This window comes from Pedobacter sp. MR2016-24, assembly GCF_026239655.1.
Taxonomy (GTDB): Bacteria; Bacteroidota; Bacteroidia; order Sphingobacteriales; family Sphingobacteriaceae; genus Pedobacter.
This window is the reverse complement of record NZ_JAPIVO010000006.1, coordinates 57672-173014: the sequence shown is the minus strand read 5'-3', so window position 1 is coordinate 173014 and position 115343 is coordinate 57672. Positions and strand designations below refer to the sequence as shown.

Sequence of the window (115343 nt, the reverse complement as noted above, 5' to 3'; positions counted from 1 at the left end):
TTTCTTTTTAATATCCGGACCGCCAGAAATGGCGGACAGGGACTGCTATTGCCAAAAAAAACTAAAAAACGCTATAATGACACAAAATTCTACTCATCAAAAAAGAGTTCTGGTAATGGGCATTAACTTTGCCCCTGAACTTACTGGTATAGGGAAATATACCGGCGAAATGGCTGACTGGCTGGTGGATAGCGGGTACGAATGCACAGTACTCACTTCATTCCCATATTATCCAAACTGGAAGATCCAAAGACCTTATACGGGACGTTTTTATAAGAAAGAAATATGGAGAGATGGTCAGCTGAATGTTTACCGATGTCCTTTATATGTACCAAAAAAACCCACCGGATTAAGAAGAATTATACATGATGCGAGTTTTTTGATCTCCGCTTTTTTCATGACGGTTTACCTGCTCTTTAAACCTGGTCATCACCAGATTTTTTGTATGGCACCACCTTTTCACCTGGGTTTCCTGGCCCTGATGTACCGCTTCTTTAAGGGGGGCAAAATTGTTTACCACATCCATGACCTGCAAATTGAGGCGGCGAGGGACCTGAAAGTATTAAAAACACAATCAGCCTTCAGGGTACTTTTTGCGATGGAAAGTTATATCATTGACCGCGCCAACTATGTCAGTACCATCTCTTCAGGAATGCTGCATAAAGTGGCTAAAAAAACAAACAAGGAGGTGATACTTTTTCCTAACTGGGTAGATACAAAATTGTTCTATCCATTACTGATTGGCCGGGATGAGCTTAAAAAGCAGTGGGGCTTTGCGCCTGAGGATAAGATTGTATTGTATTCTGGTAGTATTGGTGAAAAACAGGGACTGGAAAGTCTGATCTCCATTGCCAAAAACCTCGAACACCATAATTCGATCAGGTTTGTGATTTGTGGTAATGGACCTTATAAGGACAGGCTGCTTAAACTTGCAGCCGATCATCAATTGAAGAACCTGATTTTTATACCTACACAACCCCTTAATGCATTTAATGCGCTCCTGAATATGACAGATGTTCACCTGGTGTTGCAGAAAAAGAGTGCCTGCGATCTCATGATGCCCTCTAAACTTACCGCGATCTGGTCGGCCGGCGGACTTGCTTTAGTCACTGCCGAGCCGGGCACAACCCTGCATGCGGTAATTAATGAAAATAAAATGGGTGTAGTGATTGATTGCGAAAATGAGCAATTACTCCTGGAAAGCATACTCGACTGCTGTACAGCTGATTATTCTGATGCGAATATCAACGGCCGAAAGTATGCAGAAACCTTCCTCAACAAGAACAATATTTTACAAGGCCTGATGGAACGTGTGGAAGAACCTGCTTTAGCCACCCTAATATCTTAATTCATGAAACAAGCAGACAAAATCGCCGAAAGGCTCAATATTTTTACCGGGGTTCAAAAACCACCTGAAGTAACTGTCATCCGGCTGAAATCGGCCTATCCGCAGGAAGAGCGTTTTAACCGCTATGTCAAACGCTCTTTTGATGTGGTATTCAGCTGCCTTGTCCTGTTATTTATACTTAGCTGGTTATATCCGCTGATTGCGTTACTGATCAGGCTGGACAGCAGGGGCCCGGTAATTTTTAAGCAGCACCGCAGCGGGAGAGATAATAAAAGTTTCTGGTGTTATAAATTCCGGAGCATGCGCGTGAACGACGACAGCCACCATAAACAGGCCAGCCGGAATGATGACAGGATTACCGGACTGGGCAGGTTTTTACGCCGGACAAGCCTCGATGAATTCCCGCAGTTCATCAATGTACTTATTGGAAATATGAGCGTGGTAGGGCCCAGACCACATATGCTTAAACATACAGAACAATACAGGTATGTCATCAAAAACTATATGGTGAGACATTACTCAAAACCAGGCATCACCGGATGGGCACAGATTAATGGTTACCGTGGAGAAACCCTGCAGACGGATGCGATGGAAAAAAGAGTGGAGCACGATATATGGTACCTGGAAAACTGGTCGGTTTACCTCGACATTAAAATCATTCTGCGGACTGTATCACAGGTGCTGAGGGGACATATTAACGCCTATTGACGGATCATTTAATTTTCAGGGCTTCCGTTTTGCGGACAATCTCTCTGATGACCTCATCAAGCTCAGCCGCAGAAACACAAAGATATTCCATCAGTTCATTTTGATAGTTGCAGGGTGAGCCCTCTGTTTTGAGTAGTTCTATTAACCCCATAATCCTTGCCAGCGGGGCACGGACGGTATGCGACTGTGCCCAGGCAATATCTTTCAGGCGTTCATTCTGACTTTGTACCTGATACAGGGTTTGTTTTATCACAGTGATATCTCTGAAGGAAGCGACAGCCCTGATAGCTTTCCCTTGTTCATTTCTTAAAAACAACATCCTGAACTGCAAATTGATGACTTCCCCGTTTGCTTTCATAAAACGGCATTCCGAATACAGGATATCCCTGTGCGGATCTGCGATCACCTGCTGCATTTCCTGCAGTACCCCGGCCCTGTCTTCCGGATAAATATTATCGGACCAGATCGTATTACTGTAAACGGCCAGATCATAGCCAAATATTTCATAGAAGCCACTCCCCCAGTCAGTGGTATCATTCTCTATATCCCAGTCGCAGATAGCCTCATCCGCTGCTTTTAATGCCAGCCTGTAGCGCTCGTTACTTAAACGGAGCTGATCTCTTTTAATAACCGACTCAGTAATGTCTGTAGAGTTCGTCACTATGCCGGCGACTGCGGGATCATCTGTTAAGTCGGTCGCCGTAGTCGCAATCCACCTCCATTCATTATTGCTATTGATAAACCTGAAAGGCTCAAATGTGACTCTTTTTTTCTCCGTTATGGAAGAGAGGGTGGCCAGCACACGTTTCCTGTCATCAGTATGAATAAATTCAAAAGCACTTTTACCAATAAAATCAGCCGGTAAAAAACCCAGAATCGATTTAAAACTTTCACTGACAAATGTATAATAGCCTTCTGAATCAATCACGGCGATCAGATCTGATCCTTCCTGCACTAAAGCTTTGAATCGCTTTTCGCTCTTCTGCAGTTCTTCCCTTGATTTCTCTAATTCCTGTTCTGACCTGATAATTGCCGTAATATCGGTGACCGTGATCAGTGCCGCTTTTCCCTGCATTGAAGTAATGAGGTTGCTGCTTATTTTAACGTGGATGACTTCGCCGTTCTTTTTTACATGCCTGTAAATCTCATTGGCATCATTACGCTTAAACGTTTTAATATAAGGTACTGCAAATCTGAAAAGATCAATGTCCTCCTTTAAACTCAGTTCAAAGATAGTAAGTCCTAAAAATTCCTCATAGGAGTAACCATAATGTGCCAAAGCAGCCTGGTTTACATCAATAAACTTAAGAGTGTCCAGATGATACACCCACATAGGCTGGGGACTGAGCTGAAAAATTTCATGCCAGTCCTTACCCCACTCCATTAAAGGTGTTTGCTGTTTGTTAATCATTTGTTTAGGCAATAGCTACTATACCATACGTGAAATCCAAATGGCCGGATCAAAAAAAAACCACTACAGGAATTTAAACTGTAGTGGTCTGTAAGTAAAATAATTACTTTATTTTTTCAATTGTTTTTTTGTAGAATCTGTTAATTGACGTTTCGCTAGTGAATGGCATTCATAGATGGCATCACTGAACATCATTTGCTCTGGCGGAGTTTTTTGAGTTGAAGCAGAAGGTCCTCTTAAAGCACCTACAAGACCTAATTCTCTCGCAACATATACATATCTGATCGCATCAATCACTACCCCTGCAGAGTTCGGAGAATCCTGTACAGACAGTTGTGCGTCAAAAATAACAGGAGCGCCCATAAAACCTTCTAATTCCAGACGGAAGTTGGCTACTTTATTGTCTCCGTAAAATGAAATATATTCAGAAGGACCTGCATGCAGGAAGCTGTCCTCAGTAGAGATGCCTCTGATATCATTTTGTGCCCTGATTACATTTTCCTTAGAGATTTTCTTAGACTTCAGACGGTTTTTATCTTCCATATTCAGGAAGTCGGTATTTCCACCCACATTTCTTTGAATATGTGCTTTTACGTGGTGCCCTCTTTCAAAAGCAAGTTCCTGCAACATCTGGGAAACAATACTTGCACCAAACTGGCTGCGCATATCATCACCAATAATAGGAATACCCGCATTAATAAATTTCTGCTCCCAAACAGGATCAGATGCAATAAATACAGGAATACAGTTCACCAGGGAAATACCCAGTTCAATACATATCTCTGCATAGAATTCTGTAGCTAACTGAGATCCTACTGGCAGGTAGTTGATCAGTACTTCTACATTATGTTTGCGCAGTTGTTCTATAATTTCACCACGCAGGGTAGTTACCAGATTTTTGTCATAATCAACACCATCGATCAGAACATCTGTAGTTTTCAGTTCATCTTTGATCACAAATCTGTTGGCCTCAGGATAAGCACTCATCTGTGGTGATACCCCGTCAATAACAGGTGACCTGTAAACAGGAGCTTCTGTTTTGATCGCTGCGTTAAGGACGATTGTACAGTTCGGTTTAGCAAAGATGGCATCTTTTAAAGGCTGACCAATTTTTCTTTCATCTACATCAAATCCACAAACAAATTCAATGTTTGCAGCTTTATATCCACCAATGTCATCAGCCATTAAGCCCGATGTTTTATCAGTGAACTCTGTGTAGTATTCTACACCCTGTACAAGTGAGCTGGCGCAGTTCCCAACACCCAGGATCGCTACTCTGATTTTATTTTCTTGATTTTGCATTATTAAATTAGGGTTATTCTATTTTAGGCTGATGGATTAGTTAATAGAATGTTAATCAATCGTAAACCTGCGCAAAAATAGGAATCAACTTTAAATTTCAATCATTATTATTTATTTTGTCAGTAAAATAATCGTATTTAGCGAAAGTTTTACATTCTGACAACTTTCAATTTATAGTCAGGAGTTCAAATTTCATTAAATTACGCTAATTTACTTATCCTCAAAACGCTAACAGCATGTTAATGTTATTCTTTACAAACCCAATAAAATAATTATACATGCATATAAAGGAGTTGGAACGCCTAAAGGCCGTCGCCAGGTTTCTGACACCGGAAGCTGGTAAACAGGAAGAGCTGAAAGCTATTGTGGAACTTACAGCACACCTTTGCGGAACGCCTGTAGCCAGGATTACCCTCCTTGATGAAAACACGCAGTATATCACTTACAGTTTTGGTTCAGCTATAAAAAAAATTCCACGTGAGCAGGCCTTGTGCAATCAGGTCATTGATCAGGATGATGTAGTAGTGATCAAAGATAGGGCTAACGATACCGGGTTTTATGCAGGAGTCCCCTTAAAAACAACAGACGGGCATAATGTTGGCAGTTTATGTGTTATCAATGATTTGCCGGCAGATTTATCAGAAATACAACAAGAAATGCTGATGGCATTATCAAAACAGGTCATCTATACACTGGAATCAGAATACAACAGGCAAATTTTAACCGCGCAGTACCTGGAAGCAAAAAATGCAGCAATAAAACTCCGTTCCTTTTTTGAAAGCTCAACATCCTGCCACATGCTGATTGATAAAGACCTTAGAATAATAGTTTTTAACAAAGCGCTGGCGGAATTTATGCGGGACAACCACCAGATGGAAATGAAAGTGGAAGAAAATGTAATGAACTATGTGGGAGAAGATTTTACAGCTGATTTCCTGCAGCATTATCACAGCGCATTAACAGGAACCGCTGTTAAAACAGAAAGATCGCTGGTACATGCCGGCAGGGAAATATGGTGGCAGTTTGATTATAATCCGGCATTTGATCCCTCAGGGGAGATTATTGGTGTTTCTTATCACGCGGCAGATATCTCTGAACTGAAAAAAGCACAGCAGGACACACTGGACCGTGACCAGTCTTTAAAGGCAATCGCCTATATCCAGGCCCATGAAGTCAGGAGACCTGTCTCTTCCATATTGGGCCTGATGAATTTATTTAAGTTTGATGGCTATCAGGCCTCAGCGGATGACCTGATGATGATGGAGCGTGCCGTAAAAGAGCTGGATGAGAAGATCCAGCATATGGTGAAACATACCAGTAAAAATTAAAGCCTTGCATCCGCAAGATTCCTGTCTATAAACGATTTGGTATCAAAGATCAGCGCACCATTATTTCTGTAAGCAGCATAATCTATTTCCAGAAATTGCCGGTGTGCAACGGCCAGTACAATTGCCTTATATTCTTTTTGCAGGAGGACAGTTTCCAGTTCGATCCCATATTCCTGCATCACTTCTTCAGCGTTGGCCCAGGGATCATACACATCTGCAGATATGCCAAACTGCTCCAGTTCTTTATAAATATCAATTACCCTGGTATTCCTGATATCGGGACAGTTTTCCTTGAAGGCGAAGCCAAGAATCAGGACTTTATCCCCTTTCACTTTATCTTCCCTTGCAATCATCATCTTCACTACTTTATTGGCAACGAAGATGCCCATATTTTCATTTACGTTTCTGCCGGACAGGATGACCTGCGGACTATAACCCAAAGAATTAGATTTATAGGCAAGATAATAAGGATCTACACCGATACAGTGTCCGCCTACCAGTCCGGGTTTATATTTCAGGAAATTCCATTTGGTTGCCGCAGCTTCGATCACGTCTGTAGTATCAATCCCCAGTTTATCGAAAATCAGTGCGAGTTCATTCACAAATGAGATATTTACATCACGTTGTGCATTCTCTATTGCCTTTGATGCTTCCGCCACTTTAATACTAGGTGCTTTATGTGTTCCCGCGGTGATTATACTGCTGTACAATGCATCTACTTCATCAGCTATCTGAGGCGTTGAGCCTGAGGTAACTTTCATAATGGTAGTCAATGTATTTATTTTATCTCCCGGGTTGATCCTCTCCGGTGAATACCCACAGTAGAAATCAGCATTAAAAGTTAAACCTGAGTATTTCTCCAGTACAGGTACGCAATCTTCTTCCGTACAGCCGGGATAAACTGTAGATTCGTAAATTACGATATCGCCTTTTTTAAGGTAAGCCGCTACTTGTTTACTTGCTGCCAGTAATGGACGTAAGTCAGGCACTTTAAACTGATCTATCGGCGTAGGAACAGTAATGATATAAACCTGATTTGCAGCGAGCATTGCCGGATCAGCGGAAAGTGTTAACCGGGTATGGCCTGTTTGTAACACTTCCTTTAAACGTACAAGATCTGCTTCTCGGGTGTTATCCCTTAGCAAATTAAGTGCTGAAATACGCTCCTGATTAATATCAAAACCCAATACATCATATTTCTTCGCAAACTCAATGGCCAGCGGAAGACCTACGTAGCCTAATCCGATTACAGCAATTTTTGTTTGAGAATTTATGATCATGTCGGAAAAAATTTAGGTAGCAAACATACTAATTATCCCCGTGTAAGGGGAATTGAATTGTAATGTCTGTTCCTTTCCCGGGTTGACTCTCGAGGCTAATGTTCCCATTTAAATCTTCTACATGAGTTTTAATCATGAACATCCCCATACCTTTCCCTTCAATAGAGGTATCAATCCGCTTATATAAACTGAACAAGTCGGCACCATGTTGTCCCATGTCGATCCCCTTGCCATTATCCTTGAAAGTAATGACCAGCTGATCTTCAATTATTTGATTGCTGATCACAATTAGCGGCCGCTCTTCTTCTCTGCGATATTTGATGCTATTTAAGATGATATTATAAAAGATACTATACATATATCCTCTCACTGTGCTGAAAACAGGCATAGCAGTGAAGTCACACCTGAAAACAGCATCTGATTCCACTATGAGATGATTGATACTGAGAGTAATTTCATCTACAAGCTGCTGAAAATAAATATGTTCATTTTTCGATAGCAGGTTATGATCAGTCTGCAATGTCTGATTGATATCATTGATGATCGTATCCATAGTCCGGATAGAAGAATTTAAACCAGCTAACAGTTCACTATGCTGATGATCTGTATGCAATTCTTTTAAAAGCGCTGTCAAACCCATCATATTGGCGACCGGCGCGCGCAGGTTATGGGAGATGATATAGGTGAACTGTTCCAGATTTCTATTTCTCCTGATCAGCCGGGAATGATTACTGGCGGAGCTTCTGGCTTGTACTAGTGCGGCAGACAATTGCCGCTGTTTCATCTGGCTGGAAATGACATAAGGCAAACGCCATAGTTTTTCTTTCACTACGTAATCAGCAGCACCGGCCTGTAACAAAGACAGGGCTTCCATTTCCATACTTTCAGAAACCAGCAGCACAAGTGGAATGATTAATTTTTTTTTCCCCATTAAATGCAGTGCCTCTGCGGGATTAACAGCGTTTGCATGCTCATCTGCAATAATGATATCAGGAGCAACTTCTGTAAGGGCAAGCAGATAGTCTTTACGGGTATAAACCGGGTAACGAACATATTTATGAACCAGATCTTCTAAAACACTTAGTAAATGTCCAGGATCAGTATCGCGGTTACTAAGGTGAAGAATCTTTAATCTGTCGTTCATTGATGAGACGATATTTGCTATTTGGAGGTGCAAATATAAGCAATACAACTGATGAACAGACAGATAATGAAACTTTTAAACATAAGACTGTAAAGTATTTTATCCAAATGATTGTTTTACAAGTTATCTTCAATTCAATTATGTTAATATATAATAATTAGAACCTACACGTTATGTCCGGTTTGAAGTTTAACAGGGTTATTCTTTAGCACACACATATTTGAAATAAGAAAAGCGTATAGTGACAAAATTTCGTATTATTGGCATACACACCGATTTATGGAATTTTTCAGCAACCTAAAACGCCGCTATAATGCCCTGATAAAGGAATCGGCAGTCCCGCTCATGCAATCAAGAATTAAGATTCTTGCGTTTGGATTGGGCCTTTTGATGCTGCTGATTGCTACAATACTGATCCTGTTGATTTCTTCAGGTAAAACGGCAATCATGATTCGGCTAATTTTTCTTCTGCTGACGTTGCTGTACGCATCCTATCTGCTGTTATACAAAGCGAAATGGCGTAACGCCGCCCATATACTGCTCATCGCACTATCGTTGTTTATTTTAACCAATATACTGATGTACAAGCATGGCATTAATATGGTTACGTTCCAGCTGTCTATCATCATCATTTCTGCATCATTCTATATCCTTGGCAAAAACTGGGGCATCATGTATTCTGCGATTAATATCATGCCTATTATCATTACCTTCACGATGACCAGAGCGCAGGGGGGAAGCATTTATTTAAGTGATGCTGAGGTAAGTAGTAATACTTTTATGCTCTGCCTGGTCTTTAATTTCATCCTCCTGGTCCTGATGCAGTATGAATTCTTCAAATCATTTTATCAAAGTCAGATCAAAGAACGGGAATTGAATCACCAGCTTCAATCCGCCTTGAAGGAAGCACAAGAGGCCACCAGGATGCGCGCCGATTTCCTCTCTTCTATGTCGCACGAACTCCGGACTCCTCTTCATGCTGTAATTGGAATGACTAACGTATTAAGCATTGAAAACCCCAGGAAAGATCAGGAGGAAAATCTGGCTATCTTAAGGTTCTCATCAGAGAATCTACTGGCGCTCATCAATGATACATTGGATTTCAGCAAGATGAACGCAGATAAGATCGTGCTGAATAAGGCTGATTTTAACCTGACACTGCTGGTACAGAATATCAATGCGACTTTCCATACAAAGGCAGAACAAAAAGGAATCATATTAAAATTAACGAGCGATTTTGAAGATCAGCCGCTATTTGTGAAAGGTGATCAAACGAGATTGACACAGATTTTGAATAACCTGGTTTCAAATGCGGTTAAGTTTACTGATACTGGTGGACTGGTGGAAATGAGCATCAGTACCACAGCACGAACAGCTGAAAAAATCACCCTGTTATTTACGGTTAAAGACGATGGCATAGGCATCCCCGCAAATAAACATGATACTGTATTTGAACCCTTCCTGCAAGCTAACAACAACATTACCAAACGTTATGGCGGTACCGGTTTAGGGCTGTCGATTGTAAAAAGATTAATAGAGCTCCATGGCAGCAAGCTTAAACTGGACAGTAAAGAAAATGTTGGCTCTACCTTTTCATTTGACATCAGCTATGAATTAGCGGCAATACAGGAAATTATGCCTGTTGCAGTATCAGCTGCATCTACGGCCGATATCAGTGGACTGAATATCCTCATTGCTGAAGATAATATTGTGAACATCATGGTATTAAAGAAAATCTTAGAACAGTGGGATTGCGATTATTCTATCGCTAAAAACGGACTGGAAGCACTGGAAATGGTTAAAGCGGGCAGTTTTGATATCGTGCTGATGGATATACATATGCCGGTAATGGATGGTTTTGAGGCGGCGAGGCATATCAGGGAAATTCCCGATATCAGGCTGTCAAAAATTAAGATTATTGCGCTAACGGCATCCAGCGACGTAGATATTCAGCAATCTTTCAGTTATGCTTATCTGGATGATTATCTGACCAAACCTTTCCGTCCGGATCTCCTGAAAAAGAAACTGGAAGAATGTTTGTCCGGCGGTGCTTAATTCACCTGTACCTGCGATGTTGGCTGAAAGGAAATAAACTCTTCAATCAGATGGGCAATTTTTTGAGGACATAATGAATTGCAAAAAGGGGATTTTTGTATATAAAGCCAATCCCCGGTCTTGTAGCTTCGCCCAACAATATGTGTGCTGTCATCACCAAAACAATACAACTGGTAAAGTCCTGAACGCGGGTTTTTCTCGGTTACAAGATATACCTCGCCTCCTACGGCAATCTTACGTGATTTCATTAAGTTTCATTATGTATTGGTGTGTGAACACCTTATACCATAAATCAGGCCAATAAATAGATAAAACGATTTTTTAAATCCGGCGTTATCATTTTCAATATATGCTGATTGATGCAGTTTATATTTGTCGTGAATACTGGGCAATTATAATTTTATATCCTTTCTTATTATACTGTCGAAATAAAACTATACTTTGCGGTGTAAAGATTACACTATCATATATTTCCGAACCCGAATCAGTACTAATCATGGCCAGCAAAACCTTTAATTGGGAAATACTTTCATTAACAAGATTTTTATTGGCTTTTGTAGTCGTGATAGGTCACCTTACTGCTTTCACAAATGTCGGCTTCTTTAAAATACTCCACTATTTGGGTTCTTTTGAAGCGATACTGGGCTTTTTGCTGATCAGTGGACTTTCCATAGGAAAATCAATCTTAAGAAACAAGGAGTCTTATTTTCAGCGCAGAATTAAAAGGATTTACCCGGTTTACCTGGCGAGTATAGTTTTTACCTGTATTGTTCTTCCTCAACCCTTTACATGGACTTATGCGGGATTTATTTTACTTAATCTTGTGTTTCTGAATCAGGCCCTGACCAGTACATCATTAGTAGGACCTGCCTGGACTTTAGCGGTTGAAGTATGGATGTACAGTCTGGCGCCTGTTTTTCTTAAGATGAGCATGAAAAAATTAAACATGCTTATTTATATCTCGTTTATTAGTTATTGTATCTATACCTGCGGACGTACGTTGTTTAAATGGGACTATTATGCAGGAACCAGTTACGGTATAAATTTACTTTTACTTTCGTTTATTTGGATCGCCGGTTTTGCAATGGCCATCTTCCCTGATAAGAAAAAATCAACCGCTATCCATATTGCTGCAATATTTGTAGTACACATCGCGCTAAAAATAGCAATTCAAGTCCTGTTTCGTTATAAACATCATGAATTGGGATTGATAGCCTCCACTGATCTGCCTGGTTTCATAGGCATTATCGCCTGCCTGGCCTGGGTATATTATGTAGTGATTTACAATCACAAAGTCCCGGTATTTTCCAATCCTGTTAATAAGATTCTGAATTTATTGGGCAACATTTCATACCCTCTATACCTGGTCCATCTTACACTGTTTAAACAGTTTGACAAATGGAAAATCAATAATGTACTTATCATGATTGGCAGTGCGATATTATTTTCGTGGATTGTCTATTATATTTTTGACTTTTATAGCAAAAAGAGGGAAGCTAAATTTACTGCTTCTTCTTAACGCCGCCAACGTTAATTACGGCACCAATGCTGAAAATTGAATTCCCCGCGGTCATATATTTTCTGTTCTTTAAGCCGAAGTTACCACTGCTGGTGTATTGCAGCTGCACGGCATCACTTAAACGCATTCTGGTAAAAAATATAGGCTCCAGAAAGATGTTGTCTTCCTTTGCCTGAGCAGTTCCATTAATTAAAAAGACATCCATTCCTACATGACTGATCCTTAGTGCAGTGCCATAATTCAGCGGATAGTTATTTCCAAACAAATGAAAATTACTCTTTTTCTTGGAGCTGTAATTCACCTGCAAAAATGTTTTGCTATACTCTACTTTCTGCAGTTCTGTACTGAGCAACACATCATTTTCATAGTTTCTGTAGGTACGCAGAGTATTGCCGCTTCCAATTCCGGCATATACTTCAATGATCCTGTTGTTATCCGGACCAAAAGCGTCGAAATATCCTGCACCTGCTTCGATCAGCTTATGTTCAAAATCTTTGCTGGTCTTTTCACTTTTCATGTAGGCACCGCTTAAGAGTACGCCAAAATGATTAGATAAGGCATAGGCACCATTAAAATTCCCATTTCCCTTCAGCGAGATATGTGCACCACCGCTAAACTCTCCTTTTGAGCTCAGCATAGGCGTATTGGGCACGTTGGGCATATAAACAGAGGAACAGGAATAGAGAAATATAAGCCCTGAGAAAGCGATTGACCGGTATATTTTTAACATAAATGGAATGGTTTCACTGCGAAAATAATAAAATTTAGCCGCTTACATTCATTTAAGCTTATATCCATTTACTTAAGTAGGCATTGAACGCTTCTTTATAGGCGTCACCAATGGTAACGGTTAGTTCTGCAATGTTTAAGCTATTTTTATTGACAGAATGCACCTTATCAAGTGCTACAATATAGGAACGGTGTACCCGCATAAAGGTTTTTGAGGAGAGCTTCTGCTCTAATGCTTTTAAACTGGTCAGCGTCAATATAGGTTTATCCGTATTTTCGAGATAAACCTTCACATAATCTTTCAGTCCTTCAATATAGATGATATCCTTTACGGCTACCCGGATTAACTGGTATTCAACTTTTAAAAAGATATAATCTTCCTGTTCTGTACCGGAAATGGCGGAGACAGGTTTCAGCATCTCTGCATAGGTTCTCGCCTTATTTGCTGCTTTCAGAAACTCCTCATAGTCGAACGGTTTCAACAGGTAGTCCAGCGCATCTACTTTATAGCCTTCAATTGCATAATTGTTAAATGCCGTCGTAAAAATTACTCTCGGACCCGGATTTCCAGGCTGTTTTTCCAGTAAACGGGCCATCTGAATCCCTGTTAAATCAGGCATCTGAATATCCAGAAAAATGAGATCTACCTGCTCATCATGAATAAAATCCAGCGCCTTTATACCACTGGAAAATTTACCTGCCAGTTGCAGAAATGGAGTCTGTTCAATAAAACTACAAACCAGGCCTAAGGCCAGCGGCTCATCATCTACTGCTATGCAATTCAGTATCATCAAGTGTAAGGGTTAAATGAACAATAAATTCATTAGTGTCTGCTGTTTTAGCGGCGGAGAAAGTATGCCTTCCCGGATATAACAAATCCAGCCGCCTTTTTGTGTTGGTTAAACCTATGCCGCCATAACCATCTGCCGTAGCCCCATTTTCATTAAAAACCGAGTTCTTTACCGTCATTGTCAGGACTTTTTCTTCCAGTAAAAGTTCAATGGCGATAACAGATTGCGCTGTTGTGCTGATGCCATGCTTAAATGCGTTTTCAATATAGGGTAAAAATAACATCGGTGCGATATGCATATCCTGCCGGATCAGCGGTCCTTCAAAAGTAACGGTAGTCATATCATTCAGCCTGAGTTTCATCAATTCGATATAATCTACAATAAAAGAAATTTCTTTGCTTAGAGGAGTGATTCCGGCTTGTGTATCGTATAAAAGGTAACGCATCATTCGCGACAGCTTATGCAATGCACGCCGGGAATTTTCTATATCTACATGCGTCAACGCGTAGATATTATTTAGTGTATTGAAAAAGAAATGGGGATTAATCTGCGCTTTCAGAAAAGACAATTCTGATCCGATCCGCTCTTTCTCCAGTGCTTCACGCTCCTGTTTATCTGCCTGCCATTTCTGTATAAGGGTAATACTGGTACTGATCCCCACCACCATGAGCGTGACCATAATGATGAACACATCGATTTTATCTCCTCTTTTTGACAATTTGATTATCCCATTTTTTTTAAATGCCTGCTCCATTAAATCGGGCAGCTGCAGACTATCATCTATAGCCCTGACTAATGGTCCCGCAAGGAAAGAGAGCGCGATAACGATAATAATAAAAGCCAGGTTTTTATTCTTCAGCAGTAAAGCCGGTACAAGAATAAAGCTGTTGAGATAGAAAACTACGACCAGGATCAGCAGAATAAAGGCCTGTTTAACCCAGAACTGATAAGGCAGACTGATATTCCATGTTAATGGCAGATAAAAAAGCAGTACGGAAGCAAACAAGGTCCACATTAAGACATGGAGCAAAATGGCGATATACGGACGGCTTTTAACAGGTATCATCTCTTTTAATTTTAGGCATGAATAAGATATGTGCAAGGTATGAAGCTGTTTATAGAGCTACAACTATTTCCGTCTATACGGATCGCGTTCTGATCGGCGTTTTTGTACTCCTTGTAGAGTGAGTTGATAAGGATGATGTAAATGTTAATCATGTACATGATTTAAACATAGATCCTGCAAGGGATGGACCAAAAGGAAACACACAGGATTCCGGAAGAAAAAAGGTAAACTCAGGTCTTCTCTTTCTTTTTTAACGCCCGAGTTATGGATAATCTCACAACATAGCCGCTTTTTTATATTTTTCCCTAATGAGAAGTCCCCTCTTTTACTTTAAACACATGAAGAACCGCAGGAAACAGCGCATCCATACTTTCTTCTGCGCCCTTCACAGATCCTGGCAATGTCATTACCAGCATTTGTTCCATAAATCCGGCTAGCCCCCTGGATAACATCGCATAAGGCATTCTTTCCTGTCCATACCCCCGGGCTGTTTCCATAATTCCGGGTATTTCTTTGTCAAGCAAAGGTTTGATGGCATCAGGCGTTACATCTCTTGGGGACAAACCAGTTCCCCCGGTAAAGACTAAGAGGTCAAATCCCTCCTCTTTGAGGCTGATTGCTTTTTGCTGAATCTGATCAAAGTCGTCTGGAATGATATCATAATGATTGGTCTCCAGTTTGTATTGCTCCAGCTTATGGATGATCGCTTTTCCTGATCCGTCTTGTTTGTTGCCGGCAGTAATGCTATCAGAACAAACAACTACCGCACATTTTAATGCTGTACCATCTGACTTATACTGACTTTTACCGCCTGATTTTTGTTGCAGCCTGATATTTTCAATTTCAATTCCCTTGTCGATAGGCTTGAGCATGTCATACAAGGTTAACGCCGTTACCGCAGCAGCATGCATCGCTTCTACCTCTACTCCTGTTTTATAAACGGTATGGACTTCAACACGAATAATAATATGCAGGCCTTCTATTTCATGGCTGATTGCGGTATACTCTATAGGAAGCGGATGGCAATCCGGAATCACATCGCTGGTTTTTTTTACAGCAAATAGTCCCGCAACTCTGGAGAACTCAAAAACGTCTCCTTTGGGTACTTTTCGCTGGACGATTGCATCTATGGTGGCCTGTCCGGAGACTTTAACCATGGCAATAGCTATTGCTTTTCTGAGGGTATTTGATTTGTGAGTGATATTTACCATTATTTATTCTCTTTCCATTGGTGGGATTCATTTGTCAGGATCTCTTTTCCCCATATAGGCAATTCGGCTTTGATACGCTCTACCAGTTCATCGCATGCTTCCATGGCAGCTTTGCGGTGTGCAGATGAGGTGAAAACGAAAAGACAGACCTCTCCAGCGGGCACCAAACCCAGGCTATGGTGTACATGCAGGCAGGTGAGCGGATATTTTGCGAAGATATCTTCCCTGATCTGGTACATCATTTCGAGTGCCATCGCTTCGTATGCGCTGTAGTTAATCCCGGTAACATTTTCATCACCAATCTGATCTGCACGTACCTGGCCGAGGAAGATACTGTGTGCACCTATTGTCGTGTTACTTTGGTGTTTTTGGATGCTTTCCGCGATGAACTGAGCAGGAATAGCACCGTTGGTAAATATATTTTTAAGCTTTTTTTCTTTCATATTATCTGATAGTCAAACGTGAGATGCCCCCCTTAAGGCTATAGTATTCTTTAGCAGGATAAGCAGCAGCCAGGAGTTCAGCGGCTATGACGCTTCTTATGCCCGACTGGCAAAATAAAATTACCTTGTCCCTGACGATTAACGGAATATCCCGTTTTAACTCAGATAAAGGTAAACGGATATAGTTAAAGTCGGCCGCAAGAGGTATTTCATTCCTTTCCCGTACATCAATTATAGTATAACTCTCCTCGTAATTCCCATCACTCGTCAGCGCCTTCAACTCTTCCGCGCTTATCTCTTTTACATCATCCCCAGCCGTTTTTATCCCACAGAACCAACTGTAATCCATTTCCTGAAAAGCCTCCAGTGTGGCGGGTAAACTTTTGGCTGTTGAATTCGCCGATGACAATTTTATCTTGTAAGATTGGCAGGTGTACATATCATATATCAGCATCTGGTTGATGAGCGGTTCGCCAATCCCGGCAATCAGTTTGATGGCTTCATTGGCCTGCATGGTACCAATAATTCCTGGCAGCACACCCAATACGCCCGCTTCGGAGCAATTAAGGACCTCTCCCGGCTGTGGCGCAACCGGAAACAGATCTCTGTAGTTAACCTTCACCCCTTCCCGATCAGGAACATTGAAAACAGCCACTTGTCCTTCAGCAGCCGACAATGCGCCATAAATTAAAGGTTTATTCAACAATACACAGATATCATTGACCATGTAACGGGTAGGAAAATTATCCGATCCGTCAATCACCATGTCGTACTCACCAATGATTGCTGCGGCATTGCCGTTACTAAGTTGTACAGGATAAGGGACGATGGTAATGTCAGGATTGAAAAGTCTTAATTTTTCCGCTGCACAGGATGCTTTGGACTTACCTTTATCTGCTACGGTATATAAGATCTGCCGGTGCAGGTTACTCAATTCAACCACATCATGGTCCACAATACCCAAAGTACCTACTCCTGCAGCGGCAAGGTATTGTAATATCGGGCAACCCAAACCTCCGGCACCTATCACCAGTACCTTTGACTGGAAGAGTTTTTGCTGACCTGTGATACCGAAGTCTTTCAGCAGCACCTGCCGCTGATACCTTTCTACTCCTTTTATAGCGGAACCTGTCATTTTAACCTCCCGAAAATGGTGGCATCAGCGCCACAGTCATGCCATCTGACAAAGGCGCATTACCGTGAATAATACTTTGATTAACTGCAATCTGATAACGCAGCTGTGCTAATTCCGGATACGTAGCCATAAGCTGTTTACGGACTGCATCGGTATCTGCAACGTTGCCTATCCGGAGCGTGTGCTGACCGGTAAGTTCTGTTAATCTGCCAAATAATAATACCTGTACTTCCAATTTAATACGATTGAGGGCTATTGAGCCCGGTTAATAAATCTTATGCCCTTATTCAGGAAAAAGGTAAACCTTTACTTTCATTCCGGCAGTGAAATTTGTTTCTTCCTCCTTCAGTTCAATCATCCCATTTGCCTGTGCAAATGAACTCATTCTGAAAGATTCCTGCGCATAGAGTGGTGTAACATTTCCATCATTAAAATGAGCTTTCAGGAAATGCGTTAAGCCGGCAGCTTTTGTGCAATCCTGCGTCAGCACAGCTTCAACGACCTTTAACCTGCTTTTGCGGCTTGCCATTTTTTCAAGAGCAGGCAGCACATACTGGTAAAAACAGCTCAGTACCGAAGACGGATTACCTGGCAGGCCAAAAACTACCTTAGCTTCTTTTTTACCGAAATATAAGGGTTTGCCCGGTTTCTGTTTCACTTTATGAAAGATCTGCTTAATGCCGCATTGTTCCGCAGCCCTGATGACGAAATCATAATCTCCAACACTCACACCGCCAGTCAGCAGTACCACATCGTTTTGTGTTAACGCTTCCTGCAAAACAGCTGTGAGTTCCTCTAGGTGATCGTCTGCCAGATAAAAATGGATATCATTTAAACCGCATTGCTGTAAAGCTGCGGTTAAGGAATACGAATTGGATTCATATACCTGGCCAAAATTCAATTCACGACCCGGTTGCTGAAGTTCTTTACCTGTAACGATTATCCCCACGGCAGGAGTTTGGTGAACTTCCAGTTCGGCATAACCTATTCCTGCAATAAAACCAATAGCCGCAGGACTGAGCTGGCTCCCTTTGGAAATCGCTAAGGCCCCTTTTGCAACTTCGGCACCTTTATGACGAACATTAAGGCCTTTGCTGAGTTGTGTATCAAGAATAGTCAGCATACCATTATTTACGGTTACCTTTTCCTGCATCACCACCGTATCAGCGCCTGACGGCAGAGGTGCCCCGGTAAAAATCCTGGCAGCCTGTCCGGCTAACAATTGGAATTGGGTAGCTACGCCGGCCTGCATTTCGCCGGTAATAGTTAAGGGAAGATCTTTGTCTTCAAACCGCAAGGCATAACCATCCATTGAGGATTGTTCAAATGCCGGGATATCGTGTTTTGCATAAATATCAGCGGATAAAGTATGACCCGCTGCCAGGGCTAATGAAACAGGATGAACGGGCATGGGACTCACATTTTCCTGTATTAATGATTTTGCTTCTGCTACGGAAATCATACGATTTTGGTTAAGAATTAACCACCAATGGTGATCATACTTCTGTTATGAATGGTATTTGCTTCAATATCTTGCAGTAATCCTGAAAACTGACCACCAAGTGCCTTCGCTTTGTTACCTATACATTCGTGAATTAGAGGCAGAACAGGTTCTCCGTTTCTCATTGGACCCAATAAATCAGTCTCTGATTCGGAGAAAAGACAGTTTTTCAACTTTCCATCTGCCGTTAAACGCATCCTGTTACAAGTTCCGCAGAAAGGTGAAGTCATGGTACTGATAATGGCAAAAGAGCCGGAATGACCTGCTACTTTATAATGTTTGGCTGTATCATTTGGTCCCGCCGCCAATGGGTAATACGTATATTTTGAGTCGACCTGCTGCAGAATCTCTTCCATAGAAACCACTTTATTGCTGGTCCACCTGTTTCCTGCAAAAGGCATGAACTCTATAAAACGAACTTCAATGGGATAGTCTTTGGTCCATTCCACAAAATCTACGATTTCCATATCATTCAGTTCTTTCATCACGACTACATTGAGTTTTACCTGAATGTTATTTTCCAGTAATAGCCTGATATTGGCCATCACCTGTGCAAAGATATCACGACGGGTAATCAAATGAAATTTATCAGCATCCAGTGTATCCAGGCTGACATTGATACTTGTAATATTGGCCTCCAGAATAAGATCCAGGAATTCATGTATCCTGGCTCCGTTAGTGGTAAAAGATAAATCGATATTTAGTCTGGACAAGGCCAGGATGATCTGTCCGGCATCTTTACGGACCAAAGGTTCTCCGCCAGTAAGGCGTATTTTGGTTACCCCTTCATTTACAAATATTTTTGCCAGCGACTCAATTTCATCAGCCTGCATTAACCTGGAAGCTTTTGTAAATTCATAATCCTCTTCCGGCATGCAATAAAAACAGCGGAGGTTACAGTTATCTGTAAGCGATATCCGCAGGTAATTATGTACACGATTGAAAGAGTCTTTTATCATTTTATTATTTGGTGATATTTTTATTTATCAGTTTAATATAATCTTCCGGCGTGTCAATATCTACAGCACCATCCTCAAATGGCACTGAGGCAAGCTCATCCTTATATCTTTCCAGCAGCTTTTTTGCTCCCTGTTCTCCATTTAACAAAGCAAGGTCAGCAAAATGATACTTTGAAAACAGTACCGGAACGCCGAGTGTACCCGAATAAGCACTTGCAATAATATCCTTACCGGTTGATTGTGCCCTTTCTACAAGTGCGGCAAAGACCTCTCCGGTAATCAGCGGCTGGTCACATACCGTCAAAATTACGGCATCCAATTCTTTATTCTCCTGCATTACATGTTGCAACCCCGTACGGATGGAGGTACTCATTCCCTGTTCCCAATCCGGATTGTAAACTACTTTTACACCGGTATGGTTGATATGACGTTCTATCTTCTCGTAATTACCTCCTAAGATAACAACTACCCTGCCGAATGCTACCTTTTTGGCTGCGTCTGTAGTGGTATCAAGTAAACTTTTATGCTGATATGACAATAGCTGTTTGGGTTCACCTAACCTTGCAGATGAGCCAGCCGCCAGTACAACAATTCCTATCTTCTTTAAATCATTCTTCATTCAACAATATTAACTAACGTATTTCCGTGGATCGGGGCCTCCTTTTCCCTCAAAGAGATACCTGATTTACCACTTGTTACTTTTTTAATTTCAGCAGCAATAGAAAGTGCAATTTCTTCCGCTGTTTCAGCGCCGAGATCCAGTCCTACGGGACCAAATATTCTGGCTGTCTGATCCGTACTGAGGGTAATCCCCTCTTCTTTCAGCTCAGCTATCATCCTTTCCAGCTTTTTTCTCGGCCCTAAACTACCAATATACGGACAATCATGCTGTTTAACCAATAATTTTAGCAGGGCAATATCATAATTATAATTATGCGTCATCAATACAAACACGGTCTGCGTATCGATCGTTACCTGTGCAGCAACCTCATCTGGCTTTCCTGCTATAATTTTGTTCACATTTGGGAAACGCTGTGAATTCACATGCGTCACACGTCCGTCTGCAACCGTCACATGCCATCCGAGTATGCGGCCAATTCCGGCCAAAGGCAAGGCGTCATTACCCGCCCCAACAATCACCAGGGCAACCGGCGGCTGTACAAATTCTATAAATGCCGTTAACAAGGTCTCTTCTACAGTATAATCTTTAGCAATTGATGTCTTAGTAGATAACACCTCAACAGCATCCTGCAATAACTGCTGGCGGTAAGATTCATTCAGCGTACCAGTAGTTTCTGCATCCGGTAATAATAACAGGCAGGTGCCTGGCAGCAGTTCCTGCGGATGCTGTAATGAAAATAATGTAACTAATACCCCCTCCTGCCTTTTAGCAGACAATTGCCGGAGTAATATAACAGGATGATCTGCCCGATCGGGATCAATGGGCTCAAAAAGAATATGTACGATGCCATTACAGCCGAGCTGCACACCAAATTTGGCGTCATCCTCATCTGTCGTATCATAGGTTACCAGCTTATTCTGCTGCTGATTGATAACCAGCAATGCTTTACGCAGCGCATCACCTTCAAGGCAACCCCCGCTGATCGCACCGGTCAGCATCCCATCGTCGGTAACCAGCATCCTGGCACCCGGGCGACGATAAGAAGAACCATTTACATGTACCACTGTTGCCAGTGCCATGCGCTTGCCAGCTTTCACCGCAGCAGTATATGCATCAATAATATCCAGGATTTCTTTCATAATTATATTCTGTTCCGGCAGATTTAAACCCGCACCTGATTTTTGTCCTCTTCAGCCAGCTGAAGTACCTTATCCATAGTAATGGGAAGGTCGCGTACCCTTACACCGGTAGCATGAAAAACAGCGTTGGCAATGGCCGGGGCGACTGCAATGATCCCTATTTCACCTACTCCCTTTATACCAAGCGGATTCACGAGGTCATCATGCTCTTCTACAAAGATAATATCAATATCGTTGATATCCTTATTTACGGCAACGTGATATTCACCCAGGTTATGGTTCATAAACCTGCCGAAATTATTGTCCATTACCGTTTCTTCTTCAAGCGCTTTACTGATTCCCCACACTACTGAGCCCAGGATCTGACTCCCGGCGGTTTTAGGATTAAGTATTTTTCCTGCAGCTACGGCACACACTACGCGTGTAACAATAACAGTACCCAGGTCCTCGTCAACTTTCACCTCTGCAAATACAGCCGCATGGGAGTTAAAAGAGTGTGTAGTCTTGGCGGCAGGATCAGGACCTGACATTCCACTTTCTATAATACTATCCGTTTCTGTTAAACGCATGACCTCGATAATTGATAGTCGCGAGCCGGGATCACTGATTAAAAAGATATGTCCTTCAGCCATGGTCAGCTCTTTTGGAGCCGCTCCCGAAAGCGGGCTGTGCTTTGTTTTTGAGGCCAGCTTAAATAATTTGGCCTTTACTTCCTCACAAACAGCTTTTACTGCTGAACCGACCGAGGCAGCTGTCCATGACCCACCCTGTAGTGGTGCCATTGGCATCAGCGTATCTCCTAGTTTAAAAGTGACATCATTGATATCCATTCCCAGCGTTTCAGCTGCGATCTGTGTCATGATGGTATAGGTACCGGTTCCAATTTCTGAAGTCCCGCTGCTCACTGTCAGTTTACCATCAAGACTCAGCACTGCCTGCGCTTTTGCCGGCATTTGCAAAGCATCCCAGGCACCATTAGCCATTCCCCAACCAATAAGCTGATTCCCTTCCCGCATAGACCGCGGTTCGATTGATCTGCCTGACCAGCCAAATTTTGCAGCTCCCTGATCATAACAGGCACGCAGTTCTTTACTGGAATAAGGTTTACCTTCTACCTGATCATCTTCTGCATAGTTGATTTTCCTGAATTCCAGGGGATCAATTTTTACCGCATAGGCAATTTCATCTATAGCACTTTCAAAAGCATGTGCACTCGTTACTGCTCCCGGTGCACGCATATCCGTAGGAGTAGCAACATCAAGTTTCACGAGTTCATATTTCAATTTCACATTTTCGCAGTTGTACATGGTGCCCGACCAGTTCACCACAATCTCCGTATAATCTTCAAATTGTGAGGTTTCGCCATAGGCCTCATGCTGAATAGAAGTCAGTTTTCCGTTCTCATCAGCACTCATCGCTACGCGCTGCACAGTGCCCGGGCGATGCCCGAATGAAAACATCTGTTGTCTGGTCATCACCACACGTACCGGCCGCCTTAATTCAAGCGCAGCCAGCGTGGCCATGAAAACCTGGTATTGCGGACGCAGACCCGATCCGAAACCACCGCCAACAAAAGGAGAGACTACCCTCACATTTTTGAGCGACAGACCAAAAATATTACTGATATACAATTGAACGTTACTTACTCCCTGTGTTTTGTCATAGAGGGTGACTTTTCCATCTTCTTCCCATATGGCTGTGGTCGCAAACATCTCCAAAGGATTATGGTGTTCTGCTGCATGTACGTACTCTCCTTCAATCTTGTATTCGGCCTTTGCAAAAACACTTTCCGCATCTCCCCTGCTTTTGGGCTGTACATAACCTACTTTACCCATAGGTGCTTTTTTGGAGCGATGAAGATTATCCTGCAGATTGGTGACCAGCTTCTCTTCTTTATAAGTCACTTTAATCAATGAGGCAGCAAAACGGGCCACCTCGAAAGTTGTAGCCACAACCAGTCCTATCGGCTGCATGCTATAACGTATTTTATGATCATATAAAGGCCTGAAGGGATCTCCCGGCGGAGAATCCATATCCTTATAACTCTTATTGAACCAGGCCAGGCCTGAAACATTTTCATGTGTAAAGATCTGCACCACCCCGGCTACCTGCATAGCCTGGCTGATATCAATTTCTTTTATTTTCCCTTTAGCGATAGTACTGTTGATGATATAACCAAAGAGCAAGCCCTCTGCCTCAAATTCAGCAGCATATTTGGCTGTACCAGTTACTTTAAGTGATCCGTCTACACGGTTTGCCGGCTGGCCGGTATAATTGGTCTTCATAATTTAAGCTTTAGACAGATCAGATAAGATGGTAGATTCGTTTTTCAGGGCCATAGTTAAGGCGCGCACAATTGCACGTTTAGCGAGTTCGATTTTAAAGGTATTATGTCCAAAACCCCTTGCGCCGCTCAATACGGTTTCTGCAAATTCCCTAAAGCCTGCTGCTGTGGCGGACTGACCTTTTAACTGCTCCTCTGCCTGCCTGTCTCTCCAGGGTTTATGTGCAACCCCACCGAGGGCGACGCTCACATCCTGAATGACATTACCTTCCATTTTTAAAGCGGCGGCAACGGAAACCAGTGCAAAGGCATAAGATTGACGGTCGCGCAGTTTAAGATAGGCAACGTTCGTTTTAAAATGATCCGCAGGAAGGTCAATTGAAGTAATTAAATCGCCATGCTCCAGATGATTGTCCAGATGAGGAGTATCACCCGGCAAACGGTGGAAATCAGCGAAATCAATAGTGCGTTCGCCATTCACCCCGGTTACATTCACTTTAGCATCCAGCGCCATTAAGGCAACACACATATCCGATGGATGTGTGGCGATACAGGTTTCACTTGTCCCTAGAATTGCATGGATCCGGTTAAAGCCATTAATTGCCGAGCAACCAGTGCCAGGCTCCCTTTTATTGCAAGGTGTAGCGAGGTCGTAAAAATAATAACACCGGGTGCGTTGTAAAGTATTGCCACCGTTGGTAGCCATATTTCTCAGTTGAGGAGATGCCCCAGCCAATATGGCCTGAGATAAAAGGGGATAATTTTCTTCTACGTCTTTATTCCAGGCTGTAGCTGCATTGGTAACCAGGGCACCGAGACGCAATCCATTATTGGGAAGTACTTCAATTTTGCCGAGATCCAGGCGGTTGATATCGGTGAGATGTGATGGCTTTTCGATATTCAGCTTCATCAGGTCGAAGAGGTTTGTTCCGCCTGCAACGAATTTAGCATCAGACTGGTTGTTTACATCTTTTACTGCCTCCACAGGATGCGCTGCGCGATGATAAGAAAAACTATTCATTTCCGGTTTCTCCTTTCACCTGCATAATGGCACTATTGATATGGGTATAAGCACCACAGCGACAAATATTGCCGCTCATGAGTTCTTTAACCTCCTCCAGGCTATTTGCTTTTCCTTCGTTAAGCAGCCCTACAGCTGAACATATTTGTCCAGGTGTACAATAACCGCATTGAAACGCATCATGTTCAATAAAAGCTTTTTGAAGTGGATGCAGCTCATCCCCTTTAGCAAGACCTTCTATGGTGGTAATTTCTTCACCATCTTTCATCACTGCCATGGTAAGGCAGGAATTGATTCGCTTTCCATTCACCAGAACAGTACAGGCGCCACACTGACCGTGGTCGCAACCCTTTTTTGTTCCTTTAAGTTGCAAATGATCGCGAAGGGCGTCTAAAAGACTAACCCAGGGCTGTAGTTTTAAATTGTAAGCTTGTCCGTTAACTTTCAGACTAACGGGATAATGTTCCGGCAGCTCTACTGTTTCTGTTGCGTTTTTCATCTTTGTAGGTTGATGAAAAATCCAACAGGTAATCTTTTGAAATGTTTTTGCTAACGGAGCATCAAACGCTATTTAAACAGAATACAAATAAGTTTACATACGGTAGCGCAGGGATACTGATCTTCCCAGGGCCTGTGCAAAGTCGGGCTCCAGCGTTACTTCACCTGCCTGCTGAATCCAGATCTTTCCATCTTCTTTTGTCAGAGTGATCGGCTCTCCATTTAAAATTATCTTCAATTCTGTAGTTTCCTTATTTATTGCGGAACCATTCAAAATTTCGTACACATAGTCTATATCCTTGTACGTTATACGCATCTTCAATCCCATATTATTCTCCTCAGCTTCAAAGGTAATTTAAAACTCCTATAACTCGGGGATTTTGTTTTTATTACGTCAAATGACCTTATAACATGCAAAATACCGCATATAACAGATTATTTAGTCATATATAGCTGATTAAACAGTAACCTGAAGGTGCTCTGCGACTGTCCCCGGAAAGTGATCTCGGGACCAAAAGCATATAATTTACCCGCACCTACCGGTGCCACAAAAGCAGCAATACCATCTTTCAGGTAAGCTTGTCCGAATGCCCAGCCACTGCGTAATGGGGTTTCAGTTGCGAACCATGCCAGGCGTTTTATTCCTTTTGCCGCGGCATCTGCATCGAATTTGAATACCGGACTTTTATCAAAATCTACATCATTTTCTGCAGACATCCCATAATTGGCGGGTTCCGCAGTATCAAAAGTGGCGCGCAATAAACTTCCCGGAATGTAATATTTAGTTCCGGGCAAGGGATGCTCTTTTCCGTCGGCCTTCTTTTCTGTCAGCGCACTGTGCACAGGTAAACCCAGGTGATAGGCAAGATTGGTACTGGTACCTATAGTCACGATTGTACCACCAGCTTCCATGAATTTTTTAAGTTGCGGAATAGATTTAGCAGCAGTGATCTTTCCTGTCCATGGCCGGAACTGCACAGGAATATCATCTGCTTTAGTCTGACTATCAGCAGACATGGATTTTGGTACGGCACCCACAGGTGGGATTGCACCGGTAACGAAAACAATCACATCATATTTTTTATTCAGCTTTCCGGCATCAATATGCTGCGGATAGATCAGTTCATAAGGGTAATGGTATTGTTCCATGATCCAGCTTAGCCAGCCGGCAGGAATAGACCCTCCATAATTGTTCCAGAGGGCAATACGAACAGGTGCCAGCTTCACGATTCCCGCAGGTGCTTTTGCTACACCAGAAACTTTCAGTCCCAGATCAGAAGATGCCTTTGTCAATATGGTCTTTGATCCTGCAGATGCCGGAATATAAAAAGTACCCGGACCATATCCGGGCATATTGCTGATGCCGGCAGGTACACGGTAAACTTTAACTCCTGACTTCAGCAAATCGTTTACCGCAATGAAAGCATTATTTATTGCCGGGCTAATGATATAACCTGCGGTGGCCGTATTGGTAATGATTTGTTTGGCGGGCGACTGGAGCGTACCGTAAGGTATTTTGTTAAAGGGCCCCTCAAAACTTTCCATCACACGGTCAAATTTGACACCCATCTGGAAAGCCAATGTCCAGCCCGCAGCATCGTAAGGGCGAACAGGAGGTCCGCCTTCGTATTGAAAATCATTTGGATGGTCCTGTGGCTCAAACATATCTATCACATGCGGACGAAAAGCCTGGTCGGTCCTTACGATATAAGAACCTGCAGGATAATTTTTCCCGGCAATTGTAAAAGCTGAACTGGACTGCTGCACCTGTATACCTGATAAGATCAGCGCATTGATAAATTTAACAGCAGTGGGGAAATCTGTTTGGTCGGCCGGAATAATATAGCCGCGTGCATCACGGTTAACCGGATTTTTTAATATCTGGTCGAAATATTTAACAGGGATATTTCCTTCACGTCCAGCGGAGAATTCGCCCGCCTGTGCAGTGCTGTCCTTCACCGCTTTCTGATCATTTTTAAAAGCTGTTTTAATCGAATCTATATATTTCGGATAGAATGTCCAATGATCTGTACTGCCGCGGCTTATTGAATTTTTACCCATCCGGTAGATGTTATACAGCAGTTCACTGCGGTAGCGTGAAGCATAGGTAAGTACTGCATAATTCAGGGATACCGAGTAATCAATAGACTGGCGGAAATGCCACTTTTGCGGAACAACCGGATTTGGTGTTGCCCCACCCGGAATCAGTCGATCAGGTACCAGAGGTACATCTTCAGGGGTAGGACCACCGATAATTTCTGTCAGCAGACCTATCATATTGTGGAAATAAGGAGTAGTGCGTAATCCCCCATTCCACCAGGTGGAAAATTGTGAACCTGCACGCTGCGTATAACCAGGTTTATCTTCACTATTTAACCTGTTATTCATTGCTGCACCTACGGCATCAATACTGGTCACAATTAAGGGGTCGTATACATAATTGAAAGGATCACGGTAAGGCGGACCTGCCAGAACAGAACCTGCCGGACCTCTCTGGTGGTGATTATACATAATTTGCGGGAGCCATTCTACAAAGAGCTGGCGACTAATATTCTGGCTCTCCTTCATATTCATCATATAAAAATCCCGGTTATTGTCGTGCCCCACATATTTTTCATACAACCTTGGAATATCCATCTTGCGTTTCAGCGTATCCGTCTCTCTCATGTACCAGTCCGACACCAGCTCCTGCCCGTCCGGATTGGCATGGGTAAACAGGATCACATCGTTCTCCAGGATGTTCATTGTTTCTGCATCAGTTCGGCTAACCAGCTGCCACATGGATTCAATCAACTGATGCGTACCTACTACTTCAGTAGCATGTAAGCCGCCATCTATCCATACAACAGCTTTCCCTTCCGCTGCCAGTGCTTTGGCTGCTGCATCAGAAAGACCCTCTGCATGCGCCAGCTGCTGCGCGATTTCTTTATAACGATTTAGTTTTTTGATATTTTCAGGCGATGATACGATCAGCATATACTGATGCCTACCTTCTTCTGTCATGCCGATATCGACCAGCTTTGCACGGTCAGAGCGCGCTAACTTCTTAAAATAGGCTTCAGTCTGCGTATAGTTTGCCAGTTTATAATCCTCCCCGATAGTAAAACCAAAATGTTGTTGAGGTGAAGGGATAACCTGGGCATGAATAGCCGAAACACAAAACAGAACCGGGAATACCAGCAATCGATGAAGTTTTTTAACCATGAATTTCAGTAAATAGGTTTGAATAGTATCAATTCTGAGGAAAAATTACCTTTGCCTTTCCTAAGCAGGGCAAACAACGCTTAGGATTGGCATTGGTATGATTGATAATAACCGTAAGGTAGTTTTTCAATCATACTTTACAAAATAAATTATACGATTATGTTAAAAAATCATAATTCCCCTTTGTCTAAGGGGTGTAAATAAATTCCTTAAATTTGTTCCTCATCATTCTATACTGAACATTTGCATATGACATACCAGGAAAAACTGAGCGAAATACGTAAACAAATGAGGGCCGATGATATTGAGGCCTATATTATTCCTTCTGCTGATCCGCATATAAGTGAATACTTACCGAAACATTATAAATGCATACCATTTACTTCAGGATTTACGGGTTCTGCTGGAACTTTAGTGATCACACATGATTTTGCAGGGTTGTGGACTGACTCCAGGTATTTTGAGCAGGCAGCAGAACAACTGGCCGACAGTGGCTTTGAGCTGGTGAAACAAAAAGTACAGCATGCGCCGGAGTATATACAATGGCTAAATGAGAAGCTGAGCAAAGGTGCGCTGGTAGGCACAAATGAAAAACTGCTCTCCATTCTTTTGGGTGATCTGCTGACGCAACAATTTGCAGGTGCAGACATCAAACTGGTGGACAAAGATTATCTGTCTCCGATCTGGGAAGACCGCCCCCCTTTACCTGACTCAGCAGCTTTCCTCATTGAAGAGGAACATATTGGCCAGTCTGTCAGCTCAAAGCTTGCTGAAGTCAGAACCGCATTACTCAAAAGCAATGCTGAATACCATCTGGTTTCTTCACTGGATGATATTGCCTGGTTATTTAACATCAGGGGAAAGGATGTCAATTATAATCCGGTAGTTTTAGGCTTCGCACTGATCAACCAGGATCATGCTAAACTATTTATCAATCCTGCAAAGTTAACCGACGAGGAAAAAGTGACCTTGCTGAAAAGCGGAACAGAGATTTTACCTTATGAGGAAATAGCAGAAACGCTGACCAAAATACCAGCAAACAGTTCCATCTTTATCGATCCGAAACGCAATTGTTTTGCTTATGCGAAGCTGATACCGGCTACGGTGAGACTGATTAAAGAAACCAATCCTTCTACAAATCTGAAAGCTGTTAAAAACGAGACAGAATTAAACAATACACGTGAAGCGATGCTGAAAGATGGTGTGGCGATCACGAAGTTTCTGAAATGGCTGGATGATCATATTGGAAAAATTGAGATTACCGAACTATCTGCAGCAGCCCGGTTACGTACCTACAGAGAAGAGCAGGAAGGTTTTATAGGCGATAGCTTTACCACTATCAGTGCATACAGCGCTCATGGTGCATTGCCTCATTATTCTGCTTCTGAAGAGAGCAACTCGATCGTAAAACCTGAAAGCCTGTTCCTGGTTGATTCCGGCGGACAATATTTTTACGGTACCACGGATATTACGCGTACCATCCCGATGGGCGCAACAACAGAACAAGAACAAACGGATTATACCTTAGTACTTAAAGGGATGATTGACGGCTGCAAAGCAAAATTCCCTAAAGGAACATGCGGTTATCAGATTGATGCAATTACAAGGAAGCCTTTATGGGATTATGCCATTAATTACGGACATGGAACAGGTCATGGCGTTGGTTATTTCCTGAATGTACATGAAGGACCCCAGGTATTTAATCCGGCCAATATCCCTGTCCCTGTAGAAAAAGGCATGATCACTTCTATTGAACCTGGTGTTTACCGTCCCGGACGACATGGCATCAGGATTGAAAACCTGGTACAGACCATCAGTATCGAGGTAAATGAATTTAATGAGTTTTATGGTTTCGAAACATTAACCATAGCACCTATAAATACCACTATAGTAAAGAAAGAATTGCTGGAACAATCGCAGATTGACTGGCTCAATGCTTATCACGCTTCAGTTTTTGATCAGCTGAGCGGCAGACTGAACGAAGAGGAAAGTGAGTGGTTAAGCGCAGCGACCAAAGCCATCTAATCAAAAGGGCTGCCAAAAGAAATTATCTTTGGCAGCCCTTTTTTATATCATCAGATCTAAGCTTGTAACCAGGTATATGCTGCGCCGACTAAGGCCGCATCTTCCCACATCTCACTCTGTTTCAAAACAACATTTTTATTGTCTAAATGCTCCAGTACAATGGGTATAAAATGATCCCATGTTTTAGCGATATTTCCACCAATAACCACCACATCAGGTTTTTCCTGCGCAATGAAGCCATTTAAAAAAGCGGCTACGTTCTCACCAAATTCCTGAAAAATCTGATCCTTTACGGACTGATCTGCAGATGCCAGTAAAGACTCTACATTCTTGATCTCTTCACCTGTAATTTCCTGGTATCTTTTGGAGAACCAGCGGGTAGAGATATACTCTTCAGCAATACTATCCTTGAAAGGAATGAAAGACAGTTCAGAATCGACAGTTGTACCCTGACAATTACTTGCAGATCCCAATCCTGTACCCAATGTGATACCTACAGCACGTTTTGCACCTTTTACCGCTCCTGCGGCCAGTTCACCATGCAGGAATGCTTCTGCATCATTTCGGAATAAGATATTCTCCTGAGGGATAGACAGCTTTTCAGCAAGCGTCTGCAGGATATTCATTTCATATAAAGAATCATACTTCTTGGTACCTTTCATCAATGAAATTCCTTTTGCATAATCAAAAGGGCCCGGCATAGCGATACCGATTTTAACGGTCTCATTTCCCTCGCGGGCGATCAGTGGCGAAAGTGCTTCCACCCAGGCTTTAAAGATAACCTCTGCACCTTCTGTCGACGCTACACGCGTCCTGATTAATGATTCCTCAATTACATTGAAATTTATTGCATCTACATGCGCAGCAGTAATATGTGAGCCTCCAATATCGACTCCTATATAAGGCAGTCCGGGCGATTTGATATCCATTCGAAAAATATAGGGATAGTAATTATTTGATCAACTTCAATAAATATGCACCATAACCACTTTTAACAAGTGGTGTTGCAATAGCACGCAATTGTTCTTTATCTATAAAGCCCATCCTGTACGCCACCTCTTCTATACAACCGATTTTTAAGCCCTGACGCTCTTCGATCACCTGTACAAACTGTCCGGCCTGCATCAGTGATGCAAAGGTTCCTGTATCCAGCCATGCGGTACCGCGACTCAACACACCTACTTTTAATTTTCCCTGCTCCAGGTATTCCCTGTTTACATCAGTGATTTCATACTCACCACGTGGAGAAGGTTTGATATTTTTAGCAATTTCCACTACACTGTTATCGTAGAAATACAGTCCGGGAACTGCGTAGTCAGACTTAGGTTCTACCGGTTTCTCTTCAATAGAGATGGCTTGTTTATTTTCGTCAAATTCCACCACACCATAACGTTCCGGATCGGAAACACGGTAAGCGAAAACTACACCACCATCAGGATCTGAACTTGCCTGTAAAAGCTTAGCCATACCATCACCATAGAAAATATTATCACCAAGAACCAGCGCCACCTTATCCTCACCAATAAAATCGGCACCAATTACAAAAGCTTGTGCCAGACCGTTTGGTTCTGCCTGTACGGCATAGGAGAATTTACACCCCAAACGGCTTCCATCACCTAATAATTTTTCAAAATTAGGTAAATCATGAGGAGTGGAGATAATCAGTATTTCCTTTATTCCTGCAAGCATTAAAGTTGACAGCGGGTAATAGATCATCGGTTTATCGTAAACCGGCATCATTTGTTTACTCATGACCAGAGTTAAGGGATGCAACCTGGTGCCGCTACCCCCTGCTAAAATTATTCCTTTCAAAATTTGTTTGTTTTATATGGTTATAGATTTGAAGATACACTATTTTCTAATTCGGCATACCAGTCGGCGCCATATTTTCTGATCAGCGGACCTTTCAGAAAAGTATATACCGGCACTTTGAGCTCCCTGCCAAAAGAACAGGCATCAGAACAGATATGCCACCTGTCATAATTCAGCACATCAAATTCCGGATATTGCGTAATTCTAATCGGATATAAATGACAGGAGATAGGCTTCTGCCAGTCTACGATACCTTGCTCGTGTGCCTTCTCAATGGCACACTTGGTAATTCCATTTTCAAATGTGACATAGGCACATTCCTTATTCCCGTCCACACAAGGTGTAGTGAGGTCCCCGTCCTGGTCCACTACGGAAGTGCCGTAGGCTTCAATTGCGGCTATCCCTTTAGGCGCGAGCAGATGTTTTATTTTAGGATATATATCAGCCAGTATTGCCGTCTCGGCAACATCCAGCGGTGCACCTGAATCACCCTCTACACAACAGATACCTTTACATTTATTCAAGTTACATACAAAACTTTCGCTTATAATGTCTTCGTGTATGAGTGTGTTTTGTACTTCTATCATTTATTATTATTTTTCTTTAGCCAGCGGATATTTCAATCCGGCAGCCGATTTAATCTCCATGGTCACCGCACCCACTATAATCTCCACCTGAGCCTTTACAGGCACCCTGTTGCCATCATCGGTGATCCAAAGATACAAATTACTATCCTTTCTAAAGATTCGTCCCGGATCAATAGAAGGGCTGAATTTTAAACAGCGGATATTACCCAGTTTACTTTTGATAACTTCCTTACCTACATACTTTATTTCCAGCTGCTGGATTTTATCGCCCAGAAAATAGTTCAGTTTAAACTGTTCGCCAATTTTCAGCTTTGAAATATCAAGACTACGTGAAAAATAATAGGCAGAAACAAGATCGAAAGTCTGAGTGGTCGGCGTGGTAAAGGTGCCGCGGTTAGAGACTACCTTTTTAGCATCCTGGCTAAACCTTGCCTTATCCTGGCGTTTGTAACTGGCTTCCCTGACATTCTCCTGGTAAAAATAAGGAGTTAGATCTTTTTTATCAATATAGGAGTCGTAATGGTCCCTGATTTTATAAAAGACGTCAAAGGTCCCTGAAGTTTTTGCATCAACCACCAACTGGTAGGTTGGTTTATTATCGAATTTCAAATCCGAGTTTAATACTTTTATAGTTGCTTCAGCGGCAGTAATAAATCCATATTTCAATTTATATTCCAATACCTCCCCCGCTTTGAAAACAGGTTCCTTCTGCAAAGGCAGCTCCTGTGCGGAGAGTCTGCATGCGGTAATTAAAAGTACAGTAAATAAAAATAATTTCCTCATACCGTGGTTAAACAAAAAGCAATCCAAAAAATTAGTCCTTTCGTTTATAGACAGGAACTGTAGAGCAGGGTTCGCCAAACATGATACTTTTTACGACCGGCATCAGTAAACTGGTGATTTCCACATAAGCAGCTAAAGGGATATCCAGATCACCGCAACCTTTAATCACGACACGCTGATCCTGAAAAGCTGACAAATCTATCTTAGCCATTGCTTTTGTGAACAGCACAGTTTCCAATACGTCTAATCCGCCAAACACGATTTCATTCGCGTAAGGCTTCAATTTAATCGCAAGCAACATATAGGCCCATGTAGGTACAATTGCATCAGCACTGCAGATTACCGCTACATTTTTGCCTGTATAAACCGACCAGTCATGCACTTTGATAAATTCCCTGAAATCCTTTTCCCTCAACATCAGTCCGTGGAAAAGATTCTCCTTAATGTCGTACACTACGCGCGCTCCCGGATGATAATAATGCTCCAGATTTAAAGTAATCAAACCGCTGGCAGCAACCTTATTGACTATATTTTCCTGAATATCCATTTCCGTAAAATAAAAAAGCCGGAAGTAACATTACTTCCGGCTTCAAAATTACTTAAATAAGATTAATAGAATTTCACCCTATTGTCTTTTATCTCGCTTTTTTCCTGTAATGCTGCAAATGCAGATCCCAGTAAACGCTGACCAATAGCCTGAAGCATAGCTTCTTTTTGTTTATAGGTATTTCCCAGTGGTGCAGGATTGGTAAATCCATTCACTGTAAATACATACACAGCACTTTCACCTTCAACAGGCTTAGATAATTTTCCAACCGGAGAGCCGAATACACTTCCGATCAGTTTGTTTTCCTGAGCAGCTCCCGGAACAATAGGATTGGCAAATACGATATTCTGAACCGGCATCACTGTGGTTCCTAATTTCTGTGCCAACTGGTTTAAATTACCAGCTCCTGCCTTGTTAATTTTCTCTATCAGCATTTTTGCCTTAACCGCATTGATGACCAAAGGTTCAATATCTTTCTTTACTGACTCCAATGGTAAAACACCTTTAGGTTTGATATCCGTTACATGTGCAACTACATAGGCATTATCCATTTTGTAAACTTCTGCAAGCACATCACCTTTTTCAGCACCGAATGCATCACGGATCAGCTGACGTGGATTATCTAATCCCGGAGCATAACCCTGACTTCCGGTGATTCTATCCGCTACACCTACAGTATATCCTTTTTTCTTTGCTACTTCGCTAAAGTTGTCTCCTTTAACTTCAGCAAGGAAGTTAGTTGCTTTTTTGTAAGCAGCATCCTGAGTTTTAGTACTTGGCAACAGGCTTTTTTCTATGTAAGCCAATTTTGCCACCTTAGAAGAACCAATCTGGTTTTCTATTTTAATTAAGTGCACCCCAAACTGTGAAGTCACCACTTTAAGATCACCCGTTTTTCCATTGAATGCTGCGTTCTCAAATTCAGGCACCATTTGTCCACGGGCAAAAGTACCCAGCTCTCCGCCTTTATCTTTTGAACCGTCAACACTGTACATTTTAGCCAGTGCAGAGAAACTAGCCCCGTTCTGAACCAATGTTTTTAATGAATCAGCAAATTTAACTGCTTTATCTGCGCCGCCCATTTTAGCTGCATCAATTAAGATGTGACTTGCTTTAACGGAGTCAGGAGAAAAACGTACATCCGCTACTTTAACCATTTTGTAAGAATTACCAGAGAATACCGGTCCGTAGAAACTTCCTGCAGGCAAAGCAAATACTGCTGAATCCAGCTGAGGATCCAGTTTACCTTTACCCATATAAGTGAAAGGTACTTTCACATCAGAATTAATTGCTGCAAACAATGAGTCGCTTTTTGACACTCTGAAGTCTTCCGCCAATTTATCTACTCTTGCTTTAACAGCAGCAGTATCTTCTTTTGTCGGGCTCACGCTGAAAGAAACATAGTCGAAAGAACGTGTTTCCGCAGGATTATCAAACATCGATTTATGTGCGTTATAGTAATCTGAATAATCAGATTCCGTTGGTTTAACAGACGCATCAGTAATACTCGCATAAGCAAGGCTTACATAATTGAAGTTAGCCAGTTTGTTCCTGTTCTGATATTCATCATTCGCTTCAAGAGAAGTTACATAAACAGAGTTTTTAAGCAGGTTACCATATTTCTGTTGTAACGACTGTTTTTTGATTTCTGTGGTCAGTAAATCCCATTGTTGTTTCAACTGCGGGTTTGAAGCCTGTTGTTTCAATGAATTGATCACAGCAGCACGGTCTACCTGACCAGTCTGAGGATTACCGAAATATTGTACGATCAGCGGACTTGGGTTTTTACCTGAGTAAAGATCAAAAAGTTCTTCACTGGATACATCAAGACCAAGACGCTGATATTCTTTGCTGAGTAAAATATTAGCCAGCTCACCATTCCATGCATTTTCAACAGCCATAGCTGTCATTTGCGGATTGGCACTGCCGCCATATTGTTGTTTGAACTGTTGTAAGTTCTGATCTACTTTAGTTCCAAATTCTTCGATGCTGATTTCTTCACCATCAACAGATCCCACCACTTTTTGAGATGCTGCCCAGAAAGGCTTACCTACGTTGATTGCATCACCTACTAAAAATGCAACAATTGCAAAACCTATAGCCCCGACTAAGATAAAGCCTGCGCGATTCCGCAAAAATGTCATTAAACCCATAATATCTATTATTTATATTTTTTTAAGAGGGCGCAAGATACAACTTTTGGTAAAAAAAGAAAACAATAAATTGTATTTGAATAAGTATTTATAAGTAAGGGGAATACGATGTAAGAAATAGCCCTTTTAAGGGGTTAATCCGCCATTCAGATAGGTCTCTCCTGATCCCTGTTCAAAATCAAGTGTACTGAAATCTTCCGGCGCCCTGAAGTTGATTGCATTTAAGATGGTACCATCAGGTTTTGTCACAATTCCACGCGGAGAAAAGAACATCTTTTTACGCTGATCCCAGGTGAGCTCTTCGGTGTTAAAAGTGAGCTCCTCGCGGACTACGACTACATTTTTCCTGAAAATGGTGAGTTGTTCGGTTTCCTTTCTGATCGCATAATCAGACACGATAGTTCCCGTTACTTTTTGGAAAGGATCAAAAAAGGTAATTTTAACCCCTTTAGGCATCTCCTGGTATTTAGAACCTACAGATGGGTTTACCTGATCGAGCACAGGCGCAAAACCTTTTGCTTTTACTACGGCAGAATCACTGAAGACAATTTCTACGTCTAATGACCTGTCTTTTGAAAGGGTTACTTTTTTAGCAGATATGGTTGCCGCTCTTTTCAGGTCATCCTCATTGCATGAACTGAAAAGAAGCGGTATAAGGCACAATATAACAACAGCAGATATTATACGTGAAGTTAACATTAATCGAATTTAAACTTCCTGAACCATTTATCATTCAAGGTGAAACCTAAATGAAAGTTGATATAGGTTTCCTGTAACAGGCCATTATTGGTAGTTCCTCTGCGCCCCAGTTCTGTGGTGAAGTTCATTTTATAAAAGGCTAAACCATAGTTTGGTCTTGCTAAAGGCAGACCCAGACCGAATGTAATTGCCATATCTTTAATGTCCTGATCATTCAGCTTTACATATGTTTTATCATAAGAGAAGCCTAAACGGTAATCCACTCTCTTGAAATAGCTGTTAATAGCGGCAAAATCCGGAGTGATTTGTCCACCTACAGAAACGCCTTTGGTATCCTGCAATCCCTGATTTACGGAGTTGATTGATAATTTTGACCAGTTGCCCATTCTAAAATCAGCACCAATTAACCACCTGTCGTTCTTTTGCAATACTATCCCAAAAGTATGCACTAATGGCAATTTTAATTTTCTTTGTGCACCGGCTATAGAATCTACCGTCTGTACAACCGCTACTTCATCTCCGTTAGCATCATTCAGGTATTTTGTTGCCAGAAAGGTATTGGTAGAGTTGATTGATGAAGGAGATGAACCTGAATAACCGAAGTTGATTGATGTTTTGGAATCCAGCTGGATATCATATTGTGCACCATAAGAAAAGCTGATCCCGCCGATGCTGTTTTTATTTTGCAACCGTGTATTCAACGAAGTTGGTGCTCCTGTTGTTGGATCTAAAGCGAACTCTGATGAGCGGTTTTCTATCAGATTACCGAAAAGATATTCCACATTACCACCCAATCTTAAATGATCAGCGATCTGGAATCCGTAACCGATATAAGCTTTTGTTAAACCGCCCTCTCCGGAATAAAGATAATTTACATCAGTACTGGCAGGATTATTTGGATCTGCACTACTGATTGTTCCCCTTTCTATGTAATTATAGCCAATCTCAGAATATGGCATAATCCCAAAACTGAAAGCAGAGTGTGCCGTTACAGGGAAAGCCAATGCGACGTGACTCAACGCACCATTAAAGCTGGAGTTAGTACCATTTGCATTTTTCAGGGTGGTAAATGAACCGGTCATACCAATATCGATCGTAGTAGCGGTGATTCCTGCGAATGACGCCGGGTTCTCCACATTGATCATATTGTTATTGAATGCTGTTGACGGCTTGTTAACAGCCGCGGAAATACCGCCCATTGCCCTAAACTGAGGAAGCTGTGTTCCTTTGATATTTCCAATTCCAAATCTTGAGTATGGCGACTGTGTAGTAATCTGTGCGTTTACTGAAATGCTGGCAAGCAGAACTAAAACTGCAGTAATATAATTAATCTTTTTGTACATGTTCAAATGCAATGACTTCGTTTAATCCTTTTAATACCAAATAGGGATCGTGTATAATCTGAGGCGCAAAGATGCTGTTTTTTAATTGTTCTAGCAAAAAAGTCGCATCTCCCCCCGTTATCAGTACCTTAAGGTCTTTGTTATTTTTGTTATAAAGCGCTATAAAGCCCTCTACCTCGTTAATTGCACCCTGTAATACGCCATTGGTAATGGCATTAATTGTATCCGTACCATCCGGGATCTGCACTGCATCTTTATCCCATTCCACCAGTGGCAATTTGCCTGTATAATGGTTTAAAGCCTTAAACCGCATACTCACACCCAAACTGATACTCCCTCCGTAGTACTCCCCTTCATTATTCAGCAGGTCATACGTAATACACGTACCTGCGTCAATAATCAGGCAATTGAGTCCGGCATAAATATGATGCGCAGCAATAACTTTTGCCCATCTATCCTGTCCCAATGTTGAAAGTGTTTGATAAAAGTTCTTTATTCCTGTGTTCAGTTGTGTTGAAAACTGGATAAAGCTGGTATTTTCTTTTAAAAAAGCTGTTATTTCTGCAACATCCTGTCTAACATTTGAAACTGCCGAATGCGTTATGCTATATTTATCAATTAAATCTGCCAGCATCCGCTGCTCAGGCAGGTCGGCACTTTGAAAAAACACCAGCAATCTATTTTCAAAAACAGCGACTTTACTATTCGTGTTGCCGATATCTATAACAAGATTATGCATTGCTTAATCCAACCTTCATCATGCAAAGCTATTAATCTTTACCAAGTTTCAAGCTGTCAAATTGTTAAAAAAAGTTAAACGAACAAAAACACCTGTATCGCTAAAACTAAAATCAGGAACAGGCTTTCGTAGAACCAGCGTTTTGTAGCGTTAGAAAAATAATAAGCAAGCAGCACTGCCCCCGGGGGCACGCACAACAGAAAATGATAGAGTTTGAAATTCGGCTTGGTATAAAAGCTCAGGATAGCAATCAGGAACATAAAAAAGAGCATCTGAAATGCTTTTCGTGTACTGATAAAACTCCGGAAGAAATTTTCACGCAGGCGGATAGTTGCCAGGATCATCATTACGCCTACCGGCACAAGCACCAGGTAATCATTATATTGTATTTTAAAAGCCGACGGAAACTTATTTTTCAAAGGCAGCCAGATTTTATAGAACATAGTGATATTGTCGTTCCAGTAATAAAATACAGCGAGAAAAAAGAAGATAATCAGGAAACCGATCAGCCCGGAAACCCACTCCCGCCAGTAAAATGAACGGTATAGCAGCAGACTTAACCAGATGAGCAATAACATCACCACAAAAGGGAAGTAAATTAATGTCCCTATAGCAATAAATATCCCCACGTCAAACATGATCATGATTGCATTAGGAGATTTTCCTATCCGCAGCAGTTTATCCATCACCAGGATCAGCATAAAATTACAGATCAGCGTTGGACTCAGGATCAGAAAAGGCTCAAACAAGCTTGCACCGGTAATATAAAGTAAGGCAGGTAAAAAACTGGGCTTAGTCAGCAGCGCATGGTTATTTACCACTCTGTTGAAAATCAGTGCCTGAATATAGATCAGAATACCAGCAATAAAAATATTGAGTGCTACCGGCAAATCTTCCCCAATAGGAATCTGCACCATAAATTTTGTGTAGGATTCCAGGAATTCAAAATTCAATCTTTCTGGCAAATGTGCAAAAATGGCTATACGCATAAAAAAAGTATACGCGAACAGCAGCAGCAGGTTTATTGGATTTAATGTTTTGAATTGATTGATCATGCCTCTAATAGAACGGCAAAGTAAAGAAATTTATCTGGCAAACTGATTTACAACTTGCGCAATTACGTCAGCTGTTTCATCTGGAAAATGAAATTGATGCGCCTGCGGTTGTTCCACCCAGTGCTGAATGATGGGCAGCCAGTTTTTATCATGCCCCCAGATCACCGGTAAGCCCATTTCTTCCAAGGCAAATGCATTACATTGCTGTTCATACTGGAACTTCATGGGCACCACCAACAGCTTTTTGCCGAGGTATAACGCTTCTGAAGGTCCTTCAAAGCCACCTCCTGTAAACAAACCTTCACAGCTGGCCAGACTGGCATTGAACTGTTCATTATTGACAGGACATACGCTGACATTCTGATCTTTAAAGCTTACTTTAGTATGTTTTGAAAAGATCTGCCAGTTTACGCCAGGTATTTTTTTCAGAATCGGCACCAGAATCTGATCATCTACAGCAGGCAGATAGACGGTATAATGGCCAAGATTACTGGTGATCAGCTCTCTTATTTCCGAGCGGATAACCGGCGTATGGATAAAATCATCGTAAGCTTTAAAATGAAATCCTACATAATGGGTAGAAGGTGCATAGTATTTCATGACCAGCTGGGCCCAGCTGATACTTTTTACCTGAGGAACTTTTTTTGACTGGAATGAGGCCTGGTGACTCAGTCCCACGCTCTCTATGCCTTTTAATTTACAGGCCCATGCGGTTACAGGTTCGAAATCATTCAGGATAAGATCGTAATCCTTTAGAGGCAGACTACGCATATCACGTACAAAACGTGGCAGGTTCATCGACTTCCAGGTTTCATAATGGTCCACTCCGCCTTTTTTTCCGAAGATAAAGCTGAATCCGTGTAACTGATAAGTAAGTTCCTGACTCAGTTTTACATCGGCCTGTGTACCACTGATTAAAAGATTTACTTCACCATGCTGTTGTAACAAAGGTACAATTTCACGTGCACGGCTGATATGGCCATTTCCCGTACCCTGAATAGCGTAAAGTATCTTCATTCTGACCGAATATCTGTAATTTTTATAAACTAGACAATCTCTAATTTTATCTTTTCGAGTAAGATATTGATATCCAGCTTACTGTGCAGGTTTTCTCCATCAGAAAGAATCCCGTCTTCTGCCTCATCATGCTGGAAGTCCTTATGGTCGTATTTAAAAACTGTCCATTTTTTATCATTGTATTCCAGCGCTGTCAGGTTCTCTACCCAGTCCCCGCTATTCAGATAAACCACCTCGCCGTCATCTGTTTTCACTGTGCGCATTTCGGGCTGATGGATATGTCCGCATACCACGTAACCATAACCATTCTTTGCCGCCAGTTCTGCTGCAGTCTGCTCAAAGCTATTGATAAACTTAACTGCATCTTTAAACTGTGCTTTCACCTTCTTGGAAAAACTCATCTTTTCCTGTCCGAATAACTTAAGTCCCCAGTTTACCATACTATTGATCAGGATTAAACTATCATATCCAACTGCGCCCAGTTTAGCCAGCCATTTGGAGTGCTGCATGGTTACGTCAAATATATCGCCATGAAAGAACCATGCTTTCTGTCCGTCTATTTCTATAACTAGTTTATTCTGAAGGTGAAAAGAACCCAGATGCATATCTGCGAATTTACGCAGCAGCTCATCATGGTTACCGGTAAGATAATAAACAGGCACCCCTTCCATGACAAATTTCATCAGCTTCCTCACAATTTTCATGTGTGTTTCAGGCCAGTACCGCTTGCTGAACTGCCAGATATCGATGATATCTCCATTTAAGATGAGCATTTTCGGCTTAATGCTTTTCAGATATTTAAGAAGTTCTTTTGCATGGCATCCATAAGTGCCTAAATGAACATCAGAAATTACAGCGATTTCTACTTCTCTTTTACACGTCATCTTCGTCTATTGTCAAATCATAAGGACTGAAGAAGAAGGCTACTAAAGCAATAACACATACTATAATAATGACTTCTTCCATAGGATTCTCTGGTTCATACAAAAATGCAATAAACAGGTTAACAAGCTGTTAAGAAAACATTATGGTATCAACAAAATAAAAAAAGGTCTGCCCTTTTGGAGGAGCAGACCTTTCTCTGGTAAATTATTTTAGTAGCTGGTTAAGCCAGTTTTTTCTTTTTATTTTCACTGTAGAAAGCAAAACCCAGTCCGGCAAGTAACAGTAACGATCCTGCCAGGGAGATTTTTTCGCCAGTATAATAAGATGTAGGGTGGAAAACAAACTCCACTTTGTGATTGCCCGATTCCAGTTGTGCAGCACGTAATACGTAATCTGCTCTGAAGTATGGTTTTTCCACACCATCAATTAACATCTTCCATCCTTTATCATAATAGATTTCAGAAAATACAGCAATCACATCTCTCGGCGCACTGTAAGAATAAACCAGGTGATCCGGATGGTAACTGTCCAGTTTGATGAAAGCTGTCGGCCCGCCTACGCCAGCACGCGTAGTATCAATCAGGCTTTTGTAACGCTGATCTACAATCGCTTCTTTTTTAGGATCGAAACTACTGATCGCTTTCATTTCTTCATCGGAATCTTTTACAAACTGCACACTTTCCACAATCCATGCATTTCCCGCGGCTGTAGCATTACGCTGCATTTTATAAGAACCATTTTGCTGATCCTGTGTGATGATGTATTTGGTATTGAACATATCCAGTACATCCTGGTTCACACTTTTTGTGAACTGATGGTCAATCAGCTCCTGAATACGCTTCAATCGTGCAGAGTGGGCACCACCTACTGTTTTGTGGAAGTAAGAAGCATCAGCACTGGTAAATGTTGGAATAGAAGCATCGTAAACTCTGAAGTTCGGATCTTTATCCGCCATAATGAATGTATCTACATCTCTTGGCTGATAATGTGCATTCAATGTGCTTTTAGGGACAAAGTTTGCATTGTTCAGGTAACGACGATCTACCTGCCACATATCAAACAAGATCACAACAGCAATAATTCCAAAAGCAACCTCTGCTTTCAGCTTTTTTGTAATAAATGCCCAGGTAAGTCCGAATCCGATCAGGACAAACAGTAATGTGCGCAGTGCATCAGCTCTGGCCAGGCTAATCCTGTCTTCCACCAAGGCATTTGCTACCTTATTGGCTACTGTTGCATCATTATTGAATGCTTGTGTTAAGGAAACAATAAACTGCTGATGTTCTGCCGTTTTAAAGCTGAAGAATAAGGTTGGCATGATCGCTACCAATAATGCAAAACCTCCTGTGATAGCGGCCGACCAGGTCAGCTTCTTCACCAGGTATTTCTGATCATACTGCCCGTCCTGTGCTTCTTTAACAGCTAATAATGCAAGAATCGGGAAAAGCAGGCCTACCACAGCAAGTATGGATTCTACAGCCCTGAACTTGTTATACAGTGGTACATAATCGAAGAAAAGATCTGATATGAAAGGCAGGTTTTTACCAAAGGACAGGAACATGAAAAGTATGGTAGTAGATAAGATCCACCACTTCATGCGGCTGCGCACGATAAACAATCCGAACACAAACAGGAAACAAATGATCGATCCAAAATAATAAGGACCGGCTGTAAACGGCTTATCACCCCAGTAAACTGGTAAACGCTGCGCAAAATCTACTGCTTGCTCTGGTGAAGCACCTACAGCTATGATTTCTTTGGCTACATTGGATTTAGCATCCAGACGTTCTGCTCCGCCGCCGTATAAATTAGGAATCAGGAAGGTGAATGATTCTCCGATACCCTGGCTCCATTGATAAGCGTAATCTTTAGGCAGACCGTTTTCAGGCTCTGTTTTATCATTTGTCAGATTAGATTTACCACGAATCGTTTCCTTACCATATTCGTAAGTGGTCCATAAATTACTGGCGTTTACCATTACGGATAACAATACTGCAGCAAATAAAAATGTAAGTGCCCTGGTCAGTTCCTTTGTGCGCTTCGCTTTAACAGCATGATAAATCTCAATGCCCACATAAATCAATAAGGCCAGTAAGAAATAATAGGTCATCTGGATATGATTAGACCTGATATTTAAGGCAAGGAACAGCGCAGTTAAACTTGCACCCATCCAGTATCTGCCTCTTAATGTCATGATGATTCCAGCCAGTATTGGCGCGAAAAAACCGATCGCCAGTGCTTTATTACTGTGACCTGCCGCTATAATGATAAAGTTGTAAGAGGTAAAAGCAAATGCAATTGCGCCCGCGGCAGCAAGCCAGGGATTGATTTTCAAGGTGCAGAACAATAAGTATGCACCCAGAAGATACAACAGAACAGTACCTACAGGATCAGGAAAAGTATCTTTGATTAAAGAAATACCATAGGTTGTAAGGTTTAAGGGATACTGAACCCAGATCTGATAAGCAGGCATCCCGCCAAACATCTCATTGGTCCAGAGCGGACCTTTGCCATCTTTGGCTTTATAATCCATGATCTCCTTTTGCATCGCCTTAGCTTGCAAAACATCGCCTTGTGCAGGAGCTTTACCCTGCAGAACAGGACTGAAATAGACGAAACAGATAATTACAAAAAACGCACTGATGGCCAGATGTATGCCATTCCTTTTTAACCAACTATTCATTAAGGTTTGTTTATGATTTAAACTAACCCCAAAAATATGAAAATGACGCAGATTAAGAAGGGATATTTATGGATTTTTGAAATAGTTTATTTTACCTCTTCATAATCTACAAAATCGCCCAGTTTATCTGCATTTCCCTGTTTAGGCTGTGGCGGTACGTAGTCGATAGATATAGATCCTTCAGGTTTCCGTGCAGGCTGCTCCTGTTGCTGCGCATACTGACCCGATTGCTGCTGCATCTTTCCAAAAATGTTTTTTAACACCATTGGAAAAACCAGTCTTAACAGCACTCTAATCACCCAAAGGACAAGTATCGCGATAAAAAGAAATTTAATTAACCACCCCATTCGTTTTCAATTAATAAGCAAATATAAATAATTCGGTTAATCTTCCTCAACAATTTCGGCAACCCTGCCTATTTGACCATCTTCCAAACGTACTTTAATCCCCCTGGAATGAAATGCAGACGAAGTGAGGAGGTTAGCCACAATTCCCCTGGTTAACTTTCCGCTGCGCTGATCTTTCTTTAAAATGATGTCTACTTCTAATCCCGGATACACATCCGCCCTATTTTTACCGTCCATATTTATAATTATGTGCTTTTCACAATACTTTTACCAAATCTTTCTTCAAATACCTTTTCCATGGCAAACATCTCATCACGCAGCCTGGCTGCCAGCAGGAAATCCATATCCTTCGCTGCTTTGGCCATATCCTTACGCGTTTTGTCAATAGATTTCTGCATCTCAGGCTTAGTCATATACTGCACAATCGGATCCGCAGCAATACTCACCTGATCCACCTCAACATAAGCTTTTTTGCGTTCTGTATTTTCAGAGAAATCCAGTACCGATGTTTGCTCCAGTATAGCTTCCCGGCTTTTGCCGACAGTCTTGGGAACAATACCATGCTCCAGGTTATAGGCAATCTGCTTTTCGCGGCGCCTGTTTGTTTCATCCATGGTGACAGCCATAGAATCTGTGATTTTATCCGCATAAAGAATTACCCTGCCCCTGTCATTACGTGCAGCACGACCAATAGTCTGGATCAGGGAACGCTCCGATCTCAGGAATCCTTCCTTATCAGCATCAAGAATGGCCACAAAGGATACTTCAGGTAAATCAAGTCCCTCCCTTAATAAGTTAATCCCGATCAGCACATCAAATTCGCCCAGTCGCAAGCCCCTTAAAATCTCCACCCGTTCGAGCGTTTTCACCTCAGAGTGGATATAACGGCATTTGATGTTCAGCCTGTCCATATATTTGGTGAGCTCTTCCGCCATACGCTTGGTTAAGGTAGTGACCAGCACCCGGTCGCCCATCTTGATAGTTTTATCAATCTCGTCCAGCAGATCATCTACCTGGTTCACAGCCGGCCTCACTTCAATCAGCGGATCCAGCAGACCTGTAGGCCGGATCACCTGTTCAGCGATAATACCATCCGATTTCTGGAGTTCATAATCTGCAGGTGTAGCACTTACATATATCGTTTGCGGCGCTAAGCGCTCAAATTCTTCAAAATTAAGCGGCCTGTTATCCAATGCAGAAGGCAGTCTGAAGCCATACTCTACCAGCGACATTTTCCGCGAGCGGTCACCCCCGTACATTGCCCTGATCTGTGGTACCGTTACATGGCTTTCATCAATTACCATCAGGTAATCATCAGGAAAATAATCCAGCAGGCAGAAGGGACGCATTCCCGGCGACCTGCCATCAAAGAACCTCGAATAGTTCTCAATACCGGAACAATATCCCAGTTCTTTCATCATCTCTATATCGAAGTTCACCCGCTCTTCCAGTCGTTTTGCTTCCAGCAATTGCCGGTCGCCCAGCAACTGATTTTTCCGCAGTTCCAGTTCTTCCTGAATACCCCAGATCGAAGAGGTGAACCTGTCCTTTGGTGTTACAAAAAGATTTGCCGGATAAACGGCCATATCTTCCAGTTTTTCCAATGTTTTACCCGTTACCGGATCAATGACACTTAACTCTTCAATATCGTCACCAAAAAAAGATACACGGTAAGCATTATCCAGATAGGCCGGAAAAATATCTACCGTATCCCCCTTCACCCTGAAGGTACCACGCTTAAAATCAGTGATGGTCCTTGCATATAAAATTTCTACCAGGCTATGTAAAAAAGTATTTCTTGAAATACGTGTTCCTACTGCAAAACGGAATACAGATCTGGAGAAATCTTCCGGATTTCCCATACCATAGATGCAGGAAATAGAAGAGACAACGATGACATCCCTCCTGCCGGACATCAGTGCGGAGGTAGTTCTGAGTCGTAGTTTCTCAATCTCTTCATTGATACTTAAATCCTTTTCTATGTAAGTATTGCTGCTGGGCATATAAGCCTCAGGCTGATAATAATCATAGTAGGAAACAAAGTAATTCACCTGATTTTCAGGAAAGAACTGTTTAAATTCTCCATATAACTGAGCGGCCAGTGTTTTATTATGACTCAGGATCAGCGTAGGTTTTTGCGTCTGCTGGATCACGTTGGCCACGGTAAAAGTTTTACCAGAACCCGTAACACCCAGCAAGGTCTGATAATGTTCATCATTATTTACACCTTCTACCAATTGTTTAATCGCAGCAGGCTGATCACCCGTTGGTTTATAATCTGAAACAAGTTGAAATTTCATAGAATATCAAATATAAGAATTATTGATGTATTGAATTGTCGTGATTATATCCTAAATTTATAGACATCATGAAACTATTGGTTTATGTTCCGCTGCTTACACCGAGGATAAAATATGTATTTAACTTTATCTTCAGCGATATCCTGAAAACAGAAGTTGGCTTTAGTTCAAATCTTGCTGAGTTCAAATCTTCTGCGCTGCCCAAGATTACCTACGCTGATCAACCGGTATCAAATGAGCCATTTTTTAAAAACTCAGATCTTCTTCTTTCTCACACCATAGTGCGGCCGAATATAAAAACGACCACTTTCGGTGACATGATTGTGCCTTTTGCAGTTGATAACAGCAGTTTACCCTTTGATGTTTTTGCAGCGGCATTTTATTTTGTTAGCCGCTTCGAAGAATATCTTCCTTTTAAGGCAGGAGCCGATGCGTATTACCCTGCAGAATACAGTTTACAGAACAAATTGAAAATGCTGGAATTCCCCGTTATAGATGGCTGGGCATTAATGCTGAAAAATATCCTGCTGAAACGGTATCCTGCACTACATTTTGGTAAAAAGACTTTTGAATTCCACCCGCTGATTTGTATGCATGACTGTTCAGACCACAGTCTGATGGATGTTATCAAAAATTCTTTCCGTTTCCTGGAGCGCTTACCTTTTATCAAAAAATCTGCTCCTGTACCCGCCAAGACCACCAATCTGCAACTATTCCTGAATGGGCAACATGAAAAATATCAGTTAAAACCCATCTACTTTACCCAGCCTGCACAACAGATCGATCAGGACAATAACCGTCAGGTCAGCCTGCCCAACAGTTATCTTGAACTGTTAAAAAACGGTGTGGCGAATGATTACAGGATGGGCTACCTGAATACTCCGGGATTTAGGGCAGGTACCTGCACGCCGTTTTTATGGTACGATCTGCAGCTGGAGAAAACCACCCATCTCCGTATCCATCCGATTGCCGTGAATGATTTGATGCTGGGCCGTAACAGGACTTTCAACATAGATGCTACGCTAAGCAAATGGGGCTCCCTGATTCAGCATGTACAGCTTTTGAGCGGCAGTTTTTACATCGTATGGCATAAAGAAACGCTGCCGGATGCGGGCAAGGGTAAAATTGGAAGAAGACTTTATACACAATTGCTTTCCAATTTTTTATCTTTACCTGATGATATTCAACCTGAGTAAAATTAATTCTATTGCGAATATTTTTATTGCCGAACTGCGCGATGAAAATATCCAGCGTGATGCGATGCGTTTCCGTAAGAACCTGGAACGCCTTGGCGAATTTTTCGCATGGGAAATCAGTAAAACACTTAGCTATACACCAACAGCAACCAAAACCCCGCTGGGGATAGCAGCATCACAGCAATTGGAAAAACAGCCCGTTTTGGCTACGATCATGAGGGCAGGATTACCTATGCATCAGGGCCTCCTCCATATTTTCGACCAGGCAGAGTCTGCATTTATCTCTGCTTACCGCAAGCCGCATCATAGCGGTGATGTGGAAATACAGGTGGATTATATTTCTGCACCGGATCTTACGGATAAAGTAATTATTATGGCAGACCCGATGCTGGCCACAGGTCTGAGTATGGTCTTATGCTGTAAAGAGCTGATCGCACAATATCAGATCAGGGAGTTACATATCGTCGCAGCTATCGCCAGTGCCGAGGGCATTAAACATGTACGGGCCAACTTACCGCAGGCCAGGTTATGGATTGGTGCTATAGATGAAGAAATGACTTCCAAAGCTTATATTGTTCCGGGGCTTGGGGATGCAGGTGATCTTGCTTATGGAACGAAAATCTAATAGAATTTACCACAAATGATTAAAGATATCTTTTTTGATCTGGACCATACGATATGGGACTTTGATAAAAATGCACAGGAAACGCTCACAGAATTATATAACGAGTACGCCTTACATACGCTTGGACTGAGTTCCTGTGAAACATTTATCGACACCTATACAGAAAATAACCAGCTGTTATGGGCGGAATACCATATGGGCCGCATCACGAAAGAAAAATTAAGGTCTGAAAGGTTCAGTAAAACATTTATCCAGCTGGGTGTAGCTCCGGAAAGCGTGCCGCATGCTTTTGAGGAGGATTATGTACGTATCAGCCCGACAAAAAGAAACCTGTTTGCCGGTTCAGAAAAGGTACTGTCTTACCTGCAAAAAAAATATACCTTACACATTATATCCAACGGATTTAAAGAGACCACGCTGACTAAAATGGATCTCTGCAATTTAAACCCCTATTTCTCGAATGTAATTATCTCGGAGGATGTGGGTGTAAATAAACCTGATCAGGCAATTTTTGCATATGCATTGCAAAAGGCAGGTGCACTGAAACATGAAAGCATTATGATTGGCGACAGTCTGGAAGCCGATATCCGTGGCGCGCAGGATTTTGGAATGAAAGCGATATTCTTTAATCCTTTAAACAAGGATAAACCTGCTGATGTGGAATGGCAGATCCAGAATCTTGAAGAATTAATGAGCCATTTTTAGCCGGCTCATTAATTCATATTTCTGTTTTATACGCTGAGTTCCCTGGAAAAGGTTTCGCCGAAACGATCGGTGGCGACAAACCTGATCTTTCTCACTGCAGTACCTATATGAGTTGTGAAGATATGATCCGTCAGTCTTGGCTCCGGGAAAGTTCTGCCCACAGGCAATTTGTCTCCCTTATATAACCTTACCGCTTCAGGATCATAGCCGATTTCATTTTTTAATGCACCCATCGGCTGATCATCAACAAAATACTCCACTTTCCATTCAGGATCCCAGTTATATACATTAGCTGTCACTTTCAGCTTTTCATCTGCTTTTTCAAGCGTGATGCTGATCTGGTCAGTCCTGTCCTTACCTGTGGATTTATAATACCATTTCAAATCAGTACCATCAACTTCATACACACCGTAACCTCTAGGTGTACCATCTTCACAGATCGCACCTGTCCACCATGCACCACAGACAGTACCATGGTTATGTTCAAACACGCCATTTTTGATCACGTTCTGATTATAGTGCGTGTGTCCCGACATGACATGCACCTTCTTGAATCCGGTAAGCAGGGCATAAAAATCTGCACTGTTTTTTACCGCATCATGAACTGGTATGTGCAAATTGATGATTAACAATTTATCTTTTGATACCTGTTGAAGATCTTTTTCCAGCCATTGTAACTGCTCTGGTGTGATGTAGCCATCATATTCACGTTCTCTCCCCAGGTAACGCACGTTTTCCATGACTACATAATGCACCTCACCGCGGTTGAAAGAATAATAAGTTGGTCCGTAAACCGCTTTGAAAGTTACGTCAGAAGTTTCATCCCCACCTTTACGGTAATCCATATCATGGTTGCCCAGCGTCTGAAAAAACGGAATGCCCATCTGTGCTACAGCAAGATTGTAATCAGCAAACAGTGCATGGTTATCCCATACGATATCACCCACACAAATGGCATGTACTAATTTTTCCTGATCAAAAGATTTCAATAACTGCTGCACATCCGGAACCGAAGTTTCCATCATCTGTTTTACATCCTTCTTATTTCTTACCTGCGGATCTGCCCAGATCAGGAAGGTATGTTTGTCGTCTTTTTTATTCAAGCGCTTCAGCTGAAAATCATAATCATTCCCTTCTCCTAAAATATGGTAATGCCTGGAAATATGGTTTTCTGTTATAAATTCATAACCTGCGGGCGTGCTCAGCCATACAGCACTGGCATGTTCATGTGCAGTAAAACGGAAGTTCCCTTTTCTGTCGGTTTTAATTACCGAATAACCGTCAGAGATTACCACATCTGCTATGCCTCTTTTTCCATCCGTTACCCGGCCTTTTACGGTTTTATCCCTTTTTAGCAAAGCGTAAGGAAGGGCCTGGAGGCTGACCAACATCCCCGCTCCCAACAAACCGAATTTTTGTATAAATAACCTTCTGTTCATGTTCTAAATAAATATCTTCTAATTGGAATAGATAGCAATGTCTTCAATACATAATCTACCGTTTAATACAGTGGGAACACTACTGGCACCTAAACCTAATTTCGTGATCCGGAAACGTACTTTACCTTTGATGTTCAGCGTAACTGTTTCCTGTTTAGAACCTCCTGTAGCAGCTTTATAATCTGTACCCGCTGCAATCCAGCTCAGTCCGCTGTCTGTAGAATATTCTAACCTGAATGTACTGCTTACATCTGTAGAATAGGCACCCTGCCAGAAAGTAACTTTAGAAGCTCCGTTCTCCAAATCGAAATTCATTTGCAGATAAGCAGGTACTTTTAAGCCCTGCTGCATGCGGATACATTGCAACCCTGGTGCATTGATTCTATCGCGGTTGGCATTTAAATTCCCCAATATGGATTGCTCTAATTTCCAGCTGCCCGTTTTCAGGTTGATGCTATTATCCGGAACAGCAACAGTATTCATATTGTAAGAAGGTTTTATGGTGGCATCCGGACTTTCAAAACTTTCCGGCCAGTTTGGATAAATAGGTCCGCTGGCATTCACTACATCCGCGATGGTCCTGATGCGCAGTTGTTTGACACCTCCATAACCGCTGTTTTCATTTCCATAGGTCAGGATACCTGTGTATGTTGCACTGGCAGGCATTGAATTTGCCGCAAACTCGGCACCGGCTTGGGTATGCAGCACAATTGTACTTCCTGAACCATCATCCAATACTTTATTACCAGCATAGGTGTCTCCCGTAGCAGGTAATGGTTTGGTATCTGCTGTGATTTTTACCAGCGTATTTTCATAAACATCAAAACTGGCTTCAAGCGTACCAATACTTACTGATTTAGGAACAATAACATTATTAGCGGTGATTTTAGTAATCCTCGACGCTGAAATACCCTTCAGCTGCATAGAACCACCAACTTTACGTAATGTTGCACCGGTAAGATCTACTAATACGGAATCTCCCGCAACAAAAGGGATCGTTTCCTGACCAAGATCAATGACTATTCCCCGTGAAAGTCCACGGCTGCTGTTCTGAATAATAAAAGCACCCGCAGGCAGGTTGTGACTTTCTGCACCAGCGATCACCACGCCGCCTGTAGTTGTTGCGCCAGACAACAGTTCGGCATTAAGGTTTATATCTGCACCTTTATATGCATTCTTTACAACATATAATGCTGCAAATGAATTTAGAGTACCTGTTGAAGGATTAATATCCTTTTTGCAGGAATTGAGTATCAAAACACTAATCAAAAGGGCAATGATAACAGTATATATTCTTTTCATAATTATAACTTGATTATTTATTCCACCACATTTTCGTATTCAGATCATCTGGTCCGAATACAGCTACCGCAGCTGAGTAATTTGCGCCATTAGCCGACTGAACAAAAACAGGATACTTTAAACGCACCGGCATTTTACCGTCGTTCTGCAATCCGGCACCTTTTGGCAAATTAGGATGTCCCGTACGTCTGTATTCAAACCACTGCTGAAAGTCGGTAAAAAACAATGTGTAGTATTTCTGCAGATGGATTTTCTCCATTTTAAAATCAATGTTATCCGCCGCATTCCAGGCCAGAACTGTATTACTGAAATAATCAGCCGGAACCGCAGCACCCCAGAAGGTAATTGCGTTGACAACCCCATTGTCATAATAAGTTTTAGCGTCTCCGCTGATATACCCTTTTACTGCAGCTTCTGCCAGCATAAACTGTAGTTCCGGGTAATTGATGATATTTCCCAAAAGCGGCTCATTGATTAAACTGTTGTTGTAGGCCGACTGGCGCTCAGGCACCTGACCTCTTACATATCCGCTTGGAATTCCCGTATAAGTACCACTTGCCTGTGTAGCCCATAGCGGACGGCGCGGGTCATTCCAGTTGTTCAGCGTATTGATAAAAAACTCTGTTAAGCCATTATCACCGCTAAAATCAAAAGGTCTGTAATTAAAAAAAGCAGAAGTATATGGCGGCGTAGTAGAATACCTGATTACGGCCGATTCCGCATTGCTGGTAAAAACCGGGTAGTTTGCACTGTTCGTATTCACGATCTCGGCAATTTTGGCTATTGCATTAGATTCCTGTCTTGCAGAGGCCCTAAGCAGCAATCGCAGGTACAGCGTATTACCAAATTTTCTCCAGTTGGCGATCGTTGTAGCAGAAGTGGCTCCTACGGTTCTTCCATACAGCGGGTCATAAGAAAGCTGTTCAGGTGTTAATGCTGTGCCTGTTGCCAGCAGCGTATTCGCCTCCTCCAGTTTTCTGAACAGATCTGTATAGATATTTTGCTGTGTATCAAATTTTGGCTGATAAATTTTATCTTTGCCCAAAGCAGCTTCACTATAAGGCACATCACCAAAAGTATCTGTAAGCAGTGAGCTGACAAAAACATCACAGATCAGTGCCATTCCCATATGGGTAGTCCTGTTCAGCTCTTTAGAGCGATTGTACATATCCCTGAAATTTGTCAGCTGTAAATACCAGTTGTTCCACATATAATCAGACTCCGCCGGACGTACTACATAACGGTGAATCTCATCTCCATCAGACACAGAAACGTGGTCCTGCATCAGTTCATTAGTCAGACGTAATGCCCTGTTATTATTTTTGGTGACTACATCCCACAATGCCGGCGTCAGCAATGCTTCAGGTAATGCCGCTGTACTTTTATTCGGATCTGTATTCAGCTCCTTAAAATCCTTTTTACAAGCTGTGGTCAGCGTGATCGCAGTAACCAGCAGTATAATCAGAATGTTGAATTTTATCTTCATGATTGTATGTCTTAAAATTAAATACCTATGGTAATGTTTAAACCGAAAGTCCGGGTAGATGGAAACTGTGCACTTTCAAAACCGGCAGAAATCTCTCCTTCTGCACCCAGCGTCCCGAATTCGGGATCGAAAGCCGGCCATTTGGTGAACATAAAGAGATCACGACCGTAAGCACCTATTGTAGCACGTTGTAAACCGAGACGTTTGACCAGTTTCGGCCCAAAACTATAATCTAACCTGGCTTCTCTGAATTTGATAAAATCTGTACTGAATACATTTGATTCTACGTTATCGCGTACAAAATGTGCTTTATAATAGGCTGCAATATTAGGTGCCACAACAGTATTCGGACTATATGATCCATCTGCGTTTAACACCACACCGTCACCAATAATTCCATTATAACGGCCTGGTAGCGTAGTTTTCAGTTTTCCTTCTTCAGACAAAACAGCATTCGTCAGCGAGTAGGCTTTTGCACCAAACTGTGCATCAAATAATAAGTTCAGATTAAAGTGTTTATAGCTAATATTGGTACCCATACTTGTCTTGAAGCGGGCGGTAGAGTTACCTAAATATTTGGTGGTCTGATCCAAAACAGGATAACCTCCGGAATAAACGATTTTTCCATCCGGCGATCTCAGATAACCTAATCCGTAAATATCGCCCATACCTCCGCCTACTCTGGCTTCAATTGTACCACGTGGGCCAGACGCTAATATAAGTGAGCTGGCACTGTCGGTAAGGGATACTACTTTATTTTTATTAGCAGAGAAAGTTGCATAGAAATTCATATTTAGGCCCGACTTCGTTTTAATAGGCGTACCATTAACGGCGATCTCCAGCCCCCTGTTTACTACTTCCCCGGCATTTACCACCATAGAATTATATCCTGTAGACCTGTCTATCGGAGAAGTAAAAATCTGGTTGAAGGTGCTGTTATTATAAACTGCTACATCAAATGAAAGCCTGTTATTGAACATTTTCATTTCCATACCCAGTTCTACGGAATTTGTACGCAGTGGCTTCAGATCCTCGTTTGGAATTACAGTTGGATTGGCCAGACTCCCGGGAAATTGCGTGGAATTATAGGCATATGCTGTAGTATAAGGGACAGTACCTCCACCTACGCTGGCAGCAGAAGCCCTAAGTTTTAAATAAGAAATATAATCCGGCAGTTTTAGTTTTTCTGATAAAATAGCACTGAAAGATACCGAGGGATAAAAGAAAGAGGAGTTCCTGGTTGACGTTGGTGATGCCAATGAACTTGACCAGTCATTCCGCATGCTCACATCCATATATAAAAAGCGATCGTAACTTAAAGATCCCAGGGCGTATAAACTGTTTAAAGCCAAACGACTTTTATAGGGCAATGCAATCAGCGCATTTTTTGAATTGGCAAAGGTAAATACATCAGGATACAACAATTGATCAGCCCGTGTTTCGTCGCGCTGATACCTGTTCTGCATCTGGCTTCCTCCTGCTGTAATGCTGAAATCAAATTTATCCAGGAACTCATCATTGTACCTCAATAAGAAGTCGCTGTTAATTTCCTGGCTGAAAATATTAGTCGTGCGGTACATCCCGTTTACATACTTGTTGGTATTAAAGGGGCGTTGCTGTGACCTCGCATCATAGGAAAGATCCATAGAGGTTCTCACCATCAGGCTCAGATTTTTCAGGAAATTATAGGTAGCACTCACATTACCGACCACATTATTACGGTTGGATTTGTTCAGCATTTCATTTGCAATCAGGTACGGGTTATCCAGCAAGCTACTAAACGGCCTGTTTTGTGCAATTCCTTCCTGACCAGGCAACCAGTAATCCTTAAACCAATCCATGTTCATATTAGGTGTAAGGCCCCTGATGAAGTACATGATCGATTGATTATTATAACCTGTAGAAGGCAGGTTGTCTGAATATTTGTTGGTATAATTTACTTTTGAAGCGATCTGTAACTTATCATTCACTTTATGCGTTAGCGATAGCGCCACAGTATTACGTGTAAAACCGGTATTCGGAATAATCCATTCATTTGTCAGATTGGTCACCGATAAACGTGCAGTTGTTTTGTCATTTCCCCCGTCCAAAGCCACACTATTTAAAAATGTCATTCCCGTTTGAAAGAAATCTTTATGATTATCAGGATAAGGTACCCACGGCAAACGTTCTGCACTGGTAGTGCGGGTTACAGGATCGTATTGGTAATAAGACTGTCCGTCAAATTTTGGTCCCCATGCAGAGCTGGTACTTCTTGTACTTGCCCCATCTGCAGTCGCCAGGTAAGAATAATAAAGATCCTGTCCGGCATCACCCTGTCCGTATTCATACTGATAATCCGGCCAGCGGGAAATCGTTTCTATAGAAGTATTGGAATTAATGGATATCCCTAACCCCCTGTTCAGTTTGCCCGATTTAGTGGTAATAATAACAGCACCATTTCCACCTCTCGAGCCATATAATGCTGTAGCCGCCGGTCCTTTCAATACGGATACTGACTCGATATCATCCGGGTTAATATCTGCAAGACTGTTCCCGAAATCTGCCGGGGAATCTGCTGATAGATAAGCATTACTACCTGTTCCTGTTGATCTTCCGCTGCTGGAACTGGTGATCATTCCGTCGATAACGATCAAGGCCTCACTATTGCCACCCAGCGCATTCTCACCGCGGAGGATGATTTTGTTTGATCCTGCTGGTCCCCCGCCTGATTTGATCAGGTTCAATCCAGCCACTTTACCTGTCAGCGCATTTGTCCAGTTATTAGATACTGCATTAGTCAAGTCTTCCGTTTTTAACGTTGATACGGAATAACCCAAAGCCCGCTCTTCTCTTTTGATACCCAATGCAGTAACAATTACTTCATTTAGTTCTTCGCTGGATTCCTTCAGTATCACCTGGTAGTTTGACTGCTCCGTGATCAGTACTGAATATTGCTGGAACCCGATCATCCTGACAATCAGTTGATCACCCGCTGCTGCCTGTAAGGTGAAAGCACCGTTTTGATCTGTGGTAACTACTCTTTTTTTGTCTTTTTCTGCATAGACACTTGCACCAGGCAAGGCTTGTCCGGCAGCATCAGTAACTCTTCCGGTAATGGTTTTCTGAACTATTGTTTTGCGCTTCAGCACTACTGTATTGTTAATCAGCTCGTAAGTAAGTGGCTGGTTCTTGAAGCAGGCGTTTAATGCCTGCGCCAGTGATACTCCGTTTACATTAACGGTAACAGGACCTGCATCTGCGATCATCTGGTTATTGAATAAAAATTTATAGCCGGATTGCGCTTTGATCTTATTCAATACCGTTTCCATAGCAACATTCGTTTCATGGAGATTAATTTGCTGTGCTCTTGCCACCGCATTTACCTGTAGGGTAAGTACCAGCAAGAATAAAAACGTGAGTTTCATGACGCTGGCAAATCTGCCGGACATGTTGTTTGTAAAATTCATCTTATAGGTTGTGGGATTGGTGTATAAAAAATATGATTTGAGGTGTGTTATAATTTATGTTGTGTCTTACGATTTAAGGTTTGATAGTTACTTTATCATTCTCAATTTTAAAGTGCATTGTACCGGTCATTTCCAGCATCTTCAGCACTTCTGAAACATATTTATATTTGGAGATCGCCCCGGTATAAGTAAGGCCTTTTTGCTGACGCTGATCAGTAACAGTAACTCCGTACCATCTGGATAACTTTCTGGAAATAGCCGGCATATCTTCATCATCGAAAATAAACTGACCATTTTTCCAGGCCATTGCCTGTTCTATATTGGCTGCTTTGACTTTAAAGTGATTGGTGTTGCCTAATATTCCATCCTGTCCCGGCTTCAGCATTTGCTGACCATTACTATTGGTTAGTTTTACCGATCCTTCCAATAAAGTGGTCCTGATTACGGGCTCATCTGCATAAGCCATAATGTTAAAGTGGGTACCGAGCACTTCAACCTGCATTTTATTGAGCTTTACGCTAAAAGGCATTTTCGTATTTTTCGCCACTTCAAAATAGGCTTCACCAGTCAATATAACCTCTCTCTTATTGCCTGTAAAACGGGCAGGGAATTGTAAAGTGGACGCTGCATTCATCCATACCTTACTGCCATCAGGAAGTGTTAGGGTATACTGACCTCCCTGAGGAACAAGGAGTGTATTTATCGCTGCCGGAGTGTTATCCGAATCGTCATTATTTTCATCATAAACCAGCTCATCGGCGGCAGTTTTAATAACCTGTGTTTCGCCCTGAACAGCCAGTGCCCCACTTTTCGCCTCCGTCAGATCTATTTTTCTGCCATCAGCCAGGATGAGCACCGCTTTGTTTTTACCGGGAGCGTGATCGGTGGCCACAGCTGATGCAGATTTCGCTAATTGCGGACTGCTCTTTTTAAAAGTGTTGAAATAAAGACCGGCGACAGAAAGGCATAAGATGACAGAGGCAGCAATAGCCAATGACTTCCAAAGCCTTATTTTTTTACCAGCAATCGATTTATAGTCCGCATTTTCCAGATCGGCTGCTGGAAAGCTTAGTTTTAACTTACCGATTTTATGCCATGCTGCCTGGTGTTTTTCCGAGGTCCATTCCTCCGCAGGCTGCGCATTCATTTTAGCTGCGGCTTCCTTCATACAGGCTGCAACATATTCCTGATCAATATCCATAGCGAGGTAAAGCACAATGAGCTTCTCTTCCTGCTCTGTACAGTGACCCAAAAAATATTTTACAAGTGTATCTTCACCTGGTCTTTCCATATATTTTAACCTTTATATAGGAGATGCCATGAAACAGAGAGGACAACTAGGCGGAAAAGAAACTTGATGTTAAGCTAACCTTATCTTAACATTGGCGCCGGTTTAGCCGCCTAAAATGGTAGCTGAAGTGATGACAAGCACCATAGACAATGCTTCGGGATATTCCTGAAATTCTTTTCTCAGAAACTTTAAAGAGGTAGTAATATGATTATTTACGGTATGGACGGAGAGTCCTTTTTGCCGGGCAATCTGTTTCTGACTTAAGCCTTCTTCCCTGCTTAACAAAAAGATCTCTCTCTGTTTTGCCGGAAGTTTAGCCAGAGCGGCTTCATACTTTGCCTGCAATTCCCTTACAGAAAACTCAGGATGATCTATCGTACCCAGGTTTTGCAGCGGAACGGATTCCAGTTCTGCTGTAACCAATAGCTTCTTCCGGTAATGTCTGGATACCTGATTGCGCAACATGCCATACAGGTAATCCTCAAAATCAATGATCGTATCTATTTTTGACTGATAGTTCCAGATGTTGAGCATCACATTTAGTGAAAGCTCTTCTGCATCCTCCATATTTTTCAGCGATTTGAAAGAGAAGGAAATAAGTTTGGGAAGATAGTAGTCGAATATTTTTTTAAATGCCCGCTCATCTCCATTTACCCATTCGTCAATATATTGCCTGGTTAATTTATCCATCTCACAACCGGTATTTTTACAAAAGTACTAAGCCAATGTTAAGTGAATGTTATTTCACAAAATTGCTGCTATTCAGTACCAAACATTTATGTTTATACTTTAATAAGATCCTATGAGTAACCTTTCTGTTTTCAATTCGTTAAAAAGGATATCAAAAGCTTACAGCGATGTACTTATGCCGATTCCTGAAGATATTTTTCAGACTACGCCTCCTATAGGCGGATGGTCATACAGTGAAGTCTATGCACACATTTTTGATGCAAGTTTACTCTCTTTGTTACCGCTCGAAGAATGTATAAAAGGTATAGGTAAAGAGAAACCTACAGCTTTTATAGTTAAGGTTATTCTTTTTTTCGGCAGTTTGCCTCCTGCCAGATATAAAGTCCCGCCAATACTCGCAAATCGTGTAAAGAAGATAAGCAAGTCAGAAGCTGAAGATTTCATCAATAGATTTTTAACGCAACTTGAAACAGCTTACAGTGGCATAGAAGAGGCTTCAGATAAGATCAAGAATAAACATCCCAATTTAGGTTACCTGAATGCCGCTCAATGGCTCCGCTTTATAGAGATTCATTTAAAACATCACCTGAAACAATTAAAGCGGATTGAGAAGAGTTTTTAATTTCACATCTTTGCGCGGATGAAAATACCAGGATTAAAAGGTTTTGATGAGGATGCATTCAACAAGTATTTCAAAAATACAGGTTGGCTGATGTTCGGCAAAATCCTGAGCATGGTTGTGGGATTCGTCATTGGCCGTTACCTGGGCCCCTCTTCTTTTGGTGAACTGAGTTTTGCAGATGCCTTCACGATGATCGTTGCTGCGGTAGGCGCACTGGGGCTGGATAGCTTTATTATCAGGGAAATTATCAACGAACCGCTAAAAAAAGACGAGATACTGGGTACTTCGCTGGGTTTACGACTGGGGGTCAATGCATTACTGATCCCTTTAACGGTAGGGATTTACTGGCTTTTTCATCATTATGCGGAGAAACCGGGCGATTCACTGACCTGGGTAGTATTCATCCTGACTTTCGCCTCGTTTTTTAAATCTTTTAATATCATTGATTCCTATTTCCAGTCGCAGGTCTCTTCCAAATATGTGGTGCAGGTACAGAATGTATGTATTATCATCTCGGCAGTAGTTAAAATACTGCTGGTCGCATTTCAAATGCCGCTGATTTATTTTGCAATTGCATTGAGTTTTGACAGCCTGATCCTGGCAGCAGGACTGGTATACATGTATCATAAAAGAGGCTTCAACGTATGGAACTGGACCTTTAATAAAAAACGAGCGGCCGGTTTATTAAAACAGTCTTTCCCGCTGATTTTATCTGCCATCATGGTATCCGTTTATATGAAGATTGATCAGGTGATGCTGAAAAGTGTGGGCAGTATTGAAGTGGGGATCTACAGTGCCGCCGCAAAACTGAGCGAAGCCTGGTTTTTTATTCCTGTAGCCATTGTTTCATCAGTGTTTCCCGCAATTATCCATGCACGCAAGACTGATCCGGACCGTTATCTCAAAAGATTAAAAAACCTGTACGATTTACTGGTATTCATCAGTCTGCCGGTTGCCATATTGATCAGCTTTTTTGCAAATGACATCATTCATCTGCTCTACGGCAATAAATTCGAGGGCGCCGGACAAATGCTGTCTGTTCATATCTGGTCTGGCATTTTTGTATTCCTCGGCAGTGCCAGTTCACAATACCTGCTGGCAGAAGGTTATACCATGATTTCATTTCAGCGGACTGCCACCGGTGCGTTGGTGAATATCTTATTGAACTTATGGCTAATCCCTCTTTACGGAGGGCTTGGCGCATCAATTGCTACTTTAATTGCCTGTATTGTCAGCACTTTTTATCTGTTATTTACAACCAGAACAAGACAACAGGGAATCATGATGTTAAAATCATTATTTTTGATCACCATTTTTCAAAAAATACTTAAACGTTGAATAAACTCAAAGCACTCGCAACCCTACTAAAAAAGCCAGACAGACTGAAGGCGCTATTATCTTACGGACACAAAGGATACCTGGCCAAGATTGGCTGGTTCAATTCCTTTGATAGTCAGCAGGCAGTCGATGGCAATAACGATCCCTTACCCTGGGTAACTTATTCGTTCATTGATTTTATCAAACCGCGCTTAACAAAAGAACTGACTATTTTTGAATATGGCTCGGGTAATTCTACGCTATTTTATGCGAAAAATGTAAGCAGGGTAGTTTCCGTAGAACATGATGAGGCATGGTATAACAAAATTGTTAAAAGTAAGCCGCAGAATTCGGAAATGATCTTCTGTAAACTGGAACGCGGCGGTGAGTACGCCCAAAAAGCTGCGTCACTGGGTGAAAAATTTGATATTATTATTGTTGATGGCCGGGATCGTGTGAACTGTTGTCTGAATAGTCTGGAAGCCTTAAAACCCGGCGGTGTAGTGGTACTTGATGATGCACACCGTAAATATTATGATGAAGGCAGAGCCTTTCTTAGAAATGCAGGCTACAAGGAATTGCCTTTTACAGGCATTGCACCGGGATTGTTCTATCTGAAGTCTACCACAGTATTTTATAAAGCAGAGAACTGTTTACAAATTTAAATCAGGCCAGCATGTTAAGTGAAGATGTAAAATCTGCCTACGACAATTTTTATACGCAAAACGATACGACCTGGCGTATGCTGGGGGCAAAAGCCAAAGCGCAGAATATTGTAAATGTTTGCAAAGGATTAAAACCCGCTAAAGTGCTTGAAGTAGGTGCTGGTGATGGCAGTATCCTCCATTTCCTGAATGAGTGGAATTTTGGTGAGGAACTTTATGCTTTGGAAATTGCGGCATCTGGGGTGGAGCTGATCAGTAGCCGTGGACTATCGCGTTTAAAAGAAGCAAAACCATTTGATGGTTATCAAATTCCTTATGCAGATGATACTTTTGACCTGGTTATCCTGGCACATGTGCTGGAGCATGTTGAACATGAAAGGATATTGATCAGAGAACTCAAAAGGATTGCTAAAAACATAGTAATTGAGGTGCCGCTGGATTATAGGTTTGGTGTGGATAAACGCATGAAACATTTTCTTGATTACGGTCACATCAATATGTATACTCCGACTTCTCTGCGTTTTCTGTTGCAGAGCGAAGGACTGGAAATTGTTGCTGATCAGGTATCATTAACGCCGGCAGAAACAACCAAATTCAATGAGTTTGTCAACAAAAAAAGTCCTAAATCTTTCTCGAAGATCCTGAAAATTGAGCTGGAATACAGAATTAAGAGTACTCTTGGAAAAATATTAGGGATTAAAAAACAAGAGCAGTTCGCAAATGCTTATACTGTTTTAACAAAAAAATCAAGTCAGACCCTGCAAATCTTCTAATATGCAAAACTTCGCTCCTATTGCCCTTTTTGTTTACAACAGGCCGAAACATACGGAACGCACGCTTAAATTTCTGAAACAGAATGAGCTTGCCGCAGAGAGTCGCCTGTTCATCTTTTCCGATGGGGCAAAATCAGCAGAAGATGAAGCGAATGTGCAGGAAGTACGCGAACTGCTGAAGAATATTGATGGCTTCAAATCTGTTGAAATCATTGAAAGAAAAGAGAATATGGGTCTGGCCAATGCTGTTATTGCGGGGGTGAGCCGACTGGTAAAAGATTATAAACAAGTGATTGTCTTTGAAGACGACCTGGTGTCGTCACCCTATACGCTGACTTATTTTAACGAAGCACTAAACCGCTATAGGAATGAAGAGCGTGTAATGCATATTGGCGCATATATGTACCAGCTGAAAGAAAACAACCTGCCCGAGTCTTTTTTTTACAGGGCAGCAACCAGCTGGGGATGGGCAACATGGGACAGGGCATGGCAACATTTTAATCCCGATATCAATCAGCTGATTGCACAATTTGATGCAAAAAAGCGAAGTGCCTTTTCCATTGAACACACCATGAATTTCTGGAAACAGATGCAGGATTTTAAAAGAGGAAAAAACAATTCCTGGGCAATCCGCTGGTATGCGTCCATATTTTTAAAAGGAGGACTTACCCTTAACCCTTCCCATTCCTTAGTCAACAATATAGGTCATGATGGTACTGGTGTGCATTCCGGTATCAATGATATCTATAATGTCATTATTAATCCTAAACCCATCACCCGCTTTCCTGACGAGATCAAAGAGAATCTTCTTGCCTATGAGGCTATAAAAGGATTCCTCAGCACCAGGAAAGGGAGCTTATGGCAAAGGATAAAAAGATACCTAACCGAAAAACTGAAATAACTATTTTGGCTTTACAGCTTCTAAAATAATATAGGGAGAAAGTTGCCTGGAATTGAAGGCAAATACTTTAGTAAATAACTTCCCTGCCAGCCAGACAGACTTCTTGAATAACCGTACTCCTGCCGGTTTTTGTTTTTCATTTTCCAGCCATAAGCTGAAATAGCCGAAATATTTTGCCTGTTTAACTTTCAGTCCGGCCGATTGACAAATCCCCGCCAGCAAGTCCGGATCCATACAACTGATATTATGCTTATCATAATTATCCTTATCGAAGGACTTCTGGAACCATCCGTTCAGTGCTTTAAAATTGGGCAGTGTAATAAAAAGTGTTCCGCCCGGTTTTACAAAGTCGATATGGCGCTGTATAATATCTGCCGTATCATTAAAATGCTCTATCAAACCGCAGGAAAGTACCAGATCATATTGCTGCACCTCCTTGTGGTTGAATAAATCCGTTTCAATAATATGGATATCACTTTCCTTTAAATTATTGGCTTGCAACAAGGAATTGGTAACCGGCTGATGAACAAAATAATCCAGTAAGGTCACATCCAGCTTAAAATACTTCTTTAAAAAGACAGCATAATAACCCGGAAAGCCACCCAGCTCTATCGCCGTTTTTACATTTTGTGTATTGATGATCGAAGCCAGCTCTTTGTGAAATAAATAGTTTGCCGGGATATTTACCGACAGTCCTGTTTTGCTTTCCCAGTAATTTACCCAGAATTGTCTGTCGGTTAATAGGTTATCCATATGTTATTCTTGCTTAAATATTCGTTTTACATTTCAACGGTCTATTCCCCGGTAAATTGGCCGGCAAAATTAATTTTGACGGTGAAAATACGTAAGAATTTGACAAACGATAACAATAATATGTAATTTAGTCCGGTTGAAAGTAGTCCACATAAATACATACGAAGGGAATGGAGGAGCCGGCAGAGCTTGCCTCCGGCTAAGTGACGCACTAAATGCGAGCGGGGCCGACTCGAGTGTAATGGTATATTACCAATTCAAAGAAAGTGATAAAGCATTAGCATTCAGTAAGTCGCCTTTTCAAAAAGCTAAAGCAGTTTTTAATATTCTTTCTGAAAGATATCTTGCCATGGGACTAACCAAAGCGTTAAAAACACCTTTTTCATTACAGTGGTTTGGCAGATCTATTAAAAAACATCCGAAACTAAAAGAGGCAGATATTATTCATTTACACTGGATCAACCATGGTTTTTTAAGGCCTGGTGATTTAGCTGAACTGGAAGAACTGGATAAACCTATTGTATGGACCTTTCATGACAGCAATGCTTTTACCGGTGGCTGCCATGTACGTTATGCCTGTGAGAATTTCCACAAACAGTGCGGGAACTGTCCCCTTTTAAAAATAAGCGGCAAGAATGATAGCTCACACATGAACTGGCTGAGCAAGAAAAAAGGTTATGCCAACCTTGGCTTCCATATCATTGCACCCAGCAACTGGATGGCGAAATCTATTAAATTCAGCAGTCTGATGGGCGCCCGGGAAGTAGCAGTAATCCCCAATACCATAGAAACAAACGTGTTTAAGCCCTATGTAAAATCAGAGGCAAAAAAGCTGCTGCAAATCCCCTCCGAAAAGTTTGTGCTGATGAGTGGATTCATGCCTTCAAAAAATGACAAGCATAAAGGCACATCCTACCTGATTGATGCACTGAATGACCTGGCCAGCCGTCCCGGAATTATCAAAGAAAATATTGAACTGCTGATATTCGGAAATAAAGACAATGCAGAAATGCCTGCATTTCCTTTCAAAACCACCTTTTTGGGCACGATAAATAATGATGCTCACCTTGCAAAATGTTATTCTGCTGCTGACGCATTTATTACCCCTTCTCTTGAAGACAATCTTCCGAACACGGTTATGGAGAGTCTGGCCTGCGCAACTCCTGTGGTGGCCTTTAAAACAGGTGGTATCCCGGACATGGTTACCCATCTGGTGAACGGTTATCTGGCAGATTATGAATCTTCAGAGGATCTGGCTACCGGAATGGAATGGTTATATCATGAGGAGAGTGCTGCAGAAATTCAAAAACAGGCAAGATTAAGTATTCTTACGCATTTTTCTGAAGAAGTTATTGCAGAGAAACATATGCGCTTATACCAATCCCTGATCAATTTACATCCCCATTAATTCTATCTTATTCTATGCAACCTAAGCTGAGCGTCATCACCATCGTTTATAATAATGTAAGGGATATTGAACGCACCATGCTTTCTGTATTGAATCAGACTTATCAAAACATAGAGTATATCATTATTGACGGTGCATCCAGTGATGGTACAAAAGATATTATCAATAAATACAAAGACAGGCTTGCACAGTTGGTATCTGAAAAAGATAAGGGCATTTATGATGCAATGAACAAAGGTTTAGCTTTAGCCAGCGGCGATTATGTTCTTTTTATGAATTCCGGCGATGAAATCTATGCGCTGGAAACAGTAGCAGCTATTTTCGCTACTGCTCCCAATGCTGATATCTATTACGGGGAAACAGAAATGTATAATGATGGCTGGGAGAGCCTGGGACAGAGAAGGCATCATGTACCTGAGCATTTCGACTGGCATAGTTTTAAACATGGCATGAGCATTAGTCACCAGGCATTTTATGTCAAAAGAGCTCTGGCCGAACCATACGATCTGCAGTATAAATTCAGTGCAGATATAGACTGGATCATCAGGGTATCAAAAAATGCCTCGAGCATTGTCAATACACACAGCTATGTGGCCAAGTACCTGGTTGGCGGCATCTCTAAACAAAAACACTTCGCCAGCTTAAAAGAGCGGTTCCGCATCTTTACTAAACATTATGGTTTTCTTCCGAATGTGGTCAATCATTTATGGATTGCAGCTAATCTTATCCGCTATTATATCCGGCATAAAAGAACGAATGATTAAGAGCTGATCTTTTAATGACAAACAATATTTTTACTGACCTGTTCATCATAGTAACATCTTAAAATTACTATTATGGGAAAATTAAGCAACCGTAACATTGCTGTATTAGCAGCAAACGGATTTGAAGAATCAGAATTAACAAGCCCGGTTCAAAGGTTAAAAGAAGAAGGCGCTACAGTACATATTATTTCTCTGGAGTCTGGAAAAATTCAGGGAATGAAACACGATCGTGAATGGACTGTTGAAATTGACGTAGATAAAGTAGTTACTGAGGCCAATGCTGATGATTATCAGGGATTACTCATTCCCGGTGGCGTACTGAATCCGGATTCCTTAAGAAAGGATGAAGATGCACTTGCTTTTGTGAAAGCATTTTTTGAGGCAGGAAAGCCTGTTGCAGCGATCTGTCATGGTCCGCAGGTACTGATTTCTGCTGAAGTAGTGAAAGGGCGTAACCTGACCTCTACAAAAACGATTAAAATAGATTTGGTAAACGCAGGTGCTGAATGGGAAGATTCAGAAGTAGTGGTAGACCAGGGACTGGTAACCAGTCGCAGTCCGGATGATCTGCCTGCATTTAATGATAAGATCGTAGAAGAATTTGCAGAAGGCGTACATGATGGCCAGCATGCATAAACTATTAAAAGCGCCCTTTAACGGGGCGTTTTTTTATTGAGCCGGATAATTAAAAGGCAATCCCGCCAAATACCGGCTCACCTTTCTGTAAGGATAATTCCCTGCTCCCTGCTGCGCAAAATGCACTATAATGGTATGCGTAAGCGGATCTATATATAACCTTTGTCCACGCATTCCTTCTGCCGCATAATCGCCGTTGATTCCCTGCTGAGGCACCCACCACAGATAATGCTGCGCAGATTTCTGCCAGCCTTTCGCAGTAGCAGGCTTTTCGTCTTTACCTAATTTTATGGAACGCCGAACCCAGTCTTCAGCAATTACCTGCTGACCTTTATATTTCCCGTTATTCAAGTATAAACGACCTATTTTAGCCAGATCTATGGCCGTGGACTGAAACCTGCTCGCAGTATTTGCTAATCCATTTTCATGATCCAGTCCCCAGCTTGAAGGATAAGCAGTACCAATTCTTTTCCAGATCATATCCTGAAAATAAACCGCAGCTTTTTTACCCGTTGCATTTTCGAGTGCCCAGGTCAATAAAAATGCATCTATACTTTTATACTTCCATACTGTTCCGGGCGCATTTGCCCGCTTCACCTGCAATAATTCTTTCCTGATGTCTTCCGTATAATAATACTTTCCCTCATCAGACAGAAATGCCTGGATGTATCCGCCATTGGTATCTTTAAATTCCAGTCCGGATTTCATCGTGAGCAGATCCATCAAGGTCACAGCTTTAAATGCAGGGTTCGCTTTTAATTCCGGCACATATTGAATTAAATGGTCATTCAGACTTTTAATACTTCCCTCTTCCAGTGCTTTGCCAACCATGATGCTCACCATTGTTTTAGCTACCGAAAAAAGAGTGGTTAAGGTAGTATCCGTATAACCTGGTGCAAAGTGCTGATAGATGATACTATCATTTCTGATGACCATGAAAAGATTACTTTTCCCCGCTTCCAGGTAGGCAGAAAAAGGTACTGAGTGATTTTTTCCATCAAACACATGCAAGGTATCGAGATCAGTCCTGTTACCCGCAATCCTTACAAAATGGAAAGGCGTATCAGCAGGTTGTACTAAAGTCTGTGGGAAAATCTTGTACGTTTCTGCATCCGGCACCTGGTAACGCAGAACCCTGATCAGCTCAGGTCTCCAGGTGAACAGAACGCAAAATACAAGTAAGATCAGCAATAAAAAAGCTGCTATCCCATATAAAAACTTTTTCAAGATTTATGGGTTAGTAGACCATAATCCTGCCTCTTTTACAAAAACCCTGCGGTTTAATTTGAGGTGGCCTACAACGAACTCTGCGAAGTCCTCTGGCTGCATTACCTTATCCGGATTACCATCAGTCAGGTTAAGGTCTTTCGCCATATCTGTGGCAATTGTGCTTGGCGTTAAAGAGCTTACCCTTATATTGTGTTTTCTTACTTCCTGCATCAGGGATTCAGAGAGTCCGATCAGACCAAATTTAGAAGCGCTATAGGCACTGGTTACTGCAGCGCCACGCTGACCAGCGGTAGAAGAGATATTAATGATATCACCGGTTTTTCTTTCCATCATTTCCGGTAATACAGCACGTGTTACATAATACACCCCAAAAAGATTGACCTTCACAATTTCCTCCCATCTGGCAGGTTCCAATTCCAGGAATGAACCAAATGTACTTGTACCCGCATTGTTGATCAGTATATCAATTACCCCTAAGCCGGATTTGATTTTCGCCACCGCATTATTTACATCGTCAATTGATGAAACATCTGCTGTAGCAACAGCAATGTTTACACCTGTATGTGCTAACTCTCCAGCCAGACTTTTTAAGTCTGCTTCCGTACGGGCAACAAGACCTAAGTTAACACCCTCTGCTGCAAGAGCAATAGCGAGCGCGCGACCGATTCCTTTACCTGCACCGGTAATCAATGCATTTTTTCCTTTTAGTGACTCCATAATAGCTTTGTATTGAGCTTCAAAATTAAGAAAAAGATCTGTCAGGAGACCTCCCCTAACGTCATATCGATTTCATTTCCATATCGTAAATCAGGACGTAATAGATTTTTAAGATTGGTTCAGCAAATGACCTCATAAAAATTCCAGGCAAAAATAAAGGCCTGTAAACTAATGCTTACAGGCCCGAATCTTATAGGATATAAAACCTACTAGAAGTTTTTACCTTTTATTTTACGTTCACCTTCAGTTAAGTAGATTTTACGTAAACGCATGCTCAATGGAGTAATTTCAATATACTCATCAGCCTGGATGTATTCCATCGCTTCCTCTAATGAGAATTTAATTGCAGGAGCAATACGGTTACTATCATCTGTACCAGAAGCACGCATGTTAGTTAACGCTTTTCCTTTCACGATGTTAACTACTAAGTCATTATCACGAATGTGCTCACCCATAATCTGACCTTCATAAACATCAACACCCGGATCAACGAAGAAACGACCACGATCTTGTAATTTATCAATTGAATAAGCAGTTGTACTACCTTTTTCCATTGATACAAGAACACCGTTCAACCTTCCGGGAATAGTTCCTTTCCAGGGCTCGTAAGCTTTGAAACGGTGAGCCATAATTGCTTCACCACCAGTTGCAGTTAATACGTTGTTTCTTAATCCGATGATACCACGTGCAGGAATTTCAAACTCTAAATGCTGAAGATCACCTTTTGGTTCCATGATCAGTAATTCACCTTTACGCTGAGTTACCAATTCAATTACTTTACCAGCAACTTCACCCGGTACATCAACAATCAGTGTTTCAACCGGCTCACATTTTTTACCATCAATTTCTTTAATGATAACCTGTGGCTGACCAACCTGAATTTCATATCCTTCGCGACGCATCGTCTCGATCAATACTGATAAATGGAGAATACCCCTTCCGTAAACCAGATAAGCATCTGGAGATGCAGTTTCCACTACTTTCAAGGCAAGATTTTTTTCCATCTCTTTGTATAAACGTTCTTTAATACGTTGAGAAGTAACAAATTTACCTTCTTTACCGAAGAATGGGGAGTTATTGATAGTGAACAGCATGTTCATTGTAGGCTCATCAATTTTGATAACCGGCAATTGCTCTGGTGCATCAAAATCAGAAATGGTATCACCGATATCAAATCCTTCAATACCTACTACAGCGCAGATATCACCTGATTTTACTTCTGTAACACGCATTTTTCCAAGACCTTCAAAAGTGTATAATTCTTTCACTCTCGATTTCACCATTTTACCATCACGTTTAATTAAAGTAACCGGCTGGTTTTCTTTAATAGACCCGCGGTGAACACGTCCAACTGCGATACGACCAACGAAAGATGAATAATCTAATGAAGTGATCTGCATTTGTAACGTTCCTTCCAACATTGGAGGAGCAGGAATGTTAGCCACAACGGCGTCTAACAATGGGAAAATATCTGTTGTTGGTTTTGTGTAATCAGTACTCATCCATCCTTGTTTAGATGAACCGTAGATTACAGGGAAATCCAACTGATCTTCTGTAGCCTCAAGATTGAAGAACAATTCAAAGATTTGTTCGTAAACCTCTTCAGGACGGCAGTTTTCTTTATCTACTTTATTAACAACAACGATCGGTTTCAGACCTAAAGCCAAAGCTTTTTGTGTTACGAAACGAGTTTGAGGCATTGCACCTTCAAAAGCATCACATAATAACAATACACCGTCAGCCATTTTCAATACACGCTCTACCTCACCACCGAAATCGGCGTGACCAGGTGTATCAATAATGTTAATTTTTACATCTTTGTACATTACTGAAACGTTTTTGGAAACGATGGTAATACCACGTTCTCTTTCCAAATCGTTATTATCAAGTATCAAATCACCTGTTTGCTCGTTGTCACGAAAAATAGAACAAGTGTGTAAAATCTTATCAACCAATGTAGTTTTACCGTGGTCAACGTGTGCTATAATAGCTATGTTTCTTATTTTTTGCATAAAATGCGCCCTAATTTTGGCGCAAAGATAACGTAAATAATTGATATATCAGCCTATTAACTAGAAGCATGTGTGTAAATAATATTAAAAACTGATATGATATCATGATTGTTTAATTTGCATGATGGGAAAGAAAGCTATTCTGGCAGGAGCCACAGGAGCAATAGGCAGCAGCCTTTTACAACAGTTACTGGCTGACAGGAATTACAGTGAAGTATTGGTACTGGTACGCAAAAAACTGGAACTCAAAAATCCAAAACTGAAGCAAATTATACTGGATTTTGACAAGATAAAAGACTTTTCACATGAAATTACCGGCGATGTGGTTTTCTGCTGTTTGGGTACAACTGCAAAACAGACACCTGATAAAATTGAGTACCGTAAAATAGATTATCAGTACCCGCTGGATATGGCCTGGATTGCACAGGTAAATGGTGCAGAAAGTTATCATCTGATATCTGCTATGGGTGCCAATAAAAATTCTTCTATTTTTTATAATAAAACAAAAGGGGAAGTAGAACATGACCTTAAGGCCGTGCCGTTTAAAAGCATCCATATTTATCAACCTTCATTACTGGACAGCTCAAGAACAGACAAGCGATTTGGGGAAGGACTCATGAACAAGATAATGCATGTGATCAATCCGCTATTGGTCGGCGCACTCAGAAAATACCGAAGTATCAAAGTAGAAGATGTAGCGAAAGCAATGGTCAATCAGTCCCTTGAAGATAAAAAAGGCATTTTTACTTATGAATCGGACAAAATTCAGGAACTTAGCGCAAAGAAGAGCCAGATATGATGAACGATTTTACGCTTGGTATTGAGGAAGAGTACATGGTGATTGACCCTGTTACACGTGAACTCACCTCACATGATCAGAAAATAGTGGAAGCCGCGCAAAAGATCTACCATGATCAGGTAAAGGCTGAAATGCACCAGGCGGTTGTGGAAGTTGGTACAGGTATCTGCAGAAATACGGAACAGGCAAGAAAAGAAATCTCCCAGTTACGTTATACAGTAGCGCAGCTGGCGGGAGAATCCGGACTGGTAATTGGTGCTGCAGGCACGCACCCTTTCTCCCGCTGGGAAAAACAACTGATCACTGAGCATCCCCGTTACAATGAAATCATCAACGAGCTGCAGGAAGCAGCACGCTCCAACCTGATCTTCGGACTTCATGTGCATGTAGGCTTTCAATCCAGGGAACTGGCTATTCATATCGCAAATCAGGTACGCTATTTCCTGCCCCATGTATTTGCATTATCGACCAACTCTCCTTTTTGGGAAGGCCGTAATACGGGATATAAATCATATCGCACCAAGATATTCGACAAGTTTCCACGAACGGGTATACCGGGAATATTTAACAGCATTGAAGATTATGATAACTATGTGAAACTGCTGATTAAAACCAACAGTATTGACAATGCGAAGAAAATATGGTGGGATATCCGTGTACATCCATTTTTTGAAACCATAGAATTCAGGATTTGCGATTGCCCTATGCTGATTGATGAGACGATGGCTTTTGTAGCCTTGTTTCAGGCTTTATGTGCAAAATTGTATAAATTACGCTTGCAGAACATGAGTTTTATCAATTACTCCAGAGCATTGATTAATGAAAACAAATGGCGTGCGGCAAGGTATGGACTGGACGGAAGCCTTATAGATTTTGGTAAGGAAATAGAAGTGAACAGTCGCGCTTTAATCCTGGAACTGCTGGACTTTGTAGACGATGTAGTGGATGGCCTCGGCTGTCGTAACGACATTAATTACGTACACAAAATCCTGGAAAATGGCACAGGGGCAGATAAACAGCTGGCGGTATTTGCAGAAACCGAAAGCTTTGAATCGGTGGTCGACTTTATTACTTCACAAACTTTAATAGGAGCAAAAATGTAAATGGGGAACAAAATGCAAATCAAAGTCGCGGTCATTGACATGAATAACGGACAGCCTAATCTCGGGATTGGCGCTATTCTGGATATGCTGTCTGATTACGGTAAAAGTAAGGATCTGGAAATCTCCACAGCTGTATTTGACCTGAGAAACAAACTGGACATACCTGACCACAACCATCATATCTACATTTCCAGTGGCGGGCCGGGAAGTCCGGCAGACAGTGAGGGCGAAGAATGGGAAAAGCTATTTTTTGATCTTCTGGACAAGCTAAAAACACATAATAACCGATCTGAAGATAAAAAACACGTTTTCCTGATTTGCCATTCATTCCAGCTTTTTTGCCGTAAATATGGCTTCGGGACACTGACTAAAAGGAAATCCAATTCCTTTGGGATCTTTCCAATCGAACTCACAGCCATGGGCGAAGCGGATCCATTATATGCAGGTTTGCCTAATCCATTTTACGCGGTGGACAGTCGCGACTGGCAAGTCTTAAATTCAAAAGCTATACTGAATGCAGATGGCGCGGAATTATTGGCCCTCGAAAAAGAACACGTTCATGCAGATGTGGAACGTTGCATCATGTCCATTCGATTTTCAAAAGAGTTTGTAGGTACACAATTTCACCCGGAAGCCCATCCGGCAGGAGTGAAAGCAGCAATCATTAACCAGTTCGATGAAGAAAAACAGCAGGATATGATAGAAAATCTTGAAAATACTGACAATATTATATTGACTCATCAAACAATATTGCCCAATTTTCTGGATGAAGCAATTAAACCTTTCATCAATGGTTGAACAATACAGAAGCCAATTCAACAGCAGATTTTCGACAGCAAAATACGCTGAATTTCTAAAAGTGCTGGGAGATGGTTTTGCACCGCTGCATATCAGACTCGCAGAAACTCCGGTATTCATTTCTGAGGATTTTAAAAATCAACTGGTAGCAGCAGGCGAAGAGATGATTAAACTGATCAAACAACCCGATTTCAAAACGTTAACAGCTGAAGCTATTCCTGCAGAATGGAATGTGCCAGACGAAAACAGTCATCCCCATTTTCTGGCGATAGATTTCGCCGTATGTAAAAACGAAAAAGGCAGGCTGGTTCCCAGATTAATAGAGCTGCAGGGTTTTCCTTCGCTTTTTGCATTTCAGGCGCACCTCTCGAATACTTATAAACAGGTTTTTGAACTCGATCAGATCGCTGCTTTAACTCCCTATTTTAATGGCTTAAAGGAAGAAGAATATATCTCCCTCTTAAAAAAAGTGATTGTAGGTGACTATGCACCGGAGGAAGTTGCCCTTATGGATGTTGATGCTCCTCATCAAAAAACAGCGATCGACTTTTATCTTACGCAAAAACATATTGGCATCCCTGTATTAAGTGTAACCGACATTTTTAAGGAAGGAAATCAATTGTTCTATTATCATACTGAAGGTAAAAAAGTACGTCTGAAAAGAATTTATAACAGGTTGATCTTTGACGAGCTCAATCAGCAGCACAATTTGTCTGATCTGAAATTTGACCCAAGAGAGGAGCTTGATATCGAATGGATCACCCACCCGAACTGGTTTTACCGGATCAGCAAATTTATCATGCCTTTATTGAAAAATGAGTATGTACCTGAGTCTTATTATCTGCATAAACTGGATAGGATACCTGAAGATTTGGAAAATTATGTCCTCAAACCTCTGTATTCATTTGCCGGAAAAGGTGTGATCATTGACGTCACCAAAACTGATATTGAACAAATCAAAGATCCTCAGAACTGGATTTTACAGCGAAAGGTAGTGTATGAACCTGTGATACAATCCCCGGAAGGTTTAGTGAAAGCAGAGATCAGACTATTATACATCTGGCCCGATGGCGAAGAACCACAATTATGCATCAATCTGGCCAGGATGAGTCGGGGAAAGATGATTGGTGTGCAACATAACTCCGATTGCGATTGGGTAGGTGGTACAGTGGGGCTGATGTAAATTGACAATTTTCAGACCCCATAAATCGCCGGAAATATTATATTTGTGTAATGGATATTCAAACTATCATAGTCGGACTCTTATTTGCTGCTGCCCTTTTTTATATAGGCCGCATCATTTATCGCTCTTTATCCCCTTCCAAAGGTGGCTGTGCATCGAACTGTAAATGTGGTGTGGACTTTTCTAATATCGAAACCAAAAAGAAATAGTTTTTATCTATATCACATATGTTTGAATCGTTTAAAGCCTATCTGCGTAAAAAAATAACGATAACTGATGAGCAGTTCGACCTTATTTCCGGAGATATTAAAGTAAAGACCTTCGAGAAAAATCAGCAGATTTTGTCACCGGGAGAAATCAGTAACAAAACCTATTTCGTAACCGATGGTCTATTGCGCTGTTATTCCGTAGATATCAAAGGCAAAGCAAATGTGATCCAGTTTGCTCCTGAATTATGGTGGCTGTCCGAAAGAAACAGTTTTTTTAATGAGCCTTCTGAATTCTTTATAGATGCGATAGAGCCTACTACAGCACTCATTCTTCCTAAAAACTACTTCAATGATGCGGCGGAACATGTTCCATGTCTGCATGACCTGAACAATAACATGCTTAACAATTCGATCCGCTTTATGCAGAAAAGAATTAATATGCTGCTGAGTGCTACTGCAGAAGAACGTTATCTTGACTTTATTAAATTATATCCAAACCTGACGCTAAGGGTACCGCAATGGATGATCGCATCCTATCTGGGCATCACACCAGAGTCGCTCAGCAGGGTACGTAAAGACCTTGCACACAAACACTTCAAAGCTTAACCATTTCTTATCATACATCAACGTTTAGTGCTGTTGATAGTCTTAATTTTGGGTATTATAAATAACCAATCCTAAAGATTAAAATTATGGCAACTACTAAATGGGTATTAGATCCTGCACACAGTGAACTTCAATTCAAAGTAAAACATTTAATGATTACTACTGTAACAGGTAGCTTCAATGATTTTTCAGCAGAATTGACTACCGACAATGAAAATTTCGAACATTCAGCAATCTCTTTCAAAGCTGGTGTAAGTTCTATAGATACAGGAAATAAAGACAGAGATGGTCACCTGGTGAGCGCTGACTTCTTCAATGCAGAGGAATTTCCGTCTGTATCCTTTGAGTCAACTTCATTCAAACAAGTTGATGGCGATTACAAACTGGAAGGTAATCTAACCATCAAGGGAGTAACTAAACCAGTTGCTTTAAATGTTGAATTCGGTGGAACAGCACAGGATCCATGGGGAAATACCAAAGCAGGTTTTACCTTAAGCGGAAAAATTAACAGAACTGATTTCGGCCTGACTTACAATGCAGCTTTAGAAACTGGCGGTGTAATGTTAAGTGAAGATGTTCGTATACTCGGTGAATTACAATTCGCAAAAGAAGCATAGTCTATCATTCAAAACAAATCATAAACCAGATGGAACCTGTAATAAAACCAGTCTCAGCAATTTTGAATGCGCCAGCGCCTCATATGGTTGGTGACGGGTTTAAAGTCAGCAATTTTTTTCCTAAAGGTTATAGAATTAAGATGAGTCCCTTCTTTCTGCTCGATTATAATGCGAAGACAGAGCTCAGTGCCACAACAGAACCGCGTGGGGTTGGCGTACATCCCCACCGTGGTTTTGAAACCGTAACCATTGCCTATCATGGCGGTGTAGCACACCATGACAGTGCGGGCAACAGTGGTATAATTTACCCGGGAGATGTACAATGGATGACTGCTGCACGCGGTATTCTCCACAAGGAATACCATGAAGAAAAATTCAGCAAGAGTGGCGGTGTGTTTCAAATGGTTCAGCTTTGGGTAAACCTGCCGGCAAAAGACAAGATGAGCACTCCAAAATACCAATCCGTTAAGCAGATGGATATGGGTAAATTTGAACTCCCTGCAGCTGCAGGAACAATAGAAGTTATTGCCGGGGAATATGAAGACATCAAAGGCACGGCATCAACATTTACCCCCATACAACTTTACAATTTACGCCTAAACGCCGATGGAGAAGCAACTTTAAGTTTCCCGGAAGATTTTAATACCGGGTTTGTGATTATTGAAGGTACGGTATTGATCAACGGAAGCGAAAAGGCGGAGACCAATCAATTTGTACACTTCAAAAATGAAGGCACAGAGATCAGCATCAGAGCTTCAGAGAAAAGTGTGGTATTGGTATTAAGCGGTGAGCCGATCAATGAACCAATTGCCCGCTACGGTCCCTTCCTCATGAACAATCAGGCGGAAATAAAACAGGCACTCAGCGATTATAACGAAGGCAAGTTTGGCTATCTTGAGGAGTAAAAATTAATAAAAAGAGCGCCCGTTTGTAAAGACAGCCGGACGCTCTTTTATTTATGGTTTCTTGCCTGCGCTTGTAGTATCAGTCTGCAAACTATCTATCAATGTCGTATCAGACGGAGTCGAAGCTGGTTGTTCTGCTTTCATATTTGTATCTATACTTACTGAGTCAGGCACTTTTTCACTTCCTTTATCTCCCATGGTACAGGCAGACAATGACAGAACCGCCCCGATAACAATCATAAAATATTTTGCTGAATTCATCATAATTAATGTTTCAGATTAAAACCAGCTTTATCTGCCAATTGTTTTATAATTTTTGGATCAGGCAAACCGCATAAGCGACCACTCCTTCTTCCCTGCCAATAAAACCCATCATTTCGTTGGTGGTAGCTTTGATAGAAATATCTTCAATGTCTATATTAATCGCCTGGGCGATATTTTCCTGCATCTGTGGAATATGCGGATTGATTTTCGGTGCTTCCAGGCATAACATCGCATCGATATTACCTATAGTCCATCCCTTTTCTGTGAGCAGTTTCACCGTTTCCTGTAAGAGAATCACACTGCTGATACCTTTCCATTGCGGGTCGGTATTCTTAAAATGAAAGCCAATGTCTCTTAAATTTGCTGCGCCAAGCAATGCATCACAAATCGCATGCAGCAATACATCCGCGTCAGAATGGCCAAACGCCCCTTTATGGTGTTCGAGGTTTACGCCACCAATTACAAAAGGGTGATTATCCTTAAGCTGATGTACGTCGAAACCGAAACCTACTTTAATCTTCATGCCTGTTATCTATTATGGTTCAAAATATCCCTATCCAAATGTAGCTTAATTATGGCAATCGTCATTTGCAATCCAAAAAAAGCACGTTAAAACGCTGATTGAATTTATTTTAAAATGATATTATTGAATTATTTTGGAGTGTAGAATATTTTTTACGTAATTTTAACAACTAGAATGTCACAATACGCACATATGGAAAAAACATACATATATTCTTTTGCTTTTTTGCTGTCGGTATCCTCATTAATTTCATGCAAATCTAATAAGAATGCGACCTCTGAAAAGACCGGACTTGCTTACAACAGGCAGGAAAACGGTGGTTTTCAGGTAAATAACAAGTTCCGTCGCGGTCCCGGCCCGGGCTTGGTAGAGATTGAAGGTGGTGTATTTGTAATGAGCGGAAGCGCTATCAATATTCCCGGAGAGGAACTGGGGAATTATAACCACAAACGGGAAACCACAGTTTCATCTTTCTATATGGATGAAACTGAAGTATCTAATACAAACTGGCTGGAATACCTGAACTGGATCAGAAGAACAGACCCTACAAACTACGAATATTATTACAATGAACTTCCGGACACGCTGGTATGGCGCAGACCGCTATCTTATAATGAGCCTTACGTAGACAATTACTTAAGACATCCTGCTTATCAGGACTATCCTGTGGTTGGCGTAAGCTGGGAACAGGCACAAAGATACTGCGCATGGAGAACTGATATCGTTAACGAGTCATTATTGAGAGAGCAAGGTTACATGGCCAGCTATAAAGATGTAAATGGTACTGGCAAAGGAAAACCGGCAGCCACCACCACAGCAAGACCTACTGGTCCTTTCACCACTGATTTGTATTTAAATGGTCAGTATGATGATAAAGGAAAACGTGCAATGAAAGATTTAAGCCCTACTGCTGCTGCAGCTGGTGCAACTGCCCCTAAAGGTGGCGTAACAAGAAACGTGAGACTGGAAGACGGTATCTTAAAGCAACCTTACCGCCTGCCTACTGAAGCTGAATGGGAATATGCAGCCTTAGGTCTGATTGGTAATACAGAGTATGAGAACATCTCTAATAACAAGATCTATCCATGGGATGGTTTAGGTATCAGTTCTGCAAAAAGTAAAACACGTGGTTTAATCCTTGCCAACTTTAAAAGAACCAAAGGTGATTATATGGGTGTTGGCGGATCACTGAATGATAAAGGAAGTATTACTGTTCCTGTGCGTAATTATGTGCCTAACGACTTCGGTTTGTATAACATGGCAGGTAACGTAAATGAATGGGTGGCCGATGTTTATCGTACCAATACATTTGATGCAGCAGATGCATTGAACCCCTATCGTGGTAACTACTATCAGGATAAAAAGGTAGCAGATGCCGTTACAGGTAAACTGGAAAAAGATAAGTATAACAGACCAATCATGACGGCTGCAGTATCGGCTAAAAAACAGACCTGGGCAGAGAAACAGGCTGCTGCCAATGCACCTGCAGCTACCGCTAATACTTATGCAGATCAGCGTGGTTACCGTGACAGGGCGAATGAGCTTTACGGGGAGATCACTTTGGTATCTGATAAGTCTAGAGTGTATAAAGGCGGTTCATGGGATGATCAGGCGTTATGGATGAATCCTGCTACAAGAAGGTTCCTTCAACAGGATGAATCTACTGCCGACATAGGTTTCCGTTGTGCAATGACCATGCTTGGCGCTTCTGAAATCAGAACGCAGGGCAAACCACAATTCAAGCCTAAACAACAAAAGCCTTTTAACGCTAAAAAGAGATAAATTAAATAAGACATAAAAAAACGGCCATTCTAAATAGAATGGCCGTTTTTTTATGTCTTATTTATAGATTAGAAAGTAATCAGTACCTGATTTTTCTCTACCTTATCACCAGTATGTACATGGATCGTTTTTACGATCCCTTCAGCAGTGGACTTCAGCATATTTTCCATTTTCATCGCCTCAAGCACCAGTAAACTATCGCCTTTTTTCACTTCCTGTCCCACTACAACGTTTATTTTGAGCACTAAACCGGGCATGGGTGCTTTTACATCAGCAGCCTGCTGCAGGACTGCATTTTCTAGTCCCAGCTCTTTTAACAGCCGATCAAACCTGTCTTCAATACCTGTTTCATAAACCTTCCCATTTACTTTAATTGAGGCCGTTTTATGTTGATCACCTGTAGAAACCACTTCCACCGTATATGACTTATTTTTATATAACAAATGATAATGGCCGCTCCGGAACTCAGTAATATCAAGAGTCAAATCTTCATTATCTTTCCTGAAAACACCCTGAACCTGATCCAGCGTGAAATCAATAGTGTCATTTACTTTTACCTTATACATATCAGTTGGTTAATGCATACTGAACTAAATTTGCGCCCATTTTAAGCGCCTCTGTCCTTTTATCGGCCGTATCTCCCGGATAAGTACCAAAGTCTTCCCAGCCGTTACCTAAATCACTTTCATAAGAATAATAACACACCACTCTGCCCTGCCAGATCAATGCAAAACCCTGCGCAGCTTTGCCGTCATGCTCGTGGATTTTTGGCAATCCGTTTGGAAACTTATATTTCTGCTGATAAACAGGATGATTCGGCGGAAGTTCTGCAAATGATAACTCGGGAAATACTTTCTTCATTTCCTGGCGGATAAACTTATCCAGCCCATAATTATCATCTACATGCAGAAAGCCTCCGCTGGTTAGATAAGTACGCAGGTTACGTGCTTCCTGAGTGCTGAAGACCACGTTTCCATGCCCTGTAAGATAAACCATCGGGTAATTAAATATTTCTGAACTGCCCACCTCCACGATAGCCTCATTTGCATCGAAGTTAGTAGAGAGATTGGTATTGCAATAAGCAATCAGATTGGTTAAAGCCGTACGGTTCCCATACCAGTCACCCCCGCCATTGTATTTTAAACGGGCCAGTTGATAAGTAGGCGGCCTGAAACTTGATAAGGCCAGTAATAAAAGAGGAAATAAAAAGAATAGCCTTAATTTCATCGGTTTAAGTAATTCACCTCAAAACAAGCCGCTAATGCAGCAGTTTCAGTCCTGAGACGGGTATTACCTAAAGTTAAGGGTTTAAAGTCATTTTGCAAAGCCAATTGGATTTCAGCCGGACTAAAATCTCCTTCCGGACCAATCAGAATCAGGTAATCCTGTCCCGGCTTTGACACCTCAGCAATGTATTTTCTGGGCTCGCCATCAACGCAATGCGCGATTAGTTTATGGGTAGCAGTAGTATTACTGATAAATTCTTTGAAGCTGACAGCCTCATTTAATACCGGATGGTAAGCCTGCAAAGATTGTTTAACAGCGGAAGTAATTACCTTGTTCAGGCGGTCTTCTTTGATTACTTTCCTTTCGGAACGTTCGCAGATAACTGGCGTGATCTCATCAATGCCAATCTCTGTTGCCTTTTCCAGAAACCACTCCAGCCGATCGATATTCTTGGTTGGTGCCACGGCAATGTGTAACCTGTGATTTCTTTTCTGATATTCCCTGCTGGTTTTTAAGACCCGCAGGGCAACACTTTTTTTAGCCTCTGATATAATTTCGGCCTCAAACAATCCGCCTTTTCCATCAATCAGATACACTACATCCCCAACAACGAGACGAAGTACCTTCGTACAGTGCCAGCTTTCTTCCTGGTTGAGTACATATTCTTCAGCAATGATGTCGGGGGTATAAAAAATGTGCATCTTTTTAACGTATTACAGGGATCTGGTTAGTGGTTATCCACCATATCTGTTTTGTCGATCACCAGCTCCAGTTTAATGGTTTCAATGTTCTGCTCTGTCTTTTTCAGGATGGTAAATAAGTAGCCATAACATTCTTCACTATCCCCTACTTCAGGAATTTTTCCAAATGCATGAGATACCAATCCGCCAACAGTATCAAAATCCAGGTCCTCAGGCAGATCATGCGGCAAATGTTCATTTACATCATAAACAGTCGCATAGGCATTGATAATAAATTCAGTTTCAGAGATTTTTTCTACTGTAGGTTTCTCTTCATCATACTCATCCTGAATCTCTCCTACGATCTCTTCTACAATATCTTCCAGCGTAACCATACCCGCAGTTCCGCCAAATTCATCAATGACGATAGCGATCTGAATACGTTTTTGCTGCAGTTCACTTAGCAGGTCATTGATCTTTTTGGTTTCAGGCACAAAATAAGGCTTTCTGATGATGTCACTCAATGACCACTCCTTGTTACCCGCCAGCAAAGGCAATACGTCCTTAGCATGGATAATACCTATGATCTTGTCGATAATGTCATCATATACCGGCATCCTTGAATAACCCTCGCCAATAATCAGCTGAATAACTTCCTCTTTAGGTGTAGCTAATTCAATACCTGATATTTTAGTGCGGGGCACCATGATATTTTTCACTACACGTTCATTAAAATCAAATACGTTCCTGATCAGTTCATGCTCATTTGTATCCAGGGCACCACTTTCTTTTCCCTGATCCAGCAGATAATACAATTCTTCTGTGGTATGCACTGATTCATGGCCACCTACTGATGAAATACCAAACACTTTCAAAATGATATTAGCGAAGCCATTCAGCAACCAGATAAAAGGCCTGAAAACAACGTAAAAGATTTGAAGGGGTACAGCAATAAACAAGGTAGTAGCTACCGGACGCTGAATAGAAATTGATTTAGGGGCAAGCTCTCCGAAGGTAATGTGCATTACCGTGATAAAACTGAAAGCAATAATCGGGGATGCCGTTTTAGAGAACGATTCGATGAACTCCGGCGTTTGATTTAATGAGGTGAGTAAATTGTGTAACAGATGTTCCATTACGGATTCTCCAACCCAGCCCAATCCAAGTGAGGCTAATGTAATACCCAGCTGCGTAGCAGCCAGGTATCCATCTAAATGTTGTGTAATGTACTTCGCTATATTGGCGACTCTATTACCGGATTTAGCTTTAATTTCAATTTGCGACGCTCTGACTTTAACGATTGCAAACTCAGCTGCAACGAAAAAGCCGTTAAGGACGACCAGGAAAAAGGTTAAGAATATTTGAAAGCCCATTAAGAGTTGTTTCTAAATGTACTGTTATAAAGTTCAATACTTTCTTCAATTACCTTGTAAGCATAAGAAACGCCCATCAGTTTTTCGATAGTCACATTTTTCATTTCCAAAGCTTTATAGTCCTGGAAGAATCTTACAATTTCTTTCATCTGATGCGGAGGCAATTCAGAAATGTCGTTGATATAATTTACCGACATATCGTTTTTAGCTACAGCAATAATTTTATCATCCTGCTCTCCATTATCAACCATGTGCATTACACCAATTACCTTTGCTTCCAGCAAAGTCAGTGGATACACATCAACTGAACACAAAACAAGAATATCTAATGGATCATTATCATCGCAATACGTTTGCGGAATGAATCCGTAATTAGCAGGATACATCACTGAAGAAAAAAGAACTCTATCTAATTTAATCAAATTAGAATCTTTATCTATTTCGTATTTCGCTTTTGATCCTTTTGGAATTTCAATAATTGCATTTACCGACTCTGGTAAATGAGCTCCTGGAGAAACATTATGCCAGGGGTGATTCGGGTCTATATTCATTTTAATTTATTGTTCAATGTTAGCTATGTCGTCGTTACTATTTTTAACCACTTTCTTTTTTACAAAAGTAATAATTACCGGAATTGTTGTAATTACAATAAAACCAATTATAATATAAAGCAGGTAGGCATCAATTTCCTTTTCAAATTTTTTGCCAAGAAAATAGCCCAGCAAAGTTAAGGATGTAATCCATAAAAAAGCACCGGCTATATTATATAGTGCAAACCTTTTGAAATCCAGCTTCACTACTCCCGCAATAATAGGTGCAAATGTCCTCACAATAGGTACAAAACGACCCATAATTAAAGCAAAGGCTCCCTGCTTATGATAGTAAGCTTCAGCGGCTTTAAGATAACGTTTTTTAAAAAAGAAAGTATCCTTTTTATGATACAAAACAGGACCAGTTTTTTTTCCAAACCAGTATCCTGTGAAATTACCGGAAATTGCCGCCACAATTAGTCCTGCAATCAGGACAGAAATATTGACATCCAGTTTACCCGTTGCCACAAACATCCCTGCGAGAAAAAGTAAATAATCCCCTGGCAGAAAGAACCCGATAAGCAAGCCTGTTTCAGCGAAGATTACGAACATTACTACGTAAAACCCACCTTCCCTAAGCAATTTTTCAGGATCAATGAAATGATGTAAGGAATTCCAGAAGTCGTGCATAGTTCAAGTATTCGTAAAACTACAAATAATTTTCTTGAATTGGCTTAAATCAGATTTAAAATTACTGAAGGATAAACTCCTAAAAATACAGTGATGATAACTGATAAAACTAAAACTACTTTGTACTGGAAAGGTGTTTCCAGCTCCACTTCCGGTCCTTCTTTGAAATACATCGCCACGATTACACGCAGGTAGTAGTAGAAACCAACCAGTGCATTCAGAATCGCAAAAGCAACCAGGTACACTTTATAGTCCGTCATTACATTCAGGAACATCAGGTATTTACCAATAAAACCTGCCGTTAACGGAATACCTGCCAGCGATAACATAGCGATAGTCAGCACCAGAGCAGCTAAAGGATTACGTTTAGCCAGGCCATTGAAGTTATCAAAGTTATCTCCGCCAGTTTTTTGTTTGACCAGGATAAGCACGGCGAAAGCAATGATACTGGCGAAAGTATAGGCAGCAGCATAAACCAATACGTTGTTTGACGATGAAGGGCTTAGAGTGATCAGTGAGAACAGCAGGTAACCTGCATGAGAGATACTGGAATAAGCCAGCATCCGTTTGAAGTTCTTTTGGAATAAAGCGGTCACGTTTCCGATAAACAAGGTCAGGCATACGATAGCAAATAATGCAGGCATCCAGAAATCATGTAATGGAGCAAACGTTCCGGCAAATAAACGGAGGAAGGCTGCAAAACCTGCAGTTTTCACTACGGTAGACATAAATGCAGTAATCAATGAAGGAGATCCCTCATAAACATCCGGTGTCCAGAAGTGAAACGGCGCCGCACCTATTTTAAAACATAAACCGATCATCATCAGGATAACACCAGGGTAAAATAACGGCGAAACCACCATATAGTTACCAATCAGGTAGGAGTTAATTGCCCTGAGATCGAATGAACCCGTTGCACCATAAATCAGTGTAATACCAAACAATAAGAATCCTGTAGAAAAAGCACCCATTAAAAAGTACTTCAATGATGCTTCATTAGAAGCAAAGTTATTTTTCCTGATACCGGCAAGGATATACAGGGCTACAGACATGATCTCTATACCGATGAACAACATAGCCATATTAGTATAAGAAACCATGATAATGATTCCTGAGAGCGCGAACAGGATCAGCGTATAATACTCTGCTATATTCTCACTCTGTCTGGAGAAGTAGTTCTGTGTCAGCAAAAAGATAAAAATGGTACCGAGAATCGTAAGTGCTGAAAAAGCGATAGCAAAATTATTCATCTGCATCATTCCATAATAACTCGTATTCGAATCCCATGAAGTAACGGCAAATGCCAGGGAAGTCAGCAATCCAACTAAGGTTAGCGGCAGTAATGCTTTTCCTGCTTTAAACAAACCTGCGTAAAGCACTACTAAAGCTGTGATAGCAATGGTTATAATGATATTCATTTCCTTAATTTACCGATGTTAATTTTTGGTTCACTTGTTCTAATAATTGCTGCACAGCGGCTTCCGACAAATGCAGGATTGGTTTAGGATACACACCAAGCACAATAATCAATGCACAGATGATAAATAAAACCAGCTGCTCAGATCCTTTAATGTCAGTAAAGCCGATTGTAAGATCATTTGTTTTGCCGAGCATAATGTGCTGATACATTCTCAGCATATATACAGCACCGAAAATAATCGTCAGTCCTGCAAATACTACCATCCATATATTGTATTGGTATACGCCTATCAGCAATAAAAACTCACCTATAAATCCGTTGGTTCCTGGTAATGCCACAGTTCCTGATACAATGATCAGAAACGCGATGGCCAGCTTAGGTGCTACCTTGGCTATTCCTCCCAGTTCACTAATGCTATTTGTTTTTGTTCTGCTGAAAATGATATCCAGGACAAAAAACATACCCACCACGTTAATACCATGACTTAACATTTGCACCATGGCCCCTTGTAAACCCTGCGTGTTCAATGCAAAAATACCCGCAGAAATTAATCCAACGTGCGCTATTGATGAATAAGCTACCAGACGTTTTGCGTCTTTTTGCATAAAAGCAATCAGCGAAGCATAAACGATACCAATTACTGAAAGGATGATTGCCAAATGGCCCCAATCCTGCACGCCGGCAGGAACAATAGGCAATAACCATCTGATTACACCATAAATACCCATCTTCAGCATAATACCGGACAATAACATTGTACCCGCTGCCGGAGCTTCGGTATAGGTATCGGGCTGCCAGGTATGGAAAGGGAAAATTGGCATCTTGATCGCAAATGCGATAAAGAATGACCAGAAAATCCAGCCCTGTTGTACAGGATCCAGACTTAACTGATAGAATGCCTGTATATCAAAATTATGTGCCGGATTCTGCAGGTACAGGTAGATAATACCCAGTAACATAAATAAAGAACCTGCAATCGTATATACGAAAAATTTCATGTTCACTTTGATCCTGTCTTTTCCACCCCATATGGCGCAGATAAAATAGATCGGGATCAATGCAGCTTCCCATCCGATGTAGAATAAAAATGCATCCATCGCAGTAAACACGACCAGTAAACCAGCCTGCATAAATAAGATCAGTGCATAGAAAGAATTCGGTTTACTATAGTCATGCTGATAACTGGCCAGGATAATGATGGGTACCAGAACGTTGGTCAGCAATACCGTAATTAAGCTGATTCCGTCTATACCTGCATGGAAATTAATTCCGAGCTCCTGAATCCAGGGCAGGTTAACTACAAATTGTGTGCTTGCGTCCGGAATAAACTGTGCAGCAATAACTGCCGTAACTGCCAGCGATACCAGCGAAAAAACCATGGCCACATGTTTTGCGGCTTTGCCGGTAAATGCTGTAAGCAGCGCACCAACTAATGGCAGAAATATAAGAATGATTAAAAGTTGTTCCATTATGTTTTCTCGGACGATCTTTTATAGAGATAAATAAGTATACAATAACAAGGAGATGATGCCCACCACCATCATAAAAATATAGAAGCCAACGTTACCAGATTGCAGTAACCTTACTCCTTTACTTGCTTCTGAGGTGCCCCATCCCAGTCCGTTCACAATACCATCCACAACTTTCTTATCGAAAACTTTGTAGAAAAATACCGAAAGACCATCCAGCGGCTTTCTGATCACCGCATCATAAATCTCATCAATATAGAACTTATGGTAAGAAAGATTCGCCAGTGCAGAGCGTTTACCTTCATCAGCAAGAGGAACATGGTTTTGTTTAATGTATTTGGCATAAGCAACACCGATAGCGATCAATACACCAATTACAGATATTGCCATCAGCATGTACTCTGTTGCATGGTCTGGTGCTTCACCATGATGCTGAATAACCGGTGCAAGCCAGTGTGATAACCAGTGACTGCCACCAAGTGATTCTGGAATACCAATTGCCCCGCCGATAGCGGAAAGTACAGCCAGAACGATCAAGGGGATAGTCATGCTTTTAGGCGACTCATGAATTTTTTCCTCCGCATGGTGCGTACCTCTGTAAGTACCAAAGAAAGTAAGGAAGATCATTCTGAACATATAAAATGCGGTCAGGAATGCGGTGAAAACCCCGATGGCCCACATTACTTTATTATGCTCATATACATGAGCCAGTATCTCATCTTTAGAGAAGAAACCAGAGAATGGCGGCAATCCGGAGATCGCTATGGTACCAATCAGCATCGTAATAAAAGTAACCGGCAGTTTCTTACGCAGACCACCCATATGTCTCATATCCTGTTCGTGGTGCATCGCATGGATAACCGAACCAGCACATAAGAATAACAATGCTTTAAAGAAAGCATGTGTACTCACATGGAAGAAAGAACCATTGTATGCACCTACGCCTAAGCCAAGGAACATATAACCCAATTGTGATACCGTAGAGTAAGCCAGTACCTTTTTAATATCTGTTTGTGTTAAGGCGATAACAGCACCCAGTAATGCAGTTGCCAATCCGATAATAGCGATCAGATGTTGTACTACAGGAGCAAGGTCAAATAACACGTTAGAACGCGCAATCATGTAAATACCCGCCGTTACCATCGTTGCCGCGTGGATCAGTGCCGAAACCGGTGTTGGTCCGGCCATCGCATCCGGCAACCACGTAAATAAAGGAATCTGTGCAGATTTACCACAGGCACCTACAAAGAGCAATAAAGCAATTAATGCGATAGTCCCATTTCCGGGAAGCATGTTACCTGCTAAAGGAAATATTTTAGAGAACTCAACACTGCCAAAAGTAGTAAAGAGCAGGAATACAGCGATCAGGAAACCTAAATCACCAATACGGTTCATAACAAATGCCTTTTTCGCTGCTGTAGCATAGCTGCTGTTGGTAAACCAGAAGCCAATCAACAGGTAAGAGCATAATCCAACACCTTCCCAGCCAATAAACATGACAATATAGTTTGATCCCAATACCAGTAAAAGCATGAAAAAGATGAACAGGTTCAGGTAACTGAAAAACTTGCCGAAACCTTCATCATCGTGCATATAACCGATAGAATATACATGGATCAGGAAACCAATCCCGGTAATGATCAGTAACATGATTGAACTCAATGGATCAACCAGGAATGAAAGAGGTATTTTTAAAGCACCGGCACTGATCCAGTCGAATAAAAAGATCTCGTGCGACTTGCTTACGTCACTGCCCAGTTCAAAGAAAATACCGATACTGATCAGGAAGGATATGAATATCACGCTGCTCCCAATGAAACCAATCAGGTTCTTAGATAATGTGTTTCTTCCCAGGCCGTTGATTAAGAAGCCTATAAAAGGAATTAAAGGAACCAGCCAAACTAAATTTATCATCTTATATTTTATTCTTAATAATTACCACTTAAGGCGATTCAATACATTAATGTCTGTGGATTGGGTATTTCTGTAGACCATCACAATAATACTTAAGCCTACCGCAACCTCTGCAGCAGCCAGTGCCATGATGAAAAACACGAATACCTGTCCTGATGGATCGTTGCTGTGTACTGAAAAAGCTGTTAACAGCAAATTCACTGCATTCAGCATCAGCTCTACCGACATAAAGATCACGATAGCATTTCTGCGGGTAAGCACGCCTATCACACCAATTGTAAAAATGATCGCACTTAACCAGATGTAATGATTAAGCGGAACTCCCTGTAAATCCTGAGTAATATTTCCCACTATACTTTTTCTTTTTTAGTTAACAATACCGCACCCACCATTGCTGTCAGCAAGAGAATGGACGACAATTCGAAGGGCAGCATAAAAGGCCCGAATAATTCTTTACCTAAATTCTTTACCAGTCCAAGATTCGGATTTCTCAATACCAGGGGGTCCGAAATCGCAGTAGCCTTGAGAGAACCAGCCAGCGTAACCAACAGGCAGCATCCGGCTACAATACCCACAACCTTTACCAGGTTTGACTTTAAAGGCTCGTTATCCTTATTCAGGTTAAGCAGCATCAGCACAAACAGGAACAATACCATGATAGCTCCCATATAAACAATAAAGTTTACTACAGCCAGGAACTGTGCATTGAGCAGAATGTAATGGACAGTGAACGTAAAAAAAGTTACGATCAGATAAAGTACGCTGTGCACCGGGTTTTTTGCAAAAATAACCATCAGTGAAAAGAAGATACTTAGAAAGGCGACCAAATAGAATACCGATGTACCCATTTATTATGTTTGTTTAAAAGCCGGTGTTAAGCGGCATATGTATAATTATATGTCAAAAGCCAGAGGCCCGTTTTATTTCTTTTCTAAAGGCTGCTCCACCAGTTTATCTTTTCCATAGATAAAATCCTTACGCAGGTAATCCGAAGGCACGATAGGGCCGTCCAGATAAATTGCCTCTTTCGGGCAGGCCTCTTCACAGAGACCGCAGAAAATACAGCGCAGCATATTGATTTCATATACAGCCGCGTACTTTTCTTCCCTGTACAGGTCCTTTTCTTCCGGTTTGCGTTCTGCAGCAATCATGGTGATCGCCTCAGCCGGACAAGACAATGCGCACAATCCGCAGGCCGTGCAGCGCTCTTTACCATTCTCATCCCTTTTCAACGAGTGCATCCCTCTCCAGTTGATCGACATCTCGCGCTGAACTTCCGGGTACCTGATGGTAGCTTCTTTTTTGAAAAAGTGGCTCATTGTAATAGATAAACCCTTAGTAATTGCCGGCAGATAAATGCGCTCAGCAAACGTAAGTGGTTTCTGTACTAATACTTTCTTCTTACTGGTTAATGGTTCCATTAAACCTCCTTTTATGTTTCCGCAGGGCGGACAGTTAAAACTTTTCTACTATTGCAATCACAATACCTGTGATAATTACGTTTGCTATTGCCAGCGGGATCAGCATCTTCCAGCCTAAATGCATCAGCTGATCATAACGGAAACGTGGAATTGTCCACCGTACCCACATGAAGAAAAAGATGAATGCAAATATTTTGATAAACAATACAACCGTTCCGATCAGTGGTCCGATTACCGGTCCTGTATGCAATAACACCCAATCCATACCCGGATAATTATAACCTCCGAAATATAAAGTAGCCATTACCGCAGAAGAAACAAACATATTGATATATTCTGCGAATAAATAGAATCCTAATTTCATGGAAGAGTACTCTGTATGGTATCCACCAATCAGCTCCGTCTCACACTCTGGCAAATCGAATGGTGCCCTGTTTGTTTCTGCGAAAGAACAAACCATAAATAACAGGAATCCAACTGGCTGATAGATCACATTCCAGTGCCAGCCATGCTGCTGGTCAACAATTTCTTTCAGACTCATTGTGTTGGTCACCAACAGCAATGCGATAATAGAAAGACCCATTGCCACCTCATAACTGATATTCTGTGAAGCTGCACGGATAGCACTCAATAAAGAATACTTATTATTTGATGCCCAGCCACCAATCATTACTCCATATACACCTAAAGAAACTACGCCGAAGATATACAATACCCCCACATTGATATCTGTTACCTGCAAAGGAATAACCCTGCTGCCTAAAGTAATGGCGCTACCCCATGGAATAACCGCTGTACCGATACATGCAGTTAACATCGCCAGTCCGGGGCCAACCATGAACAGCCATTTGTTAGCATTGCTTGGAATAATCTCTTCCTTCATGAACATTTTCAGTCCGTCAGCCAAAGGCTGCAGAATACCGAAAGGTCCGGCTCTGTCCGGTCCTAACCTGTCCTGCAAAAAGGCAGCAACTTTTCTTTCCGCATATGTAGAATACATAGCGATAACTAAACTTATACCGAAGATAACAGCTACAAGTACAAATTTTTCTATGACGAATGTGATATCCATTAGAATTTAGCGGTTTTTTCCAGTTCAACTTTGTTTGCTTGCTGCAGGCGAAGATCTTCCTGAATAACAGGTAAGGGGATCATCGTTTCATAATGATTCGATGCAATTACCGAAGCGTCACTGATATGTGTAGGATGCTCAATAGTCCAGTCAGCCGTTTTCTTCTTGTCAAAACGACAGGTATTACAGATAAACTCTTCCACTTCACCATAGATATCCTTGCGTGCAGTCACACGTAAAACGTCCTCACCCTTATACCACAAAGTAACCTTGCCGCTACAAGTAGGGCAATCTCTGTGTGCATCTATAGGTTTCGTGAACCAAACCCTGTTTTTAAAACGGAAAGTTTTATCAGTTAAGGCACCTACAGGACATACATCAATCACGTTTCCGGAGAAATCGTTATCAACAGCAGTCTGTATGTAAGTAGAAATTTCAGAATGGTCTCCACGGTTTAAAATACCATGAACACGTTTATTCGTAATCTGATCGGCAGTAAATACACAACGGTAGCATAAGATGCACCTGTTCATGTGTAACTGGATCTTATCCCCTATATCGATACGCTCGAAAGTACGGCGCTCAAATTCATATCTCGTTTTTTGCAAACCATGCTCGTAACCCAGGTTTTGCAGGTCGCATTCCCCGGCCTGATCACAAACAGGACAGTCCAGCGGATGATTAATCAGCAGCATCTCTACTACCCCGCTACGTGCTTCCAGCACTTCCGGAGAAGTAATGTTCTGCACTTCCATACCGTCCATTACCGTAGTACGGCAGGAAGCCACCAATTTAGGCATTGGTCTCGGATCCTTCTCAGAACCCTTGCTTACTTTCACGATACAAGTACGGCATTTACCGCCACTACCTGCTAATTTAGAATAATAGCACATCGCAGGGGGCACAATATCGCCTCCTATCTGCCTTGCAGCATTCAGGATCGATGTACCGGGCTCTACTTCAACGGTTATCCCGTCTATGGTTACCTTAACTTTTTCACTCATTGTTAAAGATATTCGTTAATTTTCTGTAGTCACTTCTGGTTTAGCAATCGGTTCTGCGTACTTCGCAATGCCGTAATTGGTCTCCAGACTTTTTAATGGCTCTCTTACATGCCATTCAAATTCATCCCTGAAATGTCTGATTGCACTGGCAACCGGCCATGCAGCAGCATCCCCTAAAGGACAAATGGTATTTCCTTCTATCTTTTTCGCCACATCCACCAACAGGTCGATATCACTCATCTTACCATGTCCGTATTCAATCCGGTGTAAGACCTTTTCCATCCAGCCGGTACCCTCACGACAAGGTGAGCATTGTCCACAGCTCTCATGATGATAAAAACGGGCAAAATTCCAGGTATTTCTTACCATACACTGATCTTCATCAAAAGCAATAAAACCACCAGATCCCATCATGGTACCTGTAGCAAATCCGCCTTCAGACAGTGATTCGTAACTCATTAATCTTGGTTCGCCATTCGCCAGTTTCAGCGTCAGGTTTGCCGGTAATACCGGAACAGAAGAACCTCCGGCTACAGTAGCCTTTAATCGCTTACCGTTGGCAATACCACCACAGTATTCATCAGAGTAAATAAACTCTTCAACAGGCAGCCCCAGCTCGATTTCGTAAACACCCGGTCTAACCAGGTTTCCTGAAGCCGAGATCAGTTTGGTACCCGTACTGCGACCAATACCGATTTTCATATATTCATCACCACCGTCATTGATAATAGGTACAACAGCAGCAATAGACTCTACATTATTCACCACCGTAGGGCAACCATATAAACCTGCAATTGCAGGGAATGGTGGTTTAATCCGTGGATTTCCCCTTTTACCTTCCAATGATTCCAATAAAGCCGTTTCCTCACCGCAGATATAAGCACCACCACCGGGCTGTACATATAACTCCAGATCATAACCCGACCCTAAAATATTTTTTCCCAGGAAACCCGCGCTTTTCGCTTCTGCAATGGCACGTTCAAGGATCCTGATCTGAGGCATCATTTCACCCCTTACATAAATGTAAGACGTTTTTGCACCCAATGCATAACTCGCAACAATCATCCCCTCAATCAATGCATGAGGAATATGCGTCATCAGGTAACGGTCCTTAAAAGTACCCGGCTCTGATTCATCTGCATTACATACCAGGTAACGTGCAACACCTTCTGGTTTAGCCAGAAAGCTCCACTTCATCCCGGTAGGGAAACCAGCACCACCACGACCGCGTAATCCAGACTTCTTCACCTCTTCCACTACTTCATCAGGAGTGAGGGTTTTCAAAGCTTTTTCCACAGCACGGTACCCGCCTTTCTGGCGATAAACATCCAGTGTATGGATGCCCGGTACGTTTATATGTTCTAATAAGAGTTTACGGGCCATTATTTTTTGCGTAATTCTGCTATCAATGTATCTACCTTTTCTGCATCAAGGTTTTCATAAAATGTGTATTCAGGACCTATCTGCAATACCGGGCCGAAACCACATGCAGCAAGACATTCTACACCTCTCCAGCTAAATAATCCATCAGGAGTAACTTCTCCCTCTTTCACACCCAGACTGTTCTCTATATGGTCCATGAGTTTCTCAGCACCAACCAGACAGCAAGGTCCGGTACGGCAAACTTCCAAAACAAATTTCCCTTGCGGTTTCAAAAAGTACATACTGTAAAAAGAAGCCACTTCATAAACTTCGATAGGCTCTATTTTGAGGTATGCAGCAACTTTATCCATTGCGGCCGGACTTAACCAGCCCAGTTCCGCCTGCACTTCATGAAGTACAGGTAACAATGCCGATTTTTGCTTTCCCTCAGGATATCTACTCGTGATCTCTTCAAACTTTACAGTCAAAGCCGACGAGAACTCTACAGGTTGTGTTTCTTCTACTTTAAGCATCTAATTCTCCAGCAATAATATTCATACTACTCATATTGATAATGGCATCAGACAATAGCATACCTTCACTCATATGTGCAAACATGGAGTAATTGATAAAACTTGGTCTTCTGAAATGCAGACGGTAAGGTGTTCTGCCGCCGTCATTAATCAGGTAGAACCCAAGCTCGCCATTTCCACCCTCAACGGCATGGTATACCTCTGCTTTAGGTGCGTCGATCTCTCCCATCACAATTTTGAAATGGTAGATTAATGCCTCCATATTGTTATATACTTCCTCTTTGGCAGGCAGATAGAAATCAGGTACATCCGCATGGAAAACTCCGGCAGGCTCGCCCTTTAATTTCTCCATTGCCTGTTCAATCAGACGCAGACTTTGCCACATTTCTTCATTGCGAACCAGGTAACGGTCGTAGATATCGCCGCTCGTACCTACAGGAACCTCAAAATCGAACTCATCATAAGAACTGTAAGGCTCACTTACACGCACATCATAATCCACACCAGTAGAACGCAGTAATGGCCCTGTCCAGCCGAAGCTCAATGCGTCTTCCTGCGTGACAGCAGCTACACCCGCAGTACGGTCAATAAAAATACGGTTACGGTTCAGCAAGCTTTCAAACTCTTTCAAAGCCAACGGAAATTCCTTCAGGAATTTGTTAATCTTCGCAAACGCAATTTCGTTGAAATCTCTTTCAAAACCACCTATACGACCGATATTGGTCGTCAAACGTGCTCCGCAAACCTCTTCATAAATTTCATAGATATGCTCTCTGAACTGAAAAAGGTATAGGAAAGTCGTGGTAGCACCTGTATCCTGTGCGATAATCGTATTACAGATAATATGATCTGAAATACGTGCCAGTTCCATGACGATGATCCTCAGATAATCTACACGTTTAGGTACTTTAATATTTAATAACTTCTCTACTGTCATGTGCCAGCCCATGTTATTGATGGGAGACGAGCAGTAGTTTAGTCTGTCTGTCAATGGGGTAATCTGATAAAATGGTCTGTGTTCAGCTATTTTCTCAAATGCGCGGTGAATATATCCGATTGTGGATACACCACTCACAATACGCTCACCGTCTAACTGAAGTACGTTTTGAAATACGCCGTGAGTAGCCGGGTGGGTAGGTCCTAAGTTTAAGGTAACTAACTCCTCCTGCGGATCGTTGTCTGTATATACCGGTTGATTGTGATTCATATGCTTATCTACCAAAGTATTCGTCTTTTTTATCAACTCTGTTTGGATCTTCCAAAGGATATTGTTTCAGCATGGGGTGAACATTCAGCTCATCCATGTTTAATATTCTTCTCAGATCCGGGTGACCTTCAAATTTAACGCCGAAGAAGTCATACGTTTCTCTTTCCATCCAGTTAGCACTTTTCCAAAGCACAGTAGCCGTAGGAATATTAGGTGTGTGCTCATGGATAAAAACCTTAATCCTGATTCTTATTCTCTTCACCATGCTGTGTAAATGGTATACCACAGCAATCTGGTTTTTCTCAGGATAATGAACAGCAGTGATATCGGTAAGGAAATTCATATTCGCTACTTCGCTTTCTTTAAGAAACTGAAGTACCCCGATGATCACGTCCTTAGTGGTCTCGAAAGTAAGCAAACCATAAGGTTCATTTACACCTGTAATTTTATTACCGAACTTCCCGCCCAGTAACTCAATCAGATCATTATTTGTTATGTCTGCCATTATTCTATTCCGTATGAAGCTAACATTTGTTTGTACTGATCAGAATGTCTTCTTCTTCCGGATTCGTTTTTAACGAGCTCCTGGATCTTTCCAAAACCATCTAAAATTGCTTCAGGTCTTGGCGGACATCCTGGTACATAAACATCTACCGGAATAATTTCGTCGATTCCCTGCAAAACAGAGTAAGTATCGAAAATACCACCACTTGAAGCACATGCGCCAACAGCAATTACCCAGCGGGGTTCAGCCATCTGAAGATAAACCTGTTTTAACACAGGACTCATTTTCTTAGCGATTGTACCCATCACCATCAGCAAATCTGCCTGACGCGGAGAGAAACTAAGGCGTTCTGACCCAAAACGACCAAAGTCATAATGAGATCCCATTGTAGCCATAAATTCTATCCCGCAACAAGACGTTGCAAAAGGTAAAGGCCATAATGAATGGGAACGGGCTAAACCGATAACCTTATCTAAAGAGGTGGCGAAAAAACCAGATCCTTCAATGCCTGGAGGCGCGTCTACTATATTGATGTCACTCATATTATTAAACAAAAAAGGCTCATTCCTATACCAGAATGAACCACAAATTTACGATAATTACGTACAAAAGACACTAACCCATATCGATTTAGAAACGATCTAAATTAATTAGTTCCAGTCTAAAGCCTTCTTTTTCAAAATGTAAATGAAGCCTAAGAGCAGTGTTCCCATGAAGATGAACATCTCAATTAAGCCACTCCATCCCAACTCCCTGAAATTCACAGCCCATGGATACATAAATATCACCTCCACATCAAATAACACAAAAAGGATAGCTACCAGGAAGTACTTAATAGAAAATGGCTGACGCGCATTACCAACTACCTTAATACCAGCTTCAAAAGTTGACAGCTTATCATTTGTCTTACGTGCAGGGCCTAAATAATGCGTAGCGATCAGCGTAACAACAACAAATCCAAGTGCAACAATAACCTGAAAGATGATAGGTAAAAAATCTGAAGGTAAACTTTGGGTTTCCATATAATTTTAATTTAGGGCAAAAGTAAAAGAAAAAGGCAGGATATCAACCCTGCCTTTTCAATTATCTGTTATTTAGACTTATTTTTTCTTAATCGGAGCTTTTGCTGCTGGTGCAGTCAATTGCTTCAATCCGGTTGTTGCATTTGCATTTGAAGGATCAACAACCAATGCTTTGTTGAAGTAATCAGTTGCTTTTGCTTTATCTGTCGGAGAATAGAAGAATCCTAAGTTAGTATAAGCTTCTACCAGGTTTCTTTTTTCAGCAGGCGCTGCACCTAATTCAGGTTTTTTAACCGTAACCAGGTCAAGATATTGCTCATAAAAAGGAACCATTAATCCTTTAGGCGTAGTCTGATCATCCATGTAACGTGCTACACGAGCTCTTGTAATGTAAGCAAGTGTGAACTCAGGCGTGCTTTTATTAATGAAAGCTAAAGCTGAATCTGCTTCTACAAGAATCTTTTTATCAGGGTTCTGTTTATCTCTGTCGGCAATAGCATAAGAGAAATAATTAGCAGAAGCCAGGTAGTAATAGTTCGTCAATGAACCTTTACCATTTGGGTTTAACCTGATTGCATCTCTGTAAACACCTGCTGCAGCAGCATATTTTTTGCTGTTGTACAATGCTTTACCTACATCTTCCAAAGCTTCAACATTGGTAGAATCTTTAGCTACTGCTTTAGTGATGCTGATTAAAGCAAGACTATCCTGTCCAGCAATCAGCTGTGCTTTACCTAAGTAAAGGTAATCAGATGCTACTAAACGTGCAGTATCAGTGTTTTTAGCGAAGAAATCCGTTAACATTTTCAAGCTTTCAGGATTTTTGTTCTCAGCTGCAGAATAAGCCTGTAAACGTGAGATGACAACACTTTTCTGATTATTAGGATACAGTTTCGCTAAATCAGCTGTTTCTGTTTCTAACGTTTTGAAATCCTTAGCATAGTACAGGAACTGCGCATAACGTAATCTTGCATCAAAGGATTTGTCAGTCAAATCAAGATATTTCTTGTAGTTAGTCAATGCTTCAGCAGATTTAGCAGCAAAGTTTGCTGGTTCGAAATTTGCCCATTGCATATACAACTCAGCAATCTCACGGTAAGCAGGACCATAATTAGCGTCAGCCGCAATTACAGCTTTCAACTCATTTTCTGATTCCGGAAATGCTCTTGACTCTTTGTACATTCTGCCAATCTGAACTTTAATTCTCAATAAAGTCTCATTCATGTTCAATGCACGCAGGTAGTTACTTAAAGCTTCTGAGTTCTTTTTTTGTGCAGCGTAGAAATCACCTAATGCTACGAAAGTTTCAGGGTCTTTATCTTTATCGTCCAGCTCATCCGCTTTTTGTAAAGCAGGTAATGCTGCAGCAAAGTCAGGTTTATCCTGAGCTACATAAGCTTTACCGATGTATAAATATACTGTATAATCTTTTTTAGATGCAGCTGCAATAGCTTTATCGAAATTCGCTTTAGCTGCCGCTGCGTTGTTCGCTGCAAGTTCAGACTGACCCAGACCAACATAATTCAGCGGGTATTTTGGATCGGCTGCAATACCTTTAGTAAAAACTGCTTTTGCAGAATCAACGTAATCATTACGCAGGTATACATCACCTAAACTAAAGTAATTCTCTCCTTTACTGGCTTGTGAACTTACCAATGTCTTAAGCATTGAAGTCGCTTTTGCATACTGCTCAGCGTCAATAGCTTTCTTTGCATCATCTAAATTCTGAGCAAAAGAGGCAGAACCCATCACTACTAAACCTAAACTTAAGGTTATTGCTTTCTTTGTCATTTTCATGGTTCGTATCATTTGATTTTTTTTAAAGGTCATGAAACTTGCAGGCAGGTTTCATGGTTCGGATTGTTTGTTTAAAATGCTAATGAAGCTAATCTTAGCTAAATTTCAATATAATTAGTTATCACTTTTAATATTAATATCTCTGGAAGTCATCCTGTTTGGCGCAAGTCCTGATTTAAGTACAATCAGTTGACCCCGCTGACTCACCAGCCAGGTTGCAAAACCTGTGCCTAAACCATCTCTGCCCTCGGCGTTAATAATATAAATACTTCTCCAAAACGGATACTTTCCATCTATCAGATTTGGTTGTGTTGGCTTATAAAAAGCATCGTCCCCCTTTTGTCCTTTGACGTTTTTTACCCCCAATAGTTTAACCTGGGTAGTAAATTCAGCCATGTCTCTGTTATCTTTCAGTAACCAGTTTACCCCTACAATACCTATATAGTCCTGATGTTCCGATACATATTTGATCACATCATTATTATTTTTCAAAGTGTAGATTCCTTTAGCAGGCAGTTCTTTGATCTGAGCAAGCTCCTTAAAGTAACGTAACGTACTGGAATAGGCATTATCAAACACTAAATTTCTTCCTTTTGGATTATTCCCCTTTAAAACAGCAATAATCTCATCGGCAGTAATTGTTGAATCGGGGTTATTGTTCCCCGTGATCAACGCAATACCATCCACAGCAAAGCGTGTCGTAAACACCCTAATACTTCTTTTGGTATAAGCCTGCTCTTCCGCAGGTGTAAGTTTTCTTGATAAAACCGCCACCCTGATGCTATCATTTAAAAAAGCAGGCAAAATTTTATTCTCATTCCCCTGAACCAGGTCAAACCTGGTATCAGGATAATCCAGTTTAAATATTTCAATCTGATCGTTAAGCATCGAAGCAAAGCTTTCATCTACCAGCATTTTCATTGTACCAGAAGTACGCGTTTCAGCAACAGCCTCTTTTTTGTCGCTGTTTCTGCACGCAATAAACAAAAATAATGGCAGTATAAAAACTAATTTTTTCATCTTAATCTTCTTTTTGATTGATTAAACGTGTAAACCTGATGATTGCATATCCGATTAGTAATGCGCCGAAAAGAATTTTTGACCATTGTGGAAACTGCGTCATCACTGTTTTATCCGCAATGATATATACCCCCAATGTAAGGTATACCAAAAACATCACAAGGCCTAAAATGAACAGAAATCGCTGTTGAGGCGATTTCTGTTTAAATGTATTGAAGTCAAACATTAATTTAGTTTGCTAAAGTAAAGCTGATTGGAATATTGTATTTCACACGTACTGGCTTACCATTCTGAATACCAGGAGTCCATTTCGGACTAGCCTTAAGTACACGGATGGCTTCTTCGTCAGTACCACCACCTAACTTACGCTCTACTTTAATATCAGTTAAGCGACCGTCTTTCTCTACTACAAAAGACATAAACACTTTACCCTGAATATTATTTTCCTGCGCCATAGGAGGATATCTTACAGTTTTCTGAAGATAAGCGTAAAATTTATCCATTCCTCCAGGGAAACCTGGCTGAGTTTCGATACTTACGAAATCGTAAACTTTAGTATCTTCTACTACTGCTGCCTGTTTAGGACCATCTCCAACAGGACCTGCTATCACGATGTCCGCACCAGGATCACCTTCAATAGTTTTCTGTCCGGGATCGGCAGCTTTTAACTGCTCAATCTGAGGTGGCTCTTCATCACGAACCTCATTATCCGGTTTTACAATCGGAGGAGGAAACTTGATCTGATCCGTTTTTGGCGGCGGTGGCTCAACCGGTGGCGGCGGAGGTGTTTTAGGATCCACCGGCGGTGGTGGCGCAACAACAACTTCAACTTGCTTCACAATTTCCTCTTCAGGAAGTTGCCCCTTGATCAGACTAATGATCTTCGGTGTTAGAAACAGCAAGATGAATACTGCCGATGCCATAAATAATGCCTTCGTTGTATTTGCGCCATTTTCCTTGCGTAACTCGTAAGCGCCGTAGGATTTGTTCTTTTTAGCAAAAACAACGTCGAGCCATTCTTTATTGAATAAGTCTATTTTAGAACCGAACATTGTTTGTTATTTAAAATGTTAATAATATTATAAAATTCCTTCTTGCTTCATGAATGCTTTCTCAGCATCGGTGATGTTCTCATCATCAATTGCAGGAGCCGATTTGATTCCGGTAATTGCTAACTCGTCCATAATATCAACGAAGTTTTTATAGGTAGCACCTGAAGTTGGTTTAATCACCATTACGATTGATTTACCACTTGCAGCCTGCACTTTTTGCTTGTTGTCCAGTATAGATTTTCTGATCTGACTGAAATTTTGAATTTCAGGTGCTGATTTACCAGCCTCTCCCATGTACCATGCTACTTTATTATTTTTACCTAACAAAATAGTCATTGTCTGAGATGCCCTTAATTCAAGCCTCGTCTCATTCTTCTCATCTTTATCTGGCTTCGCAATATCCATTGCGGTTGGTTTACTCAGCGTGGTGGTCAACATGAAGAAGGTAATCAATAAGAAAGCCAAATCAACCATCGCGGTTAAATCTACTTTCGTAGAAGACTTCTTACTTCTTACTTTTCCACCTTTTTTGCCACCCCCGCCGGAGGTATCTAATTCTGCCATGATTTAATTTTTAGCTGCCCTCAGCAGTGGTGATTAAACTAAACTTGTTAATTTTTTGTTTTTGAAGAATGTCGACAATCTTTTTGACTACCGGATATTCTTCAGCAGCATCTCCCTTGATACTTACTCTCATTCCTTCAGAGTGCAGTTCAGCGACCGCTTTACGCGATTGAAGAATCCAGTCAGCTAACTGATTGTTTGTAGAGTCAGATGGAATCCCTTGCTCTAATCCTGATTTTTTACGCTGATCACCGTCCATCATAATGAACTGTTTCAGGCTCTGAACAGGAACACCAAAAGATCCGATTACACTAAAGCGTTTTTTCTCTTCCGGAGTAAATTCTATTTTGTACTGCTCCCCGATTTTTTCAAGGGTATTAATTTTAATATCCTGTCCTAAAGTTTCGAAAAAAACTTTTCCCGTTCCGATCGTTAAGATCGCAATATCCTTTTCAGGAACTTTAATCTTATAGGTCGATGACGGAATAGTTACCGCCAAAGGATCCGGTTGTTTTGCAGTTGCTGATAAAATGAAGTAAGTAAGCAACAGGAAAGACACGTCGCACATAGCGGTCATATCGATCGAGGTACTTTTTCTTGCAACTTTTGCTCTTGCCATAATTTTAAAAATTACTTATGTTTTGTATAATGATGTTAATTCTTCCGGTTTTCCATAAAGCCGGTAAAAAAAAATTACATTATTTTCTATTTATGCGTAGAAGCATAAGTTTGGATGATGCTAAAACCAGCTTCATCAATTGCATAAGTCAATTTATCAATTTTTGAAGTAAGGATGTTATACATGATAATCGCTAAAGTTGATGTACCGATACCAGTTGCAGTATTGATCAATGCCTCAGAGATACCTGTTGCTAACGCTGCTGAATCCGGAGCTCCAGAAGCACCTAAACCACCAAACGCTTTAATCATACCCGTTACTGTACCTAACAGACCCATTAATGTACCTACTGATACTAATGTAGCAATTACAGTTAAGTTTTGCTCTAACATTGGCATTTCCAAAGTTGTTGCTTCTTCGATATCTTTCTGGATAGCTAAACATTTCTGATCTGTATCCATGTTAGCTTCAACTTCCATCTCACGGTATTTTTTCAGACCAGATTTGATTACGTTAGCTACTGAACCTTTTTGTTTGTCACACTCAGCCATTGCAGCTTCGATGTTGTTTGAATTTAAAAGCGCTTGTACTTTTTTAACAAATGCATCTAAACCTGATGTACCAGTTGCTTTTCCAATAACGATGAAACGCTCTACAGAGAAAACGATTACCATTAAAAGCATACCCATTAGGATTGGCACGATAAATCCACCTTTATAAGCCATACCTGCATAGTTACCTACTTTAGGAAGGTTTTCAACATTGTCATCAATGAAGTTCTTAGGATCTCCCAGAACGAATTTAAAAATAAGGATACCAATAATAATACAAATAGGGATAACTAGTGTAGCGAATAGATTTGAAGCTGATGAGCTTTCTTTTTGAACTGTTGTTGGTTTTGGTGCGTTTGCCATTTTTTTAGTTTTTGAGTTTTTAGTACTTGTTTTTTTAAATTTAGATTAAATATTCCGTAATACACACAACGACCGATAAAACGAAATGTTGCGATAACAAATCTATAACTTTGATTTTAATTCCAAATTAAATAATCAAGTATTCTGTGTTATCACAATAATATTCTTCCCGAAGCAGTGTATATTAAAAAAGATTGTCTCGTTGGGGAGACAATCTTTCACAATGAAAACTAAAAAAAAATTCAAATGCAAATTTTTACCTAAAAAAAATGATTTAAAGCGTGTTTTCTACAACTTTTGGGAGTGAAGAGCGTATTTCTTCATTTGCAAAGGCTTCAAATTGCTTGAAGTTGGCGACAAACGCCTGAGCAAGTTCATTCGCTTTTTGATCATATTTTTGCTTGTTCTCCCAGGTATTTCCCGGGTTTAATATTTCTGATGGTACCCCCGGACAGGAAACAGGCATCTGTAAGCCGAAAACAGGATGCTCAATAAACTCAATATCCTGTAATTTATTTTCCAACACTGCAGTAATCAACGCCCGGGTATAGCTTAATTTCATGCGTTGTCCCTCTCCATAAGCACCACCACTCCAGCCGGTGTTGACCAGCCACACATTTACCTGGTGCTGTTCCATCTTGCGGCCAAGCAATTCTGCATATTTTGTAGGATGCAAAGGCAAAAAGGCTTTCCCAAAACAGGCAGAAAAAGTTACCTGCGGTTCTGTTATACCTGCCTCTGTACCGGCAACCTTTGCTGTATATCCTGAGATAAAATGAAACATGGCCTGACCCGTACTTAATTTAGACAAGGGTGGCAATACACCAAAAGCATCTGCAGTCAGAAAAAAAATATTTTTTGGAATCCCTGTTACAGAAGGGATTACTGCATTATCGATAAAATCAATCGGATAAGCAACCCTGGTATTTTCTGTCTTCTCAATATTTGCATAATCGACTACTCTCTGACCAGGAAAATAATTTGTATTTTCCAGCAAAGCACCAAACCGGACAGCCGAAAAGATCTGAGGTTCCTTCTCAAAAGTCAGGTCCACGCATTTGGCATAACAACCGCCTTCAAAATTAAAAACAGAATCATCTCCCCACCCATGTTCATCATCGCCAATTAAACCCCGGCAAGGATCTGCCGAAAGCGTGGTCTTCCCTGTTCCTGACAGACCAAAGAATATTGCCGCATCTCCTTCAGCCCCCACATTTGCGGAACAGTGCATGGACAGCGTATTTCTATGCTGTGGCAGAATGAAATTCAGCACTGAAAAAATTCCCTTTTTTATTTCACCGGTGTAACCTGTACCGCCAATAAGAATAATTTTTTTAGAAAAGTTGAGAATGGAGAAGTTGGATTGTCTGGTTCCGTCAATCAGCGGATCAGCCTGGAACTCCGGCGCAGCAATGATAGTCCATTCCGGCCGACCTGTATTTCCTTCCGCATCTGGTCTTAAAAACAGGTTGTTGGCGAAAAGATTCTGATAAGCGGTTCCCGTAATTACCCTGATACTTGTTTTATAGGACGGATCGGCACAGGCATAGCCATCTCTGACATAAATTTTGCGTGCATTTAAATGCGCACATACCTTTTCGAGTAAAGCATTGAAATTGGCCTGTGTAAATCTGATATTCACATCTCCCCACCATACGGTATCTCTCGTCACATCATCCAGCACAATAAAGCGGTCTTTAGGCGAACGTCCGGTAAATCTGCCCGTATCAATTGCCAGTGCCCCGGTTGAAGAGAGTGTTCCCTCGCCATTTTTGATGGCTTCTTCTACCAATTGTGGTATGTCTAACTGATATAATACCTTATCAGCACCTAAACCTAACCAATTAAGGTCCGGTCCAGGCAATAAATTTTTGCTCATACAATGAATATTTGGTCTTCAAAGCTAAGCAGATATTTATTTAAAAATAATCATTTCAAGGGAAATATTTTACTTATTGTAGGCGCTACACTAACGACCATACCACTGAAATACAGGAACTTATAGGTAAATTATCCACCTGATTTTTTTACTTTATAGCCTTCCTTTTGCAACATTAAAACGACCTTATCGCGGAAGTCTCCCTGCACAATAATTTCCCCGTCTTTAGCACTGCCACCAACGCCACATTTGGTTTTGAGCATTTTTGATAATTGCTCGGCCTCGGCCGCAGTACCGATAAATCCGGTAATCAGCGTCACAGCCTTTCCTCCACGGTTTTTCCTGTCCAGCATTACCCTTAAATCCTGCTGGTTATTCGGAACACGTTCCGGTACCACTTCATTCTCATCTTCATAGCTGAATGAAGGATCTGTAGAATACATAATTCCACCAAGGTCACTTAACGATTTCTTTTTTACGGCCATCTCTCTCTGTTTTAATTTTCCGACAGTTTATTTGCGAACAGGCCGAGGCCCTGCTCATATTCCGGTATAATGATGTTTAATGAAAGTGGTGCTATAGAAACTGCAATCTCCCTGCCCATAAAAAAGGGTTCCCCATCAATATGTATTGCACCATCATCCACCCGGGTAATCTGAATGTTCTTTCCTTTTATAATCTCCACCATATCTGATTTATCAGTCGTGGCACTGATCATATGATAAGCAAGCAAAGGTATTTTGTATAAAGGGAAAGATTTAATGATACATACATCCAGTAAACCATCTGTTACGGACGCATGTGGCGACACATGTGCATTATTTCCGTATTGAGAAGAATTTGCCACACTGACTACAAATGCTTCACGGGTATAATGTACCCCGTCAATCAGCAGATGGTAGGTTTCTGGCTTATAATTCACCATCTCCTTGATCCCCAGTTTTACATAACCTGACAATCCTCTTTTTTTGTTGCCGACGAACACTGAGCTGATATGTGCATCAAAACCCATTCCTGCCATGTTGAAGAAAAACTTGTCGTTAAAAGTTCCTGTATCAATCCTGCTCACATTCATCCCGTTAATGACCTGAATAGATTTAGCAGTATCCATGGGTATTTTCAGGAACCTGGCCAGCCCGTTTCCTGAGCCGAAAGGTATGATTCCCAGAATTTTCTGCTGCTGCATCACTTTTGTAGCAATCTCATTGATCGTACCATCACCGCCCACGGCAACGATAATATCAAAATTCTTATTCGCTGCTTCCTCAGCAATCTCCGCGGCATGACCGACATATTCCGTGAAACTATAATTGGGATTAAACTTAGACCGGTCTAAGTTTGCATCAATTATAGCAGGAATCTTAAGTTTATCCTTACCGCCGGATATAGGGTTGATAATAAATAGAATGTTCGACTTTGCCAAAAGGGTGTGAATTAATTACGGTTACAAAATAATTGATATTTTTTGACTAATTTGAATATATATAGTAATTTTGCAAACCTAAGGTGGACTGATTTGCGATGTTATGTTAGCATAACGGGATTGCAACCACGTAAAAAAAAGTGCTAACCATTCATACACTTCCTTTTACTGCCTGTTAAGCAGGGTCATGATCCATTTTATATAATTGTTTATTATAAAATTAATTATTTAAAATGTCATATTTATTTACATCAGAATCTGTTTCTGAAGGCCATCCGGATAAAGTAGCAGATCAAATTTCAGATGCACTAATTGATAATTTTCTAGCATTTGACCCGGAATCTAAAGTTGCATGTGAAACTTTAGTTACAACCGGACAGGTATTTTTAGCTGGAGAGGTGAAGTCAAAAGCGTATCTTGATGTACAAAAGATTGCAAGAGACGTGATCAGCAAAATTGGTTATACTAAAGGTGAATATATGTTCGATAGTAACTCCTGCAGTGTATTATCAGCTATTCATGAGCAATCTCCTGATATTAATCAGGGTGTAGATAAAGCAGACAAAACTACTCAGGGAGCTGGTGATCAGGGTATGATGTTCGGTTATGCAACCAGAGAGACTGAAAACTACATGCCATTGGCATTAGACCTTGCACATAAAATCCTGATCGAACTTGCAGCGATCCGTCGTGAAGATACTGAAATCAAATATCTGCGTCCTGATGCAAAATCTCAGGTTACATTAGAGTACAACGACAATAATGAGCCTGTAAGAATTGATTCCATCGTAGTTTCTACACAACATGATGATTTTGATGAAGAGCAGACAATGCTGGCTAAAATCAAAGAAGATATCATCAATATCTTAATTCCACGTGTATCAAGTCAGTATCCTCAGTTCAGCAAATTGTTCAACAAGGATATCAAATACCATATTAATCCAACTGGTAAATTTGTGATTGGCGGTCCTCATGGTGATACCGGATTAACCGGCAGAAAAATCATCGTTGATACTTATGGTGGCAAAGGTGCACACGGTGGTGGTGCTTTCTCAGGAAAAGATCCTTCAAAGGTTGACCGTTCCGCGGCATACGCAACAAGACACATTGCTAAAAACTTAGTTGCAGCAGGTGTTGCAGACGAAGTTTTGGTACAGGTTTCTTATGCGATAGGTGTAGCACAGCCGATGGGTATTTACGTAAACACTTACGGAACTGCAAAGGTGAAAGATACAAACGGAGTTATACTGACAGATGGCGAGATCGCTAAGGCAGTAGAGAAAGTTTTCGATATGACTCCTTATGGCATCGAAACCCGTTTCAAATTGCGTAACCCTATTTACTCAGAGACTGCTGCTTATGGTCACTTTGGTAAAAACAATGAGGTGGTGACTAAAACATTTAAGGCTTCTAATGGTGAAGAAAAACAAATTGAAGTTGAATTGTTTACCTGGGAAAAATTAGACTATGTAGATGCAGTAAAAGCTGCGTTTTCGCTATAAGCTTTAATACAATCTTTTTAAACCTCCGTGTGTCGGCCGACTCACGGAGGTTTTTTTTTGCCATGCCATTCATAGGGGTTGGAGGCAGAGACGATGGTGAGCAACGTTCATATTAACAGGTCAAAAACAGGTCCTTAACAGGTCATAAGCAGGTCGGCAGACCTGTTAAGGACCCCTTAAGGACTGGTTAAAAACTTATCCAGATCCTGTTAATTAAAACGATGCTCAGTATCGTTACAGAATTTGTTACGCTGCAATTAACCTCCTGAAACAACCAATTCTTATAAATCGAACAAAGATTCGTTTGTAACAATTTCACTATATGTTAAAACATTCATGGTTTCATGCGCTATATTGCTTAAAACCAAATATATACGACTATGGCAATCTCAAAAAAACGTAACCTTAATGAAGTAAGTGGAAAGGTTGGTAATACTGTATTTTATGAACTCAATGGGCAGTTCATCGCACGAAGTACCCCCTACAGGCATAAACCTTATACGCAAGGTGAATTGGCTAATCAAAATAAATATACCATCGTAAATCAATTTCTAAAGGAAATTAAAGATGTTTATCCAATTGGTTTTGAATTAGTGGCGAAAGGTACAACGAGCAATGCTTATAATAAAGCAGTGAGTCGCAATCTTACCGCAGTAAGCGGAGAACGTGGGGCACAATACTTTGATTACGCTAAAGCTGCCATTTCCGAAGGAAAATTACCAATGGCTAAAGATGCAGCAGTAAGTCTCCGACCTGAGGGTGTACATTTTACATGGAATCCGGAGAGCGATGATACAACCATGTTTAAGGATGATCAGGTGATGATAATGCTTTATTTCCCGGGAAAATCGGATAGGATTATCTTTCTCAAAGCCGGGGCTAAAAGAGCTGAAGGCATGGAATTACTGCTCATGGAGAAGGCAAGGCTCCCCAAGGCACACGTCTATATTGCATTTATCAGCAATAACCGGAAAAGTATTTCCAACAGTGAGTATCTGGGTGAGCTGGATTTTGGAACAGATCATTAATGTTTCAAATACAATAAACCAAACCATTTCTTCAAGGCATTGTTATAGTAAAAAACAATCTTTATTATGGAACGTCCAGTAGAAATGAATACACTTAGCCAGATTTTAGAAAAATTAAGGCAAAAAGGTTTAGATAACGAAATAAAGATGACTGACCACGGCAAAATGCAGGGAGTCGGCATAAACAAAATTTATAATCCTGAAGATTTATCTATCATAAAAACCTACCGTTTTGAAGGTGATTCTGATCCGGGCGATAATTCTGTACTCTATTTATTAGAAGACAAAGACGGACAAATTGGCTATATCATGGATGCTTACGGCATGTACAGCTCCCAGGAAAACGGCGGATTTGATGATTTTCTAAAGAAAATACCTACTGCAGACAGAGATTTGCAGGAGTTATTCAAATAGCTAAAATTTAAAGGCTGTCTTGATACAAACCAAAAAATTAAAATTTTTGGTTTGTATCAAGACAGCCTTTTGCTTTACAATATTATCTTTCTGATCTCGTGGAAACCGTATCAGATGCCTAAGGCTTAGGTACAGTTATACTTTGTTTCCAGTTCCATTCCGGCGGATCAACCCCCAGCAGGTGTTTCACAAAAAAGTCCCTCCGCTTGTGCTCTCCATAATCACCCCCAAGAGAATGACCCATTCCGGGAATCTCCAGAAAATCAAAATTCTTATTTGCTTTTACTAATGCATTAATTACCTGTATGGTAGATGAGGGATCAACATTTTCATCCAGTTCACCAAGAATCAATAATAATTTCCCTTGCAGCTTATAGGCATTCGCTACGTTAGAAGAGGCTTCATATTGTGGTCCGATAGGATATCCCATCCATTGTTCGTTCCACCAGATTTTATCCATCCGGTTATCGTGGCATCCTGAAGATGATACTGCTACTTTATAAAAATCGGGATGAAACAATAAAGCACCTGCAGAATTTTGTCCCCCTGCAGAGTTACCAAAAATCCCAACCTTACTGATATCCATATAAGCGTATTTTTTTGCAGCTTCTTTGATCCAGATCATTCTATCCGGGAAACCCGCGTCTTTCAGGTTCTTCCAGCATACATCATGAAAGGCTTTTGAGCGGTTAGCTGTCCCCATCCCGTCTATCTGAACCACGATAAATCCAAGCTCTGCCAGTTCATGCAGAGAACCACGGGAGTCTGTAACAAAGTTTTTCGGCACAAATGAATCCTGTGGACCAGCATAAATATATTCTATCACAGGATATTTTTTTGCAGGATCAAAATTGGTAGGACGGATAATCATTCCCCAGATATCAGTCTCCCCGTCTCTCCCCTTCGTATGAAAAACTTCGGGTAGTTTCCAGCCTGTTTTTATTAAAGGAGAAATATCTGCCCGTTCAAGCGGCATTACCACTTTACCATCAGCAGCATTTCTAAGTACTGTAACCGGCGGCAGGTCAATTCTGGAATAAGTATCTGTAAAGAACTTCCAGTCGGACGAGAATACCGCTTTATGGTTTGCATTTTCACTAGTGAGGGCCTTCAATCCGGAACCATTAAAGTTGATCCGGTAATATTGGATAAAGTAAGGATCCTGATCAGCATTGCGCCCGCTTGCTTCAAAAATGATCTGCCTGTTTTTTTCATCTACATTGATCACCTTCCGCATTACCCAATTTCCTTTGGTAATCTGATTTTTAAGTTTACCAGCACCATCATATAAATAGAGGTGATTCCAGCCATCACGTTCTGAGGCCCAGATGATTTCCTTACCGTCAGCGAGATCATAGCGGTAATTTCTGCCGCTGTAATTGATAAAGGTTTTACTGGTTTCTTTAATTAGGGTATTCACTTTCCCGGAAAGGGCATCCAGTTCCATTACCTGGTATTCCTGATGTCCGCGTTGATTGTATTCAAATGTGACAGCGCGACTATCCTTACGCCATTCCGGCGACGACAGATTGTATTGAGCTGGTATCAAAGATAAATCTACCTGCAGTTGTTTTTTCTCAGCAACTAAAAACACCGAGGGCTGTTTTTGTGCTAATGCATCACCAGGTTTCAGGTAATTTCTGCTTTGCAGTTTAGGCTGCAACTGATCTGCCGGAGAAGATTCAATCAGGTAAACCATATGGGGTTTATTAGCCCTGATTTTGTTGGTCGCCAATTTTTTACTGTCGGGAGACCAGGTAATTTGCGGAGAATAATAATCGCCCTCAGAACCATCAAAACTTAAAGCATATTCAGGTTCATTTTTCGCCGAACTGCGGATATAAACATTGTAATTTTTAATGTAAGCCAGCCATTTGCCATCAGGAGATAACTTCATTTTGCCTTGCGGACTGTCATCTTCGGGGTCATCATGATCCCAACCCGCAGCAGCAAGTTTATTCTGTTCCTGCATGCGCTGAAACGCTGGTGTATCAAATGTTTTGCTTTTTTTATCTGCATCTACTAACAGGTGTTTCTCCCCTTCCGGGGTCTGCATACGATACAGGAACTGATGCTGACCAGGCAACCATTGGATCAGGTCAGGCGCATAATGAACCGAATTTACCAACTGACCATTTAGTGCTTCAGCACGCTGATAATCCTGCAAAGTACCTTGTGCCAGTATAAAAAACGGAGATAGCATTACCGCTATTACACCCGCAACCTTTTTAAAATGATTTATCATAATCGTAAAAATAGCTGCAATTAGCTAAAGTTTTAGCCCGTAAATTGTTTTTTAGTAACCATTTATTAGCCTTTTCCCTATTTTCAGTCGTCTCCAGCCCTTGAAAAGCAACAAGCCCCTTTGAAATTAAAGAGGCTTGTTCATGGAGGAAATTAACTATGAAATTCGATTGTTTAGCTTAATTGGCAGTATCCCACCAAACACGATCTGTTAACTTTGCACTTTGCTGAGGCTGTACATTCCCGCTCATTTCTATCTGCGGATAAAGTACTCGACGGGGAATTGCAGATAGACCGTTCATTACTTTGGTCAGTGCCGGATACCCCGTGCGTCTGTAATCTACAAAGCTTTCCATAGAAAGAAAGTTAGCAATGCCTTTTTCTTCTATGATCAGCTGTAGTGCATTAGTGCTGTTCAGCGTACGTGAAGCAAGGTAAGTATCATAAGCCGTACTATTTACTCCTAACTGTGTCATATGTGAAACCACGGCAGCCCTGTAAATCGGTGTAGCCGCAGCAACTCCGGAAACGATCAGCGTAGCCTCTGCTTTGATGAACAGTGCTTCGGGATAAGTGAGCAAATAATTATTAGCCGCAGCACCCGCATAGAAATCTGAAGGGCGTGAATAAGATTCCAGTGAGCCGATACCCTCCTCTCCAATCACCCTTCCGGTATATAGTCCCGTTTCCGCAGCAGGTGCTATCATCTTCGTCAGGCGCGGATCATTACGTGTTTTGAAACCATTTACTACTGTAGAAGACAGGATAATTGTGCTGGCCGATAAAAAGTTTTGCTGCCATGGATTCTCCAGACCAGCACCACCATTATACTGAAGTCTGAAATTATCATCCTGTCCCGTCATTCCCTTATCCAGTGCAGTTAAGGCCAATTGTGCCTGTGCTGTTGCTGTAAAACCCGGAGCCTTTGTCAGGTGCATATAATAACGCGCCTTTAAGGTATATGCTAATCTTGTCCATTTTGCATTATCTCCACCATAGAAGAAATCATCACTTCCAGGCACCCTGCCTGCATTCTTTGCCAGATCAGCAATACCAGCATCAAGCAATGTTTGTATCTGTGCATAAATATCTTTTTGTGCATCATATGTTGGCTTCAGGTTATCTACACCATTAAATGCCTGCGAGTAAGGAATATCACCCCAAAGGTCTGTTGCCGTACCCAAAGTATAAGCGGTAAGAATCTTTGCGATACCAGCATAATTGAAATTACCATTCGCTTCTGCCTGTTTGTTGAGTGTAACAAGGCTGTTGAGTCCCCTTGAGTAGAAATTTATCCAGTCACCGTCCATATCTACATTGTACATCAGATAGGTACCTACGTTTGGCGGGGCCTGATTGAGTGCCATTACCTGCATGTACTGTAATACCACATTGCTTACATTGCCGGAGTATAATAGGGAGCCGATCACTGTCTCTGCTGGTGGCAGGATCAGTTCTTCTTTTACAGTAGTAGGCTGATTTGGATTGTCGTTTACGTCAATGAACTTTTTACATCCGCCGAAGGCAAGCATGCCGCAGCCAAGTAAAATAATATATATCTTTTTCATAAGTATTAAATTTGAGTTTTATAGGTCATGAAGCTTGCATAGAGCTTTATTCATTTTTTATCAGCGGTAAGCTTATGCGGGTTCATAATGACAGATTAAAGCGTAAGTTTTAAATTGAAATCAATAGAGCGTGAAGTTGGAACCGAGAAGGAATAGATACCCTGTGAACCATTTGAAGAGCCAAAAGAACTTACCTCAGGATCGCCACCGGTAAAATGAGGTGCATAGATCCATAAATTGCGTCCTGTTACGGCAAAAGTGATCGCTTTAAAAGGGCTTTTCTTCAGCATAGCAGGCTTGATGGTATAACCCAGACTCACATTTCGCAATTTAACATAAGTACCATCCTGGATCACTGATTCAGTTACCCCATTGATACGCTGGTAATAGGCCTGACCGTTCACGGCTACCGTATTTGGCAAACCAGTGGTCGAATTGATACCTTCCACTACCCTCATCCCTCTGTCTTCCGTCACTTTAGGTGTACCATAAAAATAACCATAACCATCTACGTTATTTTGTATATCACCTCCTTTTTTCATATCAAAGAAGAAGCTGAAATTGAATTGTTTGTATCTGAAATTATTGTTTATACCGCCTGTCCAGTCTGGATTGATATCGCCAATGATCCCTTGAGTATCTGCGGCAAAAGGTAGGCCTGCATCATCTGTGAGAATTTGTCCGGCTGCATTTCGTGCATATCTGCTGCCTACAATAGTGCCATAAGATTCACCCCTTACAATAGTGGTAAAACCGTTACCAACCTGAGGAAGATCTTCGTAAATAGAATTCACTTTACTTCTTGTCCTGGTGAAATTTGCAGTTACGTTCCATTGGAAATCTGTGCTTTTAACCGGGATAAGATTTAGTGTTGCTTCCACCCCCCTGATCTGCAGTCGGGCGGAATTTACACTGGTATAGCTGTACCCCGTTGATGGTGCTATTGAAACACCCGGAATAATACCGTCTACCGTATTTTTCGCAAAATAAGCAGTTTCGAATGAAATTCTGTTATTCAAAAAGCCCATTTCAAGACCTGTTTCAAATTCATTTACACGCTCGCTTTTCAGGTTCGCATTTGCCAGTGTCTGGCTTAACAGAAATCCTGACTGTCCGCCGTATGGGAAGTTGATATTTCTAATGATCTGGTTTCCTGACTGATTTTCGTACGGAGTAGCCAGAGAATAGGGACTAATACTCCCATCGTTTCCAACTGTTCCGTAAGAGATCCGGAACTTGGCAAAGTTGATCGACTTTTTCAGCCCATCGGAGAAAAATTCAGAAAAAATAAAGCTGGTAGCAGCTGAGCCATAAGGATAAAAGTTATTGCCTTTCGACAATACAGAGTTACCATCATAACGGCCTGTTAATGATAAGACCAAAAATCTATTGTATTCTATATTAGATTGCAGGTAAAAGCCAACCTTACGCTGCACATAAAAGTTCT

111 protein-coding genes (1 of these 111 only partly in view) are annotated in these 115343 nt (G+C 41.4%); 29 read left to right on the top strand and 82 right to left on the bottom strand.

The genetic code is table 11. The annotated features are described in order from the left end of the window. The first annotated feature begins 76 nt into the window (after positions 1 to 76). Both OQX62_RS17110 and OQX62_RS17105 read left to right on the top strand, forming a co-directional pair. Entirely contained in the window at positions 77 to 1348 is a 1272-nt protein-coding gene (locus OQX62_RS17110; RefSeq protein WP_265832838.1) for a WcaI family glycosyltransferase, read from the top strand. Positions 1349 to 1351: 3 nt separating this feature from the next. Further along, the gene (locus OQX62_RS17105) at positions 1352 to 2056 is read left to right on the top strand and encodes an exopolysaccharide biosynthesis polyprenyl glycosylphosphotransferase (RefSeq protein ID WP_265832837.1); all 705 of its coding nucleotides are present in this window, start codon (positions 1352 to 1354) and stop codon (positions 2054 to 2056) included. Between the two features lie 4 nt (positions 2057 to 2060). Here the strand turns inward: OQX62_RS17105 and OQX62_RS17100 are convergent, their stop codons facing one another. Together OQX62_RS17100 and OQX62_RS17095 are read right to left on the bottom strand one after the other, a co-directional pair. Further along, positions 2061 to 3467, bottom strand: a complete 1407-nt coding sequence (locus OQX62_RS17100; protein ID WP_265832836.1) for a PAS domain-containing protein — start codon at positions 3465 to 3467, stop codon at positions 2061 to 2063. A 108-nt stretch (positions 3468 to 3575) separates the two neighbouring features. Beyond that, the gene (locus OQX62_RS17095) at positions 3576 to 4769 is read right to left on the bottom strand and encodes an inositol-3-phosphate synthase (protein ID WP_265832835.1); all 1194 of its coding nucleotides are present in this window, start codon (positions 4767 to 4769) and stop codon (positions 3576 to 3578) included. Between the two features lie 278 nt (positions 4770 to 5047). On the opposite strand from OQX62_RS17095, the gene OQX62_RS17090 reads away from it, so the two are divergent. Beyond that, on the top strand, positions 5048 to 6097 hold the full coding sequence (locus OQX62_RS17090; protein WP_265832834.1) for a GAF domain-containing protein: 1050 nt from the start codon (positions 5048 to 5050) through the stop codon (positions 6095 to 6097). Here OQX62_RS17090 and OQX62_RS17085 read toward each other — a convergent pair. Together OQX62_RS17085 and OQX62_RS17080 are read right to left on the bottom strand one after the other, a co-directional pair. After that, positions 6094 to 7377, bottom strand: coding sequence for a nucleotide sugar dehydrogenase (locus tag OQX62_RS17085; protein WP_265832833.1), 1284 nt, complete (start codon positions 7375 to 7377; stop codon positions 6094 to 6096). The genes OQX62_RS17090 and OQX62_RS17085 overlap by 4 nt on opposite strands. A 28-nt stretch (positions 7378 to 7405) precedes the next feature. After that, positions 7406 to 8521, bottom strand: coding sequence for a sensor histidine kinase (locus OQX62_RS17080; protein ID WP_265832832.1), 1116 nt, complete (start codon positions 8519 to 8521; stop codon positions 7406 to 7408). A 279-nt stretch (positions 8522 to 8800) separates the two neighbouring features. Here OQX62_RS17080 and OQX62_RS17075 point away from each other — a divergent pair, with 279 nt between their 5' ends. Next, positions 8801 to 10576 (top strand): ATP-binding protein, encoded by a 1776-nt coding sequence (locus OQX62_RS17075; RefSeq protein ID WP_265832831.1) that lies wholly within the window; start codon positions 8801 to 8803, stop codon positions 10574 to 10576. Here OQX62_RS17075 and OQX62_RS17070 read toward each other — a convergent pair. Further along, on the bottom strand, positions 10573 to 10824 hold the full coding sequence (locus OQX62_RS17070; RefSeq protein WP_265832830.1) for a hypothetical protein: 252 nt from the start codon (positions 10822 to 10824) through the stop codon (positions 10573 to 10575). The genes OQX62_RS17075 and OQX62_RS17070 overlap by 4 nt on opposite strands. A 248-nt stretch (positions 10825 to 11072) precedes the next feature. Here OQX62_RS17070 and OQX62_RS17065 point away from each other — a divergent pair, with 248 nt between their 5' ends. Continuing rightward, the gene (locus OQX62_RS17065; protein ID WP_265832829.1) at positions 11073 to 12095 is read left to right on the top strand and encodes an acyltransferase family protein; all 1023 of its coding nucleotides are present in this window, start codon (positions 11073 to 11075) and stop codon (positions 12093 to 12095) included. On the opposite strand, the gene OQX62_RS17060 is transcribed toward OQX62_RS17065, so the two are convergent. From OQX62_RS17060 to OQX62_RS16985, 16 genes are all read right to left on the bottom strand, one after another. After that, positions 12079 to 12825, bottom strand: a complete 747-nt coding sequence (locus OQX62_RS17060; protein ID WP_265832828.1) for a hypothetical protein — start codon at positions 12823 to 12825, stop codon at positions 12079 to 12081. The genes OQX62_RS17065 and OQX62_RS17060 overlap by 17 nt on opposite strands. A 58-nt stretch (positions 12826 to 12883) precedes the next feature. Then, complete coding sequence (locus OQX62_RS17055; protein WP_265832827.1) at positions 12884 to 13615, bottom strand: LytR/AlgR family response regulator transcription factor; 732 nt, start codon at positions 13613 to 13615, stop codon at positions 12884 to 12886. After that, the gene (locus OQX62_RS17050) at positions 13587 to 14681 is read right to left on the bottom strand and encodes a sensor histidine kinase (RefSeq protein ID WP_265832826.1); all 1095 of its coding nucleotides are present in this window, start codon (positions 14679 to 14681) and stop codon (positions 13587 to 13589) included. The genes OQX62_RS17055 and OQX62_RS17050 overlap by 29 nt, the downstream gene beginning before the upstream one ends. Positions 14682 to 14986: 305 nt before the next feature. Then, positions 14987 to 15892: a bifunctional molybdenum cofactor biosynthesis protein MoaC/MoaB gene (gene moaCB, locus OQX62_RS17045; protein ID WP_265832825.1), complete on the bottom strand. Its 906-nt coding sequence runs from the start codon at positions 15890 to 15892 to the stop codon at positions 14987 to 14989. Further along, a complete protein-coding gene (locus OQX62_RS17040; protein WP_265832824.1) occupies positions 15892 to 16335 on the bottom strand; it encodes a molybdenum cofactor biosynthesis protein MoaE in 444 nt (147 codons plus the stop codon). Before OQX62_RS17040 ends, moaCB begins: the two co-directional genes overlap by 1 nt. Before the next feature lies 1 nt (position 16336). Then, a complete protein-coding gene (gene moeB, locus OQX62_RS17035) occupies positions 16337 to 17470 on the bottom strand; it encodes a HesA/MoeB/ThiF family protein (protein ID WP_265832823.1) in 1134 nt (377 codons plus the stop codon). A 1-nt stretch (position 17471) separates the two neighbouring features. Further along, a complete protein-coding gene (locus tag OQX62_RS17030) occupies positions 17472 to 17705 on the bottom strand; it encodes a MoaD/ThiS family protein (protein ID WP_265832822.1) in 234 nt (77 codons plus the stop codon). A gap of 48 nt (positions 17706 to 17753) precedes the next feature. Next, positions 17754 to 18932 carry a gephyrin-like molybdotransferase Glp gene (gene glp / locus OQX62_RS17025; protein ID WP_265832821.1) on the bottom strand — a complete coding sequence of 393 codons (1179 nt, stop codon included), beginning with the start codon at positions 18930 to 18932 and terminating at the stop codon, positions 17754 to 17756. A gap of 17 nt (positions 18933 to 18949) precedes the next feature. Further along, positions 18950 to 19930: a GTP 3',8-cyclase MoaA gene (gene moaA, locus OQX62_RS17020; protein WP_265832820.1), complete on the bottom strand. Its 981-nt coding sequence runs from the start codon at positions 19928 to 19930 to the stop codon at positions 18950 to 18952. Positions 19931 to 19934: 4 nt separating this feature from the next. Continuing rightward, complete coding sequence (locus OQX62_RS17015) at positions 19935 to 20549, bottom strand: nucleotidyltransferase family protein (RefSeq protein ID WP_265832819.1); 615 nt, start codon at positions 20547 to 20549, stop codon at positions 19935 to 19937. Then, complete coding sequence (locus tag OQX62_RS17010) at positions 20546 to 21691, bottom strand: XdhC family protein (RefSeq protein ID WP_265832818.1); 1146 nt, start codon at positions 21689 to 21691, stop codon at positions 20546 to 20548. Before OQX62_RS17010 ends, OQX62_RS17015 begins: the two co-directional genes overlap by 4 nt. Before the next feature lie 23 nt (positions 21692 to 21714). Then, positions 21715 to 23976: a xanthine dehydrogenase family protein molybdopterin-binding subunit gene (locus OQX62_RS17005; RefSeq protein ID WP_265832817.1), complete on the bottom strand. Its 2262-nt coding sequence runs from the start codon at positions 23974 to 23976 to the stop codon at positions 21715 to 21717. A 3-nt stretch (positions 23977 to 23979) separates the two neighbouring features. Further along, positions 23980 to 24996 (bottom strand): FAD binding domain-containing protein, encoded by a 1017-nt coding sequence (locus OQX62_RS17000; RefSeq protein ID WP_265832816.1) that lies wholly within the window; start codon positions 24994 to 24996, stop codon positions 23980 to 23982. Further along, positions 24989 to 25495: a (2Fe-2S)-binding protein gene (locus OQX62_RS16995; protein WP_265832815.1), complete on the bottom strand. Its 507-nt coding sequence runs from the start codon at positions 25493 to 25495 to the stop codon at positions 24989 to 24991. Before OQX62_RS16995 ends, OQX62_RS17000 begins: the two co-directional genes overlap by 8 nt. Positions 25496 to 25588: 93 nt before the next feature. Further along, a complete protein-coding gene (locus OQX62_RS16990; protein ID WP_265832814.1) occupies positions 25589 to 25810 on the bottom strand; it encodes a hypothetical protein in 222 nt (73 codons plus the stop codon). 119 nt (positions 25811 to 25929) lie between these two features. Continuing rightward, a complete protein-coding gene (locus OQX62_RS16985) occupies positions 25930 to 28698 on the bottom strand; it encodes a M14 metallopeptidase family protein (protein ID WP_265832813.1) in 2769 nt (922 codons plus the stop codon). 249 nt (positions 28699 to 28947) lie between these two features. Between OQX62_RS16985 and OQX62_RS16980 the strand changes: the two genes are divergently transcribed. Next, a complete protein-coding gene (locus OQX62_RS16980; protein ID WP_265832812.1) occupies positions 28948 to 30723 on the top strand; it encodes an aminopeptidase P family protein in 1776 nt (591 codons plus the stop codon). A gap of 56 nt (positions 30724 to 30779) precedes the next feature. Here OQX62_RS16980 and OQX62_RS16975 read toward each other — a convergent pair whose 3' ends face one another. The 16 genes from OQX62_RS16975 to uvrB all read right to left on the bottom strand — a co-directional run bounded on the left by OQX62_RS16975 (position 30780) and on the right by uvrB (position 47673). Continuing rightward, positions 30780 to 31652, bottom strand: a complete 873-nt coding sequence (locus OQX62_RS16975) for an ROK family protein (RefSeq protein ID WP_265832811.1) — start codon at positions 31650 to 31652, stop codon at positions 30780 to 30782. A 22-nt stretch (positions 31653 to 31674) separates the two neighbouring features. Beyond that, positions 31675 to 32535: a glucose-1-phosphate thymidylyltransferase RfbA gene (gene rfbA / locus OQX62_RS16970; protein WP_265832810.1), complete on the bottom strand. Its 861-nt coding sequence runs from the start codon at positions 32533 to 32535 to the stop codon at positions 31675 to 31677. A 20-nt stretch (positions 32536 to 32555) separates the two neighbouring features. Beyond that, positions 32556 to 33122, bottom strand: coding sequence for a DUF3109 family protein (locus tag OQX62_RS16965; RefSeq protein WP_265832809.1), 567 nt, complete (start codon positions 33120 to 33122; stop codon positions 32556 to 32558). Positions 33123 to 33128: 6 nt separating this feature from the next. Beyond that, on the bottom strand, positions 33129 to 33905 hold the full coding sequence (locus OQX62_RS16960) for a DUF3108 domain-containing protein (RefSeq protein ID WP_265832808.1): 777 nt from the start codon (positions 33903 to 33905) through the stop codon (positions 33129 to 33131). Between the two features lie 31 nt (positions 33906 to 33936). Continuing rightward, a complete protein-coding gene (locus OQX62_RS16955; RefSeq protein ID WP_265832807.1) occupies positions 33937 to 34452 on the bottom strand; it encodes a DUF2480 family protein in 516 nt (171 codons plus the stop codon). A gap of 62 nt (positions 34453 to 34514) precedes the next feature. After that, complete coding sequence (locus OQX62_RS16950) at positions 34515 to 36605, bottom strand: peptidylprolyl isomerase (RefSeq protein ID WP_265832806.1); 2091 nt, start codon at positions 36603 to 36605, stop codon at positions 34515 to 34517. A 126-nt stretch (positions 36606 to 36731) separates the two neighbouring features. Then, a complete protein-coding gene (locus OQX62_RS16945) occupies positions 36732 to 37304 on the bottom strand; it encodes a hypothetical protein (protein ID WP_265832805.1) in 573 nt (190 codons plus the stop codon). Next, positions 37304 to 38647 (bottom strand): hypothetical protein, encoded by a 1344-nt coding sequence (locus OQX62_RS16940; RefSeq protein WP_265832804.1) that lies wholly within the window; start codon positions 38645 to 38647, stop codon positions 37304 to 37306. The genes OQX62_RS16945 and OQX62_RS16940 overlap by 1 nt, the downstream gene beginning before the upstream one ends. Further along, on the bottom strand, positions 38631 to 39386 hold the full coding sequence (locus tag OQX62_RS16935; protein WP_265832803.1) for a type III pantothenate kinase: 756 nt from the start codon (positions 39384 to 39386) through the stop codon (positions 38631 to 38633). The genes OQX62_RS16940 and OQX62_RS16935 overlap by 17 nt, the downstream gene beginning before the upstream one ends. A 74-nt stretch (positions 39387 to 39460) precedes the next feature. Beyond that, positions 39461 to 40441, bottom strand: a complete 981-nt coding sequence (locus OQX62_RS16930) for a DUF6427 family protein (RefSeq protein WP_265832802.1) — start codon at positions 40439 to 40441, stop codon at positions 39461 to 39463. A gap of 30 nt (positions 40442 to 40471) precedes the next feature. Next, positions 40472 to 41458, bottom strand: coding sequence for a glycosyltransferase family protein (locus OQX62_RS16925; protein WP_265832801.1), 987 nt, complete (start codon positions 41456 to 41458; stop codon positions 40472 to 40474). Between the two features lie 29 nt (positions 41459 to 41487). Beyond that, the gene (locus OQX62_RS16920; RefSeq protein WP_265832800.1) at positions 41488 to 42342 is read right to left on the bottom strand and encodes a UDP-2,3-diacylglucosamine diphosphatase; all 855 of its coding nucleotides are present in this window, start codon (positions 42340 to 42342) and stop codon (positions 41488 to 41490) included. Positions 42343 to 42563: 221 nt separating this feature from the next. After that, complete coding sequence (locus tag OQX62_RS16915) at positions 42564 to 45026, bottom strand: hypothetical protein (RefSeq protein WP_265832799.1); 2463 nt, start codon at positions 45024 to 45026, stop codon at positions 42564 to 42566. 86 nt (positions 45027 to 45112) lie between these two features. Next, complete coding sequence (locus OQX62_RS16910; protein WP_265832798.1) at positions 45113 to 45373, bottom strand: DUF4834 family protein; 261 nt, start codon at positions 45371 to 45373, stop codon at positions 45113 to 45115. A gap of 36 nt (positions 45374 to 45409) precedes the next feature. After that, complete coding sequence (locus OQX62_RS16905; protein ID WP_265832797.1) at positions 45410 to 45610, bottom strand: YwbE family protein; 201 nt, start codon at positions 45608 to 45610, stop codon at positions 45410 to 45412. Positions 45611 to 45618: 8 nt separating this feature from the next. After that, complete coding sequence (gene uvrB, locus OQX62_RS16900) at positions 45619 to 47673, bottom strand: excinuclease ABC subunit UvrB (RefSeq protein ID WP_265832796.1); 2055 nt, start codon at positions 47671 to 47673, stop codon at positions 45619 to 45621. 68 nt (positions 47674 to 47741) lie between these two features. Between uvrB and OQX62_RS16895 the strand changes: the two genes are divergently transcribed. From OQX62_RS16895 to OQX62_RS16885, 3 genes are read left to right on the top strand one after another with little or no spacing between them, the layout of a single operon-like run. Continuing rightward, positions 47742 to 48869, top strand: a complete 1128-nt coding sequence (locus OQX62_RS16895; RefSeq protein ID WP_265832795.1) for a DUF7033 domain-containing protein — start codon at positions 47742 to 47744, stop codon at positions 48867 to 48869. Further along, a complete protein-coding gene (upp, locus tag OQX62_RS16890) occupies positions 48850 to 49494 on the top strand; it encodes a uracil phosphoribosyltransferase (protein ID WP_265832794.1) in 645 nt (214 codons plus the stop codon). The genes OQX62_RS16895 and upp overlap by 20 nt, the downstream gene beginning before the upstream one ends. 15 nt (positions 49495 to 49509) lie before the next feature. Further along, entirely contained in the window at positions 49510 to 50199 is a 690-nt protein-coding gene (locus OQX62_RS16885) for a YjjG family noncanonical pyrimidine nucleotidase (protein ID WP_265832793.1), read from the top strand. A gap of 26 nt (positions 50200 to 50225) precedes the next feature. Here the strand turns inward: OQX62_RS16885 and OQX62_RS16880 are convergent, their stop codons facing one another. The 6 genes from OQX62_RS16880 to OQX62_RS16855 all read right to left on the bottom strand — a co-directional run bounded on the left by OQX62_RS16880 (position 50226) and on the right by OQX62_RS16855 (position 59856). After that, positions 50226 to 51638 carry a calcineurin-like phosphoesterase family protein gene (locus OQX62_RS16880; RefSeq protein WP_265832792.1) on the bottom strand — a complete coding sequence of 471 codons (1413 nt, stop codon included), beginning with the start codon at positions 51636 to 51638 and terminating at the stop codon, positions 50226 to 50228. A gap of 18 nt (positions 51639 to 51656) precedes the next feature. Continuing rightward, positions 51657 to 52940 carry a DUF5689 domain-containing protein gene (locus tag OQX62_RS16875; protein WP_265832791.1) on the bottom strand — a complete coding sequence of 428 codons (1284 nt, stop codon included), beginning with the start codon at positions 52938 to 52940 and terminating at the stop codon, positions 51657 to 51659. Between the two features lie 13 nt (positions 52941 to 52953). Beyond that, entirely contained in the window at positions 52954 to 54426 is a 1473-nt protein-coding gene (locus OQX62_RS16870) for a SusD/RagB family nutrient-binding outer membrane lipoprotein (protein ID WP_265832790.1), read from the bottom strand. 17 nt (positions 54427 to 54443) lie between these two features. Next, the gene (locus OQX62_RS16865; protein ID WP_265832789.1) at positions 54444 to 57875 is read right to left on the bottom strand and encodes a SusC/RagA family TonB-linked outer membrane protein; all 3432 of its coding nucleotides are present in this window, start codon (positions 57873 to 57875) and stop codon (positions 54444 to 54446) included. A 73-nt stretch (positions 57876 to 57948) separates the two neighbouring features. Next, a complete protein-coding gene (locus tag OQX62_RS16860; protein ID WP_265832788.1) occupies positions 57949 to 59166 on the bottom strand; it encodes a FecR family protein in 1218 nt (405 codons plus the stop codon). A 102-nt stretch (positions 59167 to 59268) separates the two neighbouring features. After that, on the bottom strand, positions 59269 to 59856 hold the full coding sequence (locus OQX62_RS16855) for an RNA polymerase sigma factor (RefSeq protein WP_265832787.1): 588 nt from the start codon (positions 59854 to 59856) through the stop codon (positions 59269 to 59271). A gap of 112 nt (positions 59857 to 59968) precedes the next feature. Between OQX62_RS16855 and OQX62_RS16850 the strand changes: the two genes are divergently transcribed. Genes OQX62_RS16850 through OQX62_RS16830 form a run of 5 tightly spaced genes read left to right on the top strand, consistent with a single transcriptional unit; the run spans position 59969 to position 64134 of the window. After that, positions 59969 to 60478 (top strand): DinB family protein, encoded by a 510-nt coding sequence (locus tag OQX62_RS16850; RefSeq protein WP_265832786.1) that lies wholly within the window; start codon positions 59969 to 59971, stop codon positions 60476 to 60478. A gap of 18 nt (positions 60479 to 60496) precedes the next feature. After that, complete coding sequence (locus OQX62_RS16845; RefSeq protein ID WP_265832785.1) at positions 60497 to 61816, top strand: flippase; 1320 nt, start codon at positions 60497 to 60499, stop codon at positions 61814 to 61816. Next, positions 61813 to 62460, top strand: a complete 648-nt coding sequence (locus OQX62_RS16840; RefSeq protein WP_265832784.1) for a class I SAM-dependent methyltransferase — start codon at positions 61813 to 61815, stop codon at positions 62458 to 62460. The genes OQX62_RS16845 and OQX62_RS16840 overlap by 4 nt, the downstream gene beginning before the upstream one ends. Before the next feature lie 11 nt (positions 62461 to 62471). Next, positions 62472 to 63233 (top strand): class I SAM-dependent methyltransferase, encoded by a 762-nt coding sequence (locus tag OQX62_RS16835; RefSeq protein WP_265832783.1) that lies wholly within the window; start codon positions 62472 to 62474, stop codon positions 63231 to 63233. Position 63234: 1 nt separating this feature from the next. Beyond that, positions 63235 to 64134: a glycosyltransferase gene (locus OQX62_RS16830; RefSeq protein WP_265832782.1), complete on the top strand. Its 900-nt coding sequence runs from the start codon at positions 63235 to 63237 to the stop codon at positions 64132 to 64134. Here OQX62_RS16830 and OQX62_RS16825 read toward each other — a convergent pair whose 3' ends face one another. After that, positions 64135 to 64887, bottom strand: a complete 753-nt coding sequence (locus OQX62_RS16825; RefSeq protein WP_265832781.1) for a class I SAM-dependent methyltransferase — start codon at positions 64885 to 64887, stop codon at positions 64135 to 64137. Between the two features lie 136 nt (positions 64888 to 65023). On the opposite strand from OQX62_RS16825, the gene OQX62_RS16820 reads away from it, so the two are divergent. From OQX62_RS16820 to OQX62_RS16810, 3 genes are all read left to right on the top strand, one after another. After that, positions 65024 to 66295, top strand: a complete 1272-nt coding sequence (locus OQX62_RS16820) for a glycosyltransferase (protein ID WP_265832780.1) — start codon at positions 65024 to 65026, stop codon at positions 66293 to 66295. Between the two features lie 14 nt (positions 66296 to 66309). Next, positions 66310 to 67059, top strand: a complete 750-nt coding sequence (locus OQX62_RS16815) for a glycosyltransferase family 2 protein (protein ID WP_265832779.1) — start codon at positions 66310 to 66312, stop codon at positions 67057 to 67059. A 72-nt stretch (positions 67060 to 67131) separates the two neighbouring features. Beyond that, on the top strand, positions 67132 to 67695 hold the full coding sequence (locus tag OQX62_RS16810; RefSeq protein ID WP_265832778.1) for a type 1 glutamine amidotransferase domain-containing protein: 564 nt from the start codon (positions 67132 to 67134) through the stop codon (positions 67693 to 67695). A gap of 33 nt (positions 67696 to 67728) precedes the next feature. On the opposite strand, the gene OQX62_RS16805 is transcribed toward OQX62_RS16810, so the two are convergent. The 3 genes from OQX62_RS16805 to typA all read right to left on the bottom strand — a co-directional run bounded on the left by OQX62_RS16805 (position 67729) and on the right by typA (position 71654). Next, entirely contained in the window at positions 67729 to 68922 is a 1194-nt protein-coding gene (locus OQX62_RS16805; protein WP_265832777.1) for a serine hydrolase domain-containing protein, read from the bottom strand. A 3-nt stretch (positions 68923 to 68925) separates the two neighbouring features. Next, entirely contained in the window at positions 68926 to 69642 is a 717-nt protein-coding gene (locus OQX62_RS16800; protein WP_265832776.1) for a 3-ketoacyl-ACP reductase, read from the bottom strand. A 209-nt stretch (positions 69643 to 69851) separates the two neighbouring features. After that, a complete protein-coding gene (gene typA, locus OQX62_RS16795) occupies positions 69852 to 71654 on the bottom strand; it encodes a translational GTPase TypA (RefSeq protein ID WP_265832775.1) in 1803 nt (600 codons plus the stop codon). A 121-nt stretch (positions 71655 to 71775) separates the two neighbouring features. Here typA and OQX62_RS16790 point away from each other — a divergent pair, with 121 nt between their 5' ends. From OQX62_RS16790 to OQX62_RS16755, 8 genes are all read left to right on the top strand, one after another. Next, a complete protein-coding gene (locus OQX62_RS16790; RefSeq protein ID WP_265832774.1) occupies positions 71776 to 72453 on the top strand; it encodes an NAD(P)H-binding protein in 678 nt (225 codons plus the stop codon). After that, positions 72450 to 73556: a carboxylate-amine ligase gene (locus OQX62_RS16785; protein ID WP_265832773.1), complete on the top strand. Its 1107-nt coding sequence runs from the start codon at positions 72450 to 72452 to the stop codon at positions 73554 to 73556. Before OQX62_RS16790 ends, OQX62_RS16785 begins: the two co-directional genes overlap by 4 nt. 12 nt (positions 73557 to 73568) lie before the next feature. Continuing rightward, complete coding sequence (locus OQX62_RS16780) at positions 73569 to 74354, top strand: type 1 glutamine amidotransferase (RefSeq protein ID WP_265832772.1); 786 nt, start codon at positions 73569 to 73571, stop codon at positions 74352 to 74354. Further along, entirely contained in the window at positions 74347 to 75537 is a 1191-nt protein-coding gene (locus OQX62_RS16775; RefSeq protein ID WP_265832771.1) for a hypothetical protein, read from the top strand. Before OQX62_RS16780 ends, OQX62_RS16775 begins: the two co-directional genes overlap by 8 nt. A 50-nt stretch (positions 75538 to 75587) precedes the next feature. Beyond that, positions 75588 to 75746, top strand: coding sequence for a FeoB-associated Cys-rich membrane protein (locus tag OQX62_RS25120; protein ID WP_265832770.1), 159 nt, complete (start codon positions 75588 to 75590; stop codon positions 75744 to 75746). A gap of 18 nt (positions 75747 to 75764) precedes the next feature. Beyond that, positions 75765 to 76352 carry a Crp/Fnr family transcriptional regulator gene (locus tag OQX62_RS16765; protein ID WP_265832769.1) on the top strand — a complete coding sequence of 196 codons (588 nt, stop codon included), beginning with the start codon at positions 75765 to 75767 and terminating at the stop codon, positions 76350 to 76352. 86 nt (positions 76353 to 76438) lie between these two features. After that, positions 76439 to 76969 carry a YceI family protein gene (locus OQX62_RS16760; protein ID WP_265832768.1) on the top strand — a complete coding sequence of 177 codons (531 nt, stop codon included), beginning with the start codon at positions 76439 to 76441 and terminating at the stop codon, positions 76967 to 76969. Between the two features lie 29 nt (positions 76970 to 76998). After that, entirely contained in the window at positions 76999 to 77874 is an 876-nt protein-coding gene (locus OQX62_RS16755; RefSeq protein ID WP_265832767.1) for a pirin family protein, read from the top strand. 51 nt (positions 77875 to 77925) lie between these two features. Here OQX62_RS16755 and OQX62_RS16750 read toward each other — a convergent pair whose 3' ends face one another. After that, entirely contained in the window at positions 77926 to 78138 is a 213-nt protein-coding gene (locus tag OQX62_RS16750; protein ID WP_265832766.1) for a hypothetical protein, read from the bottom strand. A 43-nt stretch (positions 78139 to 78181) separates the two neighbouring features. After that, positions 78182 to 78661 (bottom strand): 2-C-methyl-D-erythritol 2,4-cyclodiphosphate synthase, encoded by a 480-nt coding sequence (ispF, locus tag OQX62_RS16745; RefSeq protein ID WP_265832765.1) that lies wholly within the window; start codon positions 78659 to 78661, stop codon positions 78182 to 78184. Positions 78662 to 78853: 192 nt separating this feature from the next. Here ispF and OQX62_RS16740 point away from each other — a divergent pair, with 192 nt between their 5' ends. Then, positions 78854 to 80443 (top strand): SUMF1/EgtB/PvdO family nonheme iron enzyme, encoded by a 1590-nt coding sequence (locus OQX62_RS16740; RefSeq protein ID WP_265832764.1) that lies wholly within the window; start codon positions 78854 to 78856, stop codon positions 80441 to 80443. 68 nt (positions 80444 to 80511) lie between these two features. Here the strand turns inward: OQX62_RS16740 and OQX62_RS16735 are convergent, their stop codons facing one another. The 30 genes from OQX62_RS16735 to OQX62_RS16590 all read right to left on the bottom strand — a co-directional run bounded on the left by OQX62_RS16735 (position 80512) and on the right by OQX62_RS16590 (position 107140). Further along, positions 80512 to 81009 (bottom strand): acetyl-CoA carboxylase biotin carboxyl carrier protein subunit, encoded by a 498-nt coding sequence (locus tag OQX62_RS16735; RefSeq protein ID WP_265832763.1) that lies wholly within the window; start codon positions 81007 to 81009, stop codon positions 80512 to 80514. A 1-nt stretch (position 81010) separates the two neighbouring features. Then, the gene (locus OQX62_RS16730; protein ID WP_265832762.1) at positions 81011 to 81670 is read right to left on the bottom strand and encodes a DUF4159 domain-containing protein; all 660 of its coding nucleotides are present in this window, start codon (positions 81668 to 81670) and stop codon (positions 81011 to 81013) included. Beyond that, entirely contained in the window at positions 81667 to 82371 is a 705-nt protein-coding gene (locus OQX62_RS16725) for a 16S rRNA (uracil(1498)-N(3))-methyltransferase (RefSeq protein ID WP_265832761.1), read from the bottom strand. Before OQX62_RS16725 ends, OQX62_RS16730 begins: the two co-directional genes overlap by 4 nt. Positions 82372 to 82397: 26 nt before the next feature. Next, a complete protein-coding gene (locus OQX62_RS16720; protein WP_265832760.1) occupies positions 82398 to 83723 on the bottom strand; it encodes a hemolysin family protein in 1326 nt (441 codons plus the stop codon). Next, positions 83723 to 84274 carry an inorganic diphosphatase gene (locus tag OQX62_RS16715; protein ID WP_265832759.1) on the bottom strand — a complete coding sequence of 184 codons (552 nt, stop codon included), beginning with the start codon at positions 84272 to 84274 and terminating at the stop codon, positions 83723 to 83725. The genes OQX62_RS16720 and OQX62_RS16715 overlap by 1 nt, the downstream gene beginning before the upstream one ends. Positions 84275 to 84280: 6 nt before the next feature. Then, positions 84281 to 84943: a DedA family protein gene (locus OQX62_RS16710; RefSeq protein ID WP_265832758.1), complete on the bottom strand. Its 663-nt coding sequence runs from the start codon at positions 84941 to 84943 to the stop codon at positions 84281 to 84283. A 44-nt stretch (positions 84944 to 84987) separates the two neighbouring features. After that, positions 84988 to 86361 (bottom strand): NADH-quinone oxidoreductase subunit N, encoded by a 1374-nt coding sequence (locus OQX62_RS16705; RefSeq protein ID WP_265832757.1) that lies wholly within the window; start codon positions 86359 to 86361, stop codon positions 84988 to 84990. A 4-nt stretch (positions 86362 to 86365) separates the two neighbouring features. After that, positions 86366 to 87832, bottom strand: coding sequence for a complex I subunit 4 family protein (locus OQX62_RS16700; protein WP_265832756.1), 1467 nt, complete (start codon positions 87830 to 87832; stop codon positions 86366 to 86368). Between the two features lie 21 nt (positions 87833 to 87853). Further along, positions 87854 to 89746, bottom strand: coding sequence for an NADH-quinone oxidoreductase subunit L (gene nuoL, locus OQX62_RS16695; protein ID WP_265832755.1), 1893 nt, complete (start codon positions 89744 to 89746; stop codon positions 87854 to 87856). Positions 89747 to 89767: 21 nt separating this feature from the next. Then, positions 89768 to 90097: an NADH-quinone oxidoreductase subunit NuoK gene (gene nuoK / locus OQX62_RS16690; protein ID WP_090558106.1), complete on the bottom strand. Its 330-nt coding sequence runs from the start codon at positions 90095 to 90097 to the stop codon at positions 89768 to 89770. Next, a complete protein-coding gene (locus tag OQX62_RS16685; RefSeq protein ID WP_265832754.1) occupies positions 90097 to 90594 on the bottom strand; it encodes an NADH-quinone oxidoreductase subunit J in 498 nt (165 codons plus the stop codon). The genes nuoK and OQX62_RS16685 overlap by 1 nt, the downstream gene beginning before the upstream one ends. Positions 90595 to 90666: 72 nt before the next feature. Further along, positions 90667 to 91167 (bottom strand): NuoI/complex I 23 kDa subunit family protein, encoded by a 501-nt coding sequence (locus OQX62_RS16680; protein WP_265832753.1) that lies wholly within the window; start codon positions 91165 to 91167, stop codon positions 90667 to 90669. Between the two features lie 34 nt (positions 91168 to 91201). Continuing rightward, positions 91202 to 92239: an NADH-quinone oxidoreductase subunit NuoH gene (gene nuoH, locus OQX62_RS16675; RefSeq protein WP_265832752.1), complete on the bottom strand. Its 1038-nt coding sequence runs from the start codon at positions 92237 to 92239 to the stop codon at positions 91202 to 91204. Further along, the gene (locus OQX62_RS16670) at positions 92239 to 93243 is read right to left on the bottom strand and encodes a 2Fe-2S iron-sulfur cluster-binding protein (RefSeq protein ID WP_265832751.1); all 1005 of its coding nucleotides are present in this window, start codon (positions 93241 to 93243) and stop codon (positions 92239 to 92241) included. The genes nuoH and OQX62_RS16670 overlap by 1 nt, the downstream gene beginning before the upstream one ends. Before the next feature lie 15 nt (positions 93244 to 93258). Then, positions 93259 to 94626 (bottom strand): NADH-quinone oxidoreductase subunit NuoF, encoded by a 1368-nt coding sequence (gene nuoF, locus OQX62_RS16665; protein WP_265832750.1) that lies wholly within the window; start codon positions 94624 to 94626, stop codon positions 93259 to 93261. Then, positions 94626 to 95138 carry a complex I 24 kDa subunit family protein gene (nuoE, locus tag OQX62_RS16660; protein WP_265832749.1) on the bottom strand — a complete coding sequence of 171 codons (513 nt, stop codon included), beginning with the start codon at positions 95136 to 95138 and terminating at the stop codon, positions 94626 to 94628. The genes nuoF and nuoE overlap by 1 nt, the downstream gene beginning before the upstream one ends. Continuing rightward, a complete protein-coding gene (locus OQX62_RS16655; protein ID WP_265832748.1) occupies positions 95131 to 96345 on the bottom strand; it encodes an NADH-quinone oxidoreductase subunit D in 1215 nt (404 codons plus the stop codon). Before OQX62_RS16655 ends, nuoE begins: the two co-directional genes overlap by 8 nt. A gap of 4 nt (positions 96346 to 96349) precedes the next feature. Continuing rightward, positions 96350 to 96850: an NADH-quinone oxidoreductase subunit C gene (locus OQX62_RS16650; RefSeq protein ID WP_265832747.1), complete on the bottom strand. Its 501-nt coding sequence runs from the start codon at positions 96848 to 96850 to the stop codon at positions 96350 to 96352. Continuing rightward, entirely contained in the window at positions 96850 to 97392 is a 543-nt protein-coding gene (locus OQX62_RS16645; RefSeq protein WP_265832746.1) for an NADH-quinone oxidoreductase subunit B, read from the bottom strand. Before OQX62_RS16645 ends, OQX62_RS16650 begins: the two co-directional genes overlap by 1 nt. Positions 97393 to 97500: 108 nt before the next feature. Beyond that, positions 97501 to 97872 carry an NADH-quinone oxidoreductase subunit A gene (locus tag OQX62_RS16640; protein WP_265832745.1) on the bottom strand — a complete coding sequence of 124 codons (372 nt, stop codon included), beginning with the start codon at positions 97870 to 97872 and terminating at the stop codon, positions 97501 to 97503. 78 nt (positions 97873 to 97950) lie between these two features. Further along, complete coding sequence (locus tag OQX62_RS16635; protein ID WP_265832744.1) at positions 97951 to 99669, bottom strand: tetratricopeptide repeat protein; 1719 nt, start codon at positions 99667 to 99669, stop codon at positions 97951 to 97953. Between the two features lie 114 nt (positions 99670 to 99783). Continuing rightward, positions 99784 to 100689 carry a PstS family phosphate ABC transporter substrate-binding protein gene (locus OQX62_RS16630; protein ID WP_265832743.1) on the bottom strand — a complete coding sequence of 302 codons (906 nt, stop codon included), beginning with the start codon at positions 100687 to 100689 and terminating at the stop codon, positions 99784 to 99786. Between the two features lies 1 nt (position 100690). Beyond that, positions 100691 to 100915, bottom strand: coding sequence for a hypothetical protein (locus OQX62_RS16625; RefSeq protein WP_265832742.1), 225 nt, complete (start codon positions 100913 to 100915; stop codon positions 100691 to 100693). 4 nt (positions 100916 to 100919) lie between these two features. Then, a complete protein-coding gene (locus OQX62_RS16620; RefSeq protein WP_265832741.1) occupies positions 100920 to 101741 on the bottom strand; it encodes an energy transducer TonB in 822 nt (273 codons plus the stop codon). 27 nt (positions 101742 to 101768) lie between these two features. After that, entirely contained in the window at positions 101769 to 102305 is a 537-nt protein-coding gene (locus tag OQX62_RS16615; RefSeq protein WP_265832740.1) for an ExbD/TolR family protein, read from the bottom strand. Between the two features lie 10 nt (positions 102306 to 102315). After that, positions 102316 to 102924: an ExbD/TolR family protein gene (locus tag OQX62_RS16610; RefSeq protein ID WP_265832739.1), complete on the bottom strand. Its 609-nt coding sequence runs from the start codon at positions 102922 to 102924 to the stop codon at positions 102316 to 102318. Positions 102925 to 103010: 86 nt separating this feature from the next. Then, entirely contained in the window at positions 103011 to 103838 is an 828-nt protein-coding gene (locus OQX62_RS16605) for a MotA/TolQ/ExbB proton channel family protein (RefSeq protein WP_265832738.1), read from the bottom strand. A gap of 274 nt (positions 103839 to 104112) precedes the next feature. Then, entirely contained in the window at positions 104113 to 105717 is a 1605-nt protein-coding gene (gene pckA / locus OQX62_RS16600; RefSeq protein ID WP_265832737.1) for a phosphoenolpyruvate carboxykinase (ATP), read from the bottom strand. Between the two features lie 131 nt (positions 105718 to 105848). Then, a complete protein-coding gene (locus tag OQX62_RS16595) occupies positions 105849 to 106202 on the bottom strand; it encodes a translation initiation factor (RefSeq protein ID WP_265832736.1) in 354 nt (117 codons plus the stop codon). Positions 106203 to 106213: 11 nt separating this feature from the next. Beyond that, positions 106214 to 107140 (bottom strand): diacylglycerol/lipid kinase family protein, encoded by a 927-nt coding sequence (locus OQX62_RS16590; RefSeq protein WP_265832735.1) that lies wholly within the window; start codon positions 107138 to 107140, stop codon positions 106214 to 106216. 233 nt (positions 107141 to 107373) lie between these two features. Between OQX62_RS16590 and metK the strand changes: the two genes are divergently transcribed. The 3 genes from metK (at position 107374) to OQX62_RS16575 (ending at position 110084) form a co-directional block, all read left to right on the top strand. Continuing rightward, complete coding sequence (metK, locus tag OQX62_RS16585) at positions 107374 to 108642, top strand: methionine adenosyltransferase (protein WP_265832734.1); 1269 nt, start codon at positions 107374 to 107376, stop codon at positions 108640 to 108642. Between the two features lie 380 nt (positions 108643 to 109022). Then, entirely contained in the window at positions 109023 to 109670 is a 648-nt protein-coding gene (locus tag OQX62_RS16580; protein ID WP_265832733.1) for a DUF6266 family protein, read from the top strand. Positions 109671 to 109736: 66 nt separating this feature from the next. Beyond that, positions 109737 to 110084, top strand: a complete 348-nt coding sequence (locus OQX62_RS16575) for a hypothetical protein (RefSeq protein WP_265832732.1) — start codon at positions 109737 to 109739, stop codon at positions 110082 to 110084. A 118-nt stretch (positions 110085 to 110202) separates the two neighbouring features. Here OQX62_RS16575 and OQX62_RS16570 read toward each other — a convergent pair whose 3' ends face one another. The 3 genes from OQX62_RS16570 to OQX62_RS16560 all read right to left on the bottom strand — a co-directional run. Continuing rightward, a complete protein-coding gene (locus tag OQX62_RS16570) occupies positions 110203 to 112329 on the bottom strand; it encodes a S9 family peptidase (protein ID WP_265832731.1) in 2127 nt (708 codons plus the stop codon). A 178-nt stretch (positions 112330 to 112507) separates the two neighbouring features. Then, positions 112508 to 113896, bottom strand: coding sequence for a SusD/RagB family nutrient-binding outer membrane lipoprotein (locus OQX62_RS16565; protein ID WP_265832730.1), 1389 nt, complete (start codon positions 113894 to 113896; stop codon positions 112508 to 112510). Positions 113897 to 113991: 95 nt separating this feature from the next. After that, a protein-coding gene (locus OQX62_RS16560; protein ID WP_265832729.1) for a SusC/RagA family TonB-linked outer membrane protein crosses the window boundary here: on the bottom strand, positions 113992 to 115343 show its end. Its footprint extends 1687 nt past the window's final position; the window shows 1352 of its 3039 coding nt (coding positions 1688-3039); its start codon lies beyond the right edge, outside the window — the gene reads right to left on this strand; it ends in the stop codon at positions 113992 to 113994.

What these genes read in the sequence shown, in the direction of transcription:
- OQX62_RS17110 (WP_265832838.1), top strand. Translation starts at nt 77, where the DNA reads ATGACACAAAATTCTACTCATCAAAAAAGAGTTCTGGTAATGGGCATT.
- OQX62_RS17105 (WP_265832837.1), top strand. Translation starts at nt 1,352, where the DNA reads ATGAAACAAGCAGACAAAATCGCCGAAAGGCTCAATATTTTTACCGGG.
- OQX62_RS17100 (WP_265832836.1), bottom strand. Translation starts at nt 3,467, where the DNA reads ATGATTAACAAACAGCAAACACCTTTAATGGAGTGGGGTAAGGACTGG.
- OQX62_RS17095 (WP_265832835.1), bottom strand. Translation starts at nt 4,769, where the DNA reads ATGCAAAATCAAGAAAATAAAATCAGAGTAGCGATCCTGGGTGTTGGG.
- OQX62_RS17090 (WP_265832834.1), top strand. Translation starts at nt 5,048, where the DNA reads ATGCATATAAAGGAGTTGGAACGCCTAAAGGCCGTCGCCAGGTTTCTG.
- OQX62_RS17085 (WP_265832833.1), bottom strand. Translation starts at nt 7,377, where the DNA reads ATGATCATAAATTCTCAAACAAAAATTGCTGTAATCGGATTAGGCTAC.
- OQX62_RS17080 (WP_265832832.1), bottom strand. Translation starts at nt 8,521, where the DNA reads ATGAACGACAGATTAAAGATTCTTCACCTTAGTAACCGCGATACTGAT.
- OQX62_RS17075 (WP_265832831.1), top strand. Translation starts at nt 8,801, where the DNA reads ATGGAATTTTTCAGCAACCTAAAACGCCGCTATAATGCCCTGATAAAG.
- OQX62_RS17070 (WP_265832830.1), bottom strand. Translation starts at nt 10,824, where the DNA reads ATGAAATCACGTAAGATTGCCGTAGGAGGCGAGGTATATCTTGTAACC.
- OQX62_RS17065 (WP_265832829.1), top strand. Translation starts at nt 11,073, where the DNA reads ATGGCCAGCAAAACCTTTAATTGGGAAATACTTTCATTAACAAGATTT.
- OQX62_RS17060 (WP_265832828.1), bottom strand. Translation starts at nt 12,825, where the DNA reads ATGTTAAAAATATACCGGTCAATCGCTTTCTCAGGGCTTATATTTCTC.
- OQX62_RS17055 (WP_265832827.1), bottom strand. Translation starts at nt 13,615, where the DNA reads ATGATACTGAATTGCATAGCAGTAGATGATGAGCCGCTGGCCTTAGGC.
- OQX62_RS17050 (WP_265832826.1), bottom strand. Translation starts at nt 14,681, where the DNA reads ATGATACCTGTTAAAAGCCGTCCGTATATCGCCATTTTGCTCCATGTC.
- moaCB (WP_265832825.1), bottom strand. Translation starts at nt 15,892, where the DNA reads ATGGTAAATATCACTCACAAATCAAATACCCTCAGAAAAGCAATAGCT.
- OQX62_RS17040 (WP_265832824.1), bottom strand. Translation starts at nt 16,335, where the DNA reads ATGAAAGAAAAAAAGCTTAAAAATATATTTACCAACGGTGCTATTCCT.
- moeB (WP_265832823.1), bottom strand. Translation starts at nt 17,470, where the DNA reads ATGACAGGTTCCGCTATAAAAGGAGTAGAAAGGTATCAGCGGCAGGTG.
- glp (WP_265832821.1), bottom strand. Translation starts at nt 18,932, where the DNA reads ATGATTTCCGTAGCAGAAGCAAAATCATTAATACAGGAAAATGTGAGT.
- moaA (WP_265832820.1), bottom strand. Translation starts at nt 19,930, where the DNA reads ATGATAAAAGACTCTTTCAATCGTGTACATAATTACCTGCGGATATCG.
- OQX62_RS17015 (WP_265832819.1), bottom strand. Translation starts at nt 20,549, where the DNA reads ATGAAGAATGATTTAAAGAAGATAGGAATTGTTGTACTGGCGGCTGGC.
- OQX62_RS17010 (WP_265832818.1), bottom strand. Translation starts at nt 21,691, where the DNA reads ATGAAAGAAATCCTGGATATTATTGATGCATATACTGCTGCGGTGAAA.
- OQX62_RS17005 (WP_265832817.1), bottom strand. Translation starts at nt 23,976, where the DNA reads ATGAAGACCAATTATACCGGCCAGCCGGCAAACCGTGTAGACGGATCA.
- OQX62_RS17000 (WP_265832816.1), bottom strand. Translation starts at nt 24,996, where the DNA reads ATGAATAGTTTTTCTTATCATCGCGCAGCGCATCCTGTGGAGGCAGTA.
- OQX62_RS16995 (WP_265832815.1), bottom strand. Translation starts at nt 25,495, where the DNA reads ATGAAAAACGCAACAGAAACAGTAGAGCTGCCGGAACATTATCCCGTT.
- OQX62_RS16990 (WP_265832814.1), bottom strand. Translation starts at nt 25,810, where the DNA reads ATGCGTATAACGTACAAGGATATAGACTATGTGTACGAAATTTTGAAT.
- OQX62_RS16985 (WP_265832813.1), bottom strand. Translation starts at nt 28,698, where the DNA reads ATGGTTAAAAAACTTCATCGATTGCTGGTATTCCCGGTTCTGTTTTGT.
- OQX62_RS16980 (WP_265832812.1), top strand. Translation starts at nt 28,948, where the DNA reads ATGACATACCAGGAAAAACTGAGCGAAATACGTAAACAAATGAGGGCC.
- OQX62_RS16975 (WP_265832811.1), bottom strand. Translation starts at nt 31,652, where the DNA reads ATGGATATCAAATCGCCCGGACTGCCTTATATAGGAGTCGATATTGGA.
- OQX62_RS16965 (WP_265832809.1), bottom strand. Translation starts at nt 33,122, where the DNA reads ATGATAGAAGTACAAAACACACTCATACACGAAGACATTATAAGCGAA.
- OQX62_RS16960 (WP_265832808.1), bottom strand. Translation starts at nt 33,905, where the DNA reads ATGAGGAAATTATTTTTATTTACTGTACTTTTAATTACCGCATGCAGA.
- OQX62_RS16955 (WP_265832807.1), bottom strand. Translation starts at nt 34,452, where the DNA reads ATGGATATTCAGGAAAATATAGTCAATAAGGTTGCTGCCAGCGGTTTG.
- OQX62_RS16950 (WP_265832806.1), bottom strand. Translation starts at nt 36,605, where the DNA reads ATGGGTTTAATGACATTTTTGCGGAATCGCGCAGGCTTTATCTTAGTC.
- OQX62_RS16945 (WP_265832805.1), bottom strand. Translation starts at nt 37,304, where the DNA reads ATGTTAACTTCACGTATAATATCTGCTGTTGTTATATTGTGCCTTATA.
- OQX62_RS16940 (WP_265832804.1), bottom strand. Translation starts at nt 38,647, where the DNA reads ATGTACAAAAAGATTAATTATATTACTGCAGTTTTAGTTCTGCTTGCC.
- OQX62_RS16935 (WP_265832803.1), bottom strand. Translation starts at nt 39,386, where the DNA reads ATGCATAATCTTGTTATAGATATCGGCAACACGAATAGTAAAGTCGCT.
- OQX62_RS16930 (WP_265832802.1), bottom strand. Translation starts at nt 40,441, where the DNA reads ATGATCAATCAATTCAAAACATTAAATCCAATAAACCTGCTGCTGCTG.
- OQX62_RS16925 (WP_265832801.1), bottom strand. Translation starts at nt 41,458, where the DNA reads ATGAAGATACTTTACGCTATTCAGGGTACGGGAAATGGCCATATCAGC.
- OQX62_RS16920 (WP_265832800.1), bottom strand. Translation starts at nt 42,342, where the DNA reads ATGACGTGTAAAAGAGAAGTAGAAATCGCTGTAATTTCTGATGTTCAT.
- OQX62_RS16915 (WP_265832799.1), bottom strand. Translation starts at nt 45,026, where the DNA reads ATGAATAGTTGGTTAAAAAGGAATGGCATACATCTGGCCATCAGTGCG.
- OQX62_RS16910 (WP_265832798.1), bottom strand. Translation starts at nt 45,373, where the DNA reads ATGGGGTGGTTAATTAAATTTCTTTTTATCGCGATACTTGTCCTTTGG.
- OQX62_RS16905 (WP_265832797.1), bottom strand. Translation starts at nt 45,610, where the DNA reads ATGGACGGTAAAAATAGGGCGGATGTGTATCCGGGATTAGAAGTAGAC.
- uvrB (WP_265832796.1), bottom strand. Translation starts at nt 47,673, where the DNA reads ATGAAATTTCAACTTGTTTCAGATTATAAACCAACGGGTGATCAGCCT.
- OQX62_RS16895 (WP_265832795.1), top strand. Translation starts at nt 47,742, where the DNA reads ATGAAACTATTGGTTTATGTTCCGCTGCTTACACCGAGGATAAAATAT.
- upp (WP_265832794.1), top strand. Translation starts at nt 48,850, where the DNA reads ATGATATTCAACCTGAGTAAAATTAATTCTATTGCGAATATTTTTATT.
- OQX62_RS16885 (WP_265832793.1), top strand. Translation starts at nt 49,510, where the DNA reads ATGATTAAAGATATCTTTTTTGATCTGGACCATACGATATGGGACTTT.
- OQX62_RS16880 (WP_265832792.1), bottom strand. Translation starts at nt 51,638, where the DNA reads ATGAACAGAAGGTTATTTATACAAAAATTCGGTTTGTTGGGAGCGGGG.
- OQX62_RS16875 (WP_265832791.1), bottom strand. Translation starts at nt 52,940, where the DNA reads ATGAAAAGAATATATACTGTTATCATTGCCCTTTTGATTAGTGTTTTG.
- OQX62_RS16870 (WP_265832790.1), bottom strand. Translation starts at nt 54,426, where the DNA reads ATGAAGATAAAATTCAACATTCTGATTATACTGCTGGTTACTGCGATC.
- OQX62_RS16865 (WP_265832789.1), bottom strand. Translation starts at nt 57,875, where the DNA reads ATGAATTTTACAAACAACATGTCCGGCAGATTTGCCAGCGTCATGAAA.
- OQX62_RS16860 (WP_265832788.1), bottom strand. Translation starts at nt 59,166, where the DNA reads ATGGAAAGACCAGGTGAAGATACACTTGTAAAATATTTTTTGGGTCAC.
- OQX62_RS16855 (WP_265832787.1), bottom strand. Translation starts at nt 59,856, where the DNA reads ATGGATAAATTAACCAGGCAATATATTGACGAATGGGTAAATGGAGAT.
- OQX62_RS16850 (WP_265832786.1), top strand. Translation starts at nt 59,969, where the DNA reads ATGAGTAACCTTTCTGTTTTCAATTCGTTAAAAAGGATATCAAAAGCT.
- OQX62_RS16845 (WP_265832785.1), top strand. Translation starts at nt 60,497, where the DNA reads ATGAAAATACCAGGATTAAAAGGTTTTGATGAGGATGCATTCAACAAG.
- OQX62_RS16835 (WP_265832783.1), top strand. Translation starts at nt 62,472, where the DNA reads ATGTTAAGTGAAGATGTAAAATCTGCCTACGACAATTTTTATACGCAA.
- OQX62_RS16830 (WP_265832782.1), top strand. Translation starts at nt 63,235, where the DNA reads ATGCAAAACTTCGCTCCTATTGCCCTTTTTGTTTACAACAGGCCGAAA.
- OQX62_RS16825 (WP_265832781.1), bottom strand. Translation starts at nt 64,887, where the DNA reads ATGGATAACCTATTAACCGACAGACAATTCTGGGTAAATTACTGGGAA.
- OQX62_RS16815 (WP_265832779.1), top strand. Translation starts at nt 66,310, where the DNA reads ATGCAACCTAAGCTGAGCGTCATCACCATCGTTTATAATAATGTAAGG.
- OQX62_RS16810 (WP_265832778.1), top strand. Translation starts at nt 67,132, where the DNA reads ATGGGAAAATTAAGCAACCGTAACATTGCTGTATTAGCAGCAAACGGA.
- OQX62_RS16800 (WP_265832776.1), bottom strand. Translation starts at nt 69,642, where the DNA reads ATGGAGTCACTAAAAGGAAAAAATGCATTGATTACCGGTGCAGGTAAA.
- typA (WP_265832775.1), bottom strand. Translation starts at nt 71,654, where the DNA reads ATGCAAAAAATAAGAAACATAGCTATTATAGCACACGTTGACCACGGT.
- OQX62_RS16790 (WP_265832774.1), top strand. Translation starts at nt 71,776, where the DNA reads ATGATGGGAAAGAAAGCTATTCTGGCAGGAGCCACAGGAGCAATAGGC.
- OQX62_RS16785 (WP_265832773.1), top strand. Translation starts at nt 72,450, where the DNA reads ATGATGAACGATTTTACGCTTGGTATTGAGGAAGAGTACATGGTGATT.
- OQX62_RS16780 (WP_265832772.1), top strand. Translation starts at nt 73,569, where the DNA reads ATGCAAATCAAAGTCGCGGTCATTGACATGAATAACGGACAGCCTAAT.
- OQX62_RS16775 (WP_265832771.1), top strand. Translation starts at nt 74,347, where the DNA reads ATGGTTGAACAATACAGAAGCCAATTCAACAGCAGATTTTCGACAGCA.
- OQX62_RS25120 (WP_265832770.1), top strand. Translation starts at nt 75,588, where the DNA reads ATGGATATTCAAACTATCATAGTCGGACTCTTATTTGCTGCTGCCCTT.
- OQX62_RS16765 (WP_265832769.1), top strand. Translation starts at nt 75,765, where the DNA reads ATGTTTGAATCGTTTAAAGCCTATCTGCGTAAAAAAATAACGATAACT.
- OQX62_RS16760 (WP_265832768.1), top strand. Translation starts at nt 76,439, where the DNA reads ATGGCAACTACTAAATGGGTATTAGATCCTGCACACAGTGAACTTCAA.
- OQX62_RS16755 (WP_265832767.1), top strand. Translation starts at nt 76,999, where the DNA reads ATGGAACCTGTAATAAAACCAGTCTCAGCAATTTTGAATGCGCCAGCG.
- OQX62_RS16750 (WP_265832766.1), bottom strand. Translation starts at nt 78,138, where the DNA reads ATGATGAATTCAGCAAAATATTTTATGATTGTTATCGGGGCGGTTCTG.
- ispF (WP_265832765.1), bottom strand. Translation starts at nt 78,661, where the DNA reads ATGAAGATTAAAGTAGGTTTCGGTTTCGACGTACATCAGCTTAAGGAT.
- OQX62_RS16740 (WP_265832764.1), top strand. Translation starts at nt 78,854, where the DNA reads ATGGAAAAAACATACATATATTCTTTTGCTTTTTTGCTGTCGGTATCC.
- OQX62_RS16735 (WP_265832763.1), bottom strand. Translation starts at nt 81,009, where the DNA reads ATGTATAAGGTAAAAGTAAATGACACTATTGATTTCACGCTGGATCAG.
- OQX62_RS16730 (WP_265832762.1), bottom strand. Translation starts at nt 81,670, where the DNA reads ATGAAATTAAGGCTATTCTTTTTATTTCCTCTTTTATTACTGGCCTTA.
- OQX62_RS16725 (WP_265832761.1), bottom strand. Translation starts at nt 82,371, where the DNA reads ATGCACATTTTTTATACCCCCGACATCATTGCTGAAGAATATGTACTC.
- OQX62_RS16720 (WP_265832760.1), bottom strand. Translation starts at nt 83,723, where the DNA reads ATGGGCTTTCAAATATTCTTAACCTTTTTCCTGGTCGTCCTTAACGGC.
- OQX62_RS16715 (WP_265832759.1), bottom strand. Translation starts at nt 84,274, where the DNA reads ATGAATATAGACCCGAATCACCCCTGGCATAATGTTTCTCCAGGAGCT.
- OQX62_RS16710 (WP_265832758.1), bottom strand. Translation starts at nt 84,943, where the DNA reads ATGCACGACTTCTGGAATTCCTTACATCATTTCATTGATCCTGAAAAA.
- OQX62_RS16705 (WP_265832757.1), bottom strand. Translation starts at nt 86,361, where the DNA reads ATGAATATCATTATAACCATTGCTATCACAGCTTTAGTAGTGCTTTAC.
- OQX62_RS16700 (WP_265832756.1), bottom strand. Translation starts at nt 87,832, where the DNA reads ATGGAACAACTTTTAATCATTCTTATATTTCTGCCATTAGTTGGTGCG.
- nuoL (WP_265832755.1), bottom strand. Translation starts at nt 89,746, where the DNA reads ATGATAAATTTAGTTTGGCTGGTTCCTTTAATTCCTTTTATAGGCTTC.
- OQX62_RS16685 (WP_265832754.1), bottom strand. Translation starts at nt 90,594, where the DNA reads ATGGGTACATCGGTATTCTATTTGGTCGCCTTTCTAAGTATCTTCTTT.
- OQX62_RS16680 (WP_265832753.1), bottom strand. Translation starts at nt 91,167, where the DNA reads ATGGAACCATTAACCAGTAAGAAGAAAGTATTAGTACAGAAACCACTT.
- nuoH (WP_265832752.1), bottom strand. Translation starts at nt 92,239, where the DNA reads ATGGATATCACATTCGTCATAGAAAAATTTGTACTTGTAGCTGTTATC.
- OQX62_RS16670 (WP_265832751.1), bottom strand. Translation starts at nt 93,243, where the DNA reads ATGAGTGAAAAAGTTAAGGTAACCATAGACGGGATAACCGTTGAAGTA.
- nuoF (WP_265832750.1), bottom strand. Translation starts at nt 94,626, where the DNA reads ATGGCCCGTAAACTCTTATTAGAACATATAAACGTACCGGGCATCCAT.
- nuoE (WP_265832749.1), bottom strand. Translation starts at nt 95,138, where the DNA reads ATGCTTAAAGTAGAAGAAACACAACCTGTAGAGTTCTCGTCGGCTTTG.
- OQX62_RS16655 (WP_265832748.1), bottom strand. Translation starts at nt 96,345, where the DNA reads ATGAATCACAATCAACCGGTATATACAGACAACGATCCGCAGGAGGAG.
- OQX62_RS16650 (WP_265832747.1), bottom strand. Translation starts at nt 96,850, where the DNA reads ATGGCAGACATAACAAATAATGATCTGATTGAGTTACTGGGCGGGAAG.
- OQX62_RS16645 (WP_265832746.1), bottom strand. Translation starts at nt 97,392, where the DNA reads ATGAGTGACATCAATATAGTAGACGCGCCTCCAGGCATTGAAGGATCT.
- OQX62_RS16640 (WP_265832745.1), bottom strand. Translation starts at nt 97,872, where the DNA reads ATGGAAACCCAAAGTTTACCTTCAGATTTTTTACCTATCATCTTTCAG.
- OQX62_RS16635 (WP_265832744.1), bottom strand. Translation starts at nt 99,669, where the DNA reads ATGAAAATGACAAAGAAAGCAATAACCTTAAGTTTAGGTTTAGTAGTG.
- OQX62_RS16630 (WP_265832743.1), bottom strand. Translation starts at nt 100,689, where the DNA reads ATGAAAAAATTAGTTTTTATACTGCCATTATTTTTGTTTATTGCGTGC.
- OQX62_RS16625 (WP_265832742.1), bottom strand. Translation starts at nt 100,915, where the DNA reads ATGTTTGACTTCAATACATTTAAACAGAAATCGCCTCAACAGCGATTT.
- OQX62_RS16620 (WP_265832741.1), bottom strand. Translation starts at nt 101,741, where the DNA reads ATGTTCGGTTCTAAAATAGACTTATTCAATAAAGAATGGCTCGACGTT.
- OQX62_RS16615 (WP_265832740.1), bottom strand. Translation starts at nt 102,305, where the DNA reads ATGGCAGAATTAGATACCTCCGGCGGGGGTGGCAAAAAAGGTGGAAAA.
- OQX62_RS16610 (WP_265832739.1), bottom strand. Translation starts at nt 102,924, where the DNA reads ATGGCAAGAGCAAAAGTTGCAAGAAAAAGTACCTCGATCGATATGACC.
- OQX62_RS16605 (WP_265832738.1), bottom strand. Translation starts at nt 103,838, where the DNA reads ATGGCAAACGCACCAAAACCAACAACAGTTCAAAAAGAAAGCTCATCA.
- pckA (WP_265832737.1), bottom strand. Translation starts at nt 105,717, where the DNA reads ATGAGCAAAAATTTATTGCCTGGACCGGACCTTAATTGGTTAGGTTTA.
- OQX62_RS16595 (WP_265832736.1), bottom strand. Translation starts at nt 106,202, where the DNA reads ATGGCCGTAAAAAAGAAATCGTTAAGTGACCTTGGTGGAATTATGTAT.
- metK (WP_265832734.1), top strand. Translation starts at nt 107,374, where the DNA reads ATGTCATATTTATTTACATCAGAATCTGTTTCTGAAGGCCATCCGGAT.
- OQX62_RS16580 (WP_265832733.1), top strand. Translation starts at nt 109,023, where the DNA reads ATGGCAATCTCAAAAAAACGTAACCTTAATGAAGTAAGTGGAAAGGTT.
- OQX62_RS16575 (WP_265832732.1), top strand. Translation starts at nt 109,737, where the DNA reads ATGGAACGTCCAGTAGAAATGAATACACTTAGCCAGATTTTAGAAAAA.
- OQX62_RS16570 (WP_265832731.1), bottom strand. Translation starts at nt 112,329, where the DNA reads ATGATAAATCATTTTAAAAAGGTTGCGGGTGTAATAGCGGTAATGCTA.
- OQX62_RS16565 (WP_265832730.1), bottom strand. Translation starts at nt 113,896, where the DNA reads ATGAAAAAGATATATATTATTTTACTTGGCTGCGGCATGCTTGCCTTC.